At 37.5% G+C, this 115,343-nt stretch carries 107 protein-coding genes, 3 tRNA genes and 2 pseudogenes (1 of these 112 only partly in view); 41 read left to right on the forward strand and 71 right to left on the reverse strand.

Going from position 1 to position 115,343, the window contains the following annotated elements; all coding sequences use genetic code 11:
• A protein-coding gene (locus AC07U8_RS20275; RefSeq protein ID WP_004823720.1) for a TetR/AcrR family transcriptional regulator crosses the window boundary here: on the reverse strand, positions 1-79 show its 5' portion. The gene continues 566 nt to the left of window position 1, outside the view; only the first 79 of its 645 coding nucleotides appear in the window; the start codon lies at positions 77-79; the stop codon falls past the left edge of the window.
• Between the two features lie 149 nt (positions 80-228).
• Between AC07U8_RS20275 and AC07U8_RS20280 the strand changes: the two genes are divergently transcribed.
• The 5 genes from AC07U8_RS20280 (at position 229) to AC07U8_RS20300 (ending at position 4,534) form a co-directional block, all read left to right on the forward strand.
• Complete coding sequence (locus tag AC07U8_RS20280; RefSeq protein ID WP_227515188.1) at positions 229-1,467, forward strand: MFS transporter; 1,239 nt, start codon at positions 229-231, stop codon at positions 1,465-1,467.
• A 12-nt stretch (positions 1,468-1,479) separates the two neighbouring features.
• Positions 1,480-2,226: a helix-turn-helix domain-containing protein gene (locus tag AC07U8_RS20285; protein WP_105714233.1), complete on the forward strand. Its 747-nt coding sequence runs from the start codon at positions 1,480-1,482 to the stop codon at positions 2,224-2,226.
• A 188-nt stretch (positions 2,227-2,414) separates the two neighbouring features.
• Positions 2,415-2,939 (forward strand): PM1805 family lipoprotein, encoded by a 525-nt coding sequence (locus tag AC07U8_RS20290; RefSeq protein WP_494738503.1) that lies wholly within the window; start codon positions 2,415-2,417, stop codon positions 2,937-2,939.
• Positions 2,940-3,093: 154 nt separating this feature from the next.
• Positions 3,094-3,639: a glutathione peroxidase gene (locus tag AC07U8_RS20295; RefSeq protein WP_004723411.1), complete on the forward strand. Its 546-nt coding sequence runs from the start codon at positions 3,094-3,096 to the stop codon at positions 3,637-3,639.
• A 280-nt stretch (positions 3,640-3,919) separates the two neighbouring features.
• Entirely contained in the window at positions 3,920-4,534 is a 615-nt protein-coding gene (locus tag AC07U8_RS20300) for a PM1805 family lipoprotein (RefSeq protein WP_494738504.1), read from the forward strand.
• A 21-nt stretch (positions 4,535-4,555) separates the two neighbouring features.
• Here the strand turns inward: AC07U8_RS20300 and AC07U8_RS20305 are convergent, their stop codons facing one another.
• On the reverse strand, positions 4,556-5,020 hold the full coding sequence (locus AC07U8_RS20305) for a hypothetical protein (RefSeq protein WP_494738505.1): 465 nt from the start codon (positions 5,018-5,020) through the stop codon (positions 4,556-4,558).
• A gap of 95 nt (positions 5,021-5,115) precedes the next feature.
• Between AC07U8_RS20305 and AC07U8_RS20310 the strand changes: the two genes are divergently transcribed.
• On the forward strand, positions 5,116-5,553 hold the full coding sequence (locus tag AC07U8_RS20310) for an ATP-binding protein (protein WP_034617225.1): 438 nt from the start codon (positions 5,116-5,118) through the stop codon (positions 5,551-5,553).
• 8 nt (positions 5,554-5,561) lie between these two features.
• On the opposite strand, the gene AC07U8_RS20315 is transcribed toward AC07U8_RS20310, so the two are convergent.
• Positions 5,562-5,861: a hypothetical protein gene (locus AC07U8_RS20315; protein ID WP_494738506.1), complete on the reverse strand. Its 300-nt coding sequence runs from the start codon at positions 5,859-5,861 to the stop codon at positions 5,562-5,564.
• A 225-nt stretch (positions 5,862-6,086) separates the two neighbouring features.
• Here AC07U8_RS20315 and AC07U8_RS20320 point away from each other — a divergent pair, with 225 nt between their 5' ends.
• The gene (locus AC07U8_RS20320; RefSeq protein ID WP_494738507.1) at positions 6,087-6,674 is read left to right on the forward strand and encodes a DUF4291 domain-containing protein; all 588 of its coding nucleotides are present in this window, start codon (positions 6,087-6,089) and stop codon (positions 6,672-6,674) included.
• A 66-nt stretch (positions 6,675-6,740) separates the two neighbouring features.
• On the opposite strand, the pseudogene AC07U8_RS20325 reads toward AC07U8_RS20320, so the two are convergent.
• The 11 genes and pseudogenes from AC07U8_RS20325 to AC07U8_RS20375 form a co-directional block, all read right to left on the reverse strand.
• A pseudogene (locus AC07U8_RS20325) lies at positions 6,741-7,010 on the reverse strand (PIN-like domain-containing protein); the annotation flags it as partial.
• A gap of 180 nt (positions 7,011-7,190) precedes the next feature.
• Positions 7,191-7,610, reverse strand: coding sequence for a F0F1 ATP synthase subunit epsilon (locus tag AC07U8_RS20330; protein WP_056518359.1), 420 nt, complete (start codon positions 7,608-7,610; stop codon positions 7,191-7,193).
• Between the two features lie 27 nt (positions 7,611-7,637).
• Positions 7,638-9,032 (reverse strand): F0F1 ATP synthase subunit beta, encoded by a 1,395-nt coding sequence (gene atpD / locus AC07U8_RS20335; RefSeq protein ID WP_004723420.1) that lies wholly within the window; start codon positions 9,030-9,032, stop codon positions 7,638-7,640.
• Positions 9,033-9,058: 26 nt separating this feature from the next.
• Entirely contained in the window at positions 9,059-9,928 is an 870-nt protein-coding gene (atpG, locus tag AC07U8_RS20340) for a F0F1 ATP synthase subunit gamma (RefSeq protein ID WP_004723421.1), read from the reverse strand.
• An 88-nt stretch (positions 9,929-10,016) separates the two neighbouring features.
• Entirely contained in the window at positions 10,017-11,561 is a 1,545-nt protein-coding gene (gene atpA, locus AC07U8_RS20345; protein WP_004723422.1) for a F0F1 ATP synthase subunit alpha, read from the reverse strand.
• A gap of 60 nt (positions 11,562-11,621) precedes the next feature.
• A complete protein-coding gene (locus AC07U8_RS20350) occupies positions 11,622-12,158 on the reverse strand; it encodes a F0F1 ATP synthase subunit delta (protein ID WP_004823704.1) in 537 nt (178 codons plus the stop codon).
• A gap of 11 nt (positions 12,159-12,169) precedes the next feature.
• Positions 12,170-12,640: a F0F1 ATP synthase subunit B gene (locus AC07U8_RS20355; protein WP_004723424.1), complete on the reverse strand. Its 471-nt coding sequence runs from the start codon at positions 12,638-12,640 to the stop codon at positions 12,170-12,172.
• Between the two features lie 39 nt (positions 12,641-12,679).
• Complete coding sequence (gene atpE / locus AC07U8_RS20360) at positions 12,680-12,925, reverse strand: F0F1 ATP synthase subunit C (RefSeq protein WP_000424060.1); 246 nt, start codon at positions 12,923-12,925, stop codon at positions 12,680-12,682.
• A gap of 83 nt (positions 12,926-13,008) precedes the next feature.
• Positions 13,009-13,884: a F0F1 ATP synthase subunit A gene (gene atpB, locus AC07U8_RS20365; protein WP_004723427.1), complete on the reverse strand. Its 876-nt coding sequence runs from the start codon at positions 13,882-13,884 to the stop codon at positions 13,009-13,011.
• Between the two features lie 103 nt (positions 13,885-13,987).
• Positions 13,988-14,386 (reverse strand): ATP synthase subunit I, encoded by a 399-nt coding sequence (locus AC07U8_RS20370; protein WP_004723429.1) that lies wholly within the window; start codon positions 14,384-14,386, stop codon positions 13,988-13,990.
• A gap of 171 nt (positions 14,387-14,557) precedes the next feature.
• Positions 14,558-15,400 (reverse strand): metal ABC transporter solute-binding protein, Zn/Mn family, encoded by an 843-nt coding sequence (locus AC07U8_RS20375; protein WP_056518357.1) that lies wholly within the window; start codon positions 15,398-15,400, stop codon positions 14,558-14,560.
• 138 nt (positions 15,401-15,538) lie between these two features.
• Here AC07U8_RS20375 and AC07U8_RS20380 point away from each other — a divergent pair, with 138 nt between their 5' ends.
• From AC07U8_RS20380 to znuB, 3 genes are read left to right on the forward strand one after another with little or no spacing between them, the layout of a single operon-like run.
• Complete coding sequence (locus AC07U8_RS20380; protein WP_004723431.1) at positions 15,539-16,036, forward strand: transcriptional repressor; 498 nt, start codon at positions 15,539-15,541, stop codon at positions 16,034-16,036.
• The gene (znuC, locus tag AC07U8_RS20385) at positions 16,009-16,809 is read left to right on the forward strand and encodes a zinc ABC transporter ATP-binding protein ZnuC (RefSeq protein ID WP_056518356.1); all 801 of its coding nucleotides are present in this window, start codon (positions 16,009-16,011) and stop codon (positions 16,807-16,809) included. Before AC07U8_RS20380 ends, znuC begins: the two co-directional genes overlap by 28 nt.
• Positions 16,810-16,812: 3 nt before the next feature.
• Positions 16,813-17,613 (forward strand): zinc ABC transporter permease subunit ZnuB, encoded by an 801-nt coding sequence (znuB, locus tag AC07U8_RS20390; protein WP_004723435.1) that lies wholly within the window; start codon positions 16,813-16,815, stop codon positions 17,611-17,613.
• Positions 17,614-17,646: 33 nt separating this feature from the next.
• Here the strand turns inward: znuB and AC07U8_RS20395 are convergent.
• Positions 17,647-18,266: pseudogene (locus AC07U8_RS20395) on the reverse strand (LysE family translocator).
• A gap of 72 nt (positions 18,267-18,338) precedes the next feature.
• Positions 18,339-18,959, reverse strand: coding sequence for a LysE family transporter (locus tag AC07U8_RS20400; protein ID WP_004823696.1), 621 nt, complete (start codon positions 18,957-18,959; stop codon positions 18,339-18,341).
• A gap of 162 nt (positions 18,960-19,121) precedes the next feature.
• On the opposite strand from AC07U8_RS20400, the gene AC07U8_RS20405 reads away from it, so the two are divergent.
• Positions 19,122-20,042, forward strand: a complete 921-nt coding sequence (locus tag AC07U8_RS20405; RefSeq protein ID WP_494738508.1) for a Dyp-type peroxidase — start codon at positions 19,122-19,124, stop codon at positions 20,040-20,042.
• A gap of 122 nt (positions 20,043-20,164) precedes the next feature.
• Here AC07U8_RS20405 and AC07U8_RS20410 read toward each other — a convergent pair whose 3' ends face one another.
• The 5 genes from AC07U8_RS20410 to AC07U8_RS20430 all read right to left on the reverse strand — a co-directional run bounded on the left by AC07U8_RS20410 (position 20,165) and on the right by AC07U8_RS20430 (position 28,557).
• On the reverse strand, positions 20,165-20,596 hold the full coding sequence (locus AC07U8_RS20410; RefSeq protein ID WP_494738509.1) for a hypothetical protein: 432 nt from the start codon (positions 20,594-20,596) through the stop codon (positions 20,165-20,167).
• Entirely contained in the window at positions 20,577-22,871 is a 2,295-nt protein-coding gene (locus tag AC07U8_RS20415; protein WP_494738510.1) for a glucosaminidase domain-containing protein, read from the reverse strand. Before AC07U8_RS20415 ends, AC07U8_RS20410 begins: the two co-directional genes overlap by 20 nt.
• A gap of 1 nt (position 22,872) precedes the next feature.
• Entirely contained in the window at positions 22,873-23,367 is a 495-nt protein-coding gene (locus AC07U8_RS20420; protein ID WP_239044703.1) for a hypothetical protein, read from the reverse strand.
• Complete coding sequence (locus AC07U8_RS20425; RefSeq protein ID WP_494738511.1) at positions 23,354-26,701, reverse strand: type VI secretion system Vgr family protein; 3,348 nt, start codon at positions 26,699-26,701, stop codon at positions 23,354-23,356. The genes AC07U8_RS20420 and AC07U8_RS20425 overlap by 14 nt, the downstream gene beginning before the upstream one ends.
• 158 nt (positions 26,702-26,859) lie before the next feature.
• Positions 26,860-28,557 (reverse strand): NAD-dependent malic enzyme, encoded by a 1,698-nt coding sequence (locus tag AC07U8_RS20430; RefSeq protein WP_494738512.1) that lies wholly within the window; start codon positions 28,555-28,557, stop codon positions 26,860-26,862.
• Positions 28,558-28,881: 324 nt separating this feature from the next.
• Between AC07U8_RS20430 and AC07U8_RS20435 the strand changes: the two genes are divergently transcribed.
• Positions 28,882-29,478 carry a YfjT/YkfB family phage-associated protein gene (locus AC07U8_RS20435; RefSeq protein WP_096735364.1) on the forward strand — a complete coding sequence of 199 codons (597 nt, stop codon included), beginning with the start codon at positions 28,882-28,884 and terminating at the stop codon, positions 29,476-29,478.
• A gap of 5 nt (positions 29,479-29,483) precedes the next feature.
• On the opposite strand, the gene AC07U8_RS20440 is transcribed toward AC07U8_RS20435, so the two are convergent.
• Positions 29,484-29,753 (reverse strand): DUF2798 domain-containing protein, encoded by a 270-nt coding sequence (locus AC07U8_RS20440; protein ID WP_004723447.1) that lies wholly within the window; start codon positions 29,751-29,753, stop codon positions 29,484-29,486.
• A gap of 58 nt (positions 29,754-29,811) precedes the next feature.
• Complete coding sequence (locus AC07U8_RS20445; protein WP_494738513.1) at positions 29,812-30,231, reverse strand: hypothetical protein; 420 nt, start codon at positions 30,229-30,231, stop codon at positions 29,812-29,814.
• Positions 30,232-30,425: 194 nt separating this feature from the next.
• On the opposite strand from AC07U8_RS20445, the gene argS reads away from it, so the two are divergent.
• From argS to AC07U8_RS20480, 7 genes are all read left to right on the forward strand, one after another.
• Positions 30,426-32,216 (forward strand): arginine--tRNA ligase, encoded by a 1,791-nt coding sequence (gene argS / locus AC07U8_RS20450; protein WP_209828910.1) that lies wholly within the window; start codon positions 30,426-30,428, stop codon positions 32,214-32,216.
• A 145-nt stretch (positions 32,217-32,361) separates the two neighbouring features.
• Positions 32,362-32,955 carry an SPOR domain-containing protein gene (locus tag AC07U8_RS20455; protein WP_494738514.1) on the forward strand — a complete coding sequence of 198 codons (594 nt, stop codon included), beginning with the start codon at positions 32,362-32,364 and terminating at the stop codon, positions 32,953-32,955.
• Positions 32,956-33,399: 444 nt separating this feature from the next.
• Positions 33,400-34,119 carry a two-component system response regulator CreB gene (creB, locus tag AC07U8_RS20460; protein ID WP_034614935.1) on the forward strand — a complete coding sequence of 240 codons (720 nt, stop codon included), beginning with the start codon at positions 33,400-33,402 and terminating at the stop codon, positions 34,117-34,119.
• A gap of 3 nt (positions 34,120-34,122) precedes the next feature.
• Complete coding sequence (creC, locus tag AC07U8_RS20465; RefSeq protein ID WP_494738515.1) at positions 34,123-35,586, forward strand: two-component system sensor histidine kinase CreC; 1,464 nt, start codon at positions 34,123-34,125, stop codon at positions 35,584-35,586.
• A gap of 114 nt (positions 35,587-35,700) precedes the next feature.
• Complete coding sequence (gene creD, locus AC07U8_RS20470) at positions 35,701-37,113, forward strand: cell envelope integrity protein CreD (RefSeq protein WP_494738516.1); 1,413 nt, start codon at positions 35,701-35,703, stop codon at positions 37,111-37,113.
• A 69-nt stretch (positions 37,114-37,182) separates the two neighbouring features.
• Positions 37,183-37,407 (forward strand): hypothetical protein, encoded by a 225-nt coding sequence (locus tag AC07U8_RS20475; protein ID WP_209828918.1) that lies wholly within the window; start codon positions 37,183-37,185, stop codon positions 37,405-37,407.
• Between the two features lie 59 nt (positions 37,408-37,466).
• The gene (locus AC07U8_RS20480; RefSeq protein ID WP_096735370.1) at positions 37,467-37,823 is read left to right on the forward strand and encodes a RidA family protein; all 357 of its coding nucleotides are present in this window, start codon (positions 37,467-37,469) and stop codon (positions 37,821-37,823) included.
• Between the two features lie 60 nt (positions 37,824-37,883).
• Here the strand turns inward: AC07U8_RS20480 and AC07U8_RS20485 are convergent, their stop codons facing one another.
• From AC07U8_RS20485 to AC07U8_RS20500, 4 genes are all read right to left on the reverse strand, one after another.
• Complete coding sequence (locus tag AC07U8_RS20485) at positions 37,884-38,408, reverse strand: DUF2726 domain-containing protein (RefSeq protein ID WP_494738517.1); 525 nt, start codon at positions 38,406-38,408, stop codon at positions 37,884-37,886.
• Positions 38,409-38,839: 431 nt separating this feature from the next.
• Entirely contained in the window at positions 38,840-41,245 is a 2,406-nt protein-coding gene (locus tag AC07U8_RS20490) for a YgiQ family radical SAM protein (protein ID WP_494738518.1), read from the reverse strand.
• A 267-nt stretch (positions 41,246-41,512) separates the two neighbouring features.
• Positions 41,513-42,733 carry an MFS transporter gene (locus AC07U8_RS20495; RefSeq protein WP_056518317.1) on the reverse strand — a complete coding sequence of 407 codons (1,221 nt, stop codon included), beginning with the start codon at positions 42,731-42,733 and terminating at the stop codon, positions 41,513-41,515.
• A gap of 234 nt (positions 42,734-42,967) precedes the next feature.
• Positions 42,968-43,621: a response regulator gene (locus tag AC07U8_RS20500; protein ID WP_004823671.1), complete on the reverse strand. Its 654-nt coding sequence runs from the start codon at positions 43,619-43,621 to the stop codon at positions 42,968-42,970.
• A gap of 378 nt (positions 43,622-43,999) precedes the next feature.
• On the opposite strand from AC07U8_RS20500, the gene msuE reads away from it, so the two are divergent.
• The 3 genes from msuE to ampC all read left to right on the forward strand — a co-directional run bounded on the left by msuE (position 44,000) and on the right by ampC (position 47,381).
• Complete coding sequence (gene msuE / locus AC07U8_RS20505) at positions 44,000-44,737, forward strand: FMN reductase (RefSeq protein ID WP_004723461.1); 738 nt, start codon at positions 44,000-44,002, stop codon at positions 44,735-44,737.
• A 46-nt stretch (positions 44,738-44,783) separates the two neighbouring features.
• Positions 44,784-45,902 carry a dimethylsulfone monooxygenase SfnG gene (gene sfnG / locus AC07U8_RS20510; RefSeq protein ID WP_419309746.1) on the forward strand — a complete coding sequence of 373 codons (1,119 nt, stop codon included), beginning with the start codon at positions 44,784-44,786 and terminating at the stop codon, positions 45,900-45,902.
• A 354-nt stretch (positions 45,903-46,256) separates the two neighbouring features.
• The gene (ampC, locus tag AC07U8_RS20515; protein WP_416241968.1) at positions 46,257-47,381 is read left to right on the forward strand and encodes a class C beta-lactamase; all 1,125 of its coding nucleotides are present in this window, start codon (positions 46,257-46,259) and stop codon (positions 47,379-47,381) included.
• A gap of 216 nt (positions 47,382-47,597) precedes the next feature.
• Here ampC and AC07U8_RS20520 read toward each other — a convergent pair whose 3' ends face one another.
• Positions 47,598-48,782, reverse strand: coding sequence for an acyl-CoA dehydrogenase family protein (locus tag AC07U8_RS20520; protein ID WP_427927531.1), 1,185 nt, complete (start codon positions 48,780-48,782; stop codon positions 47,598-47,600).
• A 169-nt stretch (positions 48,783-48,951) separates the two neighbouring features.
• Positions 48,952-50,895 (reverse strand): acetate--CoA ligase, encoded by a 1,944-nt coding sequence (acs, locus tag AC07U8_RS20525; RefSeq protein ID WP_270384630.1) that lies wholly within the window; start codon positions 50,893-50,895, stop codon positions 48,952-48,954.
• Positions 50,896-51,188: 293 nt separating this feature from the next.
• Here acs and AC07U8_RS20530 point away from each other — a divergent pair, with 293 nt between their 5' ends.
• On the forward strand, positions 51,189-51,770 hold the full coding sequence (locus tag AC07U8_RS20530; protein WP_270384628.1) for a DUF805 domain-containing protein: 582 nt from the start codon (positions 51,189-51,191) through the stop codon (positions 51,768-51,770).
• A gap of 414 nt (positions 51,771-52,184) precedes the next feature.
• Positions 52,185-53,168, forward strand: a complete 984-nt coding sequence (locus AC07U8_RS20535; protein WP_272547657.1) for a mechanosensitive ion channel family protein — start codon at positions 52,185-52,187, stop codon at positions 53,166-53,168.
• Here AC07U8_RS20535 and AC07U8_RS20540 read toward each other — a convergent pair.
• The 5 genes from AC07U8_RS20540 to prfB all read right to left on the reverse strand — a co-directional run bounded on the left by AC07U8_RS20540 (position 53,151) and on the right by prfB (position 58,189).
• Positions 53,151-53,864, reverse strand: a complete 714-nt coding sequence (locus tag AC07U8_RS20540; protein ID WP_056518309.1) for a 16S rRNA (uracil(1498)-N(3))-methyltransferase — start codon at positions 53,862-53,864, stop codon at positions 53,151-53,153. The two genes, AC07U8_RS20535 and AC07U8_RS20540, sit on opposite strands and share 18 nt — an antisense overlap.
• A 60-nt stretch (positions 53,865-53,924) precedes the next feature.
• A complete protein-coding gene (locus AC07U8_RS20545; protein ID WP_270384620.1) occupies positions 53,925-55,205 on the reverse strand; it encodes a 3-deoxy-D-manno-octulosonic acid transferase in 1,281 nt (426 codons plus the stop codon).
• Between the two features lie 351 nt (positions 55,206-55,556).
• On the reverse strand, positions 55,557-56,615 hold the full coding sequence (locus AC07U8_RS20550; protein WP_494738519.1) for an alkene reductase: 1,059 nt from the start codon (positions 56,613-56,615) through the stop codon (positions 55,557-55,559).
• A gap of 38 nt (positions 56,616-56,653) precedes the next feature.
• The gene (locus tag AC07U8_RS20555) at positions 56,654-56,953 is read right to left on the reverse strand and encodes an ArsR/SmtB family transcription factor (RefSeq protein WP_034614967.1); all 300 of its coding nucleotides are present in this window, start codon (positions 56,951-56,953) and stop codon (positions 56,654-56,656) included.
• A 140-nt stretch (positions 56,954-57,093) separates the two neighbouring features.
• Positions 57,094-58,189 (reverse strand): peptide chain release factor 2 gene (prfB, locus tag AC07U8_RS20560; protein ID WP_096735380.1). Its coding sequence is split into 2 segments (ribosomal slippage): positions 57,094-58,116 and positions 58,118-58,189, totalling 1,095 coding nucleotides; the frame shifts between segments, so codons are not numbered across the junction.
• A 175-nt stretch (positions 58,190-58,364) separates the two neighbouring features.
• On the opposite strand from prfB, the gene AC07U8_RS20565 reads away from it, so the two are divergent.
• Both AC07U8_RS20565 and AC07U8_RS20570 read left to right on the forward strand, forming a co-directional pair.
• Positions 58,365-59,243 carry a putative porin gene (locus AC07U8_RS20565; protein WP_333494229.1) on the forward strand — a complete coding sequence of 293 codons (879 nt, stop codon included), beginning with the start codon at positions 58,365-58,367 and terminating at the stop codon, positions 59,241-59,243.
• Positions 59,244-59,543: 300 nt separating this feature from the next.
• On the forward strand, positions 59,544-60,311 hold the full coding sequence (locus AC07U8_RS20570; protein ID WP_004823657.1) for a putative porin: 768 nt from the start codon (positions 59,544-59,546) through the stop codon (positions 60,309-60,311).
• Positions 60,312-60,461: 150 nt separating this feature from the next.
• On the opposite strand, the gene AC07U8_RS20575 is transcribed toward AC07U8_RS20570, so the two are convergent.
• The 3 genes from AC07U8_RS20575 to AC07U8_RS20585 all read right to left on the reverse strand — a co-directional run bounded on the left by AC07U8_RS20575 (position 60,462) and on the right by AC07U8_RS20585 (position 63,939).
• Positions 60,462-61,382, reverse strand: coding sequence for a restriction endonuclease (locus AC07U8_RS20575; protein WP_151802243.1), 921 nt, complete (start codon positions 61,380-61,382; stop codon positions 60,462-60,464).
• A gap of 276 nt (positions 61,383-61,658) precedes the next feature.
• The gene (gene guaA, locus AC07U8_RS20580) at positions 61,659-63,227 is read right to left on the reverse strand and encodes a glutamine-hydrolyzing GMP synthase (RefSeq protein WP_004823655.1); all 1,569 of its coding nucleotides are present in this window, start codon (positions 63,225-63,227) and stop codon (positions 61,659-61,661) included.
• Positions 63,228-63,522: 295 nt separating this feature from the next.
• Positions 63,523-63,939, reverse strand: a complete 417-nt coding sequence (locus AC07U8_RS20585) for a DoxX family protein (RefSeq protein WP_056518302.1) — start codon at positions 63,937-63,939, stop codon at positions 63,523-63,525.
• 196 nt (positions 63,940-64,135) lie between these two features.
• Here AC07U8_RS20585 and AC07U8_RS20590 point away from each other — a divergent pair, with 196 nt between their 5' ends.
• On the forward strand, positions 64,136-64,786 hold the full coding sequence (locus AC07U8_RS20590) for a DedA family protein (RefSeq protein WP_004823651.1): 651 nt from the start codon (positions 64,136-64,138) through the stop codon (positions 64,784-64,786).
• Between the two features lie 67 nt (positions 64,787-64,853).
• On the opposite strand, the gene AC07U8_RS20595 is transcribed toward AC07U8_RS20590, so the two are convergent.
• The 4 genes from AC07U8_RS20595 to AC07U8_RS20610 form a co-directional block, all read right to left on the reverse strand.
• Positions 64,854-65,267: a hypothetical protein gene (locus AC07U8_RS20595; RefSeq protein WP_004823650.1), complete on the reverse strand. Its 414-nt coding sequence runs from the start codon at positions 65,265-65,267 to the stop codon at positions 64,854-64,856.
• A 13-nt stretch (positions 65,268-65,280) separates the two neighbouring features.
• On the reverse strand, positions 65,281-66,117 hold the full coding sequence (locus AC07U8_RS20600; protein ID WP_004723483.1) for a ParA family protein: 837 nt from the start codon (positions 66,115-66,117) through the stop codon (positions 65,281-65,283).
• A gap of 85 nt (positions 66,118-66,202) precedes the next feature.
• Complete coding sequence (locus AC07U8_RS20605) at positions 66,203-66,595, reverse strand: SirB2 family protein (protein ID WP_494738520.1); 393 nt, start codon at positions 66,593-66,595, stop codon at positions 66,203-66,205.
• Between the two features lie 17 nt (positions 66,596-66,612).
• A complete protein-coding gene (locus tag AC07U8_RS20610) occupies positions 66,613-66,921 on the reverse strand; it encodes a BolA family protein (protein WP_034614975.1) in 309 nt (102 codons plus the stop codon).
• A 217-nt stretch (positions 66,922-67,138) separates the two neighbouring features.
• Here AC07U8_RS20610 and AC07U8_RS20615 point away from each other — a divergent pair.
• From AC07U8_RS20615 to AC07U8_RS20625, 3 genes are all read left to right on the forward strand, one after another.
• A tRNA-Gly gene (locus AC07U8_RS20615) sits at positions 67,139-67,211 on the forward strand.
• A gap of 46 nt (positions 67,212-67,257) precedes the next feature.
• Positions 67,258-67,333, forward strand: a tRNA-Gly gene (locus AC07U8_RS20620).
• A gap of 45 nt (positions 67,334-67,378) precedes the next feature.
• Positions 67,379-67,454, forward strand: a tRNA-Gly gene (locus AC07U8_RS20625).
• A gap of 182 nt (positions 67,455-67,636) precedes the next feature.
• Here AC07U8_RS20625 and AC07U8_RS20630 read toward each other — a convergent pair.
• The 3 genes from AC07U8_RS20630 to AC07U8_RS20640 are packed head-to-tail and all read right to left on the reverse strand — an operon-like array spanning position 67,637 to position 72,587.
• On the reverse strand, positions 67,637-68,893 hold the full coding sequence (locus AC07U8_RS20630) for an HlyD family type I secretion periplasmic adaptor subunit (RefSeq protein WP_151803296.1): 1,257 nt from the start codon (positions 68,891-68,893) through the stop codon (positions 67,637-67,639).
• Positions 68,890-71,025: a type I secretion system permease/ATPase gene (locus AC07U8_RS20635; RefSeq protein ID WP_096735388.1), complete on the reverse strand. Its 2,136-nt coding sequence runs from the start codon at positions 71,023-71,025 to the stop codon at positions 68,890-68,892. Before AC07U8_RS20635 ends, AC07U8_RS20630 begins: the two co-directional genes overlap by 4 nt.
• Positions 71,022-72,587, reverse strand: coding sequence for a TolC family protein (locus tag AC07U8_RS20640; protein WP_494738521.1), 1,566 nt, complete (start codon positions 72,585-72,587; stop codon positions 71,022-71,024). The genes AC07U8_RS20635 and AC07U8_RS20640 overlap by 4 nt, the downstream gene beginning before the upstream one ends.
• 423 nt (positions 72,588-73,010) lie before the next feature.
• Between AC07U8_RS20640 and AC07U8_RS20645 the strand changes: the two genes are divergently transcribed.
• Complete coding sequence (locus AC07U8_RS20645) at positions 73,011-74,381, forward strand: phosphohexomutase domain-containing protein (RefSeq protein ID WP_494738522.1); 1,371 nt, start codon at positions 73,011-73,013, stop codon at positions 74,379-74,381.
• A 55-nt stretch (positions 74,382-74,436) separates the two neighbouring features.
• Here AC07U8_RS20645 and galE read toward each other — a convergent pair whose 3' ends face one another.
• The 18 genes from galE to rfbB form a co-directional block, all read right to left on the reverse strand.
• Positions 74,437-75,456: a UDP-glucose 4-epimerase GalE gene (gene galE, locus AC07U8_RS20650; RefSeq protein WP_434278683.1), complete on the reverse strand. Its 1,020-nt coding sequence runs from the start codon at positions 75,454-75,456 to the stop codon at positions 74,437-74,439.
• 17 nt (positions 75,457-75,473) lie between these two features.
• A complete protein-coding gene (gene pgi / locus AC07U8_RS20655) occupies positions 75,474-77,135 on the reverse strand; it encodes a glucose-6-phosphate isomerase (protein WP_494738523.1) in 1,662 nt (553 codons plus the stop codon).
• Positions 77,132-78,391 carry a nucleotide sugar dehydrogenase gene (locus AC07U8_RS20660; protein WP_494738524.1) on the reverse strand — a complete coding sequence of 420 codons (1,260 nt, stop codon included), beginning with the start codon at positions 78,389-78,391 and terminating at the stop codon, positions 77,132-77,134. The genes pgi and AC07U8_RS20660 overlap by 4 nt, the downstream gene beginning before the upstream one ends.
• Before the next feature lie 14 nt (positions 78,392-78,405).
• Complete coding sequence (gene galU / locus AC07U8_RS20665; protein ID WP_315078271.1) at positions 78,406-79,281, reverse strand: UTP--glucose-1-phosphate uridylyltransferase GalU; 876 nt, start codon at positions 79,279-79,281, stop codon at positions 78,406-78,408.
• A 17-nt stretch (positions 79,282-79,298) separates the two neighbouring features.
• The gene (locus tag AC07U8_RS20670) at positions 79,299-79,919 is read right to left on the reverse strand and encodes a sugar transferase (protein WP_494738525.1); all 621 of its coding nucleotides are present in this window, start codon (positions 79,917-79,919) and stop codon (positions 79,299-79,301) included.
• Between the two features lie 254 nt (positions 79,920-80,173).
• A complete protein-coding gene (locus AC07U8_RS20675) occupies positions 80,174-81,205 on the reverse strand; it encodes a WaaS/CpsH family glycosyltransferase (RefSeq protein ID WP_494738526.1) in 1,032 nt (343 codons plus the stop codon).
• Positions 81,206-82,345, reverse strand: a complete 1,140-nt coding sequence (locus AC07U8_RS20680; RefSeq protein ID WP_494738527.1) for an NAD-dependent epimerase/dehydratase family protein — start codon at positions 82,343-82,345, stop codon at positions 81,206-81,208.
• Positions 82,335-82,895, reverse strand: a complete 561-nt coding sequence (locus tag AC07U8_RS20685; RefSeq protein WP_494738528.1) for an acyltransferase — start codon at positions 82,893-82,895, stop codon at positions 82,335-82,337. The genes AC07U8_RS20680 and AC07U8_RS20685 overlap by 11 nt, the downstream gene beginning before the upstream one ends.
• A complete protein-coding gene (locus tag AC07U8_RS20690; protein WP_494738529.1) occupies positions 82,892-83,668 on the reverse strand; it encodes a glycosyltransferase family 2 protein in 777 nt (258 codons plus the stop codon). Before AC07U8_RS20690 ends, AC07U8_RS20685 begins: the two co-directional genes overlap by 4 nt.
• Positions 83,647-84,726 (reverse strand): glycosyltransferase family 4 protein, encoded by a 1,080-nt coding sequence (locus AC07U8_RS20695; RefSeq protein WP_494738530.1) that lies wholly within the window; start codon positions 84,724-84,726, stop codon positions 83,647-83,649. The genes AC07U8_RS20690 and AC07U8_RS20695 overlap by 22 nt, the downstream gene beginning before the upstream one ends.
• A gap of 4 nt (positions 84,727-84,730) precedes the next feature.
• A complete protein-coding gene (locus tag AC07U8_RS20700; RefSeq protein WP_494738531.1) occupies positions 84,731-85,795 on the reverse strand; it encodes an EpsG family protein in 1,065 nt (354 codons plus the stop codon).
• A 49-nt stretch (positions 85,796-85,844) separates the two neighbouring features.
• Complete coding sequence (locus AC07U8_RS20705; protein WP_494738532.1) at positions 85,845-86,747, reverse strand: glycosyltransferase family 2 protein; 903 nt, start codon at positions 86,745-86,747, stop codon at positions 85,845-85,847.
• 655 nt (positions 86,748-87,402) lie between these two features.
• Positions 87,403-88,503 carry a glycosyltransferase gene (locus AC07U8_RS20710; RefSeq protein ID WP_494738533.1) on the reverse strand — a complete coding sequence of 367 codons (1,101 nt, stop codon included), beginning with the start codon at positions 88,501-88,503 and terminating at the stop codon, positions 87,403-87,405.
• Entirely contained in the window at positions 88,500-90,035 is a 1,536-nt protein-coding gene (locus AC07U8_RS20715) for a lipid II flippase MurJ (protein WP_494738534.1), read from the reverse strand. Before AC07U8_RS20715 ends, AC07U8_RS20710 begins: the two co-directional genes overlap by 4 nt.
• 4 nt (positions 90,036-90,039) lie before the next feature.
• Positions 90,040-90,612: a dTDP-4-dehydrorhamnose 3,5-epimerase gene (gene rfbC / locus AC07U8_RS20720; RefSeq protein WP_494738535.1), complete on the reverse strand. Its 573-nt coding sequence runs from the start codon at positions 90,610-90,612 to the stop codon at positions 90,040-90,042.
• Positions 90,613-90,676: 64 nt separating this feature from the next.
• Positions 90,677-91,579 (reverse strand): glucose-1-phosphate thymidylyltransferase RfbA, encoded by a 903-nt coding sequence (gene rfbA, locus AC07U8_RS20725; RefSeq protein ID WP_494738536.1) that lies wholly within the window; start codon positions 91,577-91,579, stop codon positions 90,677-90,679.
• On the reverse strand, positions 91,576-92,484 hold the full coding sequence (gene rfbD, locus AC07U8_RS20730) for a dTDP-4-dehydrorhamnose reductase (RefSeq protein WP_494738537.1): 909 nt from the start codon (positions 92,482-92,484) through the stop codon (positions 91,576-91,578). Before rfbD ends, rfbA begins: the two co-directional genes overlap by 4 nt.
• Before the next feature lie 15 nt (positions 92,485-92,499).
• A complete protein-coding gene (gene rfbB / locus AC07U8_RS20735) occupies positions 92,500-93,576 on the reverse strand; it encodes a dTDP-glucose 4,6-dehydratase (RefSeq protein WP_494738538.1) in 1,077 nt (358 codons plus the stop codon).
• A 387-nt stretch (positions 93,577-93,963) separates the two neighbouring features.
• Here rfbB and AC07U8_RS20740 point away from each other — a divergent pair, with 387 nt between their 5' ends.
• The 5 genes from AC07U8_RS20740 to bamJ (AC07U8_RS20760) all read left to right on the forward strand — a co-directional run bounded on the left by AC07U8_RS20740 (position 93,964) and on the right by bamJ (AC07U8_RS20760) (position 99,345).
• Positions 93,964-95,064 carry a polysaccharide biosynthesis/export family protein gene (locus AC07U8_RS20740; protein ID WP_494738539.1) on the forward strand — a complete coding sequence of 367 codons (1,101 nt, stop codon included), beginning with the start codon at positions 93,964-93,966 and terminating at the stop codon, positions 95,062-95,064.
• 1 nt (position 95,065) lies between these two features.
• Positions 95,066-95,494, forward strand: a complete 429-nt coding sequence (locus AC07U8_RS20745) for a low molecular weight protein-tyrosine-phosphatase (RefSeq protein ID WP_494738540.1) — start codon at positions 95,066-95,068, stop codon at positions 95,492-95,494.
• Positions 95,495-95,515: 21 nt separating this feature from the next.
• Entirely contained in the window at positions 95,516-97,711 is a 2,196-nt protein-coding gene (locus AC07U8_RS20750; RefSeq protein ID WP_494738541.1) for a polysaccharide biosynthesis tyrosine autokinase, read from the forward strand.
• Between the two features lie 190 nt (positions 97,712-97,901).
• Positions 97,902-98,609 carry a BamJ family beta-barrel-assembly machinery protein gene (gene bamJ, locus AC07U8_RS20755; protein ID WP_096735415.1) on the forward strand — a complete coding sequence of 236 codons (708 nt, stop codon included), beginning with the start codon at positions 97,902-97,904 and terminating at the stop codon, positions 98,607-98,609.
• Between the two features lie 46 nt (positions 98,610-98,655).
• The gene (gene bamJ / locus AC07U8_RS20760) at positions 98,656-99,345 is read left to right on the forward strand and encodes a BamJ family beta-barrel-assembly machinery protein (protein ID WP_494738542.1); all 690 of its coding nucleotides are present in this window, start codon (positions 98,656-98,658) and stop codon (positions 99,343-99,345) included.
• Between the two features lie 269 nt (positions 99,346-99,614).
• Here bamJ (AC07U8_RS20760) and murJ read toward each other — a convergent pair whose 3' ends face one another.
• Both murJ and ampD read right to left on the reverse strand, forming a co-directional pair.
• A complete protein-coding gene (gene murJ / locus AC07U8_RS20765; RefSeq protein ID WP_234624143.1) occupies positions 99,615-101,165 on the reverse strand; it encodes a murein biosynthesis integral membrane protein MurJ in 1,551 nt (516 codons plus the stop codon).
• Positions 101,166-101,239: 74 nt separating this feature from the next.
• A complete protein-coding gene (ampD, locus tag AC07U8_RS20770) occupies positions 101,240-101,827 on the reverse strand; it encodes a 1,6-anhydro-N-acetylmuramyl-L-alanine amidase AmpD (RefSeq protein ID WP_494738543.1) in 588 nt (195 codons plus the stop codon).
• A 154-nt stretch (positions 101,828-101,981) separates the two neighbouring features.
• Between ampD and nadC the strand changes: the two genes are divergently transcribed.
• The 3 genes from nadC to AC07U8_RS20785 all read left to right on the forward strand — a co-directional run bounded on the left by nadC (position 101,982) and on the right by AC07U8_RS20785 (position 106,190).
• The gene (gene nadC / locus AC07U8_RS20775) at positions 101,982-102,827 is read left to right on the forward strand and encodes a carboxylating nicotinate-nucleotide diphosphorylase (RefSeq protein ID WP_419263722.1); all 846 of its coding nucleotides are present in this window, start codon (positions 101,982-101,984) and stop codon (positions 102,825-102,827) included.
• Positions 102,828-102,977: 150 nt separating this feature from the next.
• Positions 102,978-104,141, forward strand: a complete 1,164-nt coding sequence (locus AC07U8_RS20780; RefSeq protein WP_419263720.1) for a DUF2135 domain-containing protein — start codon at positions 102,978-102,980, stop codon at positions 104,139-104,141.
• A 171-nt stretch (positions 104,142-104,312) separates the two neighbouring features.
• Positions 104,313-106,190, forward strand: coding sequence for an LTA synthase family protein (locus AC07U8_RS20785; RefSeq protein WP_419263718.1), 1,878 nt, complete (start codon positions 104,313-104,315; stop codon positions 106,188-106,190).
• A 14-nt stretch (positions 106,191-106,204) separates the two neighbouring features.
• Here AC07U8_RS20785 and AC07U8_RS20790 read toward each other — a convergent pair whose 3' ends face one another.
• The 5 genes from AC07U8_RS20790 to AC07U8_RS20810 all read right to left on the reverse strand — a co-directional run bounded on the left by AC07U8_RS20790 (position 106,205) and on the right by AC07U8_RS20810 (position 111,186).
• Positions 106,205-106,369 carry an ABZJ_00068 family colistin stress protein gene (locus AC07U8_RS20790; protein WP_004723523.1) on the reverse strand — a complete coding sequence of 55 codons (165 nt, stop codon included), beginning with the start codon at positions 106,367-106,369 and terminating at the stop codon, positions 106,205-106,207.
• A gap of 230 nt (positions 106,370-106,599) precedes the next feature.
• A complete protein-coding gene (locus AC07U8_RS20795) occupies positions 106,600-108,780 on the reverse strand; it encodes a phosphocholine-specific phospholipase C (RefSeq protein ID WP_494738544.1) in 2,181 nt (726 codons plus the stop codon).
• A gap of 20 nt (positions 108,781-108,800) precedes the next feature.
• A complete protein-coding gene (locus AC07U8_RS20800) occupies positions 108,801-108,929 on the reverse strand; it encodes a hypothetical protein (RefSeq protein WP_262087376.1) in 129 nt (42 codons plus the stop codon).
• 218 nt (positions 108,930-109,147) lie between these two features.
• Positions 109,148-109,864: a ribonuclease PH gene (gene rph / locus AC07U8_RS20805; RefSeq protein WP_004723527.1), complete on the reverse strand. Its 717-nt coding sequence runs from the start codon at positions 109,862-109,864 to the stop codon at positions 109,148-109,150.
• A gap of 185 nt (positions 109,865-110,049) precedes the next feature.
• Entirely contained in the window at positions 110,050-111,186 is a 1,137-nt protein-coding gene (locus AC07U8_RS20810) for a Bcr/CflA family efflux MFS transporter (RefSeq protein ID WP_096735422.1), read from the reverse strand.
• Between the two features lie 103 nt (positions 111,187-111,289).
• On the opposite strand from AC07U8_RS20810, the gene AC07U8_RS20815 reads away from it, so the two are divergent.
• Complete coding sequence (locus AC07U8_RS20815; protein ID WP_096735423.1) at positions 111,290-112,060, forward strand: AraC family transcriptional regulator; 771 nt, start codon at positions 111,290-111,292, stop codon at positions 112,058-112,060.
• Positions 112,061-112,179: 119 nt separating this feature from the next.
• Here AC07U8_RS20815 and AC07U8_RS20820 read toward each other — a convergent pair whose 3' ends face one another.
• Both AC07U8_RS20820 and AC07U8_RS20825 read right to left on the reverse strand, forming a co-directional pair.
• Positions 112,180-113,319, reverse strand: coding sequence for a fatty acid desaturase family protein (locus tag AC07U8_RS20820; RefSeq protein ID WP_494738545.1), 1,140 nt, complete (start codon positions 113,317-113,319; stop codon positions 112,180-112,182).
• A 119-nt stretch (positions 113,320-113,438) separates the two neighbouring features.
• Entirely contained in the window at positions 113,439-114,461 is a 1,023-nt protein-coding gene (locus AC07U8_RS20825; protein ID WP_494738546.1) for a ferredoxin reductase, read from the reverse strand.
• Positions 114,462-114,635: 174 nt separating this feature from the next.
• Between AC07U8_RS20825 and AC07U8_RS20830 the strand changes: the two genes are divergently transcribed.
• Entirely contained in the window at positions 114,636-115,280 is a 645-nt protein-coding gene (locus AC07U8_RS20830) for a TetR family transcriptional regulator (RefSeq protein ID WP_209828850.1), read from the forward strand.
• Positions 115,281-115,343 lie beyond the last annotated feature (63 nt).

Genomic DNA, 115,343 nt, shown 5'->3' on the forward strand with positions numbered 1-115,343 from the left:
CAAAACATTTAGGACGACCACGCCCACGCTTAGGTGCTTGTTTTTCAGCGACTAAAGCATGTTTTTCAGAATCAGCCATAACTTTCACATATATTTTTATAACGAACATTATTAAATTAATTGACAACACAAAATTAATCAAATATTTTATTTTTATAACGATCGTTAATGAATTAAAAAATACCTCCATATACTTTCGCTTTACAGCAGGAACATATCTTCATGAATATGATGCAATCAGAAGTTTCAGAACCACAGTCCTCTGAGATTCCCCCCAGTAGCCAAGGGAGCTGGTTGGCGCTATTAACCGTTGCAATTACTGCTTTTGCTTTGGTCACCAGTGAGTTTCTCCCAATCGGTGTACTCAACGATATTTCCAGTGATTTGCATGTATCTGTTGGTACAGCAGGTTTGATGATCACTCTCCCGGGGATCATGGCCGCCATAGCAGCACCACTCCTTCCGGTTCTAGTCAAAAATTTAGATCGACGTTACTTACTCCTAGCCCTGTCTGCAACGATGGTGTTTGCCAATGCCATCACTGCAATTGCATCAACTTTTGAGATTTTACTGCTGAGCCGTTTTATTCTTGGATTTGCGATTGGTGGATTTTGGGCGACTGCAATTGCCTTAAGTGGTCGTTTAGCACCAAGCCATTTACCCATTGCGAAAGCAACAGCAACTGTCATGGCTGGGGTAACTTTAGCCACTGTTCTTGGTGTACCGATTGGGACATGGCTAAGTGATGCATATGGCTGGCGAACATCATTTGGGATTACCTCCGCCATCGGCTTCGTTGTTTTACTGTTGGGGATTAAATTTATCCCAAGTTTAAAACCAGAATCTGCCATTCATTTTAAAGACTTACCTGCATTGCTAAGAATCAGTAAAGCCAGACAAGGTTTGATTATTATTTTGTTGATTGGTTTGGCTCATTTTTCATCATATAGCTATCTGACCCCATTCTTTAAAAATTCAGCAGGCTTTGACAGTGCTACCATCAGTTCGCTACTGTTATTATTTGGTATTGCTGGTATTTTTGGGAATGCTTTTGCTGGTTATAGCGGTAATTTGAATGTGCGTTATACCTTTGCATTCGTTGCCATCTGTTTTGCAGTTGTATTTTTTGGCTTTCCTCTATTTGCCATTCATCCATCAGGCGCCTTTATTCTTACAGCGCTTTGGGGCTTTGCATTTGGTGCATTTCCAACCACTGCCAATATTTGGATGTTTTTACACGCCCCTCAAGCTGTAGAAAAAGGCATGCCGTTATTTGTTGGTTTCTTCCAAGTGATGATTGCAACAGGTGCTTTAATCGGTGGCTATGTTGTTGACCATTTTAATGCCAACATTTTATTGTATAGTGTACTGAGTTTTATCCTTTTGGCCTTTATTTCAATTTTCACGCTGAGTCGTGGATTAAATAACCCCAAAGCTGAAAACACTGCCATTCAATGTGAGAGTTAAGTCTTTTCAACTATGTATTCAGCGCTGATTTCTGTAGAAGAATTTTTCTACCAAAAGCATGATGTGGTGACACCCCATTCAAATTTATGGGGTGATTTTAATTTGAGTCTAAATGGGACTTTAGAACTCAACGTCGCAGAACAAACCTATCTGTCTCCACCAAGTTATGGTTTGTGGATTCCACCACAAACCGAACATTGTTGTACTGCTGTGGATGATCAACTGACGCATTATATCTGTATCCGTATTCATCCTCAGCTTTGTCAAAGCTTATCCCAAAGCACAAAGACTTTAAGTATTCGCCCCTTTTTACGTCATACCATTGAAGAAGTTTTAGAGCAGCAGAAACAAGGGATTCCATCATCTCCCTATTATCAACACTTATTAGAACTGTTGGTCGATCAAATCCAAAATAGTGTGTGTTATGAGCATTATTTACCGCAAACCAACCACCCTACACTCAAGCCTATTCTTGAGCATTTGTCTGATACAACACGCTTCCCCCAAAGCCTCCAGGAAATTCTCGATACTTTTCAGATTACTGAACGGCATGCACTCAGACTGAGCCAAGAGCACCTTAAACTTTCGCTGTCTGAATGGCGTAATCGTGCCAAGATTATTTATGCAATTTCATTAATACAACAAGGCGTTTCAATTAAAAAAATTAGTTTAGATCTCGGCTATCAACACACGTCTAGCTTCATTGAGTTTTTTAAACGTTATACCCATCAAACCCCAGCACAAATGCGAAATCTTTAAGATTGGGATGTTTTTCAAACAATCTATTTCCACTTTATTGATAAGTTTATATACAAAAATACTATAGAAAATTGCCTTAAAATTGTGCATTTTGCATCTTATGCTCTAGATTAAGCATATAACTTTTTGAATTTGTATATATTACCGTCAAATTCATAAGAATTTTAAATATTGAAGGGTTCGAATAAATGAAAAAATTACTACTAGCTACACTATGTGCTTCAGCGTTTGCTTTAACTGCATGTGATAAAAAACCAGCTGATTCAGCTTCAGGAACTGAGAGCAAACCTGCTGCAGCTGCGGTTTCTTTAAGTACCAACAATACTGCTGATATCAAAAGCGATTTAACTGCACTTCAAACAATGTCTACAGCGAAAGCTAAAGAAGCTTTGAACTTCCAAACAGAAGTGATGCAAGCTGCACAAAAGGGTGATAAAGATGCACTGAAAGGTGTTGTCGATAAAATGAAAACTTATGTGGACGGTTTCAACAAAGATCTTGATGGTTTAGCACTTAAAAGTAATGAAGTTGCATCTGTACGTGACAAAATGAAAGAGTCAAATAACCTAGGCGTTGAAATGTCAGAAGCTGGTTTAGCGACTTCACCAGATCCACAAAAAATCATGGAACTACAAAAGAAAGGTACTGAGTTACAACAAAGCCTGTTAACTGAAATGCAAGCACTTCAAGCCAAAGCAAACGCTGCACCATAATCGATTAAATTTGATGCAGTTTTTAAAAGCAGATCCTATGATCTGCTTTTTTTATTACACTTATATACAAATGTAACTTGCTGAAATCTTGGAATATCGCTAAAACATTAGACATATTTCTAATTACTGTCTTTTGATTTTTAAGGATACCCCTATGAGCAATTCCGTTTATGACATCCCAGTCAATACCATCAAAGGTGAAGCGACGACCTTGAATCAATATCAAGGTAAAGTTCTTTTAATCGTTAACGTTGCATCTAAATGTGGCCTTACTCCACAATATGAAGGTTTAGAAAAACTATATACTGAAAAGAAAGATCAAGGTTTAGAAATCCTCGGCTTTCCTGCAAATAACTTTCTTGCGCAAGAGCCTGGAACAAATGATGAAATCGAGCAATTTTGCTCTTTAACTTACAATGTCGACTTCCCACTTTTTGCTAAAATTTCAGTTGCAGGTGATGATAAGCATCCACTTTATGACAGCTTAATTCATGCAATCCCTGAGCGTATTGGTGAAGGCCCTTGGTGGAAAGACTTAGTCGATTATGGCCTAACCCCAAACCCAAAACCTGAAGTCCTTTGGAACTTTGAAAAATTCTTAATCGGTAAAAATGGTGAAATCGTGGCACGTTTTGCACCAGATATCACTGCTGATGATCCACGAATTACATCTGCGATTGAAGCTGAATTAGCAAAATAAATCGAGCATTAAAAGCTCTATGCTTTAAATAAATTTTTATATTTTGCAGTTTTGATCGAAAATTTTATATTTTCGATCAAAACTGCCTCTAGCTTTATTCACAATTTAAAATTTCAACCATCTTCAATAGCGTGCTAAAAATGCATTCTTTTTTGCTTTTGTTTGAGTAGAAATGAATCTCTAAAGTTACAGACTGTATGTCCTTTGCAACAATCCTCAATCTCTACACTTTTGCAAATTATAGTGAATTCATAACCGATTAAATTACTTTTGGACAACGATGAAAAAGCTTTTACAAGGTGCGGTTTTGCCTTTTGTTATTTTTATTTCTGGCATGTTACTACTAGGCTGTAATCAAGCCGCTGAACAATCACGTCAACAAGATGACGCTCAAGCGATTGAAACTGCGCAAATGAGTGAGAATACATCCGACTCAAATAATAATAATCAATCAACAGCAAAAAGTACTGAAGATTTAAAACAAGGCAATATGTTTTATATCGCACGTGATGTTGCCAACGTACAGCTGAAAACTGGTGACTATGTTGAAAAATTACAGCAAAGCCAATCTAATTTACAACAAGCGATACAATCACAAAATCAAGCTGAGCTGCAACAATCTGTCAAAACATTGACTCGTGAACTACAAGGCTTTAACACAGCATTGATTTCATTAGATTTAAAAAGCCAAGAGATTGATGGTATCCGCCAACAAGTGCTACAGGCCAATAAGCAAGTGCTTAACTCAGCATTGTTAAACGGTGATTTAGACATTTCAAAAGTTGATTTTAAGAAAATCGAACAACAAATGAATACCATCCAATTAGATATGCTTAAACTCGCAGGCATGATGATCCCGGGATCAAATACAGAACAAGCCCCTGAGCAAAGTTAATTAGATTTGAACAGACCAGCCTTAGCTTGGCTTTGCGACATTACATGATGGGTCTAGTCCTAGCGCGCGTTTAGCATCTAACTTAAAACGAGCTTGAGCAGACTTATAACTTGCGGGTAAAAATAGCGTTAAACGGGTTTTATTCTTTCCAATGGATTCCACCAAAGTTTTTGATAAATACGCCCCACCCTCTGTACGGGTAAACAAGGTTCCCATTTCTAAATCTCGTTCTAGTCGATTGTCGGTAAAGACAAAATCTTTTTCGCCAGTAAAGGCAACACATTGCCCATAGGCCATTTTCAAATTTTTAAATGCGACAACATAATCGATATCTAATTCTGTTTCTAAACCATTTCCCACTGAATTTGCCACCAAACTTGCTTCAGTGGGTGAATTGGGTGTAGTGACAAATTGACTTTGACATGCTGAAACAGCACTCAGTAGAAGTATTGAAAATAAATACCGACATTGCACTAATTTTTTCATTTTAAGTTTATTGGTTTTCTACAACAATGAATAGATTGTAGCAAAGTTCATGAACATGATTTAATAGCAGATTAAGCGTATTTTTGTAGTGTTTCATGCAACTGATTTTATTCACAGGCGTACAAGCTTCGGGTAAATCTACTTTTTATCAACAGTATTTTTACCATACACATCTACGTATCAATCTCGATATGCTAAAAACACGCCATCGTGAAAAGATACTGTTTGAAGCAGCTATAGCCTCTAAAACCAAAATCGTGATAGATAACACCAACATGAGCAAAGCCGATCGAGCCCGTTATATTCAACTTGCCAAAACTGCTGGCTTCGAGATCATTTCATATTATTTTGAAACGGATCTAGACAGCACTTTACAGCGTAATGCACAACGTGAGGGTAAAGCCAATATTGCTGAAAAAGGCGTTAAAGCCACCTTTTATAAATTAGAAGTCCCGAATCGTTCAGAAGGTTTTGATGCGCTGTTTAAAGTAAATATGATAGAAAATAATGGCTTTTCAATTACTCATAACTGAATAAAAATTTAATGTTGGGCCAACCGCCATGTTTTAAATGCGGTTTGCATCTGTTGTTGTATTTCTTTAGGTACCTTACGAGCTGCTATATTGGAAAAATCTCCACGATAGGTTTCAGCCACAATTAAATTGGTGAGTTCCTCAATCGCAATTCGCCCTTTGTTCTGATACGCCTGAATTTCTACTTCGGTTAAATAAATATCCCAACATGAAACAACAGAACTCATATCTACGGCAATACTGAGATAGTAGTCATCTTGCGTTTGATAAAGTTCCCAAAAGTGCGCTTGTTGTTCGATGAGGTGCATAGTGATTTATTCTAAATACAATGTTTTAGCATATAAACTTAGCAATGAATTGAAAATTCGACTTTAGCAAAAAATGTATCAAATCACTTAGCTTTATAATAAATTTTAAAGTGTCATATTGCCAATTAATAAAATTTCACATAGAATAATTCAAGAGGCAACAAAAGAACTTAAACATCTTGCTAAAAAAACAATTTATAAAAACACAATTTCTATTGGAGAAAAATGAATAATTTTAAACAAATACGTGCATTTCAAGCCAAAAATACCATACGCGTTTATCAAGCATACAATCCTACCCTTGCACAACATGCGGTAAAACATGGTTTCTTAAATAATCCATTTTTTAAAGAAAGCCGTATGACTTGGATTAAACCATCTTATTTATGGATGATGTATCGCTGTGGATGGGGTTATAAAGATGAAGGACAGAAAAGCATACTTGCGATTGATATATCTAAACAAGGTTTCGATTGGGCTTTAGAACATAGTTGTACAAGCCATAAAGCTGAACACATGGACAATGAAACTTGGCAACATTTTAAAGATCAACATCCAGTACGTATTCAATGGGATCCTGAAAGAAATCTATACTTAGAACCTTTGGACTATCGTGCAATTCAAATTGGGTTAACAGGTGAAGCCGTTCAACACTATATTCAGAATTGGATTGTCAATATCACAGACATTACCCAAGAAGCGCAACATGTACATCAGTTGGTTTTTGATGGAAAATTGGATGAAGCAACGGCTTTGTTACCTAAAGAAACTCTGTATCTTCCAAATATTAGTAAAAAAGTGGATGAACTTTAATAACAATGCATATACTTTGTATCTAATACTTCGTACATTATTAACTTTAATGAATTTTTCGATCTATTAATCCTTTGACTGGGTAAATTTAATTTGATCTTTATATACTTGTTGATCAGCTATACTTTTATATATCGAATCCTTTCCATCATTTAAAATACTTTTTAGTTTATTATATTTATTTAAATTATTTGAAATAACATTTAGTCTTCTATTCTCAAATTCTAGTCGTACTTGAAATGGAATGAAGGCTCTATCTTTTACATGTTCAATAGAAGAAAAAATCTTCTCTAATGTTTCTGATTGATAAGAATATAGATTAAGTAATACATTCGTATCAAATACGAAAAAAGTGTTCTCTGCTTAAAGTATAGATTTAATATTCTCTACACTTTCTATCTCGTAACAATTAAACATTTACAAATTACTGCGCTAAATAATTTTATTTAGTAAATATATATTTTTAACCATAAAAAAACCACCCTCGCGGGTGGTTTTTCAATCTCAAACTGCGTCTTATAGCGCGCGGTTTTTGATTTTGCGGATGGTTTCCAACTGAGCAGCAGTTTCTGCAAGAGCAGCCAAAGCAGCAGCAGAGTCCAAATCGCTTTTTTGATTTGCAAGCAATTGTTCAGCATTTTTACGTGCTTCAAGAATTGCAGCTTCATCTAAGTTGTCAGCACGAACTGCAGTATCTGCAAGTACAGTAACAACATGCGGTTGAACTTCTAGAACACCCCCAGATACATAGATTAACTCTTCTGTACCGTTTTCAAGCAGAACGCGAATTGCGCCCGGCTTGAGCAAAGTGACTAACGGAGCGTGACCAGGCATGATACCCAATTCACCGCCAGCACCTTTTGCGATAAGCATTGTCACAGTGCCTGAGTACAAAGACTCATTAACACTTACAACATCACATTGCATAGTCGACATGTGAATCTCCTAAATTAGAGTTGCTAATTAAAGCTTCTCGGCTTTAGCGATCACTTCGTCAATACCACCAACCATATAGAACGCTTGTTCTGGGATGTGATCGTATTCACCAGCTAGAAGACCTTTAAAGCCACGAATTGTTTCTTTAAGTGGTACAAGTTTACCAGGAGCACCAGTAAACACTTCAGCTACGTGGAACGGTTGAGAGAAGAAACGTTGGATTTTACGCGCACGGTAAACAATCAACTTATCTTCTTCTGCTAACTCGTCCATACCCAAGATTGCGATGATGTCTTTAAGCTCTTTATAACGTTGCAATACGTTCTGTACAGAACGTGCAATTTCATAATGCTCAGCACCAACAACAAGTGGATCTAACTGACGTGAAGTAGAGTCAAGTGGATCGATCGCTGGGTAAATACCAGAAGATGCGATGTCACGGCTCAATACTACAGTTGCATCTAAGTGAGCAAATGTAGTTGCAGGCGATGGATCTGTTAAGTCATCGGCAGGTACATATACCGCTTGGATAGATGTAATCGAACCAGACTTAGTCGATGTAATACGTTCTTGAAGAACACCCATCTCTTCTGCAAGCGTCGGTTGGTAACCTACTGCAGATGGCATACGACCTAAAAGAGCAGATACTTCAGTACCAGCCAATGTGTAACGGTAAATGTTGTCAACGAATAACAATACGTCACGGCCTTTACCGTTTTCATCTTTCTCATCACGGAAGTATTCAGCCATGGTCAAACCAGTTAACGCTACGCGTAAACGGTTACCCGGTGGCTCATTCATCTGACCGTAGACCATTGCTACTTTGTCAAGAACGTTAGAATCTTTCATCTCGTGGTAGAAGTCATTACCTTCACGAGTACGCTCACCAACACCAGCAAACACAGATAAACCTGAGTGAGCTTTCGCGATGTTGTTGATCAATTCCATCATGTTTACAGTTTTACCAACACCGGCACCACCGAATAAACCAACTTTACCACCTTTAGCAAACGGGCAAAGTAAGTCAATGACTTTAATACCAGTTTCTAAAAGGTCAGTAGAAGCAGCTTGTTCAGCATAAGAAGGTGCTTGACGGTGAATCGGCAAACGCGCTTCAGTCGCAACTGGACCAGCTTCGTCGATTGGGCGACCAAGAACGTCCATGATACGACCTAAACATGCAGTACCTACAGGTACAGAAATAGGTGCACCAGTATTAGATACGTTTAGACCACGTTTAAGACCTTCTGTAGATCCCATTGCGATGGTACGAACTACACCATCACCAAGTTGTTGCTGAACTTCTAAAGTAGTTTCAGTACCGTCAACTTGGAGAGCGTCATAGATCTTAGGAACGCTATTGCGTTCAAACTCGACGTCGATAACCGCGCCGATGATCTGAATGATACGACCGCTACTCATTGCTGTCTCCTCAATTCAAAATAATGTTAAACGGCAGCGGCACCACCAACGATCTCAGAAATTTCCTGAGTAATCGCGGCTTGACGCAGCTTGTTATAAATGAGTTGTAGGCTCTTGATAAGATCACCTGCGTTGTCAGTTGCAGCTTTCATTGCAACCATACGAGCAGACTGCTCACATGCGATGTTTTCAATCACACCTTGATAAACCATAGACTCAATGTAACGAACCAATAAACCATTTAAAAGCTCTTCAGCTTCTGGTTCATATAGATAATCCCAACCATATTGGCGGTTAAGATCCTCGTCCGTATCAGCCGCAGCTAATGGAACAAGTTGTTCGATTTTTTGGTTTTGAGTCATGGCATTGACAAAGCCGTTTGACACAAGATAAATACGATCTAACTCGCCTTTATCAAATGCATCTAACATCACCTGTACAGAACCAGTTAACTGTTCAAGACTTGGAGCATCACCTACTTGCGTAGTTGCGCCAAGTACTTTACCGCCGTAGTTTTTAAAAAACGAAACCGCTTTTTGACCAATTAAAGCAAATTGAACTTCAATTGACTGCTCTTGTTGCTGTTGTACGTGTTTTACCACTTTTTTGAACAAGTTAATGTTCAAACCACCAGCAAGACCACGATCTGAAGAAACAATGATATAGCCAACGCGTTTTACAGGGCGTTCAACCATATAGCGATGTTTGTATTCAGGATTCGCTTGGACCAAATGAGCAATTACACGGTGCATATTTTCGGCATACGGACGGCCCTGAGCCATGCGCTCTTGCGCACGACGCATCTTAGAAGCTGCTACCATTTGCATCGCGCGAGTAATCTTTTGCGTGCTCTTGATACTAGCTACTTTGGCGCGAATTTCTTTTAAATTTGCCATACGCTTAACCTAGTATTCGAAAGCCCTTTCGAGCTTCCGAAGGTTGATCCGTGAACCAAACCATAACTAACAACAACATACATTGAAATTAGTAAGTTTGAGTCGCTTTAAAGCTTTCAATACCTGCTTTGATTGCAGCTTCGATGTCTTTGTCGTAGTTACCAGTTTCATCGATGTTTTGCATTAACGCAGCATGTTCTGAACGGAAGTAAGAAATTAACGCAGTATCAAAGTCTACGATTTTCTTCACTTCAACGTCAGCCATATAGCCTTCGTTAGATGCATAAATTGAAACAGCTTGGTCAGCAATTGAATATGGAGCATATTGTTTTTGCTTCATTAATTCAGTTACACGTTGACCATGTTCAAGTTGCTTACGAGTTGCTTCATCAAGGTCAGAAGCGAACTGAGCAAATGCTGCCAATTCACGGTATTGCGCCAAAGCAGTACGGATACCACCAGACAATTTTTTGATGATCTTCGTTTGAGCAGAACCACCAACACGCGATACAGAGATACCCGCGTTCACAGCAGGACGAATACCTGCGTTGAATAATGATGTTTCTAAGAAGATCTGACCATCAGTAATCGAAATTACGTTTGTCGGTACGAATGCAGATACGTCACCCGCTTGAGTTTCAATAATTGGCAATGCAGTTAATGAACCAGTTTGGCCTTTAACTTCACCATTAGTGAATTTCTCAACATAGTCAGCAGATACACGAGAAGCACGTTCAAGTAGACGTGAATGAAGATAGAACACATCACCTGGGTAAGCTTCACGACCTGGTGGACGACGAAGAAGCAATGAAATTTGACGGTAAGCAACAGCTTGTTTAGACAAGTCATCATAAATGATAAGTGCGTCTTCACCGCGGTCACGGAAGTACTCGCCCATTGTACAACCAGCATATGGAGCAAGATACTGCATTGCTGCAGGATCAGCTGCAGCAGCTGCTACAACAGTTGTGTACGCCATAGCGCCAGTTTCTTCAAGCTTACGTACTACGTTTGCAATTGTTGATTGTTTTTGACCAATCGCAACGTATACACACTTAATGCCTGATTGTTTTTGAGCAATGATCGCATCGATCGCCATTGCTGTTTTACCAGTTTGACGGTCACCGATGATCAACTCACGCTGACCACGACCAACAGGGATCATTGTATCTACTGATTTATAACCAGTTTGTACAGGTTGATCCACTGATTGACGCCAAATTACACCTGGTGCTACTTTTTCAACAGCATCAGTAAGTTTTGCATCAATAGGGCCTTTACCATCAATAGGGTTACCCAAAGCATCTACTACACGGCCTAAAAGTTCTGGACCAACCGGAACTTCTAATACACGACCTGTGCAACGAGCTTTTTGACCTTCTTGAAGGCTTAAGTAGTTACCTAAGACAACGGCACCCACTGAATCCTGTTCTAGGTTCAGTGCCATACCAAATAAGCCGCCGTCGAATTCGATCATTTCACCGTACATTGCATCAGCAAGGCCGTGAATACGCACAATACCGTCGGAAACCATAACAATGGTCCCTTCGTTCTTAGCGGTCGCGCTGGTGTCCAGATCGCCGATACGCTGTTTAATGAGCGCACTGATCTCGGATGGATTCAGTTGTTGCATTGCGCTATACCTCAATCTTTTTAAAGTTCAGTCTTCTTTAGACGTAGTTATTTTTAACAATTACGCTAGAAGACGAGTCCGCATTTTTTCAAGCTTGCTAAGCGCAGAATCATCTATCACTTGGTCGCCTGCACGAATAACAACACCAGCAATCAATGCTGGATTTACTTCAACTGTAACTTTCACAGCGCTGTTCAAGCGTTTTTCTAACGCATGAGCCAACTTCTGTTCTTGTACTGAATCCAATGGAAAAGCGGATTCAATCACAACGTCTACAGTGTTGTTATTTTGCGATTTGAGTTGCTCAAATTCTGTGTCAATTTCAGGTAACAATGCTAAACGGCCATTGTCTGCAAGAAGTGTCAAAAAGTTTGACACAGCCGCAGTTTGTTCATTACCTAAAACTTTCGCAAAAAGATCAACCTGCTCTGCAGGTGTCAACTCAGGGCGATTTAAATAAGCGGAGAATGCTTCATCTTGCACCGCAGCACTGAGCAGTTGTAATGCATTTGACCAAGCGTCAGTTGCATTTTGCTCAGATGCATAAGCAAATGCTGCTTTAGCGTATGGGCGTGCCAACGTCAAGAATTCAGCCATATTCGCCTCTCTTAAAGTTTAGCAGCCAGCTGATTCAGCATGGCATTATGAGCTTCTGCGTCAACTTGTTGGTTCAGAATTTTCTCTGCACCAGCAACTGCAAGAGCAGCAACTTGTTGACGTAATTCTTCACGAGCAGAATTGATGTCTTGGTCAACAGCATCTTTCGCTTGTTGACGAATACGCTCACCTTCAGCAGATGCTTGAGTACGCGCTTCTTCGACCAATTGTGCCGCACGACGGTTCGCTTGTTCGATCAATTGAGCCGCTTGTGCTTTCGCCGCATCAATTTCTTGCTTAACTTGTGCTTGTGCATCAGCAAGATCAGCTTTCGCTTTCTCTGCAGCATTTAAGCCATCAGCGATTTTACGCTGACGCTCACTAATCGCATTGATTAGTGGTGGCCATACAAACTTCATGCAGAATGCGACAAATATCGCAAATGCAATCGCTTGGCCAAACAATGTGAGGTTGATATTCATTGCAAATTCCTCAAATAGTGAATTTCGGAATTAAGCTGATTAACCTACAAATGGATTAGCGAAGATGAAGAACAAGCCAATACCAACACCGATCATAGGCACAGCATCAAGAAGACCTGCGATTAAGAACATACGAGTTTGAAGTTGTGGAGCCAATTCTGGTTGACGAGCAACAGCTTCAAGGAAACGGCCGCCTAAAAGACCAAAACCAATCGCAGTACCTAAAGCACCAAAAGCGATCAAGATAGCAGATGCAATTGCAACTAGACCTAAAGTGAGTTCCATGATAATTCCTCAGAGGTTAGGTTTATACCAAATTAAAGTAAAAAAATTATACCTAACCACCGGATGACAGTTAGGCAATACCATTAATGTTTTTCGCTTGCCATGCTCAAGTATACGATTGTTAGCATCATGAAAATGAAGGCTTGCAATGTAATAACAAGAATGTGGAAGATAGCCCAAGGCACAGACAACGCCCACTGGATCCAGAAAGGTAACAACGCGATAAGAATGAAGATTAACTCACCCGCATACATGTTACCGAATAATCGGAGTGCCAATGAAATTGGACGTGCAAGGAATGTTACTAATTCTAGAATTAAGTTCACTGGAATCAATAACGCTTTTGCAACTGGGTTACTTGGATTAAATGGGTTAAGTGCCAATTCACCAACGAAACCGCCGATGCCTTTTTCACGAATACTATAGAACAAGATCAACGCAAATACAGACAAAGACATACCAAGGGTAATGTTAGGATCTGTAGATGGAACAACCTTGAAGTAAACGTGGTGAGGGTCCATACCAAATACGTTTGCACCAATCAATTGAGCTGTATACGGAATCCAGTCAACAGGAATTAAGTCCATCGCATTCATGAGGAAAATCCACACGAAAATGGTCAAGGCTAAAGGCGCAATTAAACGTGATTTACCATGAAACGTATCACGAACACTTGAGTCAACAAACTCGATAATCATTTCGATTGCAGACTGGAACTTGGTAGGAACACCAGAGTTTGCAGCTTTCGCTACGCACCAGAATATCAAACAGAAAATCACACCAAGGCCAATTGACCAACCCATTGAATCCAAGTGGATAGCAGTGAACCCCATCTGTTGAGCTTCTGCACCACTTTCAGCCAATTTCCAAGTACCATCTGGCATTTTGCCATAGGTCATATTGGTCAAGTGATGCTTGATATACTCGGTCGAAGTCAGGGCATGTTCTTCAGCAGCCATAAATCACACCTGGTCAATGTCAAATAATAAATAGAGTTAACGAATATCGCGTGCTGCATGATATCTCGTTAATCCCCAAAAAAATTTTCAATTTCTGCTGCGCTTATACTCGTTTTTGTTGTCGTGCTACCCAAAAAGGTGCAATCCACGACATCGCTTGAACGAGAATAAAACCACAAAACAATGCCACCGGAGATAACGGTTTGACATTGCATAAAATTAAAATGAAACCAACGATCACAATTGCAAATTTGCCCATTAAGCCTCTATACATGTTCGAAAGAACCTGTTTTGAAGCACGTGCCCCTGCTGCTCGAAACGACTGCCAAGAAAAATAACAACTGGCAAGCCAACATATCAGTGCACCTAACGCTGCACTCAGAGCCGCAGTCGAGTCTTTCAAGACCCACGCTACCAAGGCTGAAACAGGAATCATAAACGCTTGCAAATAGACCAAAGCTTTTGCTAATCGTCGGTCAATCAAGCGACTAGTTTGGCTCATTTTTTATCCACTCACAGCATAAATGCTTGACAAGTTTAGCTGATGATCGTTTTTAATCGCAGGCATTATAGAGTTACACCCCTGAACATGCAATCTTTTCCCGACCTTAGTCGTGTTTTTTTCGATATACAGGTTGCTTTGCATATGAACAATTGTTGATTAATTTTTGCATCATTTCCGTGCATTAAGTACGCAAGCTTGTGTTTGTTGAGCCAAAGTCTGCCATGCAACCACAAAATCTTGTTGTTTAGCCAAAGTTTCGTCTACCGCTTGAAATGAAATTTCACCCAATTTTCGGTACTGACTTGGACTTGCACTACCTTCTGCCAGCAAGCACATTTTTTTGTAAGGTCTCGTGTCATTTAAAAACTTGATTTGAGTCACAGTCGGCGCAACATGCGGATCATCTGTCATCGCACCTGCAAATTTTAAGTTTAATGAACGTTCTAAATATTGGTAAGCATCATGATAAGCCCAGTATGGGCGTGCACTACCAGCACTGATACTTTTCTGTGAAACGCGCAGCATTTCACTGGCAAACTTCTTCGCATTATTCCAATATGCTGCTTTATTTTCTGGATGTTGTTGTGAACGTAAGGCTGCAATAAAGAAACCGATACGTACAGCATTATTTGGATCTAACCACACATGTGTATCAATCGTATCTTTCAGTGCAACACCTTTTGGACTTCTTAAAGGAAGTGCTTGGATAATGCCTGAATTGAGTATTGAAATCGCTTTCGCATTCTCGCCTAAAACTTTTTCCAAAGGCGCTTCATGTTCTTTTCCCAGCCAAATCACCAATGAAGCGTCCATAATCGTTTTGCGATTATCTGGTGTAAGTTGCACATCATGCCCCGTTTGATTTCCCAAAAGTAAAACAGGCTCTTCTATGCCTTCTGTTATTTCTTTTGCAATCAAATAAATAGGATGAGTTGACACCACTAAAGGCGCTTGAGCCCAAGTGACACTAATAAATAATGCACATAAGCAAAAGGCGATAATGCGATTCATGGGAGTGTATTACCAAAAAAAATTTATGTTATAGTATAACAGAAGTTAAAAAATACCTACGCCATTCGTAAGTTGATAGAGCTTCATGTTAATATTTGCGATTCTCTTCCATTCAAATAACAAGTTTTGAGGTCTGATATGAGCTTATGTTCACACGAGCAGCATGATACTTTGCATGGTGTACACGATCATCTCAATGTAGAAGCTCGTTTATCAGAAGCAGAAAGCCTTTGTGCAACCTCAGGTGCCCGCCTTACCCCTTTGCGTAAAGAAGTACTTGAATTAATTTTGAATGCCTCAGGTCCTGTAGGTGCTTATGATCTTTTAGCCAAGATGAAAGGTGCTGCAGAACGTCCAGCTGCACCGCCTACCGTGTATAGAACCTTAGATTTTCTCTTAGAAAAAGGTTTTATTCATCGTTTAACCTCTATTAATGCTTATATCCCTTGTTGTCACCCACGTGAAGGACATCAAGCCGCATTTTTAATTTGCACTGAATGTCATACAGTGAAAGAAGCTTCAGCAAAAGGTTTGATTCAAGAATTAAACCACTTAGCCGCGTCAGATCACTTCAATGCACATCACAGTATTATTGAGATTTCAGGAATATGTCAGCAGTGCTCGAACAAAGCGTAAACTCCCCTCTCGTTCAACTGCAACAAATTAATGTCCGTATTGATGATCGTGACATTCTAAAAAATATAGATTTTTCATTACAAGAAAAAGAAATTGTCACGCTTATTGGTCCCAATGGCGCAGGCAAATCAACCCTGATCAAAGTATTATTGGGTATTTTAAAACCCAATGCGGGCAAAATTATCAGCCCAAAAAAAATTAAACTGGCGTATGTACCACAAAAATTTAATCCCTCTCATAGTCTGCCTTTAAGAGTTAAAGATCTGCTTGATCTTGAGAAATGTGATAAGGCCATTAAAGCTGAAATCATTCGAGATACTGGTATTGCCAAATTAGAGTACGCCAAAGTACAACAACTTTCAGGTGGTGAACGTCAGCGGGTTTTATTGGCGCGTGCTTTATTACGCCAACCCGATATTTTGGTTTTAGATGAACCTATGCAAGGTTTAGATATCCAATCTGAAGCTGAACTGTATGAATATGTACGTAGCCTGCCACAACGTTATGGTTGCGCCATTTTAATTGTGTCTCATGATTTACAATGGGTCATGCAAGGCACTCAACGAGTTGTCTGTTTAAATAAGCACATTTGCTGTAGTGGTTTACCTGACAGTATTCAGCAGCATCCAGAGTATCAAGCTTTGTTTGGTGATACTTTTGGAAAATACCACGCTTTTTACCAACACCATCATGACCATTGTGCACATGGTGACTCCGCCAAAACTTGTGAACATGGCCCACATCCACACATTCACCCAGAACCGGAAGCTTAAACCATGATGGAATGGTTAGAATTACTGTTACCTGCATGGATTATGGGAACACTTTTAGTGTTTCTAACAGCTCCGCTAGGTTGTTTGATGCTATGGCGTAGAATGTCTTTTTTTGCTGATACGATGGCACATGGTACCTTGCTGGGTGTTGCGTTAGCCGCTGTTTTAACTTTACCGCTTTGGGTCGGTGTTACCTTTACTGCGATACTCTTGGTGGCTGTACTTTGGGTTTTACATGACCCGCGTTTACCCAATGATGCCTTACTTGCATTGTGTGCTGCGACCTTACTTTGTTCTGGTCTATTGTTAATTCAACATTTACCCGCATTACGTCCTGAGTTATTAAGTTATTTATTTGGCGATTTATTAACAATTGAGTGGTCAGACCTACCTATTTTTGCAACTGTGATTATTGTTGCTTTAGCTGTTCTCTACCGTTACTGGCAAGCACAAATTCAAATTGCGATTGATCCTGATATTGCTGTAAGTGAGGGCGTAAACGCCAAATGGCAACGCTTAATTTTTATGTTGTTATTGGCTTTATTCACTGTACTCGCTTTACGTGCCGTTGGTTCGTTATTGATGGGTGCGTTATTGGTCATCCCCGCACTGGCTTCACGTCTTATTTCGCACTCACCGAAACAAATGGTGATGGGGGCGTTTGTGATTGCTCAAATTGGTGTGACTGTGGGTTTATGGTCAAGTGCAGCCCTGAACATCTCTACAGGGCTAAGCATCGTATTAACCATGTCTTTGCTGTTTGCTGTGATTTTCTGTGTAATGAAAGTAAGAAAGATGGCTTGATTGATCAATTCCATCTTTAGCCTCAATCAATATTTAAACCATGCTTTTTAACGAAACATATAACCCATATACAGCAATGACAATCAGAATCAATCCGCAAAGCCCTAATATTTTTGGATAAATTTGACTTTTAGAAAGCTTATTAAACGACAGATAGACCAAAGATAACGTGAGAAAATCTAAAATAATCCATGTCACGACTAAGATAACCAGACTGGTATTTATATCAGCATGAATATGAATAAACTGCGGAAAAAATGATGAAAAGAAAATGATATCTTTAGGATTTGAGATACCCACTAAAAAGCCTTTGCTGAGCCCACCATCCACAGGCGACAACATCGTATTGAGTTGATGCTCCTGTTGGGATAACACTTCTTTAGAATTCCATAACCTAGATAGGCAATATAAAGACATCCTAAAACTTTAATGATCAAGAAAAGGGTTTCATTGACACTAAACATGCCTTTTAAAATTAAAATAGAGGCTGTGATAAGTACCAAAGAAGCCAAATTTGTCCCAATAATGGTCAGTAAAGACTGTCGATAGCCACCTTTTAAACCTGCACTTGCAACCAAGATCATGACTGGACCAGGCGTTGCAATCATGATAATCACACTAATGGCATACAAATAAAATTCTAAATAATTCAAAGCATCCTCGGAACAATGGCTTATTTATATGGTCAAATCTCTAACACATAGCTCATTTAATCGCCTATGTTGTTATTGGTGCACCAGGCTTAATAAGCCAGCGGCACAACTAAACAATACGGCAAAAGTACGGTTCATATATTTTTGTTGTTTTGGTGATTTTAATAGTCTTAACACTTTGGCTGCCAATCCCGTATAACCAGCCATGACAATCAAATCAATGGTAATCATGGTCACTGCCATAATCACATATTGAATCCATTGTGGTTTAGACAAGTCTAGAAATTGTGGCAAAACAGCAAGTAAAAAGACGATGGCTTTTGGATTACTGATATTGACAATAAAGCCATATAAGATCAGCTTGGGAATAGATTTTGTCGGTTGCTCAGTTGGGATATCTATCGACTGTGTTTTCGTCGTCCATTGTATGTAAGCTAAATACAGTAAATATAAAACCCCAAACCATTTCACCACGAAAAATGCCAGCGGTGTGGTTGCAAACAATACCCCAACACCTGCTGCGACAATCGCAATTTGAACCAACAATGCCAGTTGTAAACCGATTGCATTCCAATAACCACGGCGAAAACCATAATTTAGACCGCTCGACATAGACGCGATCGCACCCGCACCAGGTGAAATACTGATCACCCAGCACGCCAACATATAGGCAAACCAGACTTGATACGACATAACAAAAGGATAGAAAACTTTTAACACGCTATTATAGCGGTTTTAAAACGATACATTTCGATTAATTTAATTGGTAAAAAGTATAAGACTTTACTATTCAGCTGTTGCTTGATCATGCACAATAAGAGGATTGATAAATAAAAATTGAGGAGCCATCACCATATGACAGCCCAATCTGTAATTCTACCTTTACCTTCTAATCATGCCCGTTTCATTGTTTTAAATTTAAAAAATCTGTCTATTGATGGCTTAAAAGAACGCCTTAATGCGTTATTAAGTACACGTGATCGCCTAATCACTCAACATCCTGAAGCCGAAATTAAAACCTCAATCGCTTTTGGTCCTGAACTTTGGGCAAAACTTTATCACACAACTCCTGAAGGGTTTAAGCAGTTAGAACCGATTCAAGGCGCATTTGAGATGCCAGTGGTTCCTGCTGATGTTCTGATTCATATTGCGTCGGCACGTACAGATATTTGCTTTGCGCTTAGCCAATCCTTTTTTGATGGCATCCAAGATCAAGTTGAGGTTCTGGATGAGCGGGTATGCTTCCGTTATCTCGACGGTCGTGACCTGACTGGATTTATTGATGGTACTGAAAATCCTCAATTCCCTGATGATCGTGCTGAGACTGCTTTATTAGGTGAAGATTCAGGTATTTTTGAGGATGGTTCTTTTATTTTTGCACAACGTTATGTACACGAGCTTGAGAAGTGGAAACGCCTAAAAGTCGATGCACAGGAAAATGTGATTGGTCGTTCTAAATTAGAAAGTATAGAAATGGACGATGAACACAAACCTGAAAATGCCCATATTGCTCGTGTTGTCATTGAAGATAATGAAGGCGATGAATTAGAAATTCTGCGTCACTCTCTTCCTTATGGTGATGGTCAAGGTGAGCAAGGTTTATTTTTTATTGCTTATACCAAAGATTTAAGCCGTATTGATCGTATGTTAGTCAATATGTTTGGTACTCAAGGCGATGGGATTCATGACCGTTTGCTGCACTTTGTAACACCTATGGATGGTGCTTATTTCTTTGCGCCGAATGAAGAAGTGTTGGAAGTGATTTTGGAAGATTGAAAGAAAAGCTGACTTCGGTCAGCTTTTCTAGGTTAAAAAAATAAGAGATTAAGGTAATCTATATTTTAGTAATTATTGATATTTCTATATGTAACAAAATTACCATATAAACAAAGCAAAATTCACTTATAGAAACTATTATATTTTTCCTCTACATCAATTGCATTCACAAAAATTGGGGGAGATCCTTTTTTATAAAATACATATGACCAAGCAGGTATTTTATCTACTTTGATAAAATACTTTTTTGAGAAGTTAATCATTTTCACCTGACTAGAAAGAGTAACATTCTTAATTTTTTTGTTTGATAAAAATTCATCAGCATTTGCTATATAAAAATTAGAGTCATCAGCAACATCATAAAAACTATCACCTAGTTTTTTCTTGAGTGCATTAATTTTTCTATCCGATAATGGTGCATATATCATTATGTCTTTATCAACTAAAAAAGTATCCTTTTTAGTATTTGTATTTGCTGTAACACTAGAGCTTAAGAATAAAATAAAACCAAAAAGCAAAATTACTTTTTTAAAACTATTGCTTAATTTCAACATGAAAACACCCATTTTCTACTAAAACTTTTTCCACACTATCATTACTTAATAGTGCATTTTTAAAGTTATTTTGATTGATAATATTACCCAAACTGATATCAAAAGTATTCTTTACCCGTGGGTCAGCTAAATGTTTAGAAACTGTTGATGGGCCTAATTCATTTATTCGTTTCTCCATCAAGCCTATTACTTGTTCTTTCGATAAATTTTTATTCTGATCATATACATCTAATACCCTTTGACCAGGTGCTTTATAAGTGCGCCTTTGTTCCGCCATACCCTTACTGATAATATTTTGATACATAATTCTGGCCTGGTCATAAGGCTTTCTAGCTGTACTTGTTATCATAATCTGTTTATTTGAAGACTTTGATGCTGCCATCTTTAAAATATTAATTGATTTTTGAGAAACAACTCTAGGGTCTGCATTTTTTCCATAACTTATTGTAACACTTGAATTACCTTCTAACTCAATTTCATTACTTTTTTGATCTTGTACAAGTTCCACGGTAAAAGCTTTAAATTCTTCTGAAATTATATGAGTAAAAAGAATATTACCATTAACATCAAAAACACTGACAGTTTTTCCAATAAATCCTTTATGTTTATTAAAGCCATCACCATTTTTCCCACTAGTATGAGCTCTATTTTTATTTTCATATTTAATAACATATGACAATCCGCTTTCTACTCTTCCTGTTTCTTTATTTTTTGTATAAATACCAAATTCCCCATCACGATTGATCATTTTAATTGGATGACCATTGCCCCCACGAATGTCAGCTTGACTAATAGGTGCTGTTTTATCTTCACTCACCTTTTGAGTTCTAGGTTCGGCTTTAGGTTGCTCTTCAGTTGTAGGTGTTGGTTTTTTCGTAGCTGTAGAAGCTGTAAGCACATCTTGACGCTCATATTTTTCTCTTATGAGATAGGTATATTCAAGTATTTGTGAATCAAGCACCTTATCAGGCACCACTACATTCCCTTGAGGGAGAGTTAATTTGATTTTTAAGCCAGCCAGACCTGTCAATGAAATTAAGCCATTCACATCTGTAACCTTAGGCTTTTGTTGCCCACGATAGTGCGAAATCACACGATAATTAGACATAACTTTAGATTTATCGTGATTAAACAGTTTGATTCGAATTTTGACTAAAGGTAATTTCACCACTTGAGTCTGTTCATTATTAACTACAAATTCAGTAACTTTTTGAGAGAAGTCCCCCTTAGCACTACTTACAAAAACTTCAAGCTTCTGCCCCCTCTCTGCTGTAATTTTTTCTTCTCCCTGACCATTAAGCGTATGTTCTTTTAGATTATTTTTATAACGAATTGCATATTTTAAATCAGGTACTGCCTTAGAAGAATCTCCTTCAATAATTTTAATTTTAAAGCTTACATCATTACTTTGAGCTGTCGCTGTAGTTGTTGGAGCAGGTGACGGACGACTAGCAACATTCACCTCTTGCTGTTTAACGTTATTTACTGAAGGATTTCCTTGATGTTCTTCAAGTTTATCTGCAATAACAGTGGCACTTTGCTGTACTTTAATATTAATTGTGCCTTTAACCACAGGAATACGAGCAGGCACGATAATATTATTTTTTTTGAAGCTAATATTGCCTTGTGGTTTAACCACCATCCCAACAATCAATCCTTCTTGAGTCGTTTTCTTTTTTAAATAAGTCTCTCCATCTACTGAAATTTCCACTTCTTTATCACGATATTTATCACCATTTTCTTCTAAAATTGCTGCATTGACGATGTTGCAATATCCTTCTGACTCGGCAAGTGCTATCGCTCTACGGAACGTACGACCACGAGGAATTTCCAATAAATTATCAGCATATTTGGGGTTAGTGGCGAATTTTTTTGCTAACGCATATACTTCTTTTTCATGATTTCCTCTAACACCATCACTAAAATATTCTTTATAGAATGATTGATTGAGCAGCCAGACAAAACGGTCTTCTAAGGATTCTACATAATCCACATATACACGAAAGTCCGCCTCTTCCATATAAACTTGACCTGTTTTAGCGTTAACTTCAGGTACTGTGAAACGTTTGACGGGCTTACCTTCCCATCCCCCCCCAGCTTTTTTAATATTGAATAAATTATTTGTACCTGGGAGTACTTTTTTCCCCCAACCTGTTTCTTCAATAAGCTGAGCCATTATCGTTTTCCAATGTACGCCATATCGAAACGCAATTTTTCGAACTGGGCAATACAGTTTGGCAGCAAAGTTCAGTTGATCCTCATAGGTATAGGCCATTTTATTTAACCTCGACTTGATATTTTTTCAACTTTTTCTGATCAATAATTAGACCATTATCAAGATTATTTTTTTCTGTGCATGACATATCTATATATTTTTGATGATTCTTAATCAAAAATTTTTGATTAATAGCACAACTCCAATCTTTGTTATAAATTTGATCTTTCAGTTTAGTTCCCTTTTGATCAAAGGTAGTTACATAAATAAGTGACTGTGCTAAAGATTCAACCGATGTAGTGGTTGTCTGTGACAACACATAGAATTTGTTATTACTATATAAACAATCATGAATAATCGTTTCATGAAATAATTTATTGATAAAAAATTCATTAAATTTTTTATCATTTCCAAACTGAATAAATGATTTATCTGCTGGAATTGAGTCATCAAATTTTTGCTTAAATTGACATAAATTACGCTGTTCATCATTTGCTGCAAATGAGTACATAGGTAGAATTAAGAATGGAAATAACAAAAATTTATACGATTTCATCATTCTCATCCTCATCAAAACAATCACAACATACATGCTCATGTTCACTTTCATCCAAACTTGCAAATAAATCATCATCAGGTTCACATAGGCTAATGAATAATGTCCCTTGATCATTTTTTTGAGCATCCAGAAATTTAAATTCTATTTGATCTGACTCATCTGAAAATAAACGGTTTGTTCTAAACTCTTCATCAAGTTCACTCACATACTCAAGATTTTTTGTACGATTAATAAACTTATAAGCCAACTCAGTATTTAAAAGATTTTCTGGTATTAAATTTTTAAAATCGATACGTTTACTAAAAATTCCACTCTCAGGCATTTTCGGCAACTGCGCATTCACTGTTGCCCCACTGGTAAACAAATGTTGTCCTGACTTCACTTCAAATTTCCCGCCTGTCTTGATAAAAACACCACTACCATTAACAACCAACTGAGTACCACCCGCTTTTAGATCAATCTCTTTAGAGCTGGTTAGCTCAATCTTATCTTCAGTCGCGATCAGTTTAATCACTTTCTTCGCAATGATTTCAATCAAGTCATCCTGTGCCTGAACTTTGATCGGACCCTTTGCGGCAAATGCACTTAAACCTTTCTGTGCTGCAAATAAACTGATCTTATCCTGTGCATGACCGACGATATTCTTCTGTGCACTCAAATTAATTGAGCCTTGGGCACTTTCAGCAATATCTTGTGAAGCTTGCAAGACAATGTCTTCTGGAGTTGTCAGTGCAATCCCATTAGGTGAAGCCAGTAACATCAATGCCTGCCGAAAGATCTTACCTTGTTCTTGTTTGGCACTATCACCACTATTTTCTAAGTCTTTTGTATAACTTTCCATAAAGCCCTGTAAGGAGCCTAAAGCCTGCATCGGATTCACATCCAATTTACTGCCTTTATTAAAAGTTCCACAAACACTGGTTAAATCAAAATCCTTAATTTCAACATTGGCAATTACCTTACCCACGTCTTTTAAAGCACTTAACGGTTCTGTATCAAATTTGTCTTTTAAACTGGTTAATTTACCTTTTAAAACATCCGAACCATGTTCTTCAATATTTTCAATAAAACTCTTTAAGTTCTCAATCGACTCTTTGGAATCATTAAAAAAGTCTTTAAATTCATCTACAATATTCTTGGTATCTTTACCAAATTTCTGGATGTCCTCGATAAAATCACCACTGTTTTTCAGCGCTGAAATTGGATCGCTACCTACAGCATTTTTAAATAAACCCACGGTTGCCTGTAAAGCCTGATTTGCACCTTTTAGTTCTAAAGAATTAATCAGTTTCGGCAAACGATTGACAACATTCAAGGCATCCGTTTGTTGTTTGACTGCTATTTCACTCAGCACTTTCATACTTTCTGCACCTTGATTTAACAAGGACTGCGCTTGTGCTGCTTCTAAGTGGTCTGCAATCGCATTTTCTTGGGCATACGTCGTGATAAGCATGCCTTTGCCTGCACGCATGGCACCATAAGCATCGGTTCTTAACTCAAAACCTTCGCCACGCCCATTGCTGGTTTCCTTATCTTTCGGGTGACTTAAGTTCCCGAGATTAAGTTGTGTTGCTGCATGACTACTTTGTAGCTGCGTACTGATTTGGCCTGTTGTATCATCAAAGCGGAGTTGGTTAAAACCTGATCCACCCACTTCCGATGAACGAATACCGCTTAGTTTTTTGGTATCAGGCAACTGGCCTTTGATATCAAACATGGTTTGATGACGTTCTGCTTCATGTAAACGTCCCATCACAAATGGACGGTCGACATTGCCATCAAAGAAATCAATAACTACGATTTCACCAATTCGTGGGTGGAATCTTGTGCCATAACCTTCTCCCGCCCAAGAGGTCAATACATCAACCCAAGCTGAGTCTGTATCATTGTCATTCGAGCCTGCACCACCATCATGACTATTGTCATCGGTACGGGTGAAGAGGAAACGAACTTTGATCCGCCCCCATTGATCGACATAAATCGTTTCGCCTTGCGGGCCAACCACTTTGGCACGTTGTGGAAATGCAGAAGGTCTATGTGCTAAAGGGTTATATTCTGGAACGATCGGAATTCTACGGCGTACCAAGGACAACTCATTGGCTTGACGCTGGTCTTTAATTAAATGATTCCAGTAATTTAAATTAAGCAGCTTGGATAACTGATCTTGTAACTCTTTGGGTAAGTTATTTTGATTGTAAAAAGTCTTACCTAAGATTAAGAACTCACGATCCGAACCATCATGTTGATCAATTTCAGGGTGTTCTCTTAGTTCAAACCAATAACCAACTTGCGCATCACGCACTGAACTGGTTGCGGTAAAATATTTGGACTGTAATTCTTGATATTGTGTTAGTTGGGTATTTAATTTATCAACTTGGGCTGAACTGGAAACTGTGGTTTGGTCTTCGCCATTGAGATCACTGGTCCAAGCTGGGCTAATTGTCCAAGCCTGCTCTAAACTTAAAGTTTCATTGTCTTGTTGATCACTATGTTGGTGATTACTTAACTGGCTATCGCCCTGATCTTGTAAAAGGCTATCCGCTTGCCAACGTTGTACTTGTATTGCTGTTGATTGAATTGAACGCTGGGCGATAAGGCTGGTGATCGTGTCAAAGCGTTCTGTTGCATGACTGCGATGGAAACGAATACTTCGTCTAGGCATTGCCTCATATTGCGTATTGTCATCAATGAGACGTAATTTCTGTGCCTGAATCTGCGTTGCCGAAATAGGCACAATTCGTACAGATTCATCAACTAACCAGTTAATACCTTCACTGCGCCACAAGCGAGTTAAAAACTCATAATCCGTTTCATTGGCTTGCATTACAAAAGGACGGATATCGTATTGTTTTTTTAAACCACTACTGTCCAGACTGAGACTGGCAGAAAATAAGGCACTTTTCGCTTGCCACTCTTTAAATAAGATTTCCGATATTTCCAGAACACTTTTGTTCATAAAAACACGGCTATTACGACGCTTATGCCAAAGACTGGTTGCATCTTCAAGCGTTAATTTATAAACGCTTAACGCCCCATCACTCTGCCCTTGGCTTGCCCCTGTTACAATTCCAGTGGTTCGGTACAATTCACCAAAATCGGTGACTTGATCAACTGCAATCTGACACCCGATAAATTGTTTTAAAGCAATATGCGCATTGGTTGAAAGGCAGAGTAATTCTGCCTTTAAGCCTTGATTAATCTGTTGTTGCCCCTGAATGCATTGCAAGAATACACTGCTGTTTAAGGCTTGATTTGAGAATTGAACGTGGATCGCTCGTGTTTGTAATCCCAAGCCAAAGCTTTCAAGTAAGGTCGTAATATTTTTCAGCATTTTAGTTATTGATATTTAATTACAAGTGTCCTTATTTTAATTAAAAATTCAAAAAAAGACACCGATAAATTGTTATATTTTTTAATCAATATCTCTTTTAAAAAAAGGGAAATTATCTAGTAACTTCCCTTTTTATCTTCATTACCTATCAATAAAAGTTAAAACGGAACACGTTTATAATCACGATATTCTGGTTTCCAGAAGTTCTGTTCAATACTTTCTAGCAATTGCTCATCACTGATCATCGGTGCCACACCATCTTGAATAGCGGCTTTAGCAACTTTAAACGCGATAATTTTAGAGACTTGCTGCAATTCATTTAAATCAGGCAATAAATCTGCATGGATATCTTGCAACTTCGGTGAACAATCGGCCAAAGCTGAACTAGAAGCCATCAGCATATTGTCCGTAACACGGGTTGCTTGAACTGCTACCACACCCAAACCAATACCAGGGAAGATATAAGAGTTATTGCACTGTGAAATCTGATAGGTTTCACCATGATAATTCACAGGGGTAAATGGGCTACCTGTCGCAATCAATGCTTTACCTTCTGTCCATTGAATAATATCAGCTGGCACGGCTTCAACTCGTGAAGTTGGGTTAGATAAAGGCAATACAATCGGATATTCACAGTTTTCAGCCATCGTTTTAATGATTTCTTCTGTAAATAAACCAGGTTGACCCGATACCCCAATCAATACGGTTGGTTTGGCATTTTTCACAACATCAAGCAGTGAAATAATTTCCTCAGCATTGCCCCAATGTGCAACATCTTCAGGTTTCTGCGCAAGTTTACGTTGGAAATCTAATAAGTTTGGCTGATTTTCAGTGATTAAACCAAAACGATCCACCATAAATACTTTGGCACGCGCTTCAGCATCCGTCAGGCCTTCAGCAACCATCTGTGCAATAATTTGTTCTGCAATACCACAACCTGCTGAACCAGCCCCTAAGAAGGTAATTTTTTGATCTTTAAGCTGTTTACCTGCGGCTCTACTCGCAGCAATTAAAGTACCGACACAAACTGCCGCTGTTCCTTGAATATCGTCATTAAAACAACAAATCTTATCACGGTATTTTTCAAGTAAAGGCATGGCATTTTTTTGCGCAAAATCTTCGAATTGAATCAATGCTTTTGGCCAACGACGTTTAACCGCCGCAATCACTTCATCGACAAATTCATAATATTCATCCCCACTGACACGAGGTTGCGACCATCCCATATAAATCGGGTCATTCAATAATTGTTGTTTATTGGTTCCCACATCAATGGTAATCGGCAATGTATAGGCTGGACTAATACCACCACATGCGGTGTAAAGAGACAGTTTTCCAATTGGAATGCCCATGCCGCCAATACCTTGGTCGCCTAAACCAAGAATACGCTCACCATCTGTGATTACAATCACTTTGACATTTTTACGGTTTACGTTGTGAATGATTTCATCAATGTATTTACGGTCAGGATAGGAAAGAAATACGCCACGATGACGACGATAAATATCGGAGAAACGCTGACATGCTTCACCCACTGTCGGTGTATAGATAATCGGCATCATCTCACTTAAGTGGTTTTCAATCAGGTGGTAAAACAGCGTTTCATTGGTGTCTTGAATATTTCGTAAATAAATATGCTTATTGATCGCTTCACTGAAAGAACAGAACTGTTGGTATGAACGTTGACTTTGTTCCTCGATACTTTCGATCACATGAGGAATTAAACCGTGTAAGTTAAATTGAGTTCGTTCTTCTTCTGTGAAGGCTGAACCTTTATTTAATAAAGGCAGCTCTAATAAGGCATTACCTGCATAATGAATATATAGAGGATATTTTTTCAGGGTTTCCGTTGGCATTTCCATTCTCATTGAAGCAGACTGCCTGCTTCTATCTTTTGCTAAGCTACGACTTTGGTCTGATACAAGCTTAAGCCTATTTTTGACTAAATGGGTATTTAGATACGTGATAATGATATTCAAAGTATTTTACAGAATGATAAATTATTCTCAGTTTTGCGGATCAAATTCTCTTTTTTAAGCAATTTAATATTTTCCCCTAAAATAATGAGCCATGATCCCGCCATTAAAACTGCATATTTGTACGCAATTTTGACCAATCATTGATTTTTTTTCGGTTTAGATTTATTTTGTTTAAAATACGATGAAGCTAAACCAATAACAATGAACACAAAGATCTCTCTACTCCTTCTTAGCACAGTCATTGCATGTACTGGCTGCCAAACTGCAAAAAAGGTCTCTTCTGGTGTTTCTAAAACCACTGAAAAAGTCAAAAGTATGGTGGGCTTAGGCGAAGCCAAAGTTCCAGAAGTTGATCAGCAAGGTGTGGTTGATGTCAGTAAAGCCACCCTCGAAAAACTAGAACAAATGAAGATCAATATGCCCACTGGACAATGGGTCTATATTGAAAATGATCTTCAAGGTATTTACACCTTACAAAACAAATCCAGTGATGGAAACGTCCTATATTTGCGTTTGAATTGTAAGATTCCTTCGCAGAAGTCTGGTTTTACGATTGAAGATAAAGATGGCAAAGAGCTGCTCAAAGCACATGATGCGCAAACGGGTCAGGTTCAATTCTTAATCGACAATAACAACTATGGCAATCCATTTGACTTAGTCAATGCGAAAAAAATGCCGACATTTAAAACGGCACTGAACAAAGCCAAAGTGATTAAAATCTTTAACAATTCCAAACTTTATACCTTTACAAATGGCCATGCTGAATTGCTTAGCAAGCCTGTCACATGTAAAGAGTAGATCCATTATTTAGGCATATCCACAAATACGGCGGTTAAACGTCGTACTAAGGGTAAAACAATCAGAACCACAGGATATGCCACAGCCCATGATACCATCCATGCAGCAAGCCATTTGACCCAAAATCCGTTAATCAAACCCACATTGATCAACATATTAATCAATGACACCATGCCACTCATTAAACAAGATAAGAACAACGGCATAATCCATGCTGCAAATTTTGCAGGGAGTTTTGGGATATTGCCAATAATTGTGGGAGGAGTATTTGACATATATCGCTCTAAATTTACCAACAGGACACATTTTATTCTTTTAATGGACCTGAAACAATTAATCCTTCCACATAACATCGGCCACATTTTGCCATTTGATTTGATTGGACAAATTTAAAGGCTGATCATAGAGCTCAGATATCACATTGATTGCATCATCGAGTGAAATAATTGAATTTAAAGGGAGCCAGGTGTCATCACCAACATCAAATAACGCTAAGTTCAGATCTTCATTGCAAGACAGCCACGACTCGCCTAGTTGGGCAGTAGGGATATTTTTATCGTAACGCAAAATCAAGTGAGTCGTATCTATCCACCAAAACAATAAAATGATCTGACCTTGTTTTGGCATATCTAGCGCAAGATAACCTGAATTTGAATATTCCAAGTCTGTGGGCTGAATCTTCGCAAATAACTGTATAACTTGTTCTTTTCCTATACTCTCATGATCAATTTGATCTAAAAAACTCACAAACATATTTTTTATCCAGTGATTAAAGCAGTGTAATCCGTCAAATCCATTTGAAATCTAAACGCCAATACACAGTGAAATTGAGCATACTGCCATTTTTCTTATCGAATAAGTTTTATTCTATACAAATGCATTCACCTAAAAGGCGCAAAATTTGCTATATTTAGCGTTTTTCTGCGACATTTATTTCTCTATAGATTATGAATACGGCCATACAAGCAGCTCTTGATCATGCAGTGCAATCCCTACAAGCTGAAGGGACTCTTCCATCTGACTGGAAAAACACGAGTGTTTTAACGCGAACTAAAGACCGAAGCCACGGTGATTTCGCATCAAACATTGCCATGATGGGCGCTAAAGTTGCTGGTATGAAACCACGTGATCTTGCAGAGAAAATTTTGGCAAATTTACCCGAAGTGGTTGATATTGCCAAAGCTGAAATTGCGGGTCCGGGTTTTATCAACTTCTTTTTAAATGCCGATCAGCGCTTTACTGTGCTGGATCAAATCCAAGCACAAAAGGAACAATTTGGTAAAACCCAAGCAAATGCAGCCAAGAAAATTCAGGTTGAATTCGTTTCTGCAAATCCAACCTCTAGCCTACATGTAGGTCATGGTCGCGGTGCTGCATATGGTATGACTGTTGCAAACTTACTTGAAGCAACAGGTGCCAAAGTTGAACGTGAATATTATGTCAATGATGCTGGTCGTCAAATGGACATCCTCGCCACATCAACTTATTTACGTTATTTAGAATTAAGTGGCCAAACTTTAGTTTTTCCTAAAAATGCGTATCAAGGTGATTACGTTAAAGAAATCGCCCAAAGTATCATCGATAAACATGCTGATGCTTATGTACGTAGTGTGGCTGATGTTTACAAAGATGTTCCTGAAGATGTGCAATATGCTGAAGAGCTTGATGCCGATGGCAATAAAGTGGTTATTTCAGGCGATAAAGAAAAGCACATTGATGGCTTAATTCACAACTCACAAGCTTTAGTGGGTGAAGGTTATCGTGTATTCCATCAAGCAGCTTTACATGCCATTTTAGATGACATTAAAGATGACCTTGGTGAGTTTGGCGTAACGTTTAATCACTGGTTTAGTGAAGCATCTTTGGCTGAAAAAATTGATGAAGCCTTACAAACATTAGATCAACGTGGTTTTCTTTATGAAAAAGATGGCAACATTTGGTTTAAATCAACTGAATTTGGTGATGAAAAAGACCGTGTAGTCAAACGTCGTAATGGACAAACCACGTACTTTGCCTCTGACATTGCCTATCATTTAAATAAATTACAACGTGGCTTTACTGACCTTGTTGATATTTGGGGTTCAGACCACCATGGTTATATTGCACGTGTTAAAGCTGCAATTGACGCGATGGGCTATGACTCATCTAAATTGACGGTACTTTTAGTGCAGTTCGTCAGCTTATGGCGTGGTGGTGAGATGGTACAAATGTCATCTCGTTCAGGTCAATTCGTGACATTACGCGATCTTCGTAAAGAAGTCGGCAATGATGCAGCTCGTTTTTATTATGTGATGCGTAAATCTGAACAGCACATTGATTTCGATTTAGATTTAGCGGTATCTCAAAGCAAAGACAATGCTGTGTATTATATTCAATATGCACATGCTCGTATTTGCCGTATGTTAGAAAAAGCAGCAACAACAAATATTCAATTTGATACTGAAAATGCACGTCAATTTGCTGCAAAATTAGAACTTGATGCTGAAACTGAAATTTTAGCGAAACTCGCGGCTTATCCTGAAGTCCTTATTCGCGCTGCAAATAATTATGAACCACATCAAGTTGGTAATTATTTGAAAGAACTTGCTGCTTTATTCCATGGTTGGTACAACGAGAATAAAGTATTGGGTGATGATGCGGAATTGACTCAAGCCCGTTTATTGCTTTCAGCAAATATCAAACAAGTCTTACATAATGGTCTTGAATTATTGGGTGTATCTGCACCTGAAAGTATGTAAGTCAAGAATTGCTTTACATGTTTCCAAGACCAAGGTCTGGCTCAACATAAGCATTGAAGTGTGTAATAAATCATTACTTTACATCGTGTTCAAGCAAAACTATGCTTGAACACGATCTAAGCAATACATAATAAGAGGGTTCCACGTGTTTGGAAAAACGCAACGCGGTGTTTCAGAAAGGCCAACCAAACCTAAGCAACCATTGATTCCTAAATGGTTAGGGATGCTTGTCGTCATTTTAATCGTGTTAAGTTTTGGTGTCGCACTGATGCTCTGGAAACCGTGGGCGCCCGTCCAACCCAAAAACGAAATCACGTCTGAGCATTATCAAGAAGATACCAACAAAGACTATCGTTTTTATGATCTATTACCCCAACAACAGGTTACCCCTATTCCTGAACAAGCTGTTCCTGAAAGCAGAAATCAACAACAACCAGTAATTGTTGAGGCACCGTCTCAGCCTGAAAATGTTGATGTCGGTGTAAATGCTGAACGTACAACACCTGTTCAACCCGAATATATTCTTCAAGTTCGTAGTTATGATGATCCTGATGCTGCTGATGCACGTCGCGCTGAAATTATCTTAAATGGTTTATCTGCCGATGTGGTTCAAAGTACAGAAGCTGGAAAAACTTGGTATCGTGTGATTTCAGGCCCTTATGAATCACAAAATGCAGCAGTGATTGCTCAACAAACCTTACAACATAGCGGTATTGACTCTATTGTAGTTAAACGCTGATCCAATTTTCAGGCATGGCCTGATCAATCAATCGTTAAAACAGGATGCTTTGGCATCCTGTTTTATTCTTCAAAATCGTTTTTTAACCTTATTTGGATATGTGGGCAAATTGAATAATTTTTACTCAAAAGAAATATAATTCGATAAAAATTTACCCAAATTGATCAAAATTAGAGTAATCTATTTTCCGCAATACATTACCCATGTCGTTGCCGAGATATCAAAAGTCACCAATACTTTTGATTTGCTGTCCTGTGATTGGCGTGACGATCAAATCCGAAGATTACAGGGCGCTCAGAAATTCACATGGGTAAAGCCCACCCCAACAGGCATTCAGCCAATTTCAAACAATAAAACAGTTCATCTAAACTTCACTGAAAATTCATTCGCCTAAGTATTTCAATTTGAGTACACTCCTATTGAGATTATGAGTTTTTAAATGCAATGAATAATAAAAAACAGATTTTATGTGTAGAAGATGATGCTGCTATTCTTATGCCGTTACGTTACGCACTTGAACGAGAAGACTGGCAAGTGACTTGGGCCAATTCAGGTCTGCAAGCCATTGATTTTATTCAACAAAAACCCTTTGATTTTATTATTTTAGATGTTGGATTACCTGATTTAAATGGTTTTGATGTCTGTAAAAAAATTCGTCTCTTTAATCACACACCCTTGCTATTTTTAACCGCACGAGATGACGAAATAGATCGTATTGTGGGTTTAGAAATTGGCGCAGATGACTACTGTACCAAGCCATTTAGTTCGCGTGAAATTGTGTCTCGGATTAAAGCCATTTGGCGCAGAATGGAGATACAGAATCAGTTACAGCACATCTCACAGCCAAATACACAGCTTTCTACAACGCCAGCTAAAGTTTGGCAATGCAATGATGAGGCTTTGCAAATCCATTACTTAGGCACAATACTGCAGCTGACTCGCTATGAATATCGCTTACTTAAATTATTGATTCAACGCCCTGAACAGGTGTTTAGCCGTCAACAATTGATGGATCATGTATGGGAACATCCTGAGCATAGTTTAGAAAGAACTGTTGATACCCATATCAAAAGTATTCGCAATAAACTTAAGCAGATCTCTCCTGAGCAAGACCCAATCGAAACCCATCGAGGCTTTGGCTATAGTTTAAAAAGGCAAGGCTAAACCATGTCCATTTTTATTCGTATTTGGTTCTTCTTTGGATTGATCATCTTGCTGGGTTTATGGTTTATGTCTTATACCTTTAATCAACAAGTAAAGCCCAATGTACGACAGGTCGTAGAAGATACTCTTGCGGAAAATGCTAATATTATCGCGATGTTAGTGGCTGAAGACGTCTATGAAAATAAAGTCAGTACCGTTCAGTTTGATGAAAAAATTCAAAAAGCGCTGAATCGCAAACTCAATGCCACGATCTGGAAACATAATAAAAATGAGATCAATCAACAAATCTATATTACCGACAACAAAGGTATCGTCATTTATGACTCACAAGGTATCGCTACAGGACAAGATTACTCACGATGGAATGATGTTTACCTGACCTTAAAGGGAAAATACGGGGTTCGCTCTACACGCAGTTATGAAAAGGACAGCAATAGCAGCACCATGTTTATCGCAGCACCAATCTATTATCAAGTTGGTCAACAACAGCAATTGATTGGCGTTGTCAGTATTGGAAAGCCCAATATTTCAGTACAGCCTTATATTCAGCGTGCTGAAAATCAGCTGATCCGTCAAGCCGCTTGGATTACATTACTCAGCCTGTTTCTTGCCAGTTTGGTGGCCTATTGGCTAAAACACAGCATTGACCGTGTCCGTAAATACGCGCAGGCACTTGCCCCTGTCAATCAAACGCCCTATTTTCGCTCGGCAAAAGAACTCAATCAAGTTGCTCAAGCCGTTGAAAATATGCGAGAAAAACTTGAAGATCGTGCTTATGTAGAACACTATGTCAATACACTGACCCATGAACTCAAAAGCCCACTTACCGCAATTCAAGCCAGTGCAGAACTACTCAAAGAAGATTTACCATTAAATGATCAACAACAATTTGCCACGCATATTCATGAACAAAGCCAGCGCTTACGTAGCCTGATTGATCGGATGCTCTTATTGACCCGTCTGGAAAAATCTAAACATCAAATTGAAATGCACGACTTCAATTTATCTGAACTGATTCAACAAACTTTAGACCAGCATGCCAGTCAAATTCAGGCCAAAAAAATTCAGTGTTTACTGGATATTGAAGCCAATTGTATGGTTCGTGCAGATCGATTTTGGATTCAACAAACCCTTGCCAATATTTTAGATAATGCACTGGATTTTTCTGCAGATTCAGCAAAAATCCTGATTCGGCTTCATCGTCAAACACACCAACAGGTAGAATTACAGGTTTTTAATGAGGGCGAATGGATTCCAGATTATGCACTCACGCAAGTGTTTGATACTTATTTTTCCTTGCCTCGTCCGATTAGCCAGCAACGCAGTTCTGGTATTGGACTGAGCATTGTTAAACAAGTCATTGAACAACACCATGGACAGATTCACATTGGCAATATTCAAGGAAATGAAATCACCATCTTACAACCCCACCAAAAGGGTGTATTGATAAAAATTCAATTGCCTTAGCACAACCAAACTTCACTTAAAATTCATATAAAAAACCGATACACCTCAAACAAAGCACATTGCTGTTTCGCACACTCAACACTGACAAAAAAACAACGGCGAAGGAAAACAGTGATGCGCTCCAACTTTCTGACATTCAAAATTATTGCAATCGCAATTTTAGTTGCCTTATTTTGGATAGGCTTACTCTTTATTACCAGTCTGGTCTCAGAACGACAAGATTATCAACGGGCATTTCTAAAAGAAATTGCACAAAACAATATTAGCCCTCAAACCGTGATTTCACCGTATATCCGTGTGCCCTACAATGAGCAAAAAAACTGCCTCGATGAAAAGAAGGTGGCCTATTTGTGTACTGAGGAACAATGGCTATATATCAGTGCTGACAGCACACAATGGTCATCCAACTTTAATGTTTCGGACAACACTTATAAACGTACCATCTATCGAGCAATTAGCTATACCGCCAATCTCATGGCCAAAGGCGTATTCCAAAAACCAACACTTGAAAAGAAAGATTACCAATGGGAACGAGCGGAAATTATCTTCCCTGTACATGATCCTCGTGGCTTAGATACCCAACCGAGCTTAAACATGCTCAACAAAACTTATGCTTTTGAAATGAGTGCTCAAGGCAGTAACAGTTCTGGTTTTGACTTTATGTATATTTCTGCAAAAAAATATCCTGAATTAATCAATGCCATTCAAAATGGTTTTACTTTTGATTTAACCGCCAATATTACGGGTCTGGGGAAATTCACCCTGATCCCAACCAGTCGTAGCGTCACTTATCAGGCCAAAGGTAATTGGGCGGATACCAAATATTCAGGACAAAACTTACCCTTTGCAAAAACCAGTACACCGCAACAATTTACTGCACAATGGAAAAATATTGCTCTAGGTCATCAAAACATCAGTAAATTGATTGATTGCGACAACAATGAGTGTATTCGCCAGTTTAGTAATGGTTATTTTGCCCAAGAGCCGGCTTATATGGGTGAACCTGCTCAAAGTATTGGTTTATCGACAGAATTCCTAGAGTCAGTCAATGTCTATACACAAACAGATCGTGCGATTAAATACGGTATCGTGATTATCATCATCACCTTTGCTTGTTTCTTCCTCTTCGAAGTGCTTAAAAGCTTACGTATTCACCCCATTCAATATTCTTTGGTGGCGATGGCTCAAGTGGTGTTCTTTGTTTTACTGCTTTCGATCAGTGAATACTATGCCTTTGCATGGGCTTATTTCGTTGCTGGAATTGCCTGTGTCGGGCTCATGAGCTGGTACTTATACTATGTGATGAAAGGTTTTAAAGCCGCTGGCCTATTCAGCATCATCCTGAGTTCACTTTATGCCGTGATGTATATGCTGTTGCAATCTTCAGGCAAAACCTTCCTGATCGGCTCTATCATTTCATTTGTTTTACTTGCTGTAGTGATGTTTATTACACGGCATATCGACTGGTATCAAATCAACAATAAGCCTGAGCAAAAACTCAAATCCTATACGCCTCCGCAAGCTTGATAACGGCACAGTGAATAGCTCAAAGCGATTCACTGGCTTAAAAATAGATTCTAAATGATAGGTATTTCAATGAATACTTCCATACCACAGGAGCAGCAACACTTTAAGCAGTTGCAACAACTCTGTCCTCTGCAATGCTCAATTGCGTTTTGTTTAAATCAGTTACGTGGTGCGCAAATTCAATTTTTAAATTTAGGCAATTTCATTATTTGCCCAGAATATAACTGTTTGATTATTTTTAAGTATAAAATTCTCATTCGTATAGATAGATTCACCAACAAGCAACAAAGTTGATTTGCAGATCGTAAATCATGACGTAAAATTTAAAACATAAACAAACTTTGAGAATGATCATGACTGTACAACGTTTACACGTAGAAAAACGCTTTTCTGAAATCGCAATTTCGGGAAATTTAGTTCATTTGGCGGGTCAATTGGCTACGGATTTAAGTTTGGATATCAAAGGGCAAACTCAACAGACCTTAGATATCATTGATCGTTTTCTTGCAGATGCGGGCACAGATAAAAAGCATATTATGTCTGTGATGATTTTTTTAAAAGATATTGAAAATGATTATGCAGGAATGAACGAAATCTGGGATGCTTGGTGTTCAGATATGCAAGCTCTGCCGAGAACTTGCGTAGAAACAAAACTTTATCGACCTGATGTTTTAGTTGAAATGACGGTTGTTGCGGTCAAACCAGAATAAGCTCGTTATTTAATTTTTGGAAAGCGTAAAAAATGCATGTTTAAACATGCATTTTTTTGATTAGCCATATGCGCGATTTGAGTAGAGATCAAACTTCCCCAGTACATGTTCCTCCAACATTTGCGAATGGCTCATTTCTGAAAATTCTGTTAAAAAATCTTCTCGCAAATCCTGATACTCTGGAATCCCCATATAACGAATCACGCGATAACCTGCCGATTGTAACAAGGCATCTTCATAGGTATTTTGATTCGAGCGCTTAATCGCATTGATATCATCTAAAGCAATCACAGCTAAAACTTTATAATCTTTGTCCAGCACAACAAAATTTGCAAACATTTGCTGATACTTACGACGTGTATGTAAATATTTTGTCGTTAACAAGGCATCAAAAGATACATGAGCCAAGATATTGGCTTCAGGTAAAATTTCTTTTAAACGCGTAAACGTAATTTGTTCATGTGAGTTAAATACTGCTCTTCTTCGTAAAGCACTATCTGCTTGTTGCTTATTTTTCAATCCTTTATAAGCAGCACCAATCACGACAGCAAGTAATATCAAACTCGCAACGATTATCATGTCCATTTTTCATTTCCTAATTCTTTATTATAATTTGGCCTACGACCAGTTCTTGTGTATCAAAGATACTATTTTTAATCAGTTCAATTTTGTAATATGCCAGACGCATTCTCATATTTGCTTTTTCAAAATACTCAAATAAATCACATTTTTAACTTATTTATTGAACTATTATTTGTTTTATTCACTTGGTATTTCAACCAAATGAATTGAATTACACCTCATATATATCGCGTATTGAATGCGAATACAACTGAATTTAATGAATCTTGCGTACTATTGTAGGACAAGGATATTCGAGAATTGTGTGTTTTTAGTACACTAAAGTTTTCAACAGTTTACAGAGAGTTATCCACAGTTGTGTATTTTTATTATTCAATTGATGATTTAAGAAAGGATGCTTAAGCATCCTTTCTTATTACTTTCTCAAATAAACCCTAAGCTCTACTTTTTGACTTAGACTTTGCTTTGCTATTTCCAGCAAATGGTTTTTTATCACCCGTTTCACGCGGTGGTAAACCTGTATGTTGTGTCAATATTTGACCACGTTCAGGACGCTTTTTGGTATTGGAAGGACGCGATTGAGTTTTCGCCTGTGAATTACGGCTATCCCCAGTACGCTTTTGCGAATCACCGTCTACAGTCGAGTTTTTCTTACGTGCAGATTGGTATTGCCCTTCTGTTCCTTGCGGTTGATAAGTTGGAATCAGATGATGCTTAGAATTACCAATCAAATCTATTCGGCCCATTTCACGTAATGCATCACGTAGTAATGGCCAGTTGTTTGGATCGTGGTAACGCAAGAAGGCTTTGTGTAAACGACGACGCTTTTCACCTTTGACAATATCCACACTTTCGGTATAACGAGCCACTTTGGCCAACGGGTTTTTCCCCGTGTGATACATCGTGGTCGCTGTCGCCATTGGTGATGGATAAAAGGTTTGCACCTGATCGGCACGGAAGCCATTTTTCTTAAGCCAGATCGCAAGATTCATCATGTCATAATCCGTTGTTCCCGGATGTGCTGCGATAAAGTACGGAATTAAATACTGTTCTTTACCCGCTTCCTTACTAAAACGATCAAACATCTGTTTAAAGCGATCATAGGTTCCGATTCCCGGTTTCATCATCTTCGACAATGGACCTTTCTCGGTATGCTCTGGTGCAATTTTTAAATAACCGCCAACATGGTGTTGAACCAGTTCTTTGACATATTCAGGGTTTAATACCGCAAGGTCATAACGTAAGCCTGAACCAATCAGAATCTTTTTGATGCCTTTTAATGAACGTGCTTTGCGATAAAGTTGAGTAAGTGGCGCATGGTCAGTATGTAAATTTTGACATACACCAGGATACACACAAGAAGGTTTACGACAGTTCTTTTCAATCTCAGGATCTTTACACTGCAAGCGATACATGTTTGCAGTTGGACCACCTAAATCTGAAATGATGCCTGTAAAACCTGGGGCTGTATCACGAATTTTTTCAACTTCACGTAAAATTGATTCTTCTGAACGGTTTTGAATAATACGACCTTCATGTTCGGTAATCGAACAGAATGTACAACCACCAAAACAACCACGCATGATATTTACAGAGAATTTGATCATATCAAATGCAGGGAAACGCGCTTCACCATAAGCTGGATGTGGTAGACGCGCATAAGGCAAGTCAAACACATAATCCATTTCTTCGGTGGTCAATGGAATCGGCGGTGCATTTAACCATACATCACGTTCACCATGCTTTTGTACCAATGCACGAGCATTCCCGGGATTGGTTTCAAGATGCAAGATGCGGTTGGTATGTGCATAAAGTACAGGATCCGTTGCCACTTCTTCAAAGGCAGGCAAACGAATCACAGCCAATTCACGAGGCGGTAATTTATGTTTAATCGCTTTGGATGTTGGCAGTAAACGTACAATCTGGGTATTCTCATCCAGTTGATCACCTTCACGAACAACAGGATTTGCCACCAATTCTTTTTGGAAATTTTGATATTGGGTTAAAGAATTTCCTTTGCCTTGTTCAATTTCACAACCATCTAAATCTTCAGTCATCACATAAGGATTGATGATTGGATCAACACGACCAATTGCATCGACATCATTCGATGCAATTTCAACAAACTTGGCTTTAGAAACACGATTAATTTTATTGACGATAAATGCAGTACCACGAACATCAGTGATTTCATGAATTTTTTCGCCTTTGGCAAGACGATGCATAACTTCAACAACAGACCGTTCACCATTGCCATACATCAATAAGTCTGCTTTGGAATCCATCAACACTGAACGACGAACTTTGTCTGACCAGTAATCATAATGCGCAATACGGCGTAATGATGCTTCGATACCACCCAATAATACAGGTACATCAGGAAATGCTTCACGGCAACGCTGACAATATACAGTTGCAGCACGGTCAGGACGTTTATTGGGTAAATTGTCTGGTGAATATGCATCATCAGAACGGATTTTACGGTCAGCCGTATAGCGGTTGATCATAGAATCCATATTACCCGCGGTCACACCCCATGCAATATTCGGTTTGCCTAATACTTTAAATGCTTCAGCAGAAGTCCAATCTGGTTGTGCAATAATCCCAACACGGAAACCCTGTGCTTCAAGCGTTCGGCCAATAATTCCTGAACAAAACGATGGATGATCGATATAAGCGTCACCACATACGAGGATAAAGTCACAACTATCCCAACCGAGTTGATCCATCTCCTCGCGTGACATTGGCAAAAATGGTGCTGGTTCAAAGCACGATGCCCAATATTTGTCATAATCAAACAACGCAGTAGGCGCTGTCTGAGCAGTATAAGCGGTCGACATGGTGAGTTTCTCGATTGGCAGTTGGCGATCGGGAGAGATCTAAAATGAAAGTTGATCATTTTACCATGAATTTTACTCATGTTGTTTGATTAAAAAGTAAACATTTCTTCTTGATCTTCTATTTAGTCCGTTATTGATAGCTTTTTAAGATGTTAAAGGTATTCGTCATACGTTATAAAAGGAAAATTTACCCATCAGGATGCATTGTTTAAAAGCGCAGAGAAATTGAATAGAAAAGCTTATTTAACGCTATTTAGATGCAGCCGCTCATACTTTTACCTGATCTTTATGCTGTGTTTGATTGAGTTTTAAAGCCACCAAGAGCCCGATACAAAGTACACAGGTCATCGTAACTGTTAGGCCAAACCATCCATATTTTTCCCAGACTAAACCACTACTGCTGCCCAAGAAACTTGAACCAAGATAATAACAAAATAGATAAAGCGAAGAGCCGACAGCGCGATACTGTAAGGATTGTACTGATACCCAACTGCTTGATGTGGAATGTGCGGCAAAAAATGAGAACGTGAAAATCAATAGGCCAATCAAGATCACCCATAATGATGGAATCAGCATCATCCATAAACCCAAAATCATGCTTGAGAACATCACAATCAGCACTTTACCTCGTCCAAATTGACGACTCCAACTGGCTGCACGAGGTGAACTATAAATGCCAGATAAATAGGCAATCGAAATTAAACCAATCCATGTTTGTGACAATTCAAAAGGTTTTTCTAACAGATGATAACTCATGTAATTAAACACGGTCACAAAGCATCCCATCAGAATAAAACCTTCGACAAACAATAATCTGAGCTTTGGGTCAGAAAGATTTTTCTTAAAGGATTCGATAAAACGTGTGAATTGAATAGGATAAGATTTAAAGTGTTTAGAGGCAGGTAAGGCTATGTAAAATGTAATCGCGATCAATAAATTAAGTAGACCAATAATCATCGTCGCAGTTTGCCAAGAGATATAATCCAGCAATACCCCTGCAATCAAACGCCCGCCCATTCCCCCTATTGCTGTCCCTGAAATATACAGTCCCATGGCAAAGCCAACATCCTTTTGTGCAATTTCTTCACCGATATAGGTCATTGCAACAGAAGCAACACCACTAACAGCCAAACCAATCATCATGCGTGTTGCAAGAAATATCTCCCAATACGGTAAAAATGAACTCAGCAATAACAAGCTTGCCGTGGAAAATAAAGAAATGGCCATGATCTGCTTACGACCATAACGATCTGAAATCAGTCCTGCAAAAAGAAGCCCTAAGGCTAAGGCGATGGTGGAAAATGAAAGCGGGAAACTACTATGGGTTGGTGTAACATGAAAAAAACTTGCCAAAAACGGCATCATCGGCTGAACACAGTACAACGATGAAAATACAGCAAAGCCAGCTAAAAACAATGAAAGTAAAATTGCGATAAAAGGCCGAGTGCCATACTCAATATAAGCTGTAGATTCAGGTGCTTCAGACATAATTATTCCTCATGTCCGTTCAGTATACGCCTATTTTTAACTCTTGATAAAAGCTAAAGTTTTATTGCGGACTATGCCTTGATGATTCAAGTCAGACATGAATTTTAAATATTTGATTTAGAATAAAATTACACGAGGAAATGCAGAAATCAGAAAATAAAAAAGAGCATATTTTTAATACACTCTTCTCGTAATTTTTCAATATATTGAGGTTAAATTTAACCCGCAAAAATCTTAAACTTTTCGTTCTTCAATATTGAGTGCATTGATTGCGAGTACCGCTTGAGTACGGTTCTGTACACCTAATTTACGGAAAATTGCTGTCACATGCGCTTTAATGGTCGCTTCCGAAACATCAAGTTCATAAGCAATTTGCTTATTCAATAAACCTTCTGCAACCATCATCAATACCCGGAACTGTTGAGGTGTTAACGATTGAATACGTTCAGCTAAAGCGGTTTCATCTGCGGCACGCGGGTCAAAATTCATATTCGCTGCGGGTAAGTTTGGCGGTAACCAAATATCACCATCCAGCACTTGGCGAATTGCTTCCCCAATATGGCTTGGATGCGCAGATTTAGGAATATAGCCCATTGCGCCATGTGCAATTGCACGTTGAATAATGGACGCATCTTCGTGAGCAGAAACCACAATAATAGGAAGTGCAGGATACTGTGCACGAACATGTACCAATGCAGAGAAACCCGATGCGCCTGGCAGATTTAAATCCAACAAGACGAGATCTGGTTCTGGACCATTTTCCAAACGCTCATAAAATTCATTAACAGCCGCAGTTTCACTAATTTGAGCCTGTGGCAAACTATAACGAACCGCCTGAATTAACGCATGGCGAAACAGTGGATGATCATCAACGATTAAAATATTCATAAGCGAAGCGAGAGATCTCTAGCGCAGTTATTTCATTCTAACCGCACTATTGCTATTTAGGATACGTAAATATTAACGAATTTTTGAATAATTTGTCGGCTTTAATTAAAATTCCCTACAATCTTTAGGTCATTTATCGAAATTAAGATTTGAATATCACTTTTAAATATAAAATAAACAGTTAAAAATGAATTACTTATTCATTTTAAGAATATTATTTAACTTCAAATACTTAAAAGACGAAATCGTGCATTATTCCATGTCTTTCCAGTTTATCTTAAAAACAGATAACCAATCTGTTTTTCATTATTTTACAGCGCTTCGTCAAATATAGATTAATGAATGGCATTCCGAGATTCAATTTATTAGGTTGCCAACATGTCTATTTATACTCAACAAAAACCATTAAATATTGTTGCTGTTTCAGGGGGATTAAATAACCCTTCAAAAACCGAAAGTTTAGTGCAAGCGATTTTAGATGAGCTGGGTCAGGCAACACCGATTCATGTTCACTTTATTAAATTCAGTGAAATAGGCCATTTGTTAGGGGGCGCAATTTATCGCAACCAACTGCCACAACGTGTTCAAGATGACTTAGCTGCCGTAGAAGCAGCAGATGCCCTCATCGTGGGGACACCTGTTTATCGTGCATCATTTACTGGTTTATTTAAACATTTCTTTGATTTTGTTGAACAAACAGCGCTAGTCGATGTTCCTGTATTGCTTGCTGCATCGGGTGGTAGTGACCGTCATGCTTTAGTTCTAGAGCATCAGTTACGTCCATTATTTAGCTTCTTTCAAGCGCAAACGCTGCCTATTGGTGTCTATGCAACAGATCGTGACTTCACACCTGAGTACACCATTAAAAGTGAACACATCCAAGACCGTATCACTTTAGCTGTCGCACGTGCATTGCCAATTTTAGAATGGGCGCCTGCAAAAGGTCAGCGAGCAGAAGTGGTCAAAGCCAAAACAGAACAAGCCAATCAAAATTTAGGCATCAACAAACAGATTGAGCAAGATGATGTGCTTCCTTCCGCGGCGATACCAGACTTGGATGCGGCAGAGTCTCGTCTACATGCAAAATCCAAAACACCACAATCACAGGTTGCTTAAACGCAACCTTGTTATGAATAAATCATAAAAAATTGAGGGTTATGATATGTCACAGTTTTCATCGAATGATGGTCAAGCAATTCGATTTGCCTATTGGGTTCCCAATGTCAGTGGCGGCTTAGTGGTCAGTAATATTGAACAACGGACAGACTGGAGCTATGACTACAATGTCCGTTTGGCACAAGCTGCCGAAAAAAGTGGTTTTGAATATGCCCTCACCCAAATTCGTTTTACCGCAGGGTATGGCGCTGAAAATCAACATGAATCTGTGAGTTTTAGTCATGCACTTTTAGCCAAGACTGAAAAATTAAAAGTGATCGCAGCAATTCTTCCGGGACCATGGAAACCAGTTTTAGCCGCAAAACAGTTGGCGACCATTGATTATCTGACCAATGGGCGTATTGCGATTAACGTGGTAAGTGGTTGGTTCCGTGGCGAGTTTGATGCTATTGGTGAGCCATGGCCTGAACATGATGAACGCTATGTTCGCTCAGAAGAGTTTATTCGTACGTTAAAAGGTATTTGGACAACGGATAACTATAGCTTTGATGGTAAATATTATCAGTTTAAAGACTACACTTTAAAACCAAAACCTTTGCAGAAACCCCATATTGAAGTATTCCAAGGGGGAAGTTCACGTGCTGCACGTGACATGGCTTCGCGTGTTTCGGATTGGTACTTTACCAATGGCAATACACCTGAGGAACTCAAAAAACAAATCGATGATATTCGTGAAAAAGCCAAGCTAAATAATCACTCAGTCAAAATTGGGGTCAATGCTTTTATCATTGCTCGTGATACTGAAGAAGAAGCTCAAGCAGTGTTACAAGAGATTATTGACCAAGCCAATGTTGAAGCGGTCAATGCCTTTGGTGATGCAACCCGTGAAGCGGGCGCGGCATCTAAAGAAGGTGAAGGTAACTGGGCAAAATCAACCTTTGAAGACTTGGTGCAATATAACGATGGCTTTAAAACCAATCTGATTGGTACACCGCAACAAATTGCTGAACGTATTGTTGAGCTCAAAAATGTAGGGGTAGATCTGGTGTTATCTGGCTTTTTACATTTTATTGAAGAAGTTGAATATTTCGGTGAAAAGGTCTTGCCTTTGGTTCGCCAAATTGAAGAAGCACAAAAAGATCAAATTACTGCAAAATCAGCTTAAGGTTTATCTCTTCATCGATGGTGCTGTGAAAACAACAATAAATAACTAAAACAGCTTTGCAGCTTTCCCTCTTGACTCGGCTTGAGGGATTTTTTTTTAGAATAAATAAAAAGTATTTATAAAAATAGAATCGTATAAATCAGTACAATTATCCTTATATAAATTAGCCTACTTTTGCTTTTTGTTTTATTGAATCATCGAGTGTATTTGTTCTATACATATACTCAACAACCGCAATCTTGGAAAAAATTTCTTTCAACTTTAAAATACGCCCTTTTTGTAGCATAGATGGAAAAAGTGGGCATGGTAGTTTTAAATAAAACAAAAACGATATTTTGCGTTCTCATTGGCAGTATGAGCTTGACGACCTATGTAAACGCCAACGACATACCTGCAACGTCTATAAAGGTTGAAACTGCAATGAATACTGCATTTCAGCCATTAATGAAAACTTATGCAGTGCCCGGTATGGCAATAGGTGTTTTGTATAACGGGAAAAGTTATGAAAAATATTACGGCGTACAATCACTTGCGAATGCGAAAGCCGTAAATAAAAATACCCTTTTTGAACTAGGCTCAGTCAGTAAAATATTTACTGCAACAGCAGGCACTTATACAGAAAATTTAGGCAAAATTTCTCTTCAAGACCATCCTGGTAAATATATACCCGCATTAAAAAACTCAGACATTAATCAAGTCACACTCTTAGAATTGGCCACCTATACCAGTGGTAATCTTCCATTGCAATTTCCTGATCAAATAAAAACAGATGCGCAAACACTTAAATATTTTCAAGATTGGAAAGTCAAAAACCCGATTGGTAAATTTCGACAATATTCCAATCCAAGCATAGGGTTATTCGGTGAAGCGACCGCTAAAGCCATGAACATGCCTTTTAGTGCTTTATTAGAACAAGTGATCTTCCCCAAACTAGAACTCCAACATACTTATGTCCAAGTTCCTAAAGCACAACAAAGCAACTATGCCTTTGGTTATGATCAAAATAATCACCCGCTTCGGGTCACTGCTGGCGCTTTTGATGCGCAAGCTTATGGGGTGAAATCTAGCCTACCTGACATGCTACATTTTTTAAATTTAAACTTAAATCCAGATCAAGCCAAAGCAGCGATTAAACCTGCGATTCTAGCGACACATACAGGTTACTTTAAAATGGGTGGTATGACCCAAGCCCTTGGCTGGGAATCGTTCAGCTACCCAGCCACATTAAACACACTATTAGAAAGCAATTCTGATCGGGTTGTGATGCAATCTAACCCCGTTGAAAAAACCCTCGTGAAGACTGGTTCAAGAGTCTTTCATAAAACTGGCTCTACCAATGGTTTTGGGACCTATGTGATTTATATTCCACAAGAGAACTTTGGCTTGGTGATGTTAATGAATAAAAAAATTCCCAATGCTGAGCGAATTAAGGCAGCGTATGAAGTACTCAATAGCTTAAAGCAAAAATCCAATCCTTGATGCTGAAACACGTCAGATCGGGCTAGGCTTTAGCTTTGTGCATTGTTAGATCATTCATGTTGTATCTATTGCAAGGCAACATAATTGTCACTGTTGGTAGGGGGTATAAGACCTACCCCTTATCCAACACAGATTTTTTCAATCTAAGATATGGCAATACCAACTGCTAAAGCGCTAGGAATGAACGTCTATAAAATGTCATCGCTCAGCTTAGGTTCAAGAATAAAAACTTGGATCGGGCACTTTTCCAGTCAACACCCATTCCCCTACTTCCTGATATTTATAATCAATCGGATCATGCAAGGTCTGAGTACGGACATTTCGCCAAAAACGATCTAAATTCAATTTGGCTGTTGTCGCTCTAGCACCCATCACTTGAAAAATATTTTGCGTTATAAACAGCGAGCTATTGGTTGCAGCAATTTTTGCAGTTGCAATGGCAATTGAGACTTCACCACGTTGTTCTGCTGTTAATTGCTCACCAATATTCCAAGCCGTTTGCAATGCTGCAATGGCTTTATCGGCAAGTAAACGTACACTTTCAAGCTGTACATAAAACTCAGCAAAATGCTTCTGGGTAAACGGATCATTCACCGCATTTTCAGCCAAAGACGTTGACCATGCTTTCTGACTTTGTATGGTTTGTCTTGCAAGGTCAAAGGCACCTTCAGCAACGCCTAAAAACAGATGCACAAAAATCAATTGCGCGATCAAAGGTCGTAAACTGGAGTAAGGTGTACTTAATGGTCCTGGATTTAACAATAACTCATCTTTGTGAATTTTGACCTGTTCAAAATGACTGGTTCCACTGTCTGTTTGACGCTGCCCCATATTATCCCAATCGCCTAAAAAGCTGACTCCTTCTCGACGTGTTGGGATCACAGCTATCAGTAATTTTCCAGCATCATTAAAGCCCGAACAAAGCAGTATGTCTGAATCTATTGATCCTGAGCAAAAGCTTTTATCACCATGAAAAATAAAGTCATTCTCAGTGAGTTGTTGTACCTTCGTGCGCTGATCTAAAGGGTTTAACGTATTGCCCCAAAACAAGTTATTGCGGACAGTGTGTTCAAACCATGCCGAATATTGTTGAGGTTGAGCAAATAACTGTACGGTGGCGATTAGTAAATGATGAAAGCCATATACATGTGCCAAGGAGCTATCGACTTGTGCAATACTTTGAATGGTCTGGAAAATTGTTTTCCAATTTGCCCCCTGCCCGCCATATTGTTGTGGAATAGACAGTCCCAATAAGCCACTTTGACGAATCAAGTCCCGTTCCAGCTTTGGATTACCACCTGCTTTATCACGCTCAGCAGCAGTCTGCGCAAATTGTTCTGCCAATTGTTTTGCTGTTGCTAAAGCAGAAAGGTTTATCGCCTGTTGAGGTGCATTCATCATATTTACTCTTATTCCCAGTGCCTTGAGCTTATCAAATCAAGTAAGATTTCCTTATCTCAATGCCTGCATTACTTATTCTGTGGTTTGAAAATCAATAACAAAAAAATACCGCTAGAATTTCTCTAACGGTATTCAACTTTTGGCTAGCAAAATCAAGAGGCTTCAATCATTAAGAATTGGCCTTAACCTCCGTAATTAACTGATCTACCACACCGGGATCAGCCAAAGTAGAAGTATCACCTAAACTATCTAGCTCATTGGCAGCAATTTTTCTTAAAATGCGCCGCATGATTTTTCCAGAACGGGTTTTTGGCAAAGCAGGTGCCCAATAAATTGCATCAGGTGTTGCCACAGGTCCCAGCACTTTACGTACCCAACTGACCAATTCTTTACGTAATTCTTCAGTTTCAGCTTCACCCGCCTGTAAGGTCACATAGGCCGCTATGCCTTGCCCTTTAATTTCATGTGGCATACCAACAACAGCTGATTCAGCGACTTTTGCATGCGCAACCAAGGCACTTTCAATTTCAGCAGTGCCCAAACGGTGACCCGAAACATTCAGAACATCATCTACACGGCCTGTAATCCAGTAATAACCATCTTTATCGCGACGCGCACCATCACCAGTAAAATAACTGCCCGGATAGGTCGAGAAATACGCTTCAATAAATCGCTCAGGATCGCCCCAAATGGTCCGCATTTGCCCCGGCCAAGAATTTTTAATAATCAAATTGCCTTCTGCTTCACCTTCGAGTTCTTGGCCCTCAGCATCAACCAATGCTGGTTGTACGCCAAACAATGGACGAGTAGCCGAACCCGGTTTAAGTGGGGTTGCACCCGGCAGTGGAGAAATTAAAATACCGCCTGTTTCAGTTTGCCACCATGTATCCACAATTGGACAACGGCTTTCACCCACAACGGTATAGTACCAATTCCATGCTTCTGGATTAATCGGCTCACCCACGGTACCCAATAGACGCAAACTGCTACGGTCACTTTCACGCACAAAAGCGTCACCCTCACGCATCATGGCGCGGATCGCTGTTGGTGCAGTATAGAGAATGGTAATGTTATGCTTATCTACAATATGCCCTGTGCGTGCCCATGTTGGATATTGTGGGATGCCTTCAGACATGACCGTGGTTGTACCATTGGATAATGGTCCATAAAGTACATAAGAATGCCCCGTAATCCAGCCCACATCTGCAGTACACCAAAATACATCATCTTGTTTAATATCAAAAACTTCACGAAAAGTTGAATTGACATAAGTTAAATAACCACCCGTGGTATGTAACACCCCTTTAGGCTTTCCTGTTGACCCAGACGTATACAAAATAAATAGAGGATCTTCGGCATTCACCGGTTCTGGCGGACAGATATCTGTGACCGTCATAATTTCCATGTGGTACCACAGGTCACGCCCCTCCTGCATTATTATTGGATGGCCTGTACGATGCACCACAATCATTTTTTCAACCGAAGTGGTTCCATCCAGCGCCAATGCTGCATCTACATTCTCTTTTAATGGGATCGTTTTACCACCACGCATACCTTGGTCAGCAGTAATCACCAATTTGGCTTGACTGTCGTCTATCCGACTTGCCAATGAGTCTGGAGAGAATCCACCAAATACCACACAATGCACTGCCCCTATTCGGGTACAGGCCAGCATGGCAATCGCCGCTTCAGGGATCATCGGCATATACAAAATGACTCGATCACCTTTCCTGATTCCATTTTTCTTTAAGACATTGGCAAAACGACACACTTCATCATGCAGTTCTTCAAAAGAAATGATTTTATGGCGAGATGGATGATCCCCCTCCCAAATAATTGCAGGTTTCAGTGGGTGTTCTTTTAAATGACGATCTAAACAGTTGGCACTGACATTCAGTTGCCCATCTGCAAACCATTCAATTTTAAAATTATCTTTGTCGTAGCTGGTGTTTTTTACTTGAGTAAATGGCTTAATCCAGTCCAATTTCTTTGCAGCTTCTGCCCAAAACTCATCTGGATGCTCTACTGACTGTTGATAACGATCGAAGTATTCTTGTTCATTGGTCCTTGCTGTTTTAACAAATTGTTCTGGAACTGGATAGATTTCATTCATATTCTGCTTCCTTGATTTTTCACCTCATCACGAGATGTATGCCTACGTTCTTGATTTTATTTGCTGCATGTGTTCAGTATTACGATAGCGCATTTCGGTTAACAATTGTGCTTTGGTCGTAGACACGGGGGTCACTTTAACCATCGGAAAATCTTAAGTCATTTGCCAAAATATTCGAATTTTCAATATCTATGGAGTTTTTTTGATCTTATAATTTGTATTCAGAAGTGCATATGGTTTTTTTCAGAAAAAAACATTTCCTTACCGAACTCATTCAACTGGACGCGATCGTCATGCAAATACAAGAATCGTCGACTTTTTTTTCAAAGCATCAAGTATCACCAGTAGATCATCCCCTTTCTACTCAAGGCCGCTTTAATCGTTTGAGTTATATTGCTTGGTTTGGATTTTTGCATCTCATTTTTAGCATTGCATTGCTTGCCCTCGGTCTAGCCTTTGGCATTGTGAATTTACATTCACTGCAATTCAGCCAACATGCGATAAATTCGATTTCGGGATTAGGACAGTTCACTTACCTCGCACTCAGCTGTCTTTATTTATATGGAATGATGGTTGTGATTATTCGCAGGCTGCATGATCGTAATAAATCTGGTTGGTGTATTCTGTTATTGCTGATTCCCATTGTGCAATTCTTGATGCTGCTGTATTTACTCCTTGCACGTGGTTGTAATCGCGCCAATCGTTTTGGTCACCCACGCCCATCGACTTTTATTGAAAAATTAATGGCTTGGCTGATGCTAATCGGCTTTATCATCAGCTTAGTTAGCTTTATAAGTGTAGTGTCATTTATGCTGGGGACTGGAGAAATTGAAAATCCAACAACAATCATTGAAAAAGGAACTAAATATTTTTAAGGATAATTGGGGTCTGTTGACAATTCGTCTATGTTTGCGACTACGTGTGTTTTTTAGGCGATACTAGGCACGAAATACGAAATTTAGTCATTCTAAATGAGTAGTTCGTAACGACGTAGCGGCAAAAAACACGCTAGTCCCGAAGGGTTGTGGCTAAAATTATCTCAGCCTTCGTTATGAAACTCGAAAATAGTCTCGCTATTCTCTTCGTTTCATGCCTTGCCTGCTCAATTTTAACCTACAACGCAAGCCATTTATGAAATGCCTACAGACCCCATTCCTTGATGATGCATTAATATGAGTTGAATATTGATTCACAAATATTATTTTTATTTGTCCGTCATAAGAAAAACTGTAATCAAAGCTTAACTTCTTTGAAATTTCAGGCAAAATAAGCCAATTATTTTATTGGACATGATTGTGGCTGAAGAAGCAAATGCATTGAGTACCGTTGCGCAAGACACGACTCAATTGATCCATTCTGCAGGCGAAAAAACTGCACAAACAGTGATTCAACATACTGAAAAATATAAAGACGCATACTCAACCATCGACAAGTTTGTTGATGGTTTTTGGGAGCGTATGCCATATTTATGTATTGCGCTGATCGTCATCACTATTTTTTGGTTGCTGTCTAAGCTTTTTAAATTCTTTGTCCGTAGAACACTCGAAAACCGTACCTATACGCGCCAAAATTTAGTTCTGGTACTGAATCGTGTCGGCAGTACCGCAATTATCTTTTTTGGGTTTTTAATTGCCATGGTTATCGCAATTCCAGGCTTTACTCCTGCTCAACTGATGAGTGCTTTGGGGATTGGTTCGGTCGCGATTGGTTTTGCATTTAAAGATATTTTCCAAAATCTACTTTCTGGAATTTTGATTCTTTTGGGTGAACCGTTCAAGATTGGTGATGACATCATTGTCAACAATATGGAAGGTACTGTCGAAGATATTCAAATTCGTGCAACTTTTTTACGTTCCCCTGACGGGCGACGTATCGTGATTCCAAACGCAACTGTGTATACCAGCGCCGTGACGGTAAATACCGCTTACCAACGCCGTCGTTGTGAGTTTGTGGTTGGGATTGGTTATGAAGATGATGTACAGAAAGCCAAAGACATTATTCTTAAATTGCTTGATAAAGATCAACGTATTTTAAGCCAGCCGGGCTTTACTGTGAATGTTTCTGCTTTGGCGGATTTCTCTGTCAATTTAACCGTTCGTTGGTGGGTAGATACCACGCAAGTGGTTACAGCGACTTCGATCAGTGAGATTCAAGAACGTGTGCTAGAAGCCTTTGCGGATAATAATATTTCGATTCCTTATCCTGTTCAGGAAGTCAAAGTCTACCGCGGTGATCCATCAGCGGATGACATCGAATCAGCTCGTGCTAAATAAGCGCCCCAATACATAAGGGATCGCGGTTTCAGTACGCAAAATACGGTTGCCTAAGCTCACTGCTTGGCAGCCGTTTTTTATCAGTAAATCCACCTCATAAGGTATAAAACCCCCTTCAGGTCCAATGATCACAGTACATGAATGATCGATAGCAAATGGCATTTTCTGTTCAGTATACGGATGCGCCACATAAGCAGGATTTTGTGGCGTAATGAAGCTAGGTAAGACATCTTCAACAAAAGGTTTAAAGCGTTTATATAGTTCAATTTGAGGAGCGATGGTATCTCCTGCCTGTTCTAATCCCAAGGTGATGTAATGATCAATTTGCTGTAAAAAAGGGCTTTGCCAATAACTCTTATCGACCCGATAACTATGAATCAAAATTAATTTTTCTACCCCCAGTGTCACCGCATCCATAATTAAGCGGCGTAACACTTTGGGGCGTGGTAATGCCACAATTAAAGTTACGGGCAATTTTGCTGGAACAGGCTCTTCTTGAATCGGTCGAAGTAAAATCGTATGTTCTGAAATATCAACAATTTCAGTTAAATAACGACTGGCACCCCGAACGCCAACCTTAAGCGTATCTCCAACTTTGGCAGCAAGATGCGTGTGCAAATGTTCAACTTGCCTTTTTGAACTGATTGTCCAAGTTTCAGCTTGTGTTTGACGAGGATCAAGAAGGACGATGTTCATAAAAAATTCTAATTCGTTTCACTTTTAGCTGATGTTGTTTATTCATCAGCAATGTATAAATTATAAATACTGATCAATCACTGCAATATGTTTGTATAAAGAACCCTGATTACGTTTTAAGACATCAATCGCATGCTGGCTTAATTGCTGGGCAAAAGCTTGATCTTCCAAACAGCGCACCAACAACTGAACCACCTCATCAACAGTTTGCCCTACTTTTAAGGCATCTGCCTGTAAGAACTCATCCACAATGGCTTGAAAATTAAAATAATGCGGTCCAATCACGGTGGGTACATCTAAAACCATAGCTTCTAAAATATTATGTCCACCACCGGGTTCATTTAACGACCCGCCAACAAAACATGTCTGACTCAATGCATACCACAGCCACATTTCTCCCATACTGTCTGCCAAATAGACTTGGGTATCCGACTCGATTGCTTGCTCTAAACTACGGCGCTGTGTGGTTAAATTTAAACTTTGTGCAGCAGCAAAAACCTCATCAAAACGTTCAGGATGGCGCGGGACAACGATCAACAACCAATCTGGATATTGTTCTAAATAGGTTTTAAATGCGAGAAATAATTTTTCTTCTTCAGGTGCATGTGTACTGGCGATAGTAATGATTTTTCGATTTGCTAAGTTCCAGTCCTGCTGCAACTGTTGTGCTTTATGGATAAATTGTTCAGGTGCAGAAATATCAAATTTAATACTTCCAAGTACTTGTGTTTTATCTTGTGGCATACCCAGATCAATAAAGCGTTGCTGCGTTGCAATATCTTGCGCCAATAACTGATCTAATTTCTGTAGCATTGGACGGGTCAGACTTGGAACTTTGGCATAGCCTTTGGCAGATTTTTCTGAAAGCCGTGCATTCACTAAAATACAAGGCACTTTAAACTGTTGAGCTTGGTCAATAAGATTTGGCCATAGTTCAGTTTCAACTAAAATTAGCAATTTGGGTTGGTATTTCTGATAAAAATCAGCAACTAAATAGCGCTGATCGGCAGGCAAATATACCGCTTGAAATAATGCTTGATAAGGTGCTTTTAAGAATAACGATTTGGCACGTGCTTGGCCTGTTTTTGTCGTATTCGTGACTAAAACAGCATGACCTGCTTTTAAATAATGTTCGATTAAAGGCTGAGCAGCATTGGTTTCTCCGACTGAAACACAATGAAACCAAATGGCATGCTGACTCTTTACATCTTGAAAGGGGCCAAAGCGCTCAAGACATTCTTGTTGGTATTCTGCGCTATCTTTCGCACGTTTTTTGATACGCCATTGATACAAAGGCTTAACGATTTTAAGTGCTGTGTTATACCAAAAAGGAGTAGCCAAACAGAATGTCTCAATATAGATGAATGGGCAAATATAACAGAGCCATATTCAGTTGTTAATGAATAATATTTAACGATTTGTTGTCAGCAAGGTAGTCGACCTCATGCTAGAGCAAATCTGATCCATCAACCAGCAACAACCCTAGCAAAACTTGGCTTTACAGGGATGAAAAAACACTTATTGGTTAAGAGGTACTGTTATACGCCTTAACCAATGGCGATATCCATGCCATCGTACAATAGATATGCCTTGTAAGATTCAACGATACAACAAGAAAACTGGTTAAATTTATCTGAGTTGTGGATGTGAATGGGTATTCCATTCACATCCAGAGAAAATACAGTCTTTGTTTTATCCTAAAGCAGGATAATCAATATAACCTCCCGCAGTTTGTGAACCAATCATATTTTCAAACACCAATTCATTTAAAGGTGCGTCTTGAATTAAACGCTCATACAAATCAGGATTGGCAATATAAGCTTTACCGAAAGACACCGCATCTGCTTGACCTGATGCCAAGAGTTTGATGGCATCTTCACGGCTTAAACGCATATTGGCAATATATGGCACACCGTTTGAACGTCGCTTCATATATTCGCTGATACTGTCATCGGCTAAATATTCACGTGTAAAGAAGAATGCAATTTTACGTTTACCTAATTGTTCCAAGACATAACCAAAGGTTTCACGTGGATCAGCATCCCCCATATCATGCTCATCGCCACGAGGCGCTAAATGTATGCCCACACGGCCTGCGCCCCATACTTCAATTAAAGCATCCATTACTTCAAGTAAAAGACGTGCACGGTTTTCAACAGAACCACCATATTCGTCTTCACGATGATTGGTTGAGCTTTGTAAGAACTGATCAATCAGGTAGCCATTGGCAGCATGTAATTCAACGCCATCAAAACCAGCCGCCTTGGCTTTAATTGCAGCCTGTTTAAACTGTTCAGTGATGGTGTGAATTTCGGAGATTTCCAAAGGGCGTGGCACGACATAGTCACGTTTTGGACGTAATAAGCTGACTTGTCCTGCTTGTTGTATTGCACTTGCAGATACAGGCGTTTCACCATCGAGTAGATCTGGATGTGAGACACGTCCCACATGCCATAACTGCGCCACAATCAAGCCACCTTGATCATGAACCGCTTGGGTTACAGACTTCCAACCTTCAACTTGTGCATCAGTAAATAGCCCTGGTGTATTTAAATAACCATTGGCTTGTTCAGAAATCACTGTTGCTTCAGTAATGATTAAACCCGCACTGGCACGCTGTGCATAGTGCTCAGCCATGATCGCCGTGGGTACCCGATCAGCGGTAGCACGGCTACGGGTTAAAGGCGCCATCACGACACGATTTTTTAAATGTAAATCGCCAAGTACAAGGGGAGAGTTAAGTTCAGCCATATTTGCCTCATCACTCGCTTTCTGATTGAAATCAGGCGTTAAAGCGAGTTTTGTAGATAATCAATATATTGCTGAATTAAAGCTTCATTACGCGAGAAATATGACCATTGCCCATATTTCTCGGCCTGAATTAATCCTGACTGTTGCAAAACAGACAAATGATTTGACATCGTAGATTGAGAGACATTACCGAGCTTCTCGATATTCCCTGCACAGACACCACGACCAAAGCCACCGCACTGCTCTTCCGACAAATATTGTTGCGGCTTCTTGAGCCATTCCAAAATCTGTCGGCGAGTCGGATTCGCTAATGCTTTAGAAATTAAATCAATATCCATCTTAGACACATTCAATTCAGAGCAAAGCTCCATTCAGCATCTTTGCACCCAATATATCGCATTTTTTCGATTTTAATATCGATTTTTTTAGATATATTGCAAAAATACGGATAAAGCTTTGCTTTTGTTAAAAATTTAAATTAAAGACCTTGTTTCAAGCTGGCTTCAATAAATTTATCTAGATCGCCATCCAATACTGCACCCGTGTTCGAGTTCTCAACACCAGTACGCAAATCTTTAATACGAGAGTCATCCAGTACATATGAACGAATCTGACTGCCCCAACCGATATCCGACTTTGAATCTTCAAGTGCTTGAGCAGCTTCATTACGTTTACTCATTTCCAGTTCGTACAATTTTGCACGTAACTGTTTCCAAGCATGATCGCGGTTTGCATGTTGTGAACGCTGGTTCTGACATGCCACCACAATCCCAGTTGGTGCGTGAGTCAAACGTACTGCTGAGTCGGTTTTGTTAATATGCTGACCGCCTGCACCAGATGCACGATATGTATCTGTACGCACGTCAGCAGGATTAATATCAATCTCAATATTATCATCCACTTCAGGCGATACAAATACTGCCGAGAATGAGGTATGACGGCGATTACCTGAGTCAAATGGTGACTTACGCACTAAACGGTGAACGCCAGATTCGGTACGTAACCAACCATAAGCATACTCGCCTTCAACACGGATTGTTGCAGATTTAATCCCTGCAACATCACCATCTGATTCTTCCATCAATTCTGCTTTAAAGCCATGACGTTCGATCCAACGCATATACATACGTAACAACATTGAAGCCCAATCTTGTGCTTCAGTACCGCCTGAACCAGCTTGAATTTCCACATAACATGGATTTGGGTCCATTGGATTACTAAACATACGACGGAATTCAAGTTTTGCTAACTCTTCTTCCGCTGCAGTCAATTCCGACTGAACATCTGCCAATAAGCTTTCATCATCTGCTTCAACAGCAAGATCAAGCATGGCTTGTGCATCATCAAGCTGTGTTGCCAAACCTTCTAAAACGTTGATCACGTTTTCAAGCTCGCCTTTTTCTTTTGCCATTGCCTGTGCACGGCTTTGATCATTCCAGATCGCTGGATCTTCTAACTCGCGGAGAACCTCTTCTAAACGCTCTTTCTTTAGATCGTAGTCAAAGATACCCCCGTAGTGTTAGACCACGGTCATTTAAGTCTTTTAGCTGAACTAGATAAGGATTAATTTCCACGAGTTTTAATCTCACATTTGACGTCTTTTAATTCGCACGCATTCTACCACAGAGTGGAAAAAGTTGAGATATGGCATTTTTTAGACAACACAATTGACTACAGTGTAGTTTTTGTGAACAATGTTGTTGTTTTGTAACAAAGCTATGGCCTTACAACACCACAAAAAAATTTAGGATACTTATGAAACAATCTCTTTTATTTTCCGCTTTAACCGCAATCAGCTGTTCTAGTTTTGCCTATAATGTGCAATTTGATGCTGGGTTTAGATCTTTTGATCATGATAACAATTACATTGATCAAGACTATCAAGCCGATATTAAAGGCAAATACTATTTTGATCCTGTACAAATCAAAAACAACCCATTGAATGAGGCAGCATTTTTAGGCCGTAATAGCAATGTCTATGGTGGTTACGCTTATCGTACTATCGAAAGTCAGGACTACTTAACCTATGATCCTTTATCTACCAGCACATTTTATGAGCTTGCTCGAGCAAAAGATGAAAAAGATCTTCATTACTTTACAAGTGGCTTAGAATATTTTCATGAACAATTCTATCTCAATGGTGAGATTGGGCTTGGTATAGTCAAAATAAAAAGCAACATAGATTCAAATTATGGTTCAGTTCGTTATAAAAATGATTATAACGTCACCACTTATCGCGCATTGGTGGGCTATATGCCGATCAGCAATTTGCTCATTGCAGCAGGTGTCGATGGTTTCAGTGGTGATAAATATCTTGATGATGAAACGGATTTTGCCGCTAAAATTAAATATGTAATGCCAATTGGTCAAAATGGACATTATTTAAATCTTGAAGCGAATGGGGTGTTTGGCGATGAAAATAATGTTATCTTTGCTGCAGATTACTATTTGACCCATGCTTTCAGTATCGGCAGCGCATATAGTTTAAAAGATGATGATGAAAGCAATAATAATTTCCTCTGGTTCCGTAGCAAATACTTTGTGAATGAAAATGTTGCTATTGGTGCCGAAGCAGGTTTTAGCAGTGGTATGAATCTTTATAGTGTGAATGGAACTTTCCGTTTTTAATTACTTAGAAAGCCAAAAAACTTTGAGGCATTTCATTTCTGAAATGCCTTTTTTATTACAAATTATGTCTAACTCTTACTCAAAGCGTACCAATATCCACACTATCTACACAATTTTAATAAAACAACACATAAGTTTTATTTGTTTATTTTCAATAACTTAATCCAATATTGTTACATAAAATCACTAATATTACATTCCAGTTACTATAGCGTGGTTGACGATTTTTATATTTGCCCTAGACTCGAAATTGTAACCAAACATGTATAAATCAATCAATTCTTCATAGGGGCGAATTCCATGAAAAAATTAGCAATCGCATCTGCAATCTTTTCCGTAGCCGCTTTAACTGGCACTGCACATGCTTACCAAGCCGAAGTTGGTGGTTCATATACATATAATGATCCAGATAATTTTGATGCAACTCATAGCTTTGGTGTAGATGGTACTTATTATTTCAAACCAGTACAAACTCGTAATTCACCACTTAATGAGGCTGCATTCTTAGATCGCGCAAGTAACGTAAAAGCCAATGTAAATTATGCCAAAAATGATGGTGTAAAAGACAGCCAATATGGTGCGGGTCTTGAATACTATGTACCTAACTCAGACTTCTATGTAAGTGGTCGTGTAGGTCGTGATGAACTTGAAGTTGATAACACTAACATCGACAATAAAGTAACAACTTATGGCGCTGAAGTGGGTTATTTACCAGCTCCTGGTTTATTACTTGCACTTGGTGTAACGGGTTATGATGTTAAAAATGGTGATGACGGCGCAGACCCAACTGTACGTGCTAAATATGTAACCAAAGTAGGTCAATATGACGCTAACTTTGAAGCTTTTGGTGCATTCGGGGACTTGGATGAGTACAAAGTACGTGGTGACTTGTATTTAGATAAGACTTTAAGTGTAGGTGCTGACTACTACAACAATGATTTAACTGATCGTGATGAATGGGGTATTTCTGCGAAGAAATTCTTTAATCAAAACGTTAGCTTAGAAGGTCGTGTAGGTTTTGGTGATAACTACAACACTTACGGCGTTCGTGCTGGATACCGTTTCTAAGTTTAAATCCATTTAGCAATCGCTCTTTTGGAGCAAAAAAAGCCAATCAATGCGTTGATTGGCTTTTTTATATGTGTATGCATCATTAATTAAATACGTTTTAGTAAATTTGTAGTAAATGTCAGAATATTAAAATTCTTTTAAACACTTCTAAAAATTGTCTTCATCAAACCGATCTTGATCTATCTTATAAATATTAAAGCTTCTTTCAACCTGAACACCTAAACCAAATTCAATCATTAAAGAAGTCAATTTATCTCCATCAATTAAAACAATTCCCGATTTCTTTGCAGATTCAACAGCCTCTTTACTAAAATTTGAGGTCGTAATGAACACCCCTTTTTTAGCGACTTGATCTGCTAAAGCACCTTTAAATTGTTGAATATCTGGTCGTCCAACAGTGTTTTTCCAACGTTTGGCTTGAATATAAATTTTATCTAGACCTAAACGATCTTCACTAATAATTCCATCAATCCCGCCGTCACTTGTTTTACCAATGGCTTGTGCCGCATCTTGATGTGAGCCGCCATAGCCCATAGCAACCAGTAAATCGACAACTAATCTTTCAAAAAAATATGGATTTTTTGTCTGAATCAAATTCAATAAATCATCTTTCAAATTGGTAAGTAGTATTTCATTAATTCTTTGTAATGATTCCTCAGGTGTTTCAATATCATCATTTTCTTCAATACAAATAATCTTTTCTTTATTCTGCCTTATTTTTGTCGGAACCTTGAACTCACGAAAACTTTCATAGCGCATTAAAAAATTATTATCTATTTTATCTAATACATTTAAATCTAATTTTTTCGCTTCTTCAGATAATTCACACATCCCCCAATCAGGCTGATTAACTAAACCTGCTTTAACCAAATATGTTTTGGCCCATCCCACACGATCATAAAAAACTGTTCTTTTCCCACTTGGAATCATTTGATTTAATTCATCCGTAGTCAAATTTGATTGTTCTGCCAACAATTTACCAACTTGACTAATTTGGATGGCTTGCCCTTGCGTATTGAGGAGTTTCAATAGTGGTAGCATTAATTCCTGATGATTAGGCAAAGACATTCTATTTCTCTTAATATTTTTTGCTTTAAATAATTCAAGTATAAAAGAAAAAGAGCGCCTAAGCGCTCTTTTTAAAAGTAATGTATCGAATTCTACCGTAAGCATAGCCCTTGGCGTAATTCAGGCAAGAAGCTTCGCTTCTTAAAACCCTGCTGCCGCGAGCACAGCTCTTGGCGTAAATTTGGCTAAAAGCTATCGCTTCTTAAAACCCTGCTGCCGCGGGCATAACCCTTGGCGTAAAATCAGCAAAATGCGTTGCATTTTGAAACCCTGATTTTACTCCCATTCAATTGTTGCTGGTGGTTTAGAAGAAACGTCATACACCACACGAGAAACATCTTTAATTTCATTCATGATACGTGTTGAGATTTTATCAACCAACTCATATGGAAGATGGGCAAAACGAGCTGTCATAAAGTCAACCGTTTCCACGGCACGAAGTGCAATGACCCATGCATAACGACGACCATCACCCACAACACCCACCGATTTTACTGGTTGGAATACTGCAAATGCTTGAGCAGTTTTGTCATACCAACCACTTGCACGAAGCTCTTGCATAAAGATGTCATCAGCAAGACGAAGAATATCAGCATATTCTTTTTTCACTTCACCCAAGATACGTACGCCCAAACCTGGACCAGGGAATGGATGACGATAAAGCATTTCATGTGGTAAACCTAAAGTTGTACCTAAACGACGTACTTCATCTTTAAATAAATCACGGATTGGCTCAACCAATTCAAATGCTAAATCTTCAGGTAAACCACCCACATTATGGTGTGATTTAATCACATGCGCTTTACCATTTTTAGTTGCCGCAGACTCAATCACGTCAGGGTAAATCGTACCTTGCGCAAGGAAGTTTACGCCATCAAGCTTACGCGCTTCTTCAGCAAAAACTTCGATAAATTCACGACCAATGATTTTACGTTTTTTCTCAGGATCAACTTCGCCTGCAAGTGCAGATAAGAAACGTTCTTCTGCATCAGCACGAATCACACGGATCCCCATGTTTTTCGCAAACATGTCCATCACTTGCTCACCTTCGTTTAAACGAAGTAAGCCATTGTCTACAAATACACAAGTCAGTTGGTCACCGATTGCTTTATGCAACAATGCTGCAACTACAGATGAGTCAACACCACCTGAAAGACCTAAGAGAACTTTTTGATCACCAATTTGTTCACGTAATTGTTCAACACGTAAATCAATAATGTTTTCAGAATTCCAAAGATTACGGCAACCACAAATGCTGTGAACGAAGTTAGACAGTAACTCTGCGCCTTTGGCAGTATGTGTCACTTCTGGGTGGAATTGCACCCCGTAGAAACGGCGCGTTTCATCACTCACTGCAGCAAATGGGCAGCTTGGTGTGCTTGCAGTCACTTTAAAGCCTGCTGGAATCGCAGAAACTTTGTCACCGTGGCTCATCCAAACATTGAGTTTGTCATCACCATCATTTAAATCACCAAGCAATTGATCACGTACTAAAACGTCAACTGCTGCATAACCAAATTCATGTACAGTCCCTGGCTCTACTTTACCGCCAAGTTGTTCTGACATGGTTTGCAGACCATAGCAGATCCCCAATACAGGTACACCCAAGTTGAACACAACTTCTGGCGCACGTGGACTACCTTCCTCATGCACACTTTCAGGACCACCAGACAAGATGATACCGTTCGGATTAAACGCGCGAATGTCTTCTTCAGACATATCAAAAGCATACATTTCAGAATATACACCAGCTTCACGTACACGGCGTGCAATAAGCTGGCTATATTGAGAACCGAAATCCAAGATAAGGATACGATCTTCAGTAATTTGAGTATTGGTAGTCATGAGTCAACAACTATGCAGGCAAACGAATATAAGCGCCATATTCTATCATTTTTATAAGCCATACGCACTCCATTCAATCAAGTTCCTTAGCTTTGTAAAAAATCATTTTAAATAATCAGCTTATAGGTTCATTTTGGCTTTAATGATGCTCATCAGTTCACTGGGGGTCATAGTTAAAATTGAATTGAATATTTTTAGATAGCATAAACCAATTGATCCATTTGAATAGTTCTAAATGAACACACAAAAAAGCCAGATACAGATCTGGCTTTTCAAAGCTTTATTTATGTTTAAATTATTTTTCTATTACATGATCAAGACTCAATTTGCCTGCACCATGCAACATCAAGAAAAACAAACCACCAGCCATTGCGAAGTTTTTCATAAAGTTAATTGCATCTGCTTCACCACCATGAAATAGGAATGCAGTAATCAAACTAAATACGCCCAAACCAAATGCTGCAAAACGTGCCTGAAAACCAAATAACAATGCCAGACCACCACCGAACTCAACCAGAATGGTTAAAGGTAACATGGCACCTGGTACACCCATTGATTCCATATAACCGACAGTTGCACTGTAAGCCGTGATTTTGCCCCAACCTGCAACAAGAAAGATATATGCCATAAGAATACGTGCAATCAATGCAATGCTCGCATTGGCGGTGGGTTGATTCACAATATTTTTAACAACAACATTTGGATTAAACATGGTGTGACCTAATTTGTATTTCGTTCTGAAGATGTATACATATTAATCACTAAACATTTCAAGTTAAATACTTAAAAACTAAACTCATCGTTGCAAATTAAGAACAATAATAAGTTTTAAAAAATTACTTTTTAATACTGACTTTCATAACTCACACTGCTAGGATTTGTGCACCAATTCGCATAGTTTCTGCCTTATGGATCTGATTGACTTTATTTTGCACGTAGACGAACACCTGTTTGAATTTATTAGAAATTATGGTATCTGGGTGTATGGAATTTTATTCCTGATTATTTTTGTTGAAACAGGTCTCGTGGTAATGCCATTCCTGCCTGGGGATAGCTTACTTTTTGCTGCCGGCGCTTTAGCTGCTTCGACGGGTGCAATGGATCCTGTGGTTTTAATCACTCTGCTATTTATTGCAGCAGTGCTCGGCGATACCCTCAATTATCATATTGGGAAATATGTCGGACCGCGTGTTTTTGAAATTGATTCTAAATTTATCAACAAACAACACTTGCTAAAAACATCACAGTTTTTTGAAAAGCATGGTGGAAAAACCATTATTTTTGCCCGTTTTATCCCTTTTGCCCGTACTTTTGCACCCTTTGTTGCAGGTGCAGGAAGCATGAATTATAAATATTTCTTAACCTATAATGCAGTCGGTGCAATTTGCTGGGTTGGCTCGTTTATTACCTTGGGTTATTTATTCGGTAATATGCCAATTGTGAAAGATAATTTCACCCATTTGGTTTTCGGTATCATTATTCTCAGTGTGTTACCTGGTGTGATTGGTTATATTCGTCATAAATTTTTTAATAAAAATAAAATGCCCAATAATCAATAAACAGCATATTTAAAGATGATAAAAAAAGCCGATTTCTAAAATCGGCTTTTTTATAGGGTAAAACCCGTTATTTTTTAACTTCCTGACGTTTCGGGACGTAAGGGCAGTTCTTAAATTGAGCCGCCTGAGACAAGGCATCTTGCTCACCATACAGTCGGGAAAGCTCAGTATTTTTGGTATTTGAAGATTGCCCTAAGTTTACAGAAATACTTGGACCAATCCCCCAACCCCAGCCACCGCTGCCCCAACCACCACCAACACCTAATCCAACACCCACGCCTGTACGTTTCGCAGGTTGTACACCATTATTAATGTATTGTTGAATACGATTAAACTCTGTCGTCAATTGCAAACAGTTCATCGCCTGATACTGCGTAGGCGACACATAAGTGGGTTTAACCGTCGTCGTACAAGCAGATACGACAAGCGCCGTTAAGGCAACGACTGATAATTTAACAGAAGTCATTTTCAATGATTTCATCACGATCTCGAAATTATTTTTTATCAATCTCATTGAACAATGATTGATAGGCTTGAGTCAATTTATGATCTGTAGCCAAATGAATTAATGGCAGATTTTTATGATGCGATTCTTTCATTAATACAGAAGGTGGCAACATATTTTCTAAAACTGGTAAACCTTCATCTTTAAGCTGTTGTACCACTTCACGCGGTAATTTTGCCTGAGCTTGATATTGATTGACCACAATGCCTTCGATTTCAAGTCGATCATTATGATCATCTTGAGTTTCTATGACATTTTGAATAAGCGTCTGTAATGCACGTTTTGAAAATACATCACAATCAAACGGAATCAGAACACGATCCGCTGAGATCAGTGCCGATAAGGTAAAAAAGTTAAATGCTGGCGGTGTATCAATATAAATACGCTCATATTGACTGGTTAAGGTCTGAATCGCATCACGTAACTTATAAATTTTATGTTTTGATTCTAACGCATGTTCTAACTCGCCTAAGCTCGGGCTGGCGGGTAATACATCCAAATCTTTAAAAGGTGAACGATGAATATATTGCTCAAAACCTTTATTTTTTGTTTTTAAAAGGCTTCCAATGGCATTGCCAATCAATCCTTTTTGTTGATGATTTCCAAGTACGTCATTAAAAAAGTTTTCAATATTCGGCTCTAATGCAGTTTTTTCAGCAGAATAGGTGGCGTCATCACCCAAAAGATATTGGCTAGAATTTGCTTGAGGATCTAAATCAATCACCAATGTTTTAAAACCTTGATACGCACTAATCGCAGCAAGATTCACCGTAATACTTGATTTTCCTACACCGCCTTTTTGGTTAAATACCACACGAGTTAGCATACAAGTTCCCTAAGCTATCATTATTTTTAAACTTGTATCTAGTTTAACCTAGACGCTATACAAGTGTGAAATTCATGTCTAACAATCAACTAAAAACTGGTTTAAGCATGACCAAAACTAAAGTTGCAAACAAAGCAATTCCACCAATCACTAAACCTGCTCTGCGTTGTGTTAAAAGAACGGTATCATCCTTTTTATAGGCTTTTATTTGTGAGGAAAGGAAAACCATAAACAAAATAATTTTCGCATAGAACCACGGCTGCACTTTAAACTCGTTCATAATTAATAAGGTTAGCCCTGTGAATATAACCACCGTGAGGGAAAGATGTTGCAAGGCAACAAAAGCCACCCGCCCTTTAGGATTCGGCTGCTGGTTGTGTGTTCCAATAAATAATGTTGAAGCGCGTAAAACAAAAACAAAGATTAATAACCCAACACTGGTCATATGAATGATTTTGATCAGTAAATGTGTATCCATTTTAATTACTCTGCACTTTATGCTTTAGGTGCATGAGCGCAGTCTGGACTTGCTGGGGCTTGACCTTGCCACTCACTAGGAAGATAAGCATGGATGGCTAAGGCATGAATTTTTCCAGGGCTGAGTAAGGCTTTGGCTTCTGCGTACACTTTTTGGTGGCGTTGTACCAAACGTAACCCTGCAAATTGTTCACTAACAATGATCACTTTAAAATGCGACTCTTTTCCAGGAAAATACCCGCCATGACCAGCAGACTCATTGATCACTTCTAGATGTGATGGCTCAAGTTGATTTAAACTTTCAATCAATTGTTGTTCTAAACTCATGCTAATTCCTTAGAGATCGATCAATGGGTGAATAACATAGTATAGCGGATTCTTTGAGCATCGCTGTGTGTTCAGCAAAGCTTTTGCTGTTCGATTTGATTTTTTTAAATTGAATTTTGAAGTTTTTTCATAAAAATGTCTTTATTTTATGCAATTAGTGTTTTCCTTTGCAGAAAAATCTTGACCCTACCATCTGTTGATGTATTATACACCGCATGCGGGAATAGCTCAGTTGGTAGAGCATAACCTTGCCAAGGTTGGGGTCGGGAGTTCGAGTCTCCTTTCCCGCTCAAATTTTTTTATTCAGTTTTTTATTTAAAAAATTGGACAGACTCCGCGGGAATAGCTCAGTTGGTAGAGCATAACCTTGCCAAGGTTGGGGTCGGGAGTTCGAGTCTCCTTTCCCGCTCCAAAATTTTTTTATTCAGTTTTTTATTTAAAAAATTGGACAGACTCCGCGGGAATAGCTCAGTTGGTAGAGCATAACCTTGCCAAGGTTGGGGTCGGGAGTTCGAGTCTCCTTTCCCGCTCCAAATTTAAAAAGCCCTGATCGAAAGATTGGGGCTTTTTTTGCATTATTGATTTATAAATCATCAGCATATACTTACACACTTTATGCTGTATTTACTCAATCAGTGTGTTGATCACAAAACTGTAAAAGCACAAAAAAACCAATCCGAAGATTGGTTTTTAAAATAATCACCATATGATGCAATTATCGTTCTCTTAACGCCTCTTTGGCTTTATTAAACGGTTTCAATAAGTATTCAATAATTGTTTTTTGACCGGTACGAATATCTACTGTTGCCACCATACCTGGTGTTATTGAGAAAGATTTCCCTGCCTTATTGGTCAATTTATCTTTATCGGTCCGAATATAAACTCGATAGTAGAACTGATCTTGTTTAACTTCATCGCGGATGGTATCAGGAGAAATCACCGTTACTTTCCCTTCTAAGCCACCATAAATTGAATAATCATATGCTGTGATTTTTACCAATGCAGGTTGACCCGGATGAATAAACGCAATATCTCGCGGCGAAATACGCGCTTCAATCAATAACTGCTCATCAATCGGTACAATGGTCATCAATTTACCATTTTGTGGAATAACCCCACCAATGGTTGTCACCGCAATTTCTTTTACCACACCACGTACAGGCGCTTTAAAAGTAGAGCGTTTCACCGAATCATTACGACCAGCAACAACTTGCTGTAATGATTGGATATCGGCATTGGCTTTTGCCAATTCTTCCCGTGACTTTACATAGTAGTCATTTCGCTTGTCGTTAATTTGATTTTCAAAATTATTGATATCTCGTTTTAAACGCAACACTTCAACCTCAGAAGCAGCACCTTTCGCCACCAAAGGTTGTGTCATTTGTAATTCATTTTGAACCAAAGACAATGCATGTTTTAAACCAGTAATTGATTCATCCAAATTTGCGCGACGCGAAGTATATAGTGCACTTTCCTCTCTCACCAAAGCAGGCACAGCCAAAACCTCTTTTGGAAACTTGATTGCGGTACCATTCACCTCAGCCTCTAAACGTGCTGCCGTAGCCAGTGTCGCAAGTAATTTCATTTGGCTTTCACCGACTTGGGACTCGAATCGAGTAGGGTCTATTTGCGCAAGGGTCTGCCCTTTTTGGATAATATCGCCCTCTTTAACATCCAAGCTGGTCAACACACCACCATCTAAAGATTGAATCGTCTGTTCTTTGGATGACGGAACAACTTTACCTGTTCCTGTAGAAACTTCTTCCAATTTGAATAAGCAGGCCCAAATCAAGAAAGCCAGCAAACCGATGGCAACAATCCAAATAATAAATGTGGATTTAGGTAATGGTGGTTCAGAGAACTTTAACGCAGAAGGATTGGTTGGCCGCTGTAAAACATTGGATGCATGATCAACTTGAGCAGGTTCAACCTCTTGAACTGTGATATTTGGGTCATTTTTTTCTTGACTCATGTTGAAGTCCCTCCTGCATTTGCCTGCTGTGCAGGATTTAGAATGGCATCACGCGGCCCATCTTTGATAATCTTCCCTTCATGCACAACGATAATCCGATCAACAAGTTGCAAAACAGCAGGACGATGCGTGGCCACCACTAAAGTCCGATGACCTAACCATTCTTTTAAATGCTGTATCAATACTTTTTCAGAAACATCATCAATCGAAGCAGTCGGTTCATCCAACAACACAATATTTGGATTTCTGAGCAATAATCGTGTGAGTAGCAGTGCTTGTTTCTGCCCTCCAGAGAATCCCACACCCCCTTCAAGAATAAGATGATCCAGACCTTCCTTTTTTTGTTCCACGATTTCTAAAGCATTGGTGATTTGTAATGCACGGATAATTTCATCATTGCTTGCCAATGGTGCACCCAAAGTTAAATTTTCACGGATGGTCCCAAAAAACAGATGCGCATTTTGATTTAGCAATGCCATATCACGACGAATATCATCGGGATCAAGCAAAGATTGATCGACACCATCCAAACTGATCTTGCCTTGTACTGGCAATTGCATTCCTGAAAGTAATTGTAATAAGCTAGATTTCCCTGCCCCATTACGCCCAAGAATTGCAACTTTTTCACCTGCATGGATTTTTAACTGCGGAATGACTAAAGTTGGCCGTGGATCATCTTCAGTATATTTAAATACCACACCTTTAAAATCATAATCACCGGAGAGGACTTTACGCTGAATCAATTGTGCCCGATCAGGACGATCTACCGGCTTTTGCATCAGCTCATCTAAACCATTTTTAGCCACTTTGGCTTGCTGCCAACGACCGAGTACGCCTGTGACTTGTGAAATCGGTGCAAGCATACGCGAAGATAAAATCGAACACGCAACTAAAGCACCCGTAGTCATATCGCCTTTCATCACCGCAAAACAACCCACTAAAACCACAATTGCATAAGTCAGTCCTTGAATTTTTTGTGTCCAAGCATTTAACCAACCCACAATTTTACGTTGCCGCATACTGACATCTGCAGACACTTCATTCATGTGATTCCATTGATTTTGAAATCTGGCTTCAGCACGTAATAACTTGATATCCTCAATACCTTGAACTGCTTCGACCAAAATCGCGTTGCGAATCGCAGACTCACGCATCCCTTCAGTGGCCAACTGAGCCAACTTTTTCTGCACCAAAAAGCCAGGAATAATCATCAATGGTACAACCAGTAACATCACCCAAAAGATGTTGCCCCCGATAATCCAGAAGATCACTAAAAATAGGAAGAAAAACGGTAAGTCAGCAATTGCACTGATCGTTGTTGAGGTCACCAATTCACGAACGCCTTCAAGTTCTCGAATCTGTGAGATAAACGAACCTGTTGAACGTGCGCGATCTTTATTACGGATACGCAATGCATGACCAAAGACGCGGTCTGAAATCTTGAGATCTGCACGCTTACCAATAATGTCTGACAAATAAACCCGTGCAATGCGCAACACAAACTCAAATACAGCTGCAATCAACACCCCACCCGCAAGCACCCACAAGGTTGGAATAGACTGAGAAGGCACAACTCGGTCATAGACTTGCATAGAGAAAATAATGGTCGCCAATGCCAGAATATTGGCAATCATTGAAGCAACCATGATGTCGGTATAACGTTTCCAATCTTTTAAAACGATGTCCCAGAACCAGCTTTTTTCATAAGGTTTGATATATTCATCAACACGCGCATCGGGAATCGATGTTTCTGGTCGGAAAATATAAACGCGACTGGCATTGGCTTGAAGTTCATGCAAATTAAAAGTTTGTGAAAGACCTTGATCACCACTTAACTGTAAGCTTGCATTGCCCTCATTGTCGACTTTCTCGATAACTGCAACTTGACCATTGTTAAATTCAACAACAACGGGCAATCGCCATGGATTCAGTACATCCGTGCTAAAGTCTGCTTTGCGAACATTCAAACCCACTTGACGGGTAATAATGGACAACATGTCGTCAATATTTGTGTATTTATTCCAATCCAATTGCAGACGAATTTGTTCTTCAGCAGGTTGCATCCGATAATGCTGCGCAACCGTAATGATCGCTTGTAACCAGGGTTGATAATTTAATGTTTTTGTATTCATGGTTGAACTTCAAACCCCTGAATTTGAATGTTATTTAAATGATAAGCATTTCTACTTTTACCGGTTACCTTGATATACACCGCGATCGTGTCATAGATATCAAAGCGTGCCGCTTCCCTTTCTATTCTTGAACTTTGATAGGATTGTTCTGAACTTAATAAATCTAAGATCGAACGCTTGCCTAATTTATATTGTTCTTCATACAACTCACGGGTTTTTGCTGTTGAGCGTTCCCGATCCAATAGAACCCAAATTTGCTTATCCGTGTTTTCAATACTTTCTCGTGCAATTTGTGTTTGATCCATAATATCTAGGTAGGTTGCATTCAACTTTGCACGTGCAGCCTGTTCAGCAAAATTTGCAGCCTTGACTTGAGATCCCAGTGCACCACCTTGATAAAAATTACTCGACATCTGCACGCCAACAGAACCATCGGTATCATTTTCTAAACCGGTATTTGGATTTTGACCATTCAAGGCCTTGCTGACTGATCCCACCAATGAAATCGTTGGATAAGCACTCAATTGGGTTTGTTTTTTCTGACTCTGTGCAACATCAATCTCTGCTTTTGCTGCAATCATCGTAGGAATGGTATTCATTTCAGGATCATCATAAAGACCGGACTGTTTTACAAACTCATCAGGAATATTAAAATCCATTTGACTCACATCAAAACCCAATAATGTGCGTAATTTTTGTTCTTGTTGTTTTAAAAAATTTTGCTGAGTAATTAAGTAGGAACGTGCGTATTCAACATAACTTTGTGCTTGCACAGGATCGGCATTGCTGCTAATTCCTGCGTCTGCTCTTAAGCGTGCAATCTCATGTAAACGATTAACCCCATTAAATTGATCTTGCGCTATTTTGATAATATTGCGATAGCGCAGTAAGGATAAAATATCTCGTGCAGTTTGTGTCGATATATCATCAATACTGATTAATACATTGGCTTGCTCAACTGCCAATTTATTTTGTTGCGTGGTGACACTGGATTTTACTTTACCAAAGTCATAAAGCAGTTGGTTGGCTTCAACTGAATACGTTTGGCGACCTTTATCGTTGGAGGTAAAATCACCTGTATTCATACCCGCTTTTAACTGTGGGTAATATTGCGCTTTTGCCACATCAATATTGGCATTTTGTCCTGCCAGTGTTGAAATTGTTTGAGCAATATTGGGGTTTCTTTTTACTGCAATCTGAATCGCATCTTCAAGACTTAAGATTTTTGCTTGGTTTGAATACGCATGGGTTGTTTGTGTTTGCGCTTGTTCTAAATATAAATTATTAAGTGATGCCTTTTGTCCAGTATATGGCTTTACAACAGGGAGTTGATTCTGATTGCCTATATGTGCATCGGGTTGATATTTAAAATCAGTCAAATCCTTGAGTTGGACGGTTCTAAATGACTGATCATCCTTGGGTTTTATCAACCCTGTCACACCTTCTTTGATATTTTTTAAGTAGCTTGTTTCTTGTGTATAACCATTGTTCTGCAATAGAACCAATAAACTCACAGCACTCAAACTTTTTAACAATATAGTGGGCTTTTTTGCTATTAACATTCGCGAATGGCACCTAGAAAAGCTTTTAATTATCGGTATTGAATTATTTTGAATTATTTCCCTACCTCATTTCTATTCTACACATTATAAAACCTAATCAAATGCTTATTTTTACTTTTTAAAGTTAAATTTCTTTAATAAAATATTTTAAATTCAAACACTAACAGTCAAAAAATGTGACTATTATCACATGAATTATAAAATTCTACATAGATCATCTCAAAAGCTGTAAATCCACAATGTGCAAATTATCATGGATGAGCAAACACCTTATTAAAATTGAGGCTTGGTGTAATCGAAACGTATTCAATTGTGTACTTCAAACTAAATTTACATCTTCCAATATAATTTCTTATACACTTTAAGGTTAAAATGATGTTTCACTACCAGCCAACCTTAAACAATATAAAGATGAACATGAACATGAATAAACTGACTTGTTTCAAAGCCTATGATATTCGAGGCAAACTTGGCACAGAGCTAAATGAAGAAATCGCTTATAAAGTAGGCCGTGCTTATGGTCAAATCTATCAACCCAAAACTGTTGTCATTGGTTGTGATATCCGTTTAACCAGCGAAGCGTTAAAACAAGCAACGATTCGTGGTTTAAATGATGCTGGGGTAGATGTTCTTGATCTTGGCATGACTGGGACAGAAGAAGTTTACTTTGGTGCTTTTCATCTCGACGTTCAGGGTGGTATTGAAATCACAGCAAGCCATAATCCGATGGATTACAATGGTATGAAATTGGTTCGTGAAAATGCTCGACCAATCAGTGCAGATACAGGACTAAAAGATATCCAATCGTTGGCTGAATCGGAACAGTTCATTGAAGTTGAGAAAAAAGGTTCAACCCAAAAATATAATATCCTCCCTGAATTTATTGAACACCTACTCACCTATATTGATCCGAGCAAAATCCGCCCACTTAAACTGGTGATGAATGCGGGCAATGGTGCAGCGGGTCATGTTGTTGACGCAATCGAAGAAAAATTCAAAGCGCTCAATATCCCAGTAGAGTTTATTAAAATCCATAATCATCCAGATGGTACTTTCCCAAATGGTATTCCTAATCCAATCTTGGTGGAAAATCGAGATAGCACCCGCAATGCAGTTTTAATACACCATGCGGATATGGGAATTGCGTGGGATGGTGACTTTGACCGTTGTTTCTTATTCGACGAAAAAGGCCAATTTATTGAAGGCTATTATATAGTCGGATTATTAGCTCAAGCCTTCTTGTTAAAACAAGCGGGTGAAAAAATCGTACATGATCCTCGCCTAGTCTGGAATACACTGGATATCATTGAGCAATATCAAGGGATTGCCGTTCAATCTAAATCTGGACATGCTTTTATTAAAGATGTGATGCGTGAACACAATGCGGCTTATGGCGGGGAAATGAGTGCACATCACTATTTCCGTGATTTTGCTTACTGTGACAGCGGGATGATCCCTTGGTTATTGGCGATTTTAGTGGTATCAGAAACTCAACAATCGTTATCCAACCTGGTCGAAGGGATGATTGAGCGTTTCCCGTGTAGCGGTGAAATCAACTTTAAAGTCGAAGATACGCAAAAAACCATTCAAAAAATCTTCGATCATTTTGCCGATTTAAACCCTGCAATTGATCAAACAGACGGTATTAGTCTTGATTTTGGTGCATGGCGTTTAAATGTGCGTGCATCAAATACCGAGCCATTATTACGCTTAAATATTGAAAGCCGTACAGATAAAAATCCTAAACCAATGCAAGATTATGTAGATGAGTTAACTCAGTTGATTCAGGGTTAGTTTTAAATGGCGATAAAAAATAGGCGCTTAATGCGCCTATTTTTTACTGTTAAATTTATGCTTGATAGCCTGTTGGATTTTGTTTTTGCCAATTCCAACTGTCTGCCAACATATCTTCCAAAGTATATTTTGGCGTCCAACCTAATTCTATATTAGCTCGCAATGCATTAGCATAAAAACTCGGCAAATCACCAGCTCGTCGGCTTACAAATTCTGAATTTATACTGATATTATTTATTTTTTCAAAAGTACTCTTAATTTGTAGTACTGAAATAGGCTGACCAGTCCCAATATTCCAAGCACGACACCCTTGGCTTTTTATTCTATTTTCAACAGCTAAAACATGTGCTTTTGCTAAATCGACAACATGAATAAAATCTCTTTCACATGTTCCATCTTGAGTTGGGTAATCATTTCCAAAAATAGAAAGCTTTTCTCTACGACCTACAGCGACTTGAGTCAAATAAGGCATAAGATTATTTGGAATACCTAATGGATCTTCGCCAATACGACCGCTCTTATGCGCACCAACAGGATTAAAATAACGCAATAGTGCAATCGACCAGTGCTTATCCGCAATTGATAGTTTTTCCAATAATTGCTCAACGATTAGCTTGGTATGACCATAATTATTATTCGGTAGACCTAGTTGCATATCCTCCTGATAAGGGGAAGAATTGCTTTCTCCGTAAACTGTTGCAGATGAACTAAAAACTAAATTAAAAACACCCGCTCTTTGCATCGCTTGTGCCAACTGAACTGATCCTGCAATATTATGATCAAAGTAAGTCAGTGGAATTTGTTGGCTTTCCCCCACTGCTTTTAAACCTGCAAAATGAATCACAGCATCGATTTTATTGTTTGAAAAAACTTGATCTAAATCACTTTGATAACGAATGTCACCTTGAACAAATTTTAGTGTTTTTCCAGTCAATTCTTGGACACGTTTTAATGATTCTTCTGAGCTATTTGATAGATTATCTAGAACAATAACCTTATGCCCAGCCTCAAGTAACTCCACACAGGTATGCGATCCAATATAACCTGCACCACCTGTTACTAAAATATTTGCCATAAATCTTTCCAGTATTTCTACTCTTTGCTCAGCAAGATCTTAATTAAACCTTGTGTTGAAGCATCCAATTGAGACACGTCTTTTTCTTTACCATTGAGAATAGGGAGTAATTGGTTGGCAATTTCTTTGCCTTTTTCAACGCCCCATTGATCAAATGGATTAATATTCCAAATGACCGATTGCACAAACACTTTATGTTCATACAATGCAATCAGCATTCCTAAACTATAAGGGCTCAGTTCTTGCAACAATAGCGTTGAACTTGGTTGATTGCCTTCATACTGTTTATATACAGGTAAGCCTGATAATTCATTGGCATTTAATGCTGTGTTACCAAAAGCCAATAATCGCGACTGCGCCAAGCAATTTGATAAAGCCAAATGATGCTGCTCAATTAAGGATTCTGCACTTTCTGCATAGGTAAATTGATTCGAATTATAACGCTGTACTGGCGCAATAAAATCACAACTGACTGCATGGGTTCCTTGATGCAAGAGCTGATAAAAAGCATGTTGCGCATTTGGCCCCACTTCGCCCCAGACGATTGGACAGGTGTTTAAATCAACTTTTTGATTATTTCTTTGAATCGACTTTCCATTCGATTCCATCTCAAGTTGCTGTAAATAAGAAGCAAAATATTTTAGACGACCATCATAAGGCAATACTGCATGGGTCTGAATATTTAAAAAATTATTATTCCAGACTCCAAGTAACCCCATCAATACGGGAATATTTTGCTCAAATGAGGCTTTTTGGAAATGCTGATCAATCGCATAAGCGCCTGCGAGCAATTGTTTAAACCCATCAACACCAATCTGCAATGCAATCGGTAAACCAATACATGACCACAACGAGTAACGACCACCGACCCAATCCCAAAGTAAGAACTGATTTTCTGGTGCGATTCCCCATTCTGTCATTTTCTCAGGCTTGGTTGAAACCCCAATAAAATGATGTTGGATCACACTGTTTTGCGTACCCAAATCTTTTTCTAACCACTGACGAACTGTTTGAGCATTAGATAAAGTATCAATGGTTCCAAAAGACTTGGACGAAATAATAAATAAGGTGGTTTCAGGGCGTAATTGATGTAGTAAATCAGAAAGCTGACTACCATCCATAGTTGAAACGAAATGTACTTTTAATGGTTTCGCAGTACTGACTTTATAGTCTGATAAAGCATGACTCACCATCAATGGTCCTAAATCAGAACCACCCACCCCAATATTCACCACATCTTGAATCACTTCACCTGTCGAACCACGACATTGCCCCGCATGGACTTTGTCAACAAGCTGATACATTCGATCTAATTGTTGATGTACCAATTCAGCCAGTTCAGGGTAATCTTGATCATGCTTCGGTAAACGCAATGCCCAATGCATTGCTGCTCTGTCTTCCGTATAATTGATCGATTCTTCGGTAAATAAACGTTTGATCCATTGCGTTAATTGTTTTGAATCTGCAAATTTAAACAGAGCATCGCATGCATTTTGGTCAATACGATGTTTACTATAATCAAAACTCAGTTGATTAAAATGTACTGAGAACTTGTCAAAACGCTGTGGATCTTGTTCAAATAAATCGGTTAAACACAATTGCTGTTGTTCCACAGAAAGATTTTGCAATCTTACTAAATGCTGCTCTCTTTGATCATTGTCTAATATAGAATTTGTCATACTCGCCCTACACCCTGATAAGCAAAACCTTGTGCTTTGACGAAATCTGGATCTAACATATTACGACCATCAAGAATCAAAGGATGGGCCATTTTCTGTAAAAGTTGTGAATAATCAGGACTCCAATATTGCTTCCAAGCCGTCAATAAACACAATGCATGTGCATTTTCTACTGCTTGGTATTGATCATGACATAAAATCAAATCAGCACGTTCGCCATAGAAATTTGCTACCCGCGCTAAAGCCTGAGGATCATGCAACTGTACAATTGCGCCTTGTGCCCAAAGTGCTGCAAGCATGGCATGAATCGGTGAATTCTCAATACTCGAGGTATTTTCTTTAAAAGAAGCACCCCAAATCGCCACAACTTTACCTGTTAACTGCCCTTGATAGTAATTCCACAGTTTTCTAAATAAAATTTCTTTTTGTTGTTCATTGATATTCCAAACCTGATCCAGCAATTGGCTTTTGATCCCTGAACCCGCCACTGTACCGGTTAAGGTTAAAATATCATGGGAGAAATTTTCTCCACCAAAACCAACACCTGCAGATAAATATGATGCACCAATTCGACTATCAGATACTAATCCTTGTTTAACATTATGGATATCAATATTTAATTTTTCAGCGACTTGCGCCATATCATTCATATAACTGATGCGTGTAGCCAACATGCCTGAAATACTCAGCTTGGTAAATTCAGCATCTAAAAATGGCATAAACAAATATTGATGTTTTAATTGAAAAAAAGGTCTTAATAATTCTTTGATGATCTGTTGTGTCGCAGATTGATCTACGCCCACAATTACTTGCTTTAAGTCAATAAAACTTTGGATCGCATTACCTTCTTGAATGGTGTCTGGCAAGTACGCCCAATGATCAGCCACTAAAATTTGTTTTAGTTCTTCAGTGCCTTGTAAACCGAACGTAGAACCATTGATCATCAGTCTTGGATGAATGATTGGAAAACGTTTTAATTCTTCAGCCAAGTGCTTGGCATGATCAAACTCAGAAGGATTAAAACTAAATAAAAAAACTTCACTTTGTAATTGAAGTTGTTTTAACCCGACCAATTGAATTGAATTGTTCTTAATCTGTTTTTGAATGAGTTGATTTAAATCTTCATCTTGGTAGTGTACTGAAGATTGATGATCAGCGCCTACTCGGGGACACCAATACACGTGGTGCCCATATTCAGCAAACAAGCCAGCGAGGACTCCAGCTTGGAGTGTTGTGCCAAATACACAAATATTCATATCAGATCCAATTATTATAAATTCAATTCTTTAATAAACTGTTTAAATTCTTCACCCAACTTAGGATGCTCCACAGCATAGTGTAATACTGCTTTTAAATAACCAATTTTACTACCACAGTCGAAAGTCTGACCTTTCATACGATACGCTTCGACATTTTCTAATTTTTGTAATGCAGCAATCGCATCCGTTAATTGGATTTCATTACCCGCACCTTTAGGTGTCTGTTCTAATAATTGCATAATCTTAGCAGGCAGTACATAACGACCCACCACAGATAAATTTGAAGGTGCTGTACCGACAGCAGGCTTTTCGATAATCCCTTTCATCACAATACTTTCACCCTCAACAGGTGAAGACGCAACATCTACAATACCATATTGATCCACAAGATGATCTGGTACAGCCTCTACCATAATTTGTGATGCTTTAGATGTATTAAAACGATGAATCATTCGCGCTAAATCATTTTCTGTACTATTTTCTTTCACCAAAACATCTGGCAATAACACAGCAAAGTCATCATCCCCAATCACTGATTTCGCACATAAAACAGCATGCCCTAAACCCAATGGTTGAGGTTGACGTACACTCACCACACTGACATGTTTTGGTAAAATTTCAGTAATTTCTTTGAGTAGATCAATTTTTTTCTTATTTTCTAAGGTTGTTTCCAGTTCAAAATTACGATCAAAATAATTTTCTATGGATGCTTTTGAAGAATGTGTCACTAAAATGATTTGTTCAATTCCAGCAGCTACAGCTTCTTTGACAACATACTCAATTGCAGGACGGTCAACAACTGTGACCATTTCTTTAGGAATTGATTTACTTGCAGGTAGAAAGCGAGTACCTAACCCAGCAACAGGAAGAATGGCTTTTTTGATCATGATTTACTTTAACACTATTAATGATTGGTCGATTTGGTATCAGTTGTATCTGAACCTGAAAAACGGCTTGCTCCAACAGCTTGATCTGGTGAATCTATACCTTCTTTTTTAAACATAACTTCAACTGTTTTAAACATAATTTTAAAGTCGAGAAGCGTTGATTGTCTTTCAACGTACTGTACATCTAAATCAAATTTTTCCTCCCAAGAAAGATTATTACGTCCGCTCACTTGAGCAAGACCAGTCATCCCTGGTTTGACATTATGGCGACGCAATTGATGGGGCGTATAGTGTTCCACAAATTCAGAAAGTTGCGGGCGTGGCCCAACAATACTCATATCGCCTTTAAGGACATTAATTAACTGTGGCATTTCATCTAAACTTGTTGAGCGAAGTTTTTTACCGAATGAAGTTATTCGTTGATCATCTGGTAAGAGTTGACCATTTTTATCAAATGCATTTTTCATAGAACGAAACTTCATCATTCTAAAATGTTTACAATCTTTACCAGGTCGCTCTTGATAGAAAAAAATAGGAGAGCCTAAGTTCTTACGTACTTTATATGCCACAATTAGAAAAATTGGCGACAGTAATAAAAGTGCTATTGACGCAATAATGATATCAACAAGTCTTTTCATTTATCTCTTCTAAACCCATAATTTACAATATTTTTTATTGAAAATTCAAGATCAAACTAATAATCTGCACAGTTTAATTTACCATAAAATGAGCATTAATTTATTGCAATATAAATAAAATAACACATTTTCCCCTGCAACCTACAATGTTATACATTTAGAAATAAAGCCCAAGTAAGCTAAAATCATTAATTATAAATATGGATACAGAATTGCTTTATTAATAAGTTAAATTACAACTATAAAACATCTAACTATTTAATATTCCATGAATTAATTTCTTCACCAAAGAAAATATCCTCTATCCAACCATCAATTGAGCATTTCTCATACAATTCATTATTAAGTGGTGCATACTCATTGAAGAAAAAATCTGCCTCTAATTTAATATCATTACGATCAAATACAAAAATATTTTGTGGATTATAAAAAGGATAATTTTTAATTTCTCTATTTGTTGTAATTAATTTTTTCCTAGCGCCAATTGTTTCAAAAGTACGCATTGTTAGACCAGATTGACCAGGGTGGCTAATGTCAAGAACTACATTACTTTTATCATAGTATCGAATAATTTCTTCTGATGTTAGACTTTTAAATCTTAATTTTTTAAAATCAAACAATTTAAAACTTTCATCAAAATATTTTTTATAATAATAGACTAACCTTCCTTGCATATAGTAATAATTAAAAGTAGTAAGTTTTTTTTCTTTGCACCATTCAGCAATTTGATTACTAATAATATAGCGATCAGAATGTGCAGTGCCTAAAAACAATAAATCAATTGTTTTAATTGCCTCACTTTCATAAATTCCACGATAGCGATCTGTAAAGTATAAAGGCCTAAATCCTATTTGATATTTTTCGGCATCTTTTCTATCAAAAGTGAATTTTTTATGAAAATATTCTAGAATTGATAAACCGTGACTATGATTTCCAAAACTATCCCAAGTATAAAATATGCGCTGACACTTAGGTTGCAATTTTATGAATTTCTCTAAAAAAAATTTAGGAACAACCTCTCCACGATTAACAAATAAAAAGTCAAATTTGTCCTTACCAATTAATTTCAAAATATTCTGATAGTATTTATTAATTCTTCTTTGTAAAAAATTTCTATTGATTCGAATCATTCCCTTGGTGAAATTATTATTTGCTGGTCTTTCATCAAAATAGGTAACTAGAGCACCGTGTCTCTCCAATTGTTTAACAATATCTTTTTCCATATTAAACGATTGCACACAAAAAAATAAGATTTTTTTCCCTTTTAGATGCTCTAAGTTCTTCATTTATTTATATAACCCTTTCGCTTTCATTTCATCAATAGATTTCTGGTATTTATCTTCTTGGATTTCTTGAGTATTTACCCAATCAGCGAATTTTTTCAATCCGTCTTCAAACGAAACTTTAGCTTGAAAACCAAGAAGCTTATTAATTTTAGTCAAATCCGCATAATTATGACGAATATCACCTAAACGGTAGTTACCTGAAACTTTGATAGAAACATCAATACCATAATTTTTAACTAATTCATTAGCAACTGTAAGTACATTTGTTGCTACGCCAGTGCCGACATTAAAAACTTGGTTATTCGCTTCTTCTTTTTCAAGACCTAGAATAGTAGCATCAATTACATCGTCAATATAAACAAAATCACGGCTCTCTTTCCCATCTTCAAAAATGTTAATACTATTACCATTTTTAATCTGAGTAGAAAAAATGGACAAAATTCCTGTATAAGGATTTTTAAGTGATTGACCTGGTCCATAAACATTCTGATATCTAAATGCGACGCCAGCAATACCTTTAGTTGGACAAACAGTAAGAACCATTTGCTCTTGATTTTGTTTAGTAATCCCATAAACAGAAGACGGGTGAATCTTCGAATCTTCATCAGTTGCAACTAAAGTAAGTTCTGAAGATCCCGCGTATTTAACCTCAAAATCACCTTGAGCCATAAAGTCAGCAGTTCTTTGAGTAGGGTATACAGAGCCTAACTCCTTACTAATATATTTACCTTCACCATAAATAGATCGAGAAGATGCAACTACTACTTTTTTAACACCATAATCACCATTTACAAGTAAATTTAACATCAAAGCAGTACCATTGATATTAACATCTACATATTTCTCTACCTCGTACATCGACTGCCCAGTACCAGTTTCAGCAGCATAATGGATAATTGCATCTTGTCCTTTTAGTGCTTTTTCCCAGTCTTCTTTATTTGTAACGGTACCATGAATAAAATCAACTTTATCTTTAATACTTAAATAAAGGGGTGATGTTTGAGTTGGATTATCTCCATGAATTTGGGGAGATAGATTATCTAATACGGTTACATTATAACCTTTTGAAACCAGTCTCAGAGCTAAATTTGAGCCAATAAAACCAGCTCCACCTGTAATTAGTACATTTTTAATCAACATATTTTTCCCATTTCTGAGTATCAAAATTAAATTGTTTGATAATTTTGGCAGGATTTCCGACAATAACACAATAGTCAGGGAATACCCCCCTTACAACTGAATTAGTCCCGACCACACACTGTTTGCCCAAAATTGTACCTGCTTGTATAGCAGCCCCTATCCCAATGAAGCAATTCTCACCTATAGTCGTTTCTCTAATTATATTTTTTTGTTCAAGTATCGGAACATTTAATTCTGTATAATCATGGTCTATATTTGTTATGAATACATTAGCCAATATTGTTGAATTCTTTCCTATAGTTAAATTTGATGCACTTGTTATATGTACATTTTGGGCTATACCTACATTATCACCGATTACCAATTTTGAATTTATACCATGAACTTCCATTCTAATATTTGGAAAAATTCGAACTCTTTTCCCAATAAATATCTTTTTATAACCTAGTATTGCTAAAGGCTTCCCGATATACGATGGAAAACCAATTCGGCCTAAAAATGGGGCATATAGAATCGCTCTTAACGTCCAAAAAAATTTATTCAAAATCATAAATATCTTCTTTTTAAATATTTAATATATGAGAAAAAAATAAAAAAAAGATATTGCACAAAGTTAATCCTATTTAACTCATACATTTCTTTTATATTTTTTTTAACACCATTTTCCATTTCAACTAGATTAGAAGATAGGCCAGTATTTCCATAATCATTATCTGTTCGAACTAAAACTTCATTCAAGATTATCATTTTATTACTTTTAGAAATTTTCATCCATAGATTTGCATCTTCAGAATACCTTTGATCTTCATCAAAAACTCCGCTATTCTCGATAACTTTGCGGTTAAAAATAGCTGTAGATGTTTGCCCAACAACTTTGATTAATAATTTATTTAATGAAATTACTGCATACTCATTTTCTAGTTTATAAGGAAAACTTATTTTTTCATTATTTCTCAACCCACAAACAAAATCAAAACCTTTCTCTAAAAATAATACTTGCTTTTCAATCTTATTTTTAACCCAATAGTCATCAGCATCCAAAAAAGCAATATATTTACCTTTAGCAGAAATAAGTCCTCTATTACGTGTTTTTGATACACCGCTATTATCTTGATTAATAAGAATGAAATTCTTTAGATTATTATTGAAAATATAATCTTCGACATATTTTTTACTATCATCTTTTGATCCATCATTTATTATTAAAACCTCGTACGAACACCTGAATGTTTGGTTTCTTACTGATTCTAAAGCACGAATAATAGTACCAGCAGAATTATACATTGGTATAATAACTGATATTAATAAAGAATTTTCTTCCATTTTTTTAACACAGCCTCATCATTCCACTTCAAACTGGTATTATAAGCACCATCTGCAAGTTTATGTAGTTTTTCAGAATTAGTAAGTAAATTCAGTGTAGCATTTCTTAGGGCCTCAAAATCATCCATGGGGATCAGATACCCATTAACCTCATTTTCTACTATATCTCTGGGGCCTGAAGGACAATCATAAGAAATACAAGGTAAACCAAATGATATCGCTTCTAATAAGACCATACCAAAACCTTCAGAATGTGAAGTTAACATAAAAATAGATGAATTTTTATAATAAATATCAACATTTTGAACAGGAGGTAGTATTTTCACATACTCTTGCAACCCAAAAGTAATGATTTTGTTGTTTAATTGATCCTTTAAGTTACCACTTCCAACTATATGCAATTCCCATTCTCTAATATTATCTTCGTTTACAATTTTATTCCATAAATCTATCATGATCCATTGGCGCTTTGCCTCCGTCATACGTCCAATAGATAAAACTACTTTTTGAGATAAATCACTACACTCATAGTTTAAAGTTGATTTAAAATGCGGAATATATTCTACTGGAAAATTTAAATCTTTATATGCCTTCGTATCAGTCAATGTAGGAACAACATAGCAACGTGCTTTGGGATATAACCAATCTTTAATTTTTTTATAAACAAAGTTATAAGCATTTATTCCACCATGTTCAGTAACAATAACTTTTTTATTAATCCCATGCGCCAAATGAAATTCTAAAACATTTAAAGGATGCGCCAAATAATAAAGATCATAGTGATGCAAAGCTAAATATTTCTTTAATTTAATCGAACTTTGGACTAGGCTCATGCCTGCCTGAAAAATTCTTTTAGATTTACTATTCATATCAAAATCAAGATCAGAATTTAAAGAAATGAGCTTAATATTACTTGACAATGAATAATGACTATATGCATGATCTTTAACTAAAATAGTCACTTCCATAAACTCACTAAAGTGGTTAGCTAAAGTACTAATTACTCGCTCAATGCCTCCTGCAGGAGTCATGCTATTAAAATAAAATAAGACTTTCATAATATTACTCAAAGAAGAATTTGTAAGGATATATCAAACCGGCATGACGCTGCGATAACACTTCAAAATAATTATATAATGAAAAGACATACAATATAGTCAGAACAAAATAAGCCAAGAACTTTAAAAAATTATTATTCTTAAATATTTTATATATATAATAGACAACCAACACGGATTCAGTCCATAAAAAATATGCTTTCAACCTAAACGATAATTGAGGAACCTCATTAAACAAAGTACCTACTACAATCCCTAATATATAAATATTTAATAACACTTGGATTATTTTATCATCTTTTTTGGAAATAAAGAAAACAAAAATAAAGCCTAATAGTAACTGTCTCAATGATAAGGCCGCAAAAACATCTTCTTGAGTATAGACATCCAATTTATTTGAAGCAAAACCAGGTAAGGAAATATAGTTTAAGGCTAAACTAACCAACTGAATATCGACCTTAAATACAGAAGTTAAAGTAGCAAAAATTAAAACAACATATAGCAAAATTTTATTATATGAATAGTGAATGAAAAAATACAGCGGCAATAATACTAATGCTGACAAATGAATAAAAGAGGCAAAAATTATAAATACTGCATAATGAAATAATTTTCGCTCAATTAAATATGGAATTGAAATCATAAATAAAGCCATTGCCAATGCTTGTCTTATAGCAATAAAATCATATAAAAAAAACATTGAGCAATAGTAAATTAAAACAGAAAATGCAAAATTTTTAGAATATTTGAAAAAAAAAGTTATTTTTAATGTGATAGAAAAGAGAGCCATCAAAAAAATAACCCACTGAAATTCCATCCCCAAATAGATTATAATTTTATTGAAATAAAGAAACAAAGGTTCCACATTAACTTCTGATTTTACTTTAGCACTATAGAAAATATCTTTATAACTAGCATAATCAGGATCAACATCTCCTCTTAACCCTACAAAAAAGACTAAAATAAACACCAAAACAATATAAGCTATTACTTTTAAATCCACTGTTCTGAATTTTTCTAAAATTATAGAAAAAAACAACATTATTCCTACTATTATAAAATATGACACTACATAATTCCTAAATGCAAATTAAAAAATATTTCACATAGAGAGAAAATCATTTAGACTTAAACCAATCATAAAAACTTAACCAATAATTAAATTTTTCTTTTTTCAAAAGAATCTTAAATACAAGTAATCTCTGCAAAATAGTTAAATAAAATATTATATCTGAAACTTTTAATTCTATTTTAGATTTATTTTTAGAATAATATTTCTTTTTACTATCATATGTCCAGTCCAATTTAGTTTTTTTTACTGACTCTGAAGCACCTTCAAGATGAATTATTTTGCTTTGTGGCACAATAAATGTTTCATATTTTTTTTCTCTCATCCTAAATAATAGGTCCGTCTCTTCATAATACATAAAAAAGTTCTCATCAAAACCACCTAATTCGTCAAAAATCTTTTTTGAAATCATTAAATCCGCCCCAGAAATATTACCATTTATTTTAATTGGTAACTCATCATAACAATAATAAACACTTTTCCTATAAATTAGTTTTGAAATAAAATTAAGAAAGAAATAATCAATATCAGATAAAATTGAAGGCATAAATCGAGTAAAAGATGTAGCAGGTTGCAAATTTATATCACATAAATTTCCACCACATGCACCTACCTGTTTATTTTCATCCATGAATTTGTATAAATTATAAATAGAATTATCTAAAACAATAGTATCAGAATTTAATAAAAATATGTTTTCCCCTTTAGCTATTTTGTTTCCAATATTATTAGCTATACCAAATCCACTATTTTTGTCGTTTAAAATCAATGTTACATCTGGGTAAATTGAATTCAAATTTTCAATATCGCGTTTTGGGGAGTTGTTATCCACGACTATAATTTCATAATTTATTTTTTTTGTATGTTTAATGACAGATTCTATACATTGTATAACCAAATCAGAAGTATTGTAATTTACAATAATAATTGATACATCTATAACAACAGCCATTTTCTAGACTCCAATTATTCACAGCTATTTAAAAGTATAAAATCTCAAATCAATAACCCAAGATTAAGGTTCTTTTGATTTCTTCACCCATGCCTCTTGCCATGAGCAAACAACTACAATTTCTCATAGAATCTCTTATTCTAATATATTTTAAGAATTCACTCTACTATTGATAAGTATCTTTGCAATATTTTACTCACTTATACAGCATAAGCTCTTGAATTATCAGTATTATAATAAGCAACACAATCACACTTATTTATAATATCTAAAATAGGAAATGACTAATTCCAATTAGTAAATATACTTTGAACAACAAACCTCTTACATCATTCAAGACAGGCCATTTTAATCTAATTTAAATAATGCTCCGTCAATTTAAAATATCAGTTAACATAAAATCAGATATATTATTAAACTGTATATTTTCTAATTTCCCACTGTATAGTTCACTAGTTATTCCAACCATATTCAACATTATAAAATAATTAATTAACCTAAACTTTACACATATTCAACAATTACAAACCTATCCATAAATATATTATCCCCCAATATAAATACTTACCATTTATTAAATACAAAATTCCTATTAAAATACTATATATCATATTCAACAAACTTTTTAAGTCAATTCTTTCTAATTTTTTTCAATTTAATTTTCCAAATATTGATATAGGTTTTTTACTATTACTTTCCAATCAAAATTTTTCTTAGCAAAGGATCTTAAACTCTCAACATCAGGTAAAATATTTTTATTATCAATAATATTTTGTAAAATTATCGCAAGTTCATTGTCATCACCAACTGAGAATAAACTACCAAATTCAGTATTGTTAGTAATATCATATGCTGGAGCTAAATCTGTGGTTACAATATAGCATCCGCTTGAAATTGCTTCAGGAAATACTAAAGGAAAGCCTTCATTTCTAGAAGTTAATACAAAAACTTTTGCTTTCAAATACTCTTGTTTCAATTCATTTCTATTAGCAATATTTCCTGTAAAAACCACCTTCTCTTTTAAATGAGTGTTTTTCTCATAAAATAATTTAAGAGTAGGCTGAAATGATTCCTCGATTGGCCCTATCAAATTAACTTTCCAATCTTTTAAATCAACTTTTTCTAAAGCCCTTAAAAAAGTTTCGGTATCTTTTTGATTAGTTCCTAGACGACCAACTGTAATTATTACATTTTCTTTCACCCCCTCAAAAGCTATATTAACTTCATCAATATAACCATTCGGCAGATATTTAGTATTATAAAAACTTTTTTCATTCAAAAATTTATTCATTTTTTTTGACTCTACTGTTAATAGATCAATATAAGAACTAAACTTTTTTGTAAATTTAAATTTAAAACTTTTTTTATTAAAATTTTTATTAACTTCTGAAGAATCCATATCTAATTTGAAATAAAATTTTATTTTTTTTAAAGTAAGAACTTTAAAGAATAATGCATTTAATATTTTTCCTTTTCCACCATGAAAAAACATCACAATATCATATTTCGATAAATTAGTGATTAAAAACAATAAAATATTAAGACTCTCATATTTAAATAGACGAGGTATCTTTACATAATTCAAACCTTTGACTTCATGATCCAAATAAGACAGATTTTTTTTATCTTCATAAAAAGCAATAGTCGTATTGTAATAACCTTCTTTACCAAGCATAAAAGGCACCATGCCAACATCTTTGATTAAATGTATATTTTTACCTTGTGGAAATATGCAAATAAAGTTCTTTTTTTTCATTTATTACCTCCTTTTATAAAAGCAGAACGAATCAACTGAAGCAAAAGATTAATTTCATTCACTTTCAATATAAACCCAAAAAAACCAACCAATATAAACGTTAAAAAAATCGAATAAAAAACATCAGTAAATAAGTTTACAATCACATTATCACCAAATGATACTCTATATGATGAATACAAAATATAAGAAAAAAACATCGATAAAATACCAAGCAAATAATAACGAAGTGTTTCTTTACATATTATTTTTTTACCATAAGGATAATGCATAAACATATAGAAAGCTGCTATGAAATGTGCTAAAAAAAATGATAATGGAAAAACTTTCATTGCAAACCATTTAACTAATATTAAATTCAAAAATATAACTAATATTTGTGCAATGCTACCACTAATCACATATAGCTTTGCTTTGTCAGCTGATAGCATGCTCATTCCAAAGATAATATATGAAAACACAGCAATTAATGAAATTGCAAATAACTTACTCAATAAAATTATAGAATTCATTTGTTCTATATTAATAGAGGGGCTATGGTACAATAAATAAGATACTGGTGTAGCACCATTGATAAAGAATACGATAAATAAAATTAGACCAAATAAACCCAAACGATAACTTGTCAAAAACTCCTGACTATAAGTATTTGAATCATGATTGACAAAAGCCTTAGTAAGTGTTGGTACGAGTATTGTTAATACTATTGAGACTAGTACACCATTTAAAAGATCTGGAATACGTCTTGCAAAATCAATTATTGAAACAGCACCAACACCAAGTGAAGTAGCGATCGCTTTTTCGATAATACTGCTCAACTGTCCAATTAGATATGGTATAAAAAAAGGAAGTGCAAAAATAAAAAAAAGCTTAAATCCATCAAAATTTAAAACTATTAAACCCTTAAATAGCGGAATATTAAGTTTGATAATTCTGTGAATTAAAAAAATACTGAGTACAATAACACTAGTATAATAGGCCATAACAAGAGCCTGTATTCCCATACTAGGCGCTAAAAAAATAATTAGAAATATATTAATGATTTGTGTAAATAAAGAAGAAATTTCAGGAACATAGTAAACTTCATAGGCATTTAAAATAGAACTTAAGATCAGATTAAGTTGACTAAAAAGGAAAATTGGTACTAAAAATCTAATCATCTTAAATAGCTTTTCAAGTGCTAATTCATTAAATCCAGGTGCAATAATTTTAGCTACCACATTTGGATAGATAAAAAGAGCTATCATAATCACACAGGAAAAAATAAACATATAAAATATTAATGACTTAGTATAATTTATCGCAATTTCCCACCCTTCACTTTCCTTAATAGCAACAAATTTTGCTCGAAAAGTTTCATTAATCGGTCCCCAAACCGCCAATCCTATCATTCCGATAATCATTGAACCTATCAACCAAACATCTTTATCTAAACTTACTCCAAAATATTTTGCAGTCAAAGACAATGTCAAAATTGATAGGGGTATCTTTAAAATTTTAAGCAAGAATAAGATGATTGATTTTTTATACATAAAATTATTTTCTAGAATTACTTAACAAAGTCTTAAAGTCATTAGCTAATTGATCTTTCTCACTTACCAATACGTCACGAATATCATCTAATGGCCAATCAATTGCAATATTAGTGTCACTCCACAAAATTGCCCCTTCGCTTTCCTTGCTATAATAATTTGTTGTCTTATATAAAAACTGAGTATTATCCTCTAATGCAACAAAGCCATGAGCGAATCCTTCAGGTATCCAAAACTGTTTATGATTTTCTGCTGAGAGTTCAACCCCAACCCATTGCCCATAAGTATCTGAATCTTCCCGTATATCCACAACAACATCCCATACTCGACCTTGCACAACACGCACTAATTTGCATTGAGCATAGGGTGCTTTTTGAAAATGCAATCCCCGTAATACACCTTTTTGAGATAATGAATGATTATCTTGAACAAATTGAGGTACATCTAATCCACGCTCTTGTAGTGCTTGTTCGAAAGCTCTTTGATTAAAACTCTCCATAAACCAACCACGATCATCTCCAAAGACCTTAGGCTCAAATATTAAAAGACCTTTAATCTTTGTTTCAATTACATTCATTGTTTATATCTCTATTTAGATTGCTAAGCTTTATGCAAAAAATTTGCTTTAAGCACGACACGCTTCAAACTTTTGATTTCTTTTGCTGTTCTTGGTGTAATTTTAATAAATATTGACCATATCCAGTTTTCTTAAAGAAAGTTGCTCTATTTAACAGCTGATTAGCATCAATCCAACCATTGTTAAAAGCAATTTCCTCTAAACAAGCAATTTTCAACCCTTGGCGATGCTCAACTGTTTGAACAAATTGACTTGCTTCAAGTAATGAGTCATGTGTACCTGTATCCAACCAAGCAAATCCTCGACCAAGAAGTTCTACATTAAGCCTTTCTTGTTGTAAATACGCATTATTTACGTCTGTAATTTCTAACTCACCACGGTGTGATGGTTTAATATTTTTTGCAATTTCAACTACTTTATTATCATAGAAATAAAGTCCAGTAACTGCATAATTTGATTTCGGTTGTTCTGGCTTTTCTTCTATAGTTAATGCTTTACCAGTTAAATCAAAATCTACTACACCAAAACGTTCAGGATCATTGACATAATAGCCAAACACAGTTGCACCAGTTTGTCTTTCAGAAGCCCGCTTTAACTGTACTCCGAAACTCTGTCCATAGAAAATATTATCACCCAATATGAGGCACACATTATCATTAGCAATAAACTCTTCACCCAAAATAAACGCCTGTGCTAAACCATCAGGTGAAGGTTGTACTTTGTAGGACAGTTTCATCCCCAACTCTACACCTGTACCTAGTAATTTTTCAAAATTAGGTAAATCTTCAGGAGTAGAAATAATCAAAACTTCATTGATTCCAGCCAACATCAATACAGATAAAGGGTAGTAAATCATCGGTTTATCATAAATTGGGAGGAGCTGTTTTGATGTTCCCATGGTAATAGGATATAAACGTGTTCCTGACCCACCAGCGAGAATAATACCTTTTCGTTTTAATTGGCTCATTGAATTATTTCCTCTAGAACTTGTGCTACACCTAACTTCCAATCAGGAAGATGTATTTTAAAATTTGTTTGTAATTTATGAGTCTTCAATCGTGAATTTAATGGGCGTTTTGCAGGTGTAGGATATGCTGTTGTTTCAATCGCGTTAACTTTTTGAATTGCTAAGTTTTGATCTTTTTGCTTTGCCAACTCAAAAACAAACTGCGCATACTCATGCCATGAGCACTCGCCTGAAGCAGCAAGATGATAGTGTCCACACAGCTCTTTTTGTTTATTCAGATTGCTAAGTGAATAATATCTTAAAGCCTGAGAAGTAATATCTGCAATCAAAGCAGCCCCTGTTGGTGCCCCAATTTGATCATTGATAATACTTAATTCTTCACGGCTCGACGCTAATTTCAGCATAGTTTTTATAAAATTATTACCATGTGAGCCATATACCCAACTTGTTCTAAAGTTTATATAAGCACAACCACTTTGCTCTATCGCAACTTCACCCAATCGTTTACTATAACCATAAAAATTTACTGGATCAGTCAGGTCGTTTTCAGACCAAGGTTTCTCCCCCTCTCCACTAAATACATAATCTGTTGAATAGTGGATAAGTAAACAATTCTGATTATTGCAAGTTTCTGCTAAATTCTTTACAGCTAAATGATTGATCAAATCAGCATTTTCTTGATCAGATTCAGCCTTATCAACTGCTGTATATGCAGCGGCATTTACAACAACATTCGGCTTAACAGTTTCGATGAGATACTGAATATGGTCAAAATCGGCTAAATCACCACTCAAATTATTTTCATTTACAGTACGATCAAGCGCGATAACACTTCCAAGTGGTTGTAAAGCACGTTGTAATTCCCAACCAACCTGTCCATTTTTTCCAAGTAATAAAATTTTCATAATGTTATTCAAGCCTTAAGCTTTTTCGGCTTGATATTGTTGTTGAACCCAATTTTTATATTCACCACTTTGAACGTTTTCAACCCACCCTTGATTAGCCAAATACCATTCAACAGTTTTGCGTAAGCCTGATTCGAAACTTTCTTCAGGCACCCAGCCCAAATCTTTCTTAATCTTGCTTGCATCGATTGCATAACGTAAATCATGTCCAGGGCGATCTTTAACATATGTGATTAAATCAACATATTTTTGGACTCCCTCAGGTTTATTTGGGACTAACTCTTCTAATAAATTACAAATCGATTTTACAACATCAAGATTTTTTTGTTCGTTGTGCCCGCCAATATTATAAGTTTCACCAACTTTAGCCTCTGTCACGACTTTATAAAGCGCACGAGCATGATCTTCAACATACAACCAATCACGAATTTGGTCCCCTTTGCCGTAAATTGGCAAAGCGTTGCCTTTTAAAGCATTTAAGATGACTAAGGGGATCAGCTTTTCCGGGAAATGAAATGGACCGTAATTATTTGAACAGTTGGTTAATACTACAGGTAAACCATAAGTTCGATTCCATGCGCGTACCAAATGATCAGAACTGGCTTTACTTGCAGAATAAGGAGAACTTGGTGCATAAGATGTTGTTTCAAGGAATAGATCTTCTGTTCCCTCTAAATCTCCATACACTTCATCAGTAGAAATATGATGAAAACGAAAATCTTGTTTTTTATTTTCTGCTAAATCATTCCAATAATGGCGAGTTGCTTCAAGTAACTGATATGTACCAATAATATTGGTTTCAATAAATGCGGCTGAGCCTGTAATTGAACGATCCACATGCGATTCAGCAGCTAAATGCATGACTACATCAGGCTTAAATCCTTCAAATAATTCATCTAATGCTTGACGATCGCAGATATCGGTTTGTGAAAATTGATATCTTTCATTTTTGTCGACCGCTTTAAGAGATTCTAGATTTCCAGCATAAGTCAATTTATCAACATTGAGCACATGATTATTTGTATTATTAATAATATAACGAACAACTGCTGATCCAATAAAACCTGCTCCACCAGTCACCAAAATTCTCATACAATATCCTGCAAGTCGTTTTAATCAATGTAGTTGAAATTATCAATCTAAGCTTTAAAAAGCACTAAAATCATTTTTACATAAAGTACTTTTATTTACTTAAAATAATGAAAGGGATTATAGCTAAACTTGATTTAAATTCATATATTGATAGCTTCTTACCTGATCAATGTAGTCTTTACCTTGAACCACACTGATTTCATCAACGGACTTTATTCTTTAAATGGGAAAAAATCATTAAATAGATACAACTCAACACACTTCTTTTTCGGTTTTAATACAATTACTCCCCAACAATAAGATACCCAACTAGTCTTTTTTAGCTTACAATTTGGTTTCAAGATGAGATTCTAAGCAACAACGCAATATAAAATAAGGGTTTTGAATGTGAAGTATCCGTACACATCACTGTTTACAATTTTAGCCATTTCGATTTCTTTTTCTGGTTGTGCGATCACTTCAGGACTTCAAACCTATGATTTACCTGAACAAGGCAAATATAAAACTAATCAGGGCGCTGAACTTTCAGTTGTACAACTGAATCAAAATAACATTCCAACTTCAAATACAACTAACCAATTAAGTTCAAATAATCTTGTATCATTATTCAATAACCAACAAAATACCTATCGCTTAAGTGCAGGTGATGTTCTTTCAATTCAACTTTGGGCATATCCTGAAATCACGCCACCAATCCAAGATGCAACTAATATTAAAGCTGTAGGTTATCCAATTGATTCAAATGGCAATGTTCAATTACCTTTGGTAGGTTCAGTGCGTATTGCAGGTAAAACTTTAGCAGAGACCAATCGTTTTTTACACAATCAATTTGCTAAGTACCTAAAACACCCAGATGTTGTTGTTCGCGTCCTTTCTTATGAGGGTCGTCGTTACTTCGTCAATGGTCAAGTCATGCGCAGCGGCCAATATACTTTAAATGATCAGCCTATTAGTATCTACACTGCATTGGGGCAAGCAGGTGGTGTTGACACTAAAACAGGCGATACCACCAATATCCAACTCATTAGGAATGGGCAAACCTATAGTCTCAATACCATTCAGTTGGAAAGACAAGGATTGTCTCTCCATCAACTCTTGATCCAACCGAATGACACGATTTTCGTCAACACCAAACAAGATCAAAAGCTCTATGTCATGGGTGAATCGAGTCGTAGCCAAGCGTTGACTCTTCGTGACCAAGGTATGACCCTTAGTGATGTACTCGGCGAAAGTGAAGGTATTAGTCCTTATTCAGCAAGTGCTGCACGTATTTATGTGATGCGTACTGATCTTAGCACAAAGCAGTCTACAATTTATCACCTTAACTTAAGTAGCTTAGGGAACTTGGCATTGGCAAATCAATTTGCGATGCAAAAAAATGATATTGTTTATATTGATGCAACGGGGCTAACCCGCTGGCAACGCATTATGAATCAAGTTGTTCCCTTCTCAAGTGCTCTATATAGCTTTGATCAATTGGGTAAATAGGATGCAGATTCAAAACATATTAGTGGTTTGTGTTGGGAATATTTGTCGTAGCCCAATGGCAGAATTTTTTTTAAAACAAAGCCATCCTGATTTACATATAGAATCAGCTGGGCTTGCTGCCATGATCGGCCATTCTGCAGATGAGAAAGCAATCACATGTATGGATGCTTTAAATATTGATATGCGTTCCCATGTTGCGCGACAAATTAGTGCAGAATTGATTAAAAAAGCTGATCTGATTCTTGTGATGAGTAAAAATCAATCGCAACATATTGAACTAAAATGGCCCTTTGCCAAAGGTAAAGTATTTCGTTTAGGGCATTGGCAAAGTCAAAATGTGCCTGATCCATACCAACTTGATCAAGCTTTTTTTGATGAAACGTGTAAAAATATCCAACTTTATGCCAATGACTGGCAATCACATCTATAAATTTTAATTAGTTGTTTACCTATGAACCAAAATTCAAAAGCTAATGATGATACGATTGACTTAAAAGAGTTATTTTTCTCTTTAATTGCTCAATGGAAAGTGATTGCGCTTTGTGTCATTTTAACTTTAATATATGCCCTACTTTATTTACGTGTAGCATCGCCTGTTTATTCTACTGACGCAATGGTTCAGGTAGAAGATGGTAAAAGTGCTGCTTCAGCGGCTTTGATGGGCGAACTCAAAGATGTTGCAGGAGGTTTGGGGCAAAAATCTCCCGCTGATGCTGAAATAGAAATCTTAAATTCGAGGCTTGTACTTGGAAAAGTGATAAAGAATTTGAATTTAGATATTCAAATAGATGACAATGCCGATACTTTTTTTCATAAATTAGTATCCAAAGAAAAATCGCAACTCAGTTATAGTGCTAAAGCAGTTGATTTTCAGAAGAATAAATCTAGTTTTTCTATTTTAAAATTAGATATACCCGAATATTATTATGATAAACAGCTCACTTTAAAATTTATAGACAAAAAACAGTTTAATTTAACTTATAAAGACCAAGTTGTATTTAAAGGCCTTCTCAATCAGCTTAACCAAGCTCAAGACAATAAAGGATTATGGTCTGTTCAAATCAATAGCCTCAATCCATTTCAACAAGACTTTACCATCACAAAGCTTGCTCTTCCTTCAGCAGTTAAACTAGTACAAACAAATTATTCAGTTGCTGAAAAAGGCAAGATGACTGGTGTCATAGGTCTTAATTATAGTGGTAATGATCAGCAGCATATTACTCAAGTTCTCAACAACATACTAAGCGTTTATCATGAACAGAATATTGAGCGTAAAACCTTAGAGTCTAAACAAACATTAGGTTTTTTAGACCAACAGCTTCCCGAGCTTAAACAGCAGCTTGAAGAATCTGAAATTAAATTTAATAAATTCCGTGAACAATACAATACCGTAGATGTCACTCAAGAATCCGAGTTAATGTTAAAGCAAAATATTGACCTGGAAAAAATGCGGATCGAGTTAAAGCAAAAGCAAGCTGAATATTCTGCTAAATATACTCCTGATCACCCGCTCATGACAGAGATTAATGCTCAACTTTCTGCGATTGATAAAAAATCAACGGAGCTGAATCAAGCGATTAAACGTTTACCTGAAACTCAGCGCTTATATTTACAACTCTATCGTGATGTTAAAGTCAATACAGAACTCTATACATCACTCTTAAACAGCTATCAACAATTAAAAATTGTAAAAGCGGGTGAAATCGGTAATGTTCGTATCATCGATACAGCTGTAGATCCTGTTAAACCAATTAAACCAAGAAAATTGATTATATTAGTTCTTTCAATTTTTATAGGTGGGTTTATTGGTATTCTGATTGCATTACTGCGTAATATGCTTTCATCAGGGATTAAAGATTCTAGCCGTATTGAAAATGAACTTGATCTCCCTGTGTATGCCACTGTGCCTCGCTCTCCAATTCAAGAAAGCCGTGTACAGTTACTGAAAAAGAAAAAATCGATTCCGATTCTTGCGGCTAAAAATGGTGAAGACATTGCCATTGAAAGTTTACGTAGCATTCGTACCACCATTCACTTTGCCTTAAATAAAGCAAAAAACAATATTATTGCAATTTCAGGACCCGCACCAGAAATTGGTAAATCATTTATTTCGACTAACCTCGCCGCGATTTTTGCACAAGGCAATAAGAAAGTTTTATTGATCGATGCTGATTTAAGACGTGGATATTTACATAAATATTTTAGTCATGACACCTCCCCTGGTTTGACTGAATATTTGGCAGGTCAAAGTACGCTTGAGCAATGTATTGTTCATTCAAACACAGTAAACAATTTAGATTTTTTGCCACGTGGTAAGAATCATAATCATGCTTCTGAAATGCTCAGTTCCGATCGTCTTAGCGAGCTATTAGAACAGCTTTCCCAGCAATATGATCATATTATTATCGATACACCACCTGTGTTAGCAGTGACTGATGGCATAATTATTTCTCAATTTGCGGGTGTAAACCTTGTTGTTGCACGTTATGCAAAAACACAGATGAAAGAACTCGAATTAACCATTAATCGCTTTGAACAAGCGGGTACTAAGGTAAATGGTATTATTCTCAATGATGTCCGAGCAACTGTAGGTGGTAATTATGGCTATAATTATGCTTATGCCTACACCGCTTCCAAAGATGATTAATATCAAATAATGAAGAAAAAGCCAGATTGAATCTGGCTTTTTTGTGCCAATTTTTTGATCAATCTAACTGTATATTTTTAGTTGTCGTCATCAGATAACTATATCGTTTATGATGAAGAAGTTATATGCTTGAACAGATTATGCTAATGATCAAATTAGCCTCTTAAAAGATTAAAATTTGGAAATTTTTATGAGTAAAGCCTTACCCATCGCAATTGCTGTAATCTTAGGTGGTGCTGCACTTGTACCTGTTTATTATGCATCTCAACATCCTGCTGATGTAAACAGTCATTCAATGTCAAAAAATGCTAAACCTGTAGAAAAAATTAGTTATGCACTTGGTTATGAAGTTGCGAGCCAAACCCCGCCTGAAGTCGATGTGAATACATTTATCAGTGGTATTCGTGACGGCCATGCTAAAAAACAACGTGCCTATACAGATGAAGAATTACAAGCTGCATATGTTGACTTCCAAAAAGAAATGCAACAAAAGCAATTGCAACAAAGCAAAGAAACAGCCTCATCAAATGACTCATTCTTAGCTGAAAATGCGAAAAAAGAAGGTGTTAAAACAACGGCTTCAGGATTGCAATATAAAATCACCAAAGAAGGTACAGGTAAACAACCTGCTGCTACCTCTATGGTTACTGTACATTACAAAGGTCAATTGTTAGATGGCAAAGTATTCGACAGTTCATATGATCGTGGTCAACCAGTTGAGTTTCCTTTAAATCAAGTGATTCCGGGTTGGACTGAAGGTTTACAACTCATGAAAGAAGGCGGTAAAGCAACCTTATATATCCCTGCAAAATTGGCTTATGGTGAACAAGGTGTTCCTGGCACGATTCCTCCAAACAGCACTTTAATTTTCGATGTTGAACTTGTTAAAGTGAAATAACATTTAAGAAAAGGAGAGATTTACTCTCCTTTTTTGGATTTTGATTATGAAAAAAACACTTATTGTGCTTAGTCTTAGTATGCTGAGTACTGCAACTTTCTCAGCACCGATTAACAATAAAAGCTCCCAACAAGATCAACTGGGTTATAGCTACGGTTATGTCATGGGACGTACCAACGCCGATACCTTAAAACAAATTAATTTAAATGCCTTTATCCAAGGCATCAAAGAAGGTTCCACAGGCCAGAAAGCAAGCTTAACTGATGAAGAAATGGCAAAAGCACTTGCACAATATAAACAGCAAACTGAAGCAAAACAAATGCTAGAGTTTAAACAAGCTGCAGATGTAAATGCCAAACAAGGTGAAGCTTTTCTTGTAGAAAATGCGAAGAAAACAGGTGTAATTACCCGCCCAAGTGGTTTGCAGTATAGTGTTTTACAACAAGGTACTGGAAAATCACCCTCTGCAAAATCTAAAGTCTCTGTAAACTATGAAGGTCGTTTATTGGATGGCACTGTATTTGACAGTTCTTTTGCACGAAATGAAGCGGTAGAATTTCAAGTTAGCCAAGTGATTCAAGGTTGGACTGAAGGTTTGCAACTGATGAAAGAAGGCGCGAAATATCGTTTCTTTATTCCAGCAAAACTTGCCTACGGCGAGATTGGTGCGGGTGATGCAATTGGTCCAAACAGTACATTAATCTTTGATGTAGAACTATTAAAAGTTTTACCGTAGTTTCAAGGCAAAATAGTTTTAAAAATAAAAAGCATCGCTCAATTGCGATGTTTTTTATGGCCTAATAATAAAAATCTTACGATATTTCATAAAAGTAAATTCATCCCTTGGTCAAACTTACAGTAGTGTATTTTATATTTAGAATTTAAATTCTATCCCACACGCTATGGGAAACATCCTTGTCACCATGCGTTAGATACATCACTTATGATTAAATGATGCTCGAAGTAAAAGCGGTTTCATTTATATTCTGTTGATTGGTCTTAATTTTAGTGCTTTAAATGTCTTGGTCTAAATCCTGCAGCAAGCAGTGCAATACCATAAGCCACAATACCCACCAAACATAACCCGACAACTTCAAGAATTCGAAGCCATTGTGAGGCTGTGCCATCATACCAAGTTAAAGCAAACCATAGCGCGCCAATCATCACAATATTGGCAATGGCAAATTGAACGAATAATTTTTTCCAATGCGCACCAAAACGGAAAATATTTTTCTTATGTAAATAAAAATATAACATCCCAGCATTGACCAAGGCTGAGCCTGAAGAAGCAATGGCTAAGGCCATATGCTCGGCTTGCCAATCAATCAATTTAAAAATACCAATAAAGATAATGTTTAAAATCGCATTGGCTGCAACCGCCATTAAGCCGACGCGTACCGGGGTTTTGGTGTCCTGAATTGCATAAAAGCCTGGTGCAAAAACTTTAATCAACATAAATGCCAGTACACCACCACTCATACATTGCAATGCCATAGCCGTCATTTGCGTATCACGTGCATCAAAAGCACCATGCTGGAAAAGTGCTTGAATAATTGGCGTAGATAACATGAACAAAGCAATGCTGGCTGGCACACCCACCAAGACAATCACACGAGCAGCCCAATCCAACATTCTACGGAACTTGGCCTGATCTTGTTCTGCTTTACTCACGGAAAGGGACGGAAGAATCACGGTACCAATGGCAACACCAATCAATCCAAGTGGCAACTCGGTCATACGTTCTGCACTATATAACCATGACACCGAACCATCTTGCATGAATGATGCCCAGATTGTATTTAACAATAAGTTAATCTGAGTGACTGATACTCCAAATAAAGCGGGCAACATCAGTTTTAGAATTCGATCTACACCCTCATGTTTAAAATCAACTTTAGGTGGAATCAGTAATTTTTTATTCCATAATTCAGGGATTTGAATGGCTAGTTGTAAAACCCCAGCCGCAACCACAGCCCATCCTAAAGCCATGATCGGTTGAGCCATATGTGGCGCTAACCACCAAGCACCAGCAATCATTGCCACGTTAAGTAATACAGGTGAAAACGCTGGCGAAGCAAAAGATCCATAACTATTCAAAATACTGCTGGCAAATGCAGTCAATGACATAAACATCAGATAGGGAATCGTTAAACGAAACATATCTACAGCCAGATCAAATTTTGCGGGATCATTATGAAAACCGGGTGCATAGACATACAAGATTACAGGCGCAATGATCATACTGATCAAGGTTAACAGAGACATCACCATTAACAAACAGCCAAACACACGACTAATGAGAATCTGTACTTCAGCATGCAGTTTTGTAGTTTTATATTCGGTGAGTACGGGAATAAAGGCTTGCGAAAAAGCCCCTTCTGCAAATAAACGCCTGAAAAAATTGGGAATACGAAAAGCAACCACAAAGGTGTCAAAATCCTTACCTGCCCCAAACACATTGAGCAAAACCATATCTCTGACTAAGCCCAAGACTCGTGACAACATGGTCATTGCACTGACAATAAAGGTGGATCGCCACAGCGCCATCGTATTCACCTAGTTAAAATAAAGTCGCTATTGTAATTAAATATTCTTAAAATTGCGTTGTTAAATCATAAACAGACGCTTATTTACTTCACTTGTTTTGTCTTAATTTTTTTCTGGTTCAAACTTTCTCTAAATTGCTGCCATTGAAAATGTGGTCCAGGATCAGTTTTTCGTCCTGAGGCAATATCAGAATGTCCTGTTAAATGATGATCAGTTTTTGGATAAGCGTGTTGCAAAGTGGCAACCACATCAACCAGTTGTTGATATTGGATCGCTTCAAAATCGCGATCATCACTTCCTTCAAGCTCAATCCCAATTGAATAGTCATTACACTCAACTTTACCTAGATAAGCTGAACGTCCGGCATGCCAAGCTCGATCATTAAAATTAACAAACTGGATAATTTCACCAGTTCTTAAAATCAATAAATGTGCAGAAACCTGCATACCCTCAATGGTTTGAAAATAAGGATGCACTGACCAATCCAGTTGATTTTGAAAAAACTGTTCAATATAACCACCACCAAATTGTGACGGTGGCAAACTAATATTGTGAATCACAATCAGCTGAATCTCTGTATTTTCAGGGCGTTGATTATAATTGGGAGATGGAACTTGTCTTGCGCCAATCAATTGACCATTCACGACCTGAAACTGTGGTGCAGATTGCATATCTTATTCCTACAGAATTTTTCTATTTTCAATAAAGCTGATTTTCAATATTTTAGTGTACTCTTATCTGTATAAAATAAAAACTTCTTCAAACTTGCAATGACAGTGCTAATATATCGCTCAGTTTTTAAGGGTGACTAAAATAGGGATATCCATGAGCATACCTGAATCTTTGCTTGAACAATCTATTCAAATTAATATTCAACAAGCACTCCAAGAAGATATTGGTGATGCTGATATTACTGCCCTACTCACACCAGAAGATGAGCAAGCGACGGCTACGATCATTTCGCGTGAAGATATGGTCTTGGCAGGACAACCTTGGGTCGATGCACTAATCAAAGCGTATGATCCAAGCGTACAAATTACTTGGTTTAAAAATGATGGTGACTGGGTCAAAGCCAATGAAACCATTTATAAATTGGCAGGTTCTGCACGTAGTTTGCTGACTGTTGAGCGTCCTGCATTAAACTTTGTACAAACCCTGTCTGCAGTCGCAACCAAAACGGCTGAATATGTAAAATATCTAGAAGGTACAGCAACCAAATTATTAGATACGCGTAAAACTTTGCCGGGTTTACGGATTGCACAAAAATATGCAGTTGCTGTAGGTGGCGGTCAAAACCACCGCCTTGGTTTATTCGATGCGTTCTTAATTAAAGAGAATCACATCATGGCTGCCGGTGGTATTGCTCAAGCAATTGCCAAAGCGCATCAAATCGCACCAGGTAAGCCTGTTGAAGTCGAAGTTGAAACATGGGATGAACTGAATCAAGCACTTGAAGCCAAAGCAGATATCGTCATGCTAGATAATTTTAGCCAACAACAAATGATTGATGCAGTTAAACATGTTGCTGGTCGTTGTAAATTAGAAGCTTCTGGAAATATAACCCTTGAGAATTTAAGTCAAGTTGCACAAACGGGTGTTGACTATATTTCGATGGGTGTATTAACCAAAGATGTTAAAGCGATTGATTTATCTATGCGTTTTAATGCCTAATCACTCAATCATATGAGCCATGAAGCAGTATCTATATACTGCTTTTTTATTACAAAATATAACGATGAGTCAATAAATAATCAGCTAATTTTATGCAAAAGATCTTCTAAATAACAATCAAATTATGTGTACAAACAAAAGAGAGAAACAATGAAAAAACATATTTTATATTCAACACTATTCACATTATCTATTCCGATCCTGAGCCATGCAGACACAGTCAATGTGCATGTGTTAAGTGCAACAGTGAAAGATCAAAATATTGCCAATGCGGAAGTGATTTTGCAAAAAAATGGTGAGCGCTCTGCCTCAAGTTCTACCAATACAAGCGGCCGAGCCTCAGTCAATAGTAATACTATAGACAGTTCAGATAATTTACTGATTATCAAAAAATCAGGTTATTCAACACTGGTTGCAAAATGTCCATGTGATGGCATGACCTACGCCTTAAGTCCTGTACTCAAAGATCTCAACAGTATGCGAATTGTACTGAATTGGGGGGAAAACCCTTTAGATCTCGATTCACACTTAAGTTATAAAAATCAGCATGTATATTGGGACAGTAAACAAGGTTTGGCTGCAAATCTGGATGTGGATGACACCGACTCTTATGGTCCTGAAACCGTCACTATCGATAAACGTTTAGAAGGTCAATATTATGTGTATTCAGTACATGACTTTTCTAATCGTACTCAACCAACTACGACCAATTTATCCAATAGCCAAGCCAAAGTCATGGTCTATGCAGGTGAATCACTGATTCGTTCTTATTATATTCCAACTGGTCAAACGGGTAATCTATGGACTGTATTCCGCATTAGCCCTGAAGGTGAAATTCAAGACATCAATCGTATTTCAGGAACCACAGTTAACGCAAGCCAAGTGGGTTCAACAGTATCAAATTATCAAAATCAAACCACTCAGGTAAATATCGTTCCTGTCTCAGCAGATGCGCAAAAACGAGCCAAGACACTTAATTTAAGTGCGGATAAAGCCTATCAAAACAACCAGATTGAACAAGCTGCAATGCTCTATCAACAGTCTATCGACTACAATCCAAATGTTGGCCAAACCTATAGTAATCTTGCTGTTGCTTATCAAAAGCTCAATCGTTCCTCAGAAGCCTTATGGGCAAATCAAAAAGCCATTGCTTTGGCAACCAATAACAATACCAAAGCTTATTCTCACTATAATATGGGTAAAATCTATGAAAATAACCAAGATTATGCCCAAGCTAAGCAACATTACCAATTGGCCAATCAATACAAACCAAGCGCGACTTATGATGAAGCGATACAACGTGTAAGCCCGTAAAAAAATTGCCCAAAGGATATCTACATTCTTTGGGCAACTTTGAGGCTTTAGTTTGTTATTTTTTATTGATTAGTTTTAATTTTGCTTACAAAACGAGCAGTTTTTACATAGAAAAGCCGTCTGAATAAGCCTATAATCTTTGGCTTCCAATACATTCCTGTAATTAGGCCAATGAAGACTTTGAAACAACAAGTTTTGTTTTTACTTGTCGCTTTTTTATCTGTATTTGCTTTTTTCTTATACCAAGAAGATATCACGCGTTTCTTTCAATTACGTGACATCTATCTAAAACCACGTCTATATAAATATGGTTTTTCAATTCTCTTAAACTACGCCTTTATTAGTTTATTTTATTTAATCTTAAGAAAAACCTTTGCGACCATTTTACTCAGTCAATTTATTATTTTTTTACTGAGCTTTATCAATATCAAGAAAGAGCAATATCTTTCTGCAAGTTTGGTTCCTAGTGATTTTTTATTATTTAAAGAAACCTTTATCGCCTCTCCAGTCATGCTCAAAATTGCGGTCTTTGTAGCAATTGCAGTGTTTATTGGACTATTTGTATTTCTGTATAAAAAAGAGAAATTAGGGACAAAGCCTCTCCTCCTGACAAACAGCATTTTATCTTTTGCTATCCTTGGCTTCTTTATCACTGCGAATTTTAAAAATAATTTTAGTGAAGCTTGTGCCAACGCAGCAAAAAACTCAATTTGCCAATATGCAAAATATCTACCCAATACCCGTGGTGACTGGATCGGTGATCATTTAACCATTAAATATTTAGGTTTTTCGACCTTCTTTTTTTCCAAAACGGTTGATGGCTTAAATAATAAAATTTTCCAAACACAAGTCGTCCCTGAAGAAAAAGTTGCTACTTTTTATCAACCGATGGCGGTTGAACATGATGAAGAACCTACATCGAATCTAGCATCAGATGATCCGTCACAACAAAAACAATTGCCAAATATCGTTTTTGTGATGAGCGAGTCGCATTGGGATGCCAGAAAATTAGACAAAAGCATTCCACCTAACATCACCCCAACGATTAGTAAAAATCAGGTTTCTAGCTTATTGTCTCCAAGTTTTGGTGGAGGAACTGCTAACGTTGAGTTTGAAGTATTAACCAGTCTAAATACCTATTTAAATCATAATGAATTGGCTTATGTATCAAAATTAAAACGCCCAACTTATTCATTACCGATGTATTTAAATACATTGGGTTATGAAACAACTGCAATGCATAACAACGGCAAATATTTTTATAACCGTAGCGCAGTTTATCAAAATCTAGGTTTTAACCGTTTTACTTCAATTGAAAATATGATCAACATGGCTGACCGTGCTAAATATATTAATGCTGCGGGTTGGGCTACTGATGATTTAATTTATAACAGCATTGAAAATCAGCTTAAAAATACGGATAAACCGCAATTTATCTATGCGATAAGTGTTGAAAATCATCCAATGTACAGTGATGATCGCTTTGGTAAAGACCATTTTAAAATCACCAAAGATGGTGTGAGTGAGAACAGTAAACGCGCGCTGAATACTTATTTAACGGGTATGCAACGTGCTGACGATAAATTTAAAACCCTGATTGAGCATGTCAAACAGCTTGATCGCCCAACAATTGTGATTTTCTTTGGTGACCATTTACCCAACTTACAAAGCGTTTACGATGAGTATGGCTTCTTTAAATCAGCGCAAGAAAAAGCTGAGAAAAAAGATGTTCGCTTCTTTGAAACACCACTTGCAGTTTGGGCAAATTTCCCGATTGATCAAAAGCAATTTAAAGGGCCTTTTGTAGCGGCACATTTCTTAGCACCCAAAGTATTAGAAGCTGCGCATATTCCCCTTTCACCTTACTATGCTTTTGTAAATAAGGTGGGTTCTTGTTATAGCACTGTTCATCAAACAGGGACGCAAACGCAAAAATCTTGTGAATTTGATCAAACAGAGATTCTACAACAGTATAAAGACATGAATATGGATGTGCTAAATGGTAAGAATTTCACTTATCAGATGTTAAAATCAAAAGCTGAAAGCTAGTCCTATCCAAATGATTAAGAAGGTTCTCCAGAGTCTTCTTGATCATGCTGCTGTTCAGCATGTTGTTGCGGTTCATTATTTTTTGCGTCAAATTCTTTGCTTTCGAAATCTTCACGGCGTGGATCTCCAGCCATCAATACAAAGGTAATCACTGCGAATAGAACAATGAGTATTTTCATAAGCCTGCCATTTGCTAAAGTTTGAAATATTCTAAATATCGGTTGATGAAAAGATTTGTAGAGTCTGTATACGAAACAAGGGATTTCAGCTGATTTATGTATCTATTGAAGTAAATAGATGATTGGAATCTTAATCATGTAAGTTTGCGCAAATGATGTGGCCTTCTATCAACTAAAAATAAGGTGCAAAGCGCACCTTATTTAAATTATAAAAATTCAGCTATTTAAAATTAAGATTCTATAAATCCCATATAAGGGTCAGAAAATGAATCTTTACCCGTTTCAATACGCCCAGCAAAACGGCGTTTAAAGGTGCTATCGCCCTCTATTGTTACAGTAAAATCATACCAACCACCGAAATCAGACATATTCCAATTCAACTCCTTTTCTGTAGAAGCCGTTTCGATATTCCATGTCTTATTGGGTAGATAAGCATTGGCTTTCACTGTCAATTTTGCTGTTTTCGCAGCGTCATTACGAACTTTTAAATAGAGTTTAGGATCACACTCTTCAACACATACACGCACTTCTGGCAATGCATCTATTTGTGCAGACTTGACTAAATCTCCTGCAAAGCCACGATGGAAGCCATTTGGACCCAATACCCATAAATCATATAATCCATTTGAAGCGTTCCATACATCATCCAATTGCTTACCAGCTTCAACCATATAACGACGAGGAATCGCATCTAAATTCAATTTGTCATAAACATGGAAAACTGCGGCGTGTGTTCCTGTATTGGAGAACATTAACTTCACTGTTTTTGTTGCCACATCAACTTTCGCACTACTATGTAAAATATAAGGCAATGCCCGAGACAATCGTGTTCCTAACTCTTGAACAGGATAGACCTGACTTAAAGGGCGGGAAACTGGCGGCAATAACGCTTGCGCATTACGAATCGCATCTGCATCATTCTTGGTTTTTTTACCCATCAAGTCTGAAATAGCGGTGGTATTTGGATTTTTAAAGTCAAAAGCTGTGGTTAAATCACCACATACAGCACGGCGATATGGACTAATATTTGGTTCTTGCACGCCAAAACGTTGCTCTAAGAAACGAATAACAGACGAATGATCAAAAACCTGTGAATTTACCCAACCACCACGACTCCACGGAGAAATCACATACATGGGTACGCGTATTCCTGGACCATAGACTCCCACACCATTGCTGACTTTAGGATCGGTAAAGTTAGGTTGTCCTGCTGAAGCTTTGGGATGCGTAGCGTATTCATATGAGATTTGTTCATCACTCAAGGTGGTTTTACCTTGCATCACACCTGAAGTGTCTTTTGAAGGTGCGCTTGGTGATGGAACGTGGTCAAAAAAGCCATCATTTTCATCAAAGTTGACCAATAAAACCGTTTGACTCCAAATCGCAGGGTTTTCCGTTAAAGCGTTTAAAACTTCCTGAATGTACCAAGCACCTTGTACAGGGCTTGATGGTCCTGGATGTTCACTATAGGCCGCAGGTGCAACCATCCAACTGACTTGAGGTAATTGACCTTTGGCAATATCATCTTTAAATGAAGCAAGAAATCCACCATCAGGCATCGTATTGGCAATCCCTTTATACAACGGTTGTGTTGCATCAATTGCGGGATCATAAGCAGGACACGTGCTGTCATTGTTTACAGGTTTACCGGATAACTCATTGGCACGGCGATATTGTTTAAAGCCAGCCAAAGGATTGTCGGTAAAGTTATCGGGCATATTTTGATAAACTTTCCACGTCACACCCGCTTGTTGTAGGCGCTCAGGATAGGTGGTCCAATCATAGCCTGTGCTTGATGCACCAATACTGTCCAAGTCATTGACGACACTGGCAACACCCGCAGCTTTCGGACCATTTGAACCTGTCCATAAGAACATACGATTCGAATTGGTTCCTGTATGCATTGCACAATGATATGCATCACACAGGGTAAAGGCGTTGGCAAGTGAGAACTGAAATTCAACTTCTTTTTGTTTGTAATATCCCATAGATTGAGGTTGCTTATATTGTACCCAATTGCCCATACGGCCATGGTTCCAAGCAAATTGTCCATCAGTCCATGAGTGTGGCGTACCACTAACACGTTGTGCATTACCACGCGTACTGTCTAAATGATAGGGAAAGATTTTATTCTTATCTTTATCGTATTGTTCCCAAATCTTACGGTTATCGGATAGCGGAATGGTAAAACGATCACCAAAGCCACGAACACCTTTTAACGTTCCAAAATAATTATCAAACGAGCGATTTTCTTGCGTCAAAATGATGACATGTTTTACGTCTTTAATCGTGCCTGTTTCGACTTTAGCGTCAATGGCTAAGGCTTTTTGGATGCTGGCTGGAAAGCTGGCTAAAGCGGCTGTACCAAATATTGTTTTTGTTGAATTGACTAAAAAATCACGACGGTTCATCTCTATTTCCTTATTTTTTATTATGGTGCGCAATGTACTTTACACGCAGCGGGTGGCTGTGGATTCGTCGTTGAGCTTTCATTATCATCATTACAAGCACTGAGTAAGACACTCAGACTGGTCACTAAAATCAGCAAAAAATTTCGCATTGTCCTGTCCATGAAATAAAGGTAGGGATAGTCAATACAACTGCTATGACGCTAGAGTGAAGTTTTTATGGCAGTTTGATGAATATTTTTAAAAAAATGATAAATATCAAATATTTGTTTTAATTTATAAATAAGCGACTTAGCTTAAAACAATTTTATGCAATAAAAAACGCATCCGAAGATGCGTTTCTTTATAAAGATATATCAATATTTTCGAATTACCAACCAAGCGCTTCTTGTTGTTTTTTTACCAATTCCTGAATACCTTTTTCAGCCATTTCAAGCATCGCATTGGATTGAGCGCGGGTAAATGGTTTTTCTTCTGCAGTCCCTTGAATTTCAATAAACTCACCTGCTTGAGTCATCACCACATTCAAGTCAGTTTGACAGTTAGAATCTTCTTCATAACAAAGATCAAGCAATACTTCATCTTGATACATGCCGACAGAAATCGCAGCAACGAGACCTTTTAATGGATCATGCTTAATTTTCTTTTTCTCAAGAAGTACATTCATGGCGTCGATTAATGCAACCGCAGCACCTGTAATTGCAGCAGTACGTGTACCACCATCTGCCTGAATCACATCGCAGTCGATGGTAATGGTGTTTTCACCCAATTTTTTCAAATCTACCATTGCGCGTAAACTACGACCAATCAAACGTTGAATTTCTTGAGTACGACCAGATTGCTTACCGCGAGCAGCTTCACGGTCGCTACGTGTATGGGTAGAACGTGGCAACATGCCATACTCAGCAGTTACCCAACCTTGTCCTTGTCCTTTTAAGAAACGAGGTACTGAATTGTCAATACTTGCAGTACATAGCACTTTTGTATGACCAAATTCAACCAATACAGAACCTTCCGCATAACGTGTGTAGTTACGAGTAATTTTAACTTCACGTAATTGATCTAATGCACGTTGGTCGATACGCATAGTGTGTCCTTATTGGATTCAGAAATAATGCGGCTAAGTATAACAGATACTCTAGTGTTGGTTTTGTTACAAGATGGTGGTTTTTGAAATTGCTGAGTATACGTCGCTGACTGACAGATTGGTCCAAACCACTTGCATGCGACGGAGCATCATCTTAAAAAATAATTGGATCAATGTGAAAGTTTTCATACATCACGATGCCGAAATAAATTTATGCATAAAGTCGCCACACTACAAATCAATAATACTGCTGCCAAATTTTGTCCCCAACCAACCAAAACTAATCCCCCACCTAATAATAAATAATACATCAAGCCCAACAGTGCGCCTGCTGTACCTAAACATTCGGCATAGTGTTTAAGTGCTGTCGCAAGAAGATTAGGGATGGCAAGTCCATATGCAACCATGATCAACAGTACAGGAAAAATAAATAACCAACTCTTGATGGCTAGAGTGATACAGATCAAAACACTCCCCAAAATCGCAATCAATGCCGCAATGGACACCAAAGTATGGGGATTTACGTTTTTATTAAGCAAAGATTTATTCAGTAATGCGCCAAGAATGGCGCCTAAGGTCAAACACAGACCGCTCAATCCAAACACCCATGATGAGGCTTCTAATATTTGAAAATAGAAAGGAGACAACTGATAGTAAGCAAAAAGATTGATATTAAAAAGTGCAACCAAAAATGCGGTTTTCCAAATCTCATTATCTTTAAGCATGGCAATAAAAATATGAAGAATAGGAACTTTTTTATTGTTTTTAACAAGCGTCTCAGGTAGCTCAAATACACACCAACACATAAGCAGGATTGAAAATAGCGCTAAACCTAGAAATACACCTTGATATCCCCACCATGTTGTGATGAATGCGCCAAATACCATACCTAGAGCTGGACTAAGCGCAAGCAGAATACCAATGATGGAAAAAATCTTGACCAGCTCCTTGCCTTTGAAAGTATCTCGAATAATAGTTTGTGTTCCGATGGAACCCACAGCAGCGCCAAATGCCGAGAACATTCTGGCGATGATTAGATCATCAAAAGTACGACATAAAATCGCAGCAATCGAGGCAATAGCATAAATCAATAATCCACCCAATATCGATTTTCGTCTCCCTAAAATGTCACACATCTGCCCCCAAAAGACGATACCCAGCGCAAAGGCAATGAAATATAAAGAGATCGTTTGACTCGCCTTTTCAGAACTTATATGGAATCCATGTGCAATATGAGGCAGTGCTGGGCTGTAGATCGTCTCAACAACTTGGGGAAACATCATCAAAACAGCCAGTAAATAAAATATAGATTTCTTTAACATTTTCTTTTGAATACGTTTAATTGAACCATCGAGAAAAATAACAAAATCAAATTTTGAGAGATATAATCATAAAAGACATATTATTTATAAAATCGGACAAACAATGGCATGGTTAGCAGCGGATGCTGATTTTAATCCCGATCAACTTGGATTAAATGTGATCGGTATTGCTTCGGAAATTGCTCGACATGATTCGGGAGAACATGCCCACAAAATGGGACAACTGCTATTTACCAACAGTGGCAGTATTAGAATTACCTTATCTGGTCAGCTATGTATCCTGCCCCCTGCACATATCGCATGGATTCCACCAGACACAACTCATCGTGCTGAAATGAGCCAAGTGACTGGCTATCGCTCGGTATATATTAATACCGTTCAATACCCAGCACTTCCTAAAGAAGTCAAAGTCTTGCAAGTTAGTGCTTTATTAAAAGAAATATTGGAGAGAATCGCTTTCGCTGATTTTGATACGGACTGGAGCAAACGACCTTTTTTGGATTTATTTAATGTTGGATTGAATGAAATTGAAACTGCACCATCAGTATCGGTTATTCTACAATTTCCAACTGATCGTCGATTAAGAAAATTTTTAGGTACTGAGCTCCTACCGCATTTAAATGTGTTTGCAAATCTGGTTGGGCTCAGTGAAAAAACCATTGGCAGAATATTTTTACGCGAAACAGGTTTGAATTATCAGCAGTGGCGACAACAATGGCGTTTTCTGAAAGCGATAGAATTATTATCTAAAAATGAAAAAATATCCGTGATCAGCCATCACTTAGGTTTTTCCTGTGAGAGTGCCTTTATCTCCTTTTTTAAAAGAATATCGGGGAAATCACCAAGGATGTTGATTAAAAAAGATCAATCATGATTGGACCCGAAGCTGAATTTTAAAGTTGAGTTTTTATATTTTAAACAAAAGAACCTTGCCGCTCTCAACAAGGTTCTTTCAGACTTTCGCCACCACAAAAGGGCTTTGTAAAATAAAATCTAAGCAAACATCCCTTTCACTTTCTGCACTGATTGAGTAATGCTTGTGGTCCAGTGATTAGGTAAAGAACATTTCGCTAAACGTCCCCACACACTACCGAACTGTTTAAAGAAATTCGCTTCATTATAGTTAATGCCATATTCTGCACATAAAGCTTTAATTTTTGGAGCAGCTTCTGAATAACGATTGGCTGGCATATCAGGGAACAAATGATGTTCAATCTGATGACTTAAATTCCCACTCAAAATATGCAACCAGTCTGTTCCAGTAAAGTTACTTGAACCACGAATCTGACGTAAATACCACTCAGCACGGGTTTCATTTTCCACATTATCGGCTTCAAAAGTCTCTGCATCTTCAGTGAAATGACCATTAAAAATGACCGCTGAAGACCACAAACTGCGGATCACATTGGCAATGGCATTCCCAGCTAAAACAGGTAAAGCATTGGGTCCTGCAATCACAGGAAAAAACACATAATCTTTTAGAATTTGACGACGGGCTTTTTTACGAAATTTTGCCGCATCTGCCCAGACCTGCTTCCAGGTTTTTGTTTTATAGATCAGCGCATCTTCCAAATGTAAATTTTGTAAGCCAACATACCATTCAAAAAACACCATCAATTGAATCGCTAAAGGGATGTTAAACAAAAAGCGCGGTTCCCATTTTTGTGATTCACTAACGCGGAGTAAACCATAACCCACATCATGATCCTTACCCACAATATTGGTATAGGTGTGATGCACATAATTATGTGTGTATTTCCAATCATCACCTGTTGCCATGGTATCCCAGTCGTAATTTGCACCATTCAAACTTGGGTCATTTAACCAATCGAATTGACCATGCATGACATTATGACCCAGCTCCATATTCTCCACGATTTTCGAAATGCCCAGCAATCCCGTACCCACCACCCAAACAGGTGGAATCCATCCGCCAAACATCAACATACCACGTGAAGCAATTTCACTATAACGGACAAAATTACGGATTTTATAAATATACTTGGCATCTTGTTCGCCTAAACTGTCCATGATTTCACGACGGATTTCATCAACGCGGCGACCAAATTCTGCTGTTTGTTCTGGGTTTAAATGTTTCGATTTACTGTTTGGAAAAGTAACTGACATATTCATTGTCTTGCTCCTCAGCGCTTCATTTTTAGAAGCCTTAGCTGAATTTTGGGTACAACTTCCTACGCCTAGGTTCAACAGACCGAGAAGTTGTTTAAATTTATTGAAATGATTGTTTTAATTTACAGATTAATGACCACAGGGCTTATCGCTTGGCTGATACACAATTTGATCTGTGTATTTGAAGCATGGTCGATTTCACCTGTCAGCATATTTTTGGTCGAACCACTCACTTTGGTACAGGTACAGGTATTACAAATCCCCATACGACAACCATGAGTTGGCTTTAACCCCGCTTGTTCAGCACTTTCAAGTAGATTTGATTTCGCATCAAACTCTTGTTGTGAGCGTAAAAAAACAATCGGTTGTGCTTCTAAACTTTCATCTACCGCAATCTGGAAATATTCTTGTTTCAAACGATCTGTGATATTCAAATCTTGAAAAATTTGATTGATGCTTTGCATCATTGCACTTGCACCACACGCATAGCTTTGACGCTGTTGGAAATCAGGAACCAAACTTTCCAATAACTCGATAGTTAAATGTTGCTTTTGTTGAGCGGTATGAATATGGTGATAATTCAACAACCCATGTTGCTGATAAAGCTGTTCTAGATCTGTATCAAAAGCCTCATCACGACTAAAATAAATTAAATCAATTGGACGATTTGAATCTTTAAGTGCTTCAAGCAATAAAGAATGGATTGCAGTAATTCCACTGCCTGACGCAATTAATAACAATGGCGATGCGTCTTGAGCTAAAACAAAATCACCTTGAGCTTGTGACAGTTCAACAATGCTACCAAAAGCCATTTGGCTCAGTGCATTGGAGACTTTACCCTGCTGTTTCACAGCAATGATCATATCGCCATTATTCAAAAATTTAACCACAGAATAACTACGTTGTTGACGCACACCTGCAATTTCAACAGTGACAAGAACAGATTGTCCTGCTTTAAACTGTTGATGCTTAAAATTACGATTTGGACGTAATTGAATTTGATAAAAATCAGGGCTTAATGCACGAGTTTTAATAATCGTGGCTTTTACCTTTTTCCAAGCCCAAACAGGATTGATTTTTTCAGCGATAAAATCGACAAAATCCTCACGAACCCATTCTGGCTGATACTGCATATAGCTACTCATGTGACGTTCCTCTTTGTGCTTGCTATTTATTGAGTGAACAAACGTTCTTTTAGTGAACATATGTACACTATAATCATTTTTTAAATTCAGTCAACACCTGTACACTGACATTCGTCGTTTAATTTGTTTTTATTTTTGATAGACTCATCACAACAAAAATCTTTGGATACCAGAATGTCGATACGCGATGAACGAAAACAACAAAGCCGTCAGGCTTTACTTGATGCTGCTTTAACTTTAAGCACATCGGGTCGTTCATTTTCGAGTATCAGTTTGCGAGAAGTTGCCCGTGAAGTCGGTTTGGTTCCGACAGCGTTTTATCGCCATTTCCAAGATATGGATGAATTGGGTAAAGAGCTGGTGGATCAAGTTGCGCTTTATTTAAAGAATGTCTTACATCAATTAGGCAAAGGCCTAGCGCATCCTGAAGCGAAAACCAAAACCAGCATGGCGCTGTTTTTTGAGGCTGTAGACAGCAGTCCGCAACAATGGATTTTTATGATCGCGGAACGTTGGGGTGGTTCAGAGGTGGTGCGTAAAGCCATCGCCCGTGAAATTGACTTCCTGAATGATGACCTCGCCAACGCGTTAAAAAAGTTTGAAGTTATCGCAAATTTTCATGATGAGAATGATTTAAAAGTGATCACCAATATTTTGATTAATTTATCTTTTACTTGGGCAATGTCATGGATCAACTTATCTCGACAGTACTCTGGCATAGAACTTGAGTTGCAAAAAATGGTGCTTAAAAAACAATCGGTAACGCAAATCCGTTTAATTTTTAAAGGCATCGAAAATTGGGACCGAGATAAAGCTTAATTTATCTCCCAAACTCGCCCCTATATCACCAGCAATAAAAAACCCGCAATTCAATTGCGGGTT

The sequence above is a fragment of the Acinetobacter sp. GW821-FHT01E09 genome (assembly GCF_059422385.1).

Coding starts and splice junctions, on each gene's coding strand:
- AC07U8_RS20555 (WP_034614967.1), bottom strand. CDS start 56,953: ATGGATATTGATTTAATTTCTAAAGCATTAGCGAATCCGACTCGCCGA.
- AC07U8_RS20830 (WP_209828850.1), top strand. CDS start 114,636: ATGTCGATACGCGATGAACGAAAACAACAAAGCCGTCAGGCTTTACTT.
- AC07U8_RS20445 (WP_494738513.1), bottom strand. CDS start 30,231: ATGTTTGTGAGTTTTTTAGATCAAATTGATCATGAGAGTATAGGAAAA.
- AC07U8_RS20435 (WP_096735364.1), top strand. CDS start 28,882: ATGAACACAAAGATCTCTCTACTCCTTCTTAGCACAGTCATTGCATGT.
- AC07U8_RS20685 (WP_494738528.1), bottom strand. CDS start 82,895: ATGATTTTGAATAAATTTTTTTGGACGTTAAGAGCGATTCTATATGCC.
- AC07U8_RS20575 (WP_151802243.1), bottom strand. CDS start 61,382: ATGTCTTTGCCTAATCATCAGGAATTAATGCTACCACTATTGAAACTC.
- AC07U8_RS20495 (WP_056518317.1), bottom strand. CDS start 42,733: ATGTCTGAAGCACCTGAATCTACAGCTTATATTGAGTATGGCACTCGG.
- AC07U8_RS20315 (WP_494738506.1), bottom strand. CDS start 5,861: ATGCACCTCATCGAACAACAAGCGCACTTTTGGGAACTTTATCAAACG.
- znuB (WP_004723435.1), top strand. CDS start 16,813: ATGATGGAATGGTTAGAATTACTGTTACCTGCATGGATTATGGGAACA.
- AC07U8_RS20750 (WP_494738541.1), top strand. CDS start 95,516: ATGAACCAAAATTCAAAAGCTAATGATGATACGATTGACTTAAAAGAG.
- AC07U8_RS20530 (WP_270384628.1), top strand. CDS start 51,189: ATGCAAATACAAGAATCGTCGACTTTTTTTTCAAAGCATCAAGTATCA.
- znuC (WP_056518356.1), top strand. CDS start 16,009: ATGTCAGCAGTGCTCGAACAAAGCGTAAACTCCCCTCTCGTTCAACTG.
- AC07U8_RS20410 (WP_494738509.1), bottom strand. CDS start 20,596: ATGTTGAAATTAAGCAATAGTTTTAAAAAAGTAATTTTGCTTTTTGGT.
- AC07U8_RS20695 (WP_494738530.1), bottom strand. CDS start 84,726: ATGAAAGTCTTATTTTATTTTAATAGCATGACTCCTGCAGGAGGCATT.
- rfbD (WP_494738537.1), bottom strand. CDS start 92,484: ATGAAAATTTTATTACTTGGAAAAAATGGACAGGTTGGTTGGGAATTA.
- galU (WP_315078271.1), bottom strand. CDS start 79,281: ATGATCAAAAAAGCCATTCTTCCTGTTGCTGGGTTAGGTACTCGCTTT.
- creB (WP_034614935.1), top strand. CDS start 33,400: ATGAATAATAAAAAACAGATTTTATGTGTAGAAGATGATGCTGCTATT.
- AC07U8_RS20785 (WP_419263718.1), top strand. CDS start 104,313: ATGAAGACTTTGAAACAACAAGTTTTGTTTTTACTTGTCGCTTTTTTA.
- AC07U8_RS20745 (WP_494738540.1), top strand. CDS start 95,066: ATGCAGATTCAAAACATATTAGTGGTTTGTGTTGGGAATATTTGTCGT.
- AC07U8_RS20600 (WP_004723483.1), bottom strand. CDS start 66,117: ATGCTAACTCGTGTGGTATTTAACCAAAAAGGCGGTGTAGGAAAATCA.
- atpA (WP_004723422.1), bottom strand. CDS start 11,561: ATGCAACAACTGAATCCATCCGAGATCAGTGCGCTCATTAAACAGCGT.
- AC07U8_RS20430 (WP_494738512.1), bottom strand. CDS start 28,557: ATGCCAACGGAAACCCTGAAAAAATATCCTCTATATATTCATTATGCA.
- AC07U8_RS20520 (WP_427927531.1), bottom strand. CDS start 48,782: ATGATGAATGCACCTCAACAGGCGATAAACCTTTCTGCTTTAGCAACA.
- AC07U8_RS20485 (WP_494738517.1), bottom strand. CDS start 38,408: ATGGACATGATAATCGTTGCGAGTTTGATATTACTTGCTGTCGTGATT.
- AC07U8_RS20605 (WP_494738520.1), bottom strand. CDS start 66,595: ATGGATACACATTTACTGATCAAAATCATTCATATGACCAGTGTTGGG.
- atpG (WP_004723421.1), bottom strand. CDS start 9,928: ATGGCAAATTTAAAAGAAATTCGCGCCAAAGTAGCTAGTATCAAGAGC.
- AC07U8_RS20800 (WP_262087376.1), bottom strand. CDS start 108,929: ATGCGAAATTTTTTGCTGATTTTAGTGACCAGTCTGAGTGTCTTACTC.
- AC07U8_RS20400 (WP_004823696.1), bottom strand. CDS start 18,959: ATGTCGTATCAAGTCTGGTTTGCCTATATGTTGGCGTGCTGGGTGATC.
- AC07U8_RS20500 (WP_004823671.1), bottom strand. CDS start 43,621: ATGAATATTTTAATCGTTGATGATCATCCACTGTTTCGCCATGCGTTA.
- AC07U8_RS20585 (WP_056518302.1), bottom strand. CDS start 63,939: ATGTTTAATCCAAATGTTGTTGTTAAAAATATTGTGAATCAACCCACC.
- pgi (WP_494738523.1), bottom strand. CDS start 77,135: ATGACAAATTCTATATTAGACAATGATCAAAGAGAGCAGCATTTAGTA.
- acs (WP_270384630.1), bottom strand. CDS start 50,895: ATGAATGAAATCTATCCAGTTCCAGAACAATTTGTTAAAACAGCAAGG.
- AC07U8_RS20710 (WP_494738533.1), bottom strand. CDS start 88,503: ATGAAAAAAAAGAACTTTATTTGCATATTTCCACAAGGTAAAAATATA.
- AC07U8_RS20590 (WP_004823651.1), top strand. CDS start 64,136: ATGGATCTGATTGACTTTATTTTGCACGTAGACGAACACCTGTTTGAA.
- AC07U8_RS20280 (WP_227515188.1), top strand. CDS start 229: ATGATGCAATCAGAAGTTTCAGAACCACAGTCCTCTGAGATTCCCCCC.
- argS (WP_209828910.1), top strand. CDS start 30,426: ATGAATACGGCCATACAAGCAGCTCTTGATCATGCAGTGCAATCCCTA.
- atpB (WP_004723427.1), bottom strand. CDS start 13,884: ATGGCTGCTGAAGAACATGCCCTGACTTCGACCGAGTATATCAAGCAT.
- bamJ (WP_494738542.1), top strand. CDS start 98,656: ATGAAAAAAACACTTATTGTGCTTAGTCTTAGTATGCTGAGTACTGCA.
- atpD (WP_004723420.1), bottom strand. CDS start 9,032: ATGAGTAGCGGTCGTATCATTCAGATCATCGGCGCGGTTATCGACGTC.
- AC07U8_RS20820 (WP_494738545.1), bottom strand. CDS start 113,319: ATGAATATGTCAGTTACTTTTCCAAACAGTAAATCGAAACATTTAAAC.
- atpE (WP_000424060.1), bottom strand. CDS start 12,925: ATGGAACTCACTTTAGGTCTAGTTGCAATTGCATCTGCTATCTTGATC.
- AC07U8_RS20675 (WP_494738526.1), bottom strand. CDS start 81,205: ATGAAGAACTTAGAGCATCTAAAAGGGAAAAAAATCTTATTTTTTTGT.
- AC07U8_RS20380 (WP_004723431.1), top strand. CDS start 15,539: ATGAGCTTATGTTCACACGAGCAGCATGATACTTTGCATGGTGTACAC.
- AC07U8_RS20780 (WP_419263720.1), top strand. CDS start 102,978: ATGAAAAAACATATTTTATATTCAACACTATTCACATTATCTATTCCG.
- AC07U8_RS20425 (WP_494738511.1), bottom strand. CDS start 26,701: ATGCTGAAAAATATTACGACCTTACTTGAAAGCTTTGGCTTGGGATTA.
- AC07U8_RS20680 (WP_494738527.1), bottom strand. CDS start 82,345: ATGTTGATTAAAAATGTACTAATTACAGGTGGAGCTGGTTTTATTGGC.
- AC07U8_RS20285 (WP_105714233.1), top strand. CDS start 1,480: ATGTATTCAGCGCTGATTTCTGTAGAAGAATTTTTCTACCAAAAGCAT.
- AC07U8_RS20815 (WP_096735423.1), top strand. CDS start 111,290: ATGGCATGGTTAGCAGCGGATGCTGATTTTAATCCCGATCAACTTGGA.
- AC07U8_RS20610 (WP_034614975.1), bottom strand. CDS start 66,921: ATGAGTTTAGAACAACAATTGATTGAAAGTTTAAATCAACTTGAGCCA.
- AC07U8_RS20790 (WP_004723523.1), bottom strand. CDS start 106,369: ATGAAAATACTCATTGTTCTATTCGCAGTGATTACCTTTGTATTGATG.
- bamJ (WP_096735415.1), top strand. CDS start 97,902: ATGAGTAAAGCCTTACCCATCGCAATTGCTGTAATCTTAGGTGGTGCT.
- AC07U8_RS20715 (WP_494738534.1), bottom strand. CDS start 90,035: ATGTATAAAAAATCAATCATCTTATTCTTGCTTAAAATTTTAAAGATA.
- msuE (WP_004723461.1), top strand. CDS start 44,000: ATGTCTATTTATACTCAACAAAAACCATTAAATATTGTTGCTGTTTCA.
- AC07U8_RS20405 (WP_494738508.1), top strand. CDS start 19,122: ATGACAGCCCAATCTGTAATTCTACCTTTACCTTCTAATCATGCCCGT.
- sfnG (WP_419309746.1), top strand. CDS start 44,784: ATGTCACAGTTTTCATCGAATGATGGTCAAGCAATTCGATTTGCCTAT.
- AC07U8_RS20370 (WP_004723429.1), bottom strand. CDS start 14,386: ATGAGCCAAACTAGTCGCTTGATTGACCGACGATTAGCAAAAGCTTTG.
- AC07U8_RS20670 (WP_494738525.1), bottom strand. CDS start 79,919: ATGAAAAGACTTGTTGATATCATTATTGCGTCAATAGCACTTTTATTA.
- AC07U8_RS20490 (WP_494738518.1), bottom strand. CDS start 41,245: ATGTCGACCGCTTATACTGCTCAGACAGCGCCTACTGCGTTGTTTGAT.
- AC07U8_RS20300 (WP_494738504.1), top strand. CDS start 3,920: ATGAAAAAGCTTTTACAAGGTGCGGTTTTGCCTTTTGTTATTTTTATT.
- AC07U8_RS20570 (WP_004823657.1), top strand. CDS start 59,544: ATGAAAAAATTAGCAATCGCATCTGCAATCTTTTCCGTAGCCGCTTTA.
- AC07U8_RS20630 (WP_151803296.1), bottom strand. CDS start 68,893: ATGAGTCAAGAAAAAAATGACCCAAATATCACAGTTCAAGAGGTTGAA.
- nadC (WP_419263722.1), top strand. CDS start 101,982: ATGAGCATACCTGAATCTTTGCTTGAACAATCTATTCAAATTAATATT.
- rfbC (WP_494738535.1), bottom strand. CDS start 90,612: ATGAATGTAATTGAAACAAAGATTAAAGGTCTTTTAATATTTGAGCCT.
- AC07U8_RS20690 (WP_494738529.1), bottom strand. CDS start 83,668: ATGGAAGAAAATTCTTTATTAATATCAGTTATTATACCAATGTATAAT.
- AC07U8_RS20535 (WP_272547657.1), top strand. CDS start 52,185: ATGATTGTGGCTGAAGAAGCAAATGCATTGAGTACCGTTGCGCAAGAC.
- AC07U8_RS20795 (WP_494738544.1), bottom strand. CDS start 108,780: ATGAACCGTCGTGATTTTTTAGTCAATTCAACAAAAACAATATTTGGT.
- AC07U8_RS20330 (WP_056518359.1), bottom strand. CDS start 7,610: ATGTCGACTATGCAATGTGATGTTGTAAGTGTTAATGAGTCTTTGTAC.
- AC07U8_RS20440 (WP_004723447.1), bottom strand. CDS start 29,753: ATGTCAAATACTCCTCCCACAATTATTGGCAATATCCCAAAACTCCCT.
- AC07U8_RS20660 (WP_494738524.1), bottom strand. CDS start 78,391: ATGAATATTTGTGTATTTGGCACAACACTCCAAGCTGGAGTCCTCGCT.
- creC (WP_494738515.1), top strand. CDS start 34,123: ATGTCCATTTTTATTCGTATTTGGTTCTTCTTTGGATTGATCATCTTG.
- AC07U8_RS20375 (WP_056518357.1), bottom strand. CDS start 15,400: ATGAATCGCATTATCGCCTTTTGCTTATGTGCATTATTTATTAGTGTC.
- AC07U8_RS20295 (WP_004723411.1), top strand. CDS start 3,094: ATGAGCAATTCCGTTTATGACATCCCAGTCAATACCATCAAAGGTGAA.
- AC07U8_RS20825 (WP_494738546.1), bottom strand. CDS start 114,461: ATGAGTAGCTATATGCAGTATCAGCCAGAATGGGTTCGTGAGGATTTT.
- rfbB (WP_494738538.1), bottom strand. CDS start 93,576: ATGAGAATTTTGGTGACTGGTGGAGCAGGTTTTATTGGATCAGCAGTT.
- rfbA (WP_494738536.1), bottom strand. CDS start 91,579: ATGAGCCAATTAAAACGAAAAGGTATTATTCTCGCTGGTGGGTCAGGA.
- AC07U8_RS20595 (WP_004823650.1), bottom strand. CDS start 65,267: ATGAAATCATTGAAAATGACTTCTGTTAAATTATCAGTCGTTGCCTTA.
- AC07U8_RS20290 (WP_494738503.1), top strand. CDS start 2,415: ATGAAAAAATTACTACTAGCTACACTATGTGCTTCAGCGTTTGCTTTA.
- AC07U8_RS20475 (WP_209828918.1), top strand. CDS start 37,183: ATGAATACTTCCATACCACAGGAGCAGCAACACTTTAAGCAGTTGCAA.
- ampD (WP_494738543.1), bottom strand. CDS start 101,827: ATGCAATCTGCACCACAGTTTCAGGTCGTGAATGGTCAATTGATTGGC.
- guaA (WP_004823655.1), bottom strand. CDS start 63,227: ATGACTACCAATACTCAAATTACTGAAGATCGTATCCTTATCTTGGAT.
- AC07U8_RS20645 (WP_494738522.1), top strand. CDS start 73,011: ATGAATAAACTGACTTGTTTCAAAGCCTATGATATTCGAGGCAAACTT.
- AC07U8_RS20355 (WP_004723424.1), bottom strand. CDS start 12,640: ATGAATATCAACCTCACATTGTTTGGCCAAGCGATTGCATTTGCGATA.
- ampC (WP_416241968.1), top strand. CDS start 46,257: ATGAGCTTGACGACCTATGTAAACGCCAACGACATACCTGCAACGTCT.
- galE (WP_434278683.1), bottom strand. CDS start 75,456: ATGGCAAATATTTTAGTAACAGGTGGTGCAGGTTATATTGGATCGCAT.
- AC07U8_RS20635 (WP_096735388.1), bottom strand. CDS start 71,025: ATGAATACAAAAACATTAAATTATCAACCCTGGTTACAAGCGATCATT.
- AC07U8_RS20320 (WP_494738507.1), top strand. CDS start 6,087: ATGAATAATTTTAAACAAATACGTGCATTTCAAGCCAAAAATACCATA.
- AC07U8_RS20705 (WP_494738532.1), bottom strand. CDS start 86,747: ATGGCTGTTGTTATAGATGTATCAATTATTATTGTAAATTACAATACT.
- rph (WP_004723527.1), bottom strand. CDS start 109,864: ATGCGTATCGACCAACGTGCATTAGATCAATTACGTGAAGTTAAAATT.
- AC07U8_RS20350 (WP_004823704.1), bottom strand. CDS start 12,158: ATGGCTGAATTCTTGACGTTGGCACGCCCATACGCTAAAGCAGCATTT.
- AC07U8_RS20310 (WP_034617225.1), top strand. CDS start 5,116: ATGCAACTGATTTTATTCACAGGCGTACAAGCTTCGGGTAAATCTACT.
- AC07U8_RS20640 (WP_494738521.1), bottom strand. CDS start 72,587: ATGTTAATAGCAAAAAAGCCCACTATATTGTTAAAAAGTTTGAGTGCT.
- AC07U8_RS20810 (WP_096735422.1), bottom strand. CDS start 111,186: ATGTTAAAGAAATCTATATTTTATTTACTGGCTGTTTTGATGATGTTT.
- AC07U8_RS20480 (WP_096735370.1), top strand. CDS start 37,467: ATGACTGTACAACGTTTACACGTAGAAAAACGCTTTTCTGAAATCGCA.
- AC07U8_RS20550 (WP_494738519.1), bottom strand. CDS start 56,615: ATGGCTGAACTTAACTCTCCCCTTGTACTTGGCGATTTACATTTAAAA.
- AC07U8_RS20305 (WP_494738505.1), bottom strand. CDS start 5,020: ATGAAAAAATTAGTGCAATGTCGGTATTTATTTTCAATACTTCTACTG.
- creD (WP_494738516.1), top strand. CDS start 35,701: ATGCGCTCCAACTTTCTGACATTCAAAATTATTGCAATCGCAATTTTA.
- AC07U8_RS20420 (WP_239044703.1), bottom strand. CDS start 23,367: ATGAAATCGTATAAATTTTTGTTATTTCCATTCTTAATTCTACCTATG.
- AC07U8_RS20415 (WP_494738510.1), bottom strand. CDS start 22,871: ATGGCCTATACCTATGAGGATCAACTGAACTTTGCTGCCAAACTGTAT.
- AC07U8_RS20540 (WP_056518309.1), bottom strand. CDS start 53,864: ATGAACATCGTCCTTCTTGATCCTCGTCAAACACAAGCTGAAACTTGG.